This is a genomic window from Shewanella marina JCM 15074, from assembly GCF_000614975.1.
Lineage (GTDB): Bacteria > Pseudomonadota > Gammaproteobacteria > Enterobacterales > Shewanellaceae > Shewanella > Shewanella marina.
Window position 1 is genome coordinate 1 of sequence record NZ_BALM01000013.1, and the last position, 115,343, is coordinate 115,343.

Annotated in this window: 97 protein-coding genes and 9 pseudogenes; 50 read left to right on the forward strand and 56 right to left on the reverse strand. The window is 40.8% G+C overall.

What is annotated here, in order from left to right; genetic code table 11:
• From JCM15074_RS24195 to norR, 7 genes and pseudogenes are all read right to left on the reverse strand, one after another.
• Positions 1 to 123 (reverse strand): annotated as a pseudogene (locus JCM15074_RS24195) (NrfD/PsrC family molybdoenzyme membrane anchor subunit); the annotation flags it as partial.
• Between the two features lie 2 nt (positions 124 to 125).
• A pseudogene (locus JCM15074_RS21875) lies at positions 126 to 835 on the reverse strand (4Fe-4S dicluster domain-containing protein).
• 75 nt (positions 836 to 910) lie between these two features.
• Positions 911 to 1,627 (reverse strand): hypothetical protein, encoded by a 717-nt coding sequence (locus tag JCM15074_RS11090; RefSeq protein WP_025821265.1) that lies wholly within the window; start codon positions 1,625 to 1,627, stop codon positions 911 to 913.
• A gap of 39 nt (positions 1,628 to 1,666) precedes the next feature.
• On the reverse strand, positions 1,667 to 2,437 hold the full coding sequence (locus tag JCM15074_RS11095) for an FKBP-type peptidyl-prolyl cis-trans isomerase (RefSeq protein ID WP_148300779.1): 771 nt from the start codon (positions 2,435 to 2,437) through the stop codon (positions 1,667 to 1,669).
• A gap of 58 nt (positions 2,438 to 2,495) precedes the next feature.
• Positions 2,496 to 2,924, reverse strand: coding sequence for a rhodanese-like domain-containing protein (locus JCM15074_RS11100; protein WP_025821267.1), 429 nt, complete (start codon positions 2,922 to 2,924; stop codon positions 2,496 to 2,498).
• Positions 2,925 to 2,990: 66 nt separating this feature from the next.
• Complete coding sequence (locus tag JCM15074_RS11105) at positions 2,991 to 5,042, reverse strand: multiheme c-type cytochrome (protein WP_025821268.1); 2,052 nt, start codon at positions 5,040 to 5,042, stop codon at positions 2,991 to 2,993.
• A gap of 888 nt (positions 5,043 to 5,930) precedes the next feature.
• Positions 5,931 to 7,469: a nitric oxide reductase transcriptional regulator NorR gene (gene norR / locus JCM15074_RS11110; RefSeq protein WP_025821269.1), complete on the reverse strand. Its 1,539-nt coding sequence runs from the start codon at positions 7,467 to 7,469 to the stop codon at positions 5,931 to 5,933.
• A gap of 191 nt (positions 7,470 to 7,660) precedes the next feature.
• Here norR and norV point away from each other — a divergent pair, with 191 nt between their 5' ends.
• Both norV and norW read left to right on the forward strand, forming a co-directional pair.
• Complete coding sequence (gene norV / locus JCM15074_RS11115; protein ID WP_025821270.1) at positions 7,661 to 9,130, forward strand: anaerobic nitric oxide reductase flavorubredoxin; 1,470 nt, start codon at positions 7,661 to 7,663, stop codon at positions 9,128 to 9,130.
• Positions 9,130 to 10,269 (forward strand): NADH:flavorubredoxin reductase NorW, encoded by a 1,140-nt coding sequence (norW, locus tag JCM15074_RS21880; protein ID WP_037469615.1) that lies wholly within the window; start codon positions 9,130 to 9,132, stop codon positions 10,267 to 10,269. Before norV ends, norW begins: the two co-directional genes overlap by 1 nt.
• A 68-nt stretch (positions 10,270 to 10,337) precedes the next feature.
• Here norW and JCM15074_RS21885 read toward each other — a convergent pair.
• The 15 genes and pseudogenes from JCM15074_RS21885 to citC form a co-directional block, all read right to left on the reverse strand.
• Positions 10,338 to 13,450, reverse strand: a pseudogene (locus tag JCM15074_RS21885) (efflux RND transporter permease subunit).
• Complete coding sequence (locus tag JCM15074_RS24565) at positions 13,447 to 14,346, reverse strand: copper-binding protein (RefSeq protein ID WP_199899795.1); 900 nt, start codon at positions 14,344 to 14,346, stop codon at positions 13,447 to 13,449. Before JCM15074_RS24565 ends, JCM15074_RS21885 begins: the two are co-directional and overlap by 4 nt.
• Entirely contained in the window at positions 14,343 to 15,137 is a 795-nt protein-coding gene (locus JCM15074_RS24570) for a heavy metal-binding domain-containing protein (protein ID WP_199899796.1), read from the reverse strand. Before JCM15074_RS24570 ends, JCM15074_RS24565 begins: the two co-directional genes overlap by 4 nt.
• A gap of 5 nt (positions 15,138 to 15,142) precedes the next feature.
• Complete coding sequence (locus tag JCM15074_RS11135; protein WP_025821271.1) at positions 15,143 to 16,528, reverse strand: TolC family protein; 1,386 nt, start codon at positions 16,526 to 16,528, stop codon at positions 15,143 to 15,145.
• Positions 16,529 to 16,756: 228 nt separating this feature from the next.
• Entirely contained in the window at positions 16,757 to 17,035 is a 279-nt protein-coding gene (locus JCM15074_RS11140; RefSeq protein WP_148300780.1) for a hypothetical protein, read from the reverse strand.
• Between the two features lie 385 nt (positions 17,036 to 17,420).
• Positions 17,421 to 18,104: a response regulator gene (locus JCM15074_RS11145; RefSeq protein ID WP_025821273.1), complete on the reverse strand. Its 684-nt coding sequence runs from the start codon at positions 18,102 to 18,104 to the stop codon at positions 17,421 to 17,423.
• On the reverse strand, positions 18,101 to 18,469 hold the full coding sequence (locus tag JCM15074_RS25625; RefSeq protein WP_084266994.1) for a sensor histidine kinase: 369 nt from the start codon (positions 18,467 to 18,469) through the stop codon (positions 18,101 to 18,103). Before JCM15074_RS25625 ends, JCM15074_RS11145 begins: the two co-directional genes overlap by 4 nt.
• Positions 18,469 to 19,680 (reverse strand): PAS domain-containing protein, encoded by a 1,212-nt coding sequence (locus tag JCM15074_RS11150; RefSeq protein ID WP_025821274.1) that lies wholly within the window; start codon positions 19,678 to 19,680, stop codon positions 18,469 to 18,471. The genes JCM15074_RS25625 and JCM15074_RS11150 overlap by 1 nt, the downstream gene beginning before the upstream one ends.
• 312 nt (positions 19,681 to 19,992) lie before the next feature.
• Positions 19,993 to 20,787, reverse strand: a complete 795-nt coding sequence (locus JCM15074_RS11155) for a DUF5718 family protein (protein WP_025821275.1) — start codon at positions 20,785 to 20,787, stop codon at positions 19,993 to 19,995.
• Between the two features lie 50 nt (positions 20,788 to 20,837).
• Positions 20,838 to 21,752, reverse strand: a complete 915-nt coding sequence (gene citG, locus JCM15074_RS11160; protein WP_025821276.1) for a triphosphoribosyl-dephospho-CoA synthase CitG — start codon at positions 21,750 to 21,752, stop codon at positions 20,838 to 20,840.
• Entirely contained in the window at positions 21,749 to 22,261 is a 513-nt protein-coding gene (gene citX, locus JCM15074_RS11165) for a citrate lyase holo-[acyl-carrier protein] synthase (RefSeq protein WP_025821277.1), read from the reverse strand. The genes citG and citX overlap by 4 nt, the downstream gene beginning before the upstream one ends.
• Positions 22,261 to 23,685 (reverse strand): citrate lyase subunit alpha, encoded by a 1,425-nt coding sequence (gene citF, locus JCM15074_RS11170; protein WP_025821278.1) that lies wholly within the window; start codon positions 23,683 to 23,685, stop codon positions 22,261 to 22,263. Before citF ends, citX begins: the two co-directional genes overlap by 1 nt.
• Positions 23,685 to 24,563, reverse strand: a complete 879-nt coding sequence (citE, locus tag JCM15074_RS11175; protein ID WP_025821279.1) for a citrate (pro-3S)-lyase subunit beta — start codon at positions 24,561 to 24,563, stop codon at positions 23,685 to 23,687. The genes citF and citE overlap by 1 nt, the downstream gene beginning before the upstream one ends.
• Positions 24,563 to 24,847 carry a citrate lyase acyl carrier protein gene (citD, locus tag JCM15074_RS11180; RefSeq protein WP_025821280.1) on the reverse strand — a complete coding sequence of 95 codons (285 nt, stop codon included), beginning with the start codon at positions 24,845 to 24,847 and terminating at the stop codon, positions 24,563 to 24,565. Before citD ends, citE begins: the two co-directional genes overlap by 1 nt.
• 12 nt (positions 24,848 to 24,859) lie before the next feature.
• Positions 24,860 to 25,867 carry a [citrate (pro-3S)-lyase] ligase gene (citC, locus tag JCM15074_RS11185; RefSeq protein WP_025821281.1) on the reverse strand — a complete coding sequence of 336 codons (1,008 nt, stop codon included), beginning with the start codon at positions 25,865 to 25,867 and terminating at the stop codon, positions 24,860 to 24,862.
• A 357-nt stretch (positions 25,868 to 26,224) separates the two neighbouring features.
• Here citC and JCM15074_RS21895 point away from each other — a divergent pair.
• Positions 26,225 to 27,537, forward strand: a pseudogene (locus JCM15074_RS21895) (PTS transporter subunit IIC).
• A 74-nt stretch (positions 27,538 to 27,611) separates the two neighbouring features.
• On the opposite strand, the gene JCM15074_RS11195 reads toward JCM15074_RS21895, so the two are convergent.
• The 10 genes and pseudogenes from JCM15074_RS11195 to trxA all read right to left on the reverse strand — a co-directional run bounded on the left by JCM15074_RS11195 (position 27,612) and on the right by trxA (position 37,853).
• Complete coding sequence (locus tag JCM15074_RS11195) at positions 27,612 to 29,594, reverse strand: TonB-dependent copper receptor (protein WP_025821282.1); 1,983 nt, start codon at positions 29,592 to 29,594, stop codon at positions 27,612 to 27,614.
• A 197-nt stretch (positions 29,595 to 29,791) separates the two neighbouring features.
• Entirely contained in the window at positions 29,792 to 30,340 is a 549-nt protein-coding gene (locus tag JCM15074_RS11200) for a response regulator transcription factor (RefSeq protein WP_025821283.1), read from the reverse strand.
• Between the two features lie 10 nt (positions 30,341 to 30,350).
• Positions 30,351 to 31,625, reverse strand: coding sequence for a sensor histidine kinase (locus JCM15074_RS11205; protein WP_025821284.1), 1,275 nt, complete (start codon positions 31,623 to 31,625; stop codon positions 30,351 to 30,353).
• Positions 31,626 to 31,863: 238 nt separating this feature from the next.
• Complete coding sequence (locus tag JCM15074_RS11210; RefSeq protein ID WP_025821285.1) at positions 31,864 to 32,232, reverse strand: hypothetical protein; 369 nt, start codon at positions 32,230 to 32,232, stop codon at positions 31,864 to 31,866.
• 253 nt (positions 32,233 to 32,485) lie between these two features.
• Complete coding sequence (locus tag JCM15074_RS11215) at positions 32,486 to 33,355, reverse strand: hypothetical protein (protein WP_025821286.1); 870 nt, start codon at positions 33,353 to 33,355, stop codon at positions 32,486 to 32,488.
• A 217-nt stretch (positions 33,356 to 33,572) separates the two neighbouring features.
• Entirely contained in the window at positions 33,573 to 33,878 is a 306-nt protein-coding gene (gene fis, locus JCM15074_RS11220) for a DNA-binding transcriptional regulator Fis (protein ID WP_025821287.1), read from the reverse strand.
• A gap of 20 nt (positions 33,879 to 33,898) precedes the next feature.
• Positions 33,899 to 34,857: pseudogene (gene dusB, locus JCM15074_RS21900) on the reverse strand (tRNA dihydrouridine synthase DusB).
• A gap of 149 nt (positions 34,858 to 35,006) precedes the next feature.
• Positions 35,007 to 35,888: a 50S ribosomal protein L11 methyltransferase gene (gene prmA / locus JCM15074_RS11230; protein ID WP_025821288.1), complete on the reverse strand. Its 882-nt coding sequence runs from the start codon at positions 35,886 to 35,888 to the stop codon at positions 35,007 to 35,009.
• A 181-nt stretch (positions 35,889 to 36,069) separates the two neighbouring features.
• Positions 36,070 to 37,332, reverse strand: a complete 1,263-nt coding sequence (gene rho, locus JCM15074_RS11235) for a transcription termination factor Rho (RefSeq protein WP_025821289.1) — start codon at positions 37,330 to 37,332, stop codon at positions 36,070 to 36,072.
• Between the two features lie 194 nt (positions 37,333 to 37,526).
• Complete coding sequence (gene trxA / locus JCM15074_RS11240) at positions 37,527 to 37,853, reverse strand: thioredoxin TrxA (protein WP_025821290.1); 327 nt, start codon at positions 37,851 to 37,853, stop codon at positions 37,527 to 37,529.
• Positions 37,854 to 38,048: 195 nt separating this feature from the next.
• Here trxA and rhlB point away from each other — a divergent pair.
• Together rhlB and JCM15074_RS11250 are read left to right on the forward strand one after the other, a co-directional pair.
• Positions 38,049 to 39,346 (forward strand): annotated as a pseudogene (rhlB, locus tag JCM15074_RS21905) (ATP-dependent RNA helicase RhlB).
• A 3-nt stretch (positions 39,347 to 39,349) separates the two neighbouring features.
• Positions 39,350 to 40,258 (forward strand): Ppx/GppA phosphatase family protein, encoded by a 909-nt coding sequence (locus JCM15074_RS11250; protein WP_148300781.1) that lies wholly within the window; start codon positions 39,350 to 39,352, stop codon positions 40,256 to 40,258.
• 71 nt (positions 40,259 to 40,329) lie between these two features.
• Here JCM15074_RS11250 and JCM15074_RS11255 read toward each other — a convergent pair whose 3' ends face one another.
• From JCM15074_RS11255 to rraA, 13 genes and pseudogenes are all read right to left on the reverse strand, one after another.
• On the reverse strand, positions 40,330 to 40,860 hold the full coding sequence (locus tag JCM15074_RS11255; RefSeq protein ID WP_025821292.1) for a thioredoxin family protein: 531 nt from the start codon (positions 40,858 to 40,860) through the stop codon (positions 40,330 to 40,332).
• Between the two features lie 151 nt (positions 40,861 to 41,011).
• The gene (gene hemB / locus JCM15074_RS11260) at positions 41,012 to 42,022 is read right to left on the reverse strand and encodes a porphobilinogen synthase (RefSeq protein WP_025821293.1); all 1,011 of its coding nucleotides are present in this window, start codon (positions 42,020 to 42,022) and stop codon (positions 41,012 to 41,014) included.
• Between the two features lie 16 nt (positions 42,023 to 42,038).
• Positions 42,039 to 43,880, reverse strand: a complete 1,842-nt coding sequence (locus JCM15074_RS11265; protein WP_025821294.1) for a sensor domain-containing diguanylate cyclase — start codon at positions 43,878 to 43,880, stop codon at positions 42,039 to 42,041.
• Positions 43,881 to 43,892: 12 nt separating this feature from the next.
• Positions 43,893 to 44,684: a TatD family hydrolase gene (locus JCM15074_RS11270; RefSeq protein WP_025821295.1), complete on the reverse strand. Its 792-nt coding sequence runs from the start codon at positions 44,682 to 44,684 to the stop codon at positions 43,893 to 43,895.
• Positions 44,684 to 45,154, reverse strand: a complete 471-nt coding sequence (locus JCM15074_RS11275; protein ID WP_025821296.1) for a hypothetical protein — start codon at positions 45,152 to 45,154, stop codon at positions 44,684 to 44,686. The genes JCM15074_RS11270 and JCM15074_RS11275 overlap by 1 nt, the downstream gene beginning before the upstream one ends.
• Positions 45,155 to 45,336: 182 nt before the next feature.
• Positions 45,337 to 46,121 (reverse strand): annotated as a pseudogene (gene tatC, locus JCM15074_RS21910) (twin-arginine translocase subunit TatC).
• Positions 46,122 to 46,131: 10 nt separating this feature from the next.
• Positions 46,132 to 46,521, reverse strand: a complete 390-nt coding sequence (gene tatB / locus JCM15074_RS11285; protein ID WP_025821297.1) for a Sec-independent protein translocase protein TatB — start codon at positions 46,519 to 46,521, stop codon at positions 46,132 to 46,134.
• Between the two features lie 6 nt (positions 46,522 to 46,527).
• Complete coding sequence (tatA, locus tag JCM15074_RS11290; protein WP_025821298.1) at positions 46,528 to 46,830, reverse strand: twin-arginine translocase TatA/TatE family subunit; 303 nt, start codon at positions 46,828 to 46,830, stop codon at positions 46,528 to 46,530.
• 69 nt (positions 46,831 to 46,899) lie between these two features.
• Complete coding sequence (gene ubiB, locus JCM15074_RS11295; protein ID WP_025821299.1) at positions 46,900 to 48,549, reverse strand: ubiquinone biosynthesis regulatory protein kinase UbiB; 1,650 nt, start codon at positions 48,547 to 48,549, stop codon at positions 46,900 to 46,902.
• The gene (locus JCM15074_RS11300; RefSeq protein ID WP_025821300.1) at positions 48,546 to 49,166 is read right to left on the reverse strand and encodes a ubiquinone biosynthesis accessory factor UbiJ; all 621 of its coding nucleotides are present in this window, start codon (positions 49,164 to 49,166) and stop codon (positions 48,546 to 48,548) included. Before JCM15074_RS11300 ends, ubiB begins: the two co-directional genes overlap by 4 nt.
• Positions 49,166 to 49,921 carry a bifunctional demethylmenaquinone methyltransferase/2-methoxy-6-polyprenyl-1,4-benzoquinol methylase UbiE gene (gene ubiE, locus JCM15074_RS11305; protein ID WP_025821301.1) on the reverse strand — a complete coding sequence of 252 codons (756 nt, stop codon included), beginning with the start codon at positions 49,919 to 49,921 and terminating at the stop codon, positions 49,166 to 49,168. Before ubiE ends, JCM15074_RS11300 begins: the two co-directional genes overlap by 1 nt.
• A 199-nt stretch (positions 49,922 to 50,120) precedes the next feature.
• A complete protein-coding gene (locus JCM15074_RS11310; RefSeq protein WP_025821302.1) occupies positions 50,121 to 51,140 on the reverse strand; it encodes an arginase family protein in 1,020 nt (339 codons plus the stop codon).
• 102 nt (positions 51,141 to 51,242) lie between these two features.
• Positions 51,243 to 51,728 carry a ribonuclease E activity regulator RraA gene (rraA, locus tag JCM15074_RS11315; protein WP_025821303.1) on the reverse strand — a complete coding sequence of 162 codons (486 nt, stop codon included), beginning with the start codon at positions 51,726 to 51,728 and terminating at the stop codon, positions 51,243 to 51,245.
• A 271-nt stretch (positions 51,729 to 51,999) separates the two neighbouring features.
• Here rraA and JCM15074_RS11320 point away from each other — a divergent pair, with 271 nt between their 5' ends.
• Entirely contained in the window at positions 52,000 to 52,239 is a 240-nt protein-coding gene (locus JCM15074_RS11320) for a YgjV family protein (RefSeq protein ID WP_025821304.1), read from the forward strand.
• On the opposite strand, the gene JCM15074_RS11325 is transcribed toward JCM15074_RS11320, so the two are convergent.
• From JCM15074_RS11325 to priA, 6 genes and pseudogenes are all read right to left on the reverse strand, one after another.
• The gene (locus tag JCM15074_RS11325; protein WP_025821305.1) at positions 52,236 to 52,622 is read right to left on the reverse strand and encodes a gamma-butyrobetaine hydroxylase family protein; all 387 of its coding nucleotides are present in this window, start codon (positions 52,620 to 52,622) and stop codon (positions 52,236 to 52,238) included. The genes JCM15074_RS11320 and JCM15074_RS11325 overlap by 4 nt on opposite strands.
• Positions 52,623 to 52,704: 82 nt before the next feature.
• A complete protein-coding gene (gene hslU / locus JCM15074_RS11330) occupies positions 52,705 to 54,030 on the reverse strand; it encodes an ATP-dependent protease ATPase subunit HslU (protein WP_025821306.1) in 1,326 nt (441 codons plus the stop codon).
• Between the two features lie 21 nt (positions 54,031 to 54,051).
• Positions 54,052 to 54,574 (reverse strand): annotated as a pseudogene (gene hslV, locus JCM15074_RS21915) (ATP-dependent protease subunit HslV).
• Between the two features lie 154 nt (positions 54,575 to 54,728).
• Positions 54,729 to 55,283, reverse strand: a complete 555-nt coding sequence (locus JCM15074_RS11340) for an SPOR domain-containing protein (RefSeq protein WP_025821307.1) — start codon at positions 55,281 to 55,283, stop codon at positions 54,729 to 54,731.
• A gap of 2 nt (positions 55,284 to 55,285) precedes the next feature.
• Entirely contained in the window at positions 55,286 to 57,031 is a 1,746-nt protein-coding gene (gene argS / locus JCM15074_RS11345) for an arginine--tRNA ligase (RefSeq protein WP_025821308.1), read from the reverse strand.
• Between the two features lie 112 nt (positions 57,032 to 57,143).
• Positions 57,144 to 59,339 carry a primosomal protein N' gene (gene priA, locus JCM15074_RS11350; RefSeq protein ID WP_025821309.1) on the reverse strand — a complete coding sequence of 732 codons (2,196 nt, stop codon included), beginning with the start codon at positions 59,337 to 59,339 and terminating at the stop codon, positions 57,144 to 57,146.
• Between the two features lie 83 nt (positions 59,340 to 59,422).
• On the opposite strand from priA, the gene JCM15074_RS23590 reads away from it, so the two are divergent.
• The 41 genes and pseudogenes from JCM15074_RS23590 (at position 59,423) to JCM15074_RS11555 (ending at position 108,342) form a co-directional block, all read left to right on the forward strand.
• Complete coding sequence (locus JCM15074_RS23590; RefSeq protein WP_025821310.1) at positions 59,423 to 59,839, forward strand: FimV/HubP family polar landmark protein; 417 nt, start codon at positions 59,423 to 59,425, stop codon at positions 59,837 to 59,839.
• A gap of 119 nt (positions 59,840 to 59,958) precedes the next feature.
• Positions 59,959 to 60,171 (forward strand): 50S ribosomal protein L31, encoded by a 213-nt coding sequence (gene rpmE, locus JCM15074_RS11360; RefSeq protein WP_025821311.1) that lies wholly within the window; start codon positions 59,959 to 59,961, stop codon positions 60,169 to 60,171.
• Positions 60,172 to 60,584: 413 nt separating this feature from the next.
• The gene (locus JCM15074_RS11365) at positions 60,585 to 61,829 is read left to right on the forward strand and encodes a malic enzyme-like NAD(P)-binding protein (RefSeq protein ID WP_025821312.1); all 1,245 of its coding nucleotides are present in this window, start codon (positions 60,585 to 60,587) and stop codon (positions 61,827 to 61,829) included.
• Positions 61,830 to 62,131: 302 nt separating this feature from the next.
• Positions 62,132 to 64,036 (forward strand): RNase E specificity factor CsrD, encoded by a 1,905-nt coding sequence (gene csrD, locus JCM15074_RS11370; RefSeq protein WP_025821313.1) that lies wholly within the window; start codon positions 62,132 to 62,134, stop codon positions 64,034 to 64,036.
• Positions 64,037 to 64,262: 226 nt separating this feature from the next.
• Entirely contained in the window at positions 64,263 to 65,153 is an 891-nt protein-coding gene (locus tag JCM15074_RS11375) for a hypothetical protein (RefSeq protein ID WP_025821314.1), read from the forward strand.
• Positions 65,146 to 65,766: a PilN domain-containing protein gene (locus tag JCM15074_RS11380; protein ID WP_025821315.1), complete on the forward strand. Its 621-nt coding sequence runs from the start codon at positions 65,146 to 65,148 to the stop codon at positions 65,764 to 65,766. The genes JCM15074_RS11375 and JCM15074_RS11380 overlap by 8 nt, the downstream gene beginning before the upstream one ends.
• Positions 65,763 to 66,419, forward strand: coding sequence for a hypothetical protein (locus JCM15074_RS11385; protein ID WP_025821316.1), 657 nt, complete (start codon positions 65,763 to 65,765; stop codon positions 66,417 to 66,419). Before JCM15074_RS11380 ends, JCM15074_RS11385 begins: the two co-directional genes overlap by 4 nt.
• Positions 66,420 to 66,447: 28 nt before the next feature.
• Positions 66,448 to 66,744, forward strand: coding sequence for a hypothetical protein (locus tag JCM15074_RS11390; RefSeq protein WP_051536883.1), 297 nt, complete (start codon positions 66,448 to 66,450; stop codon positions 66,742 to 66,744).
• Positions 66,741 to 68,411, forward strand: a complete 1,671-nt coding sequence (mshL, locus tag JCM15074_RS11395) for a pilus (MSHA type) biogenesis protein MshL (RefSeq protein WP_025821318.1) — start codon at positions 66,741 to 66,743, stop codon at positions 68,409 to 68,411. Before JCM15074_RS11390 ends, mshL begins: the two co-directional genes overlap by 4 nt.
• A 6-nt stretch (positions 68,412 to 68,417) precedes the next feature.
• On the forward strand, positions 68,418 to 69,326 hold the full coding sequence (locus tag JCM15074_RS11400; protein WP_025821319.1) for an ExeA family protein: 909 nt from the start codon (positions 68,418 to 68,420) through the stop codon (positions 69,324 to 69,326).
• A complete protein-coding gene (locus JCM15074_RS21925) occupies positions 69,323 to 70,576 on the forward strand; it encodes a tetratricopeptide repeat protein (protein ID WP_037469620.1) in 1,254 nt (417 codons plus the stop codon). Before JCM15074_RS11400 ends, JCM15074_RS21925 begins: the two co-directional genes overlap by 4 nt.
• 2 nt (positions 70,577 to 70,578) lie before the next feature.
• Positions 70,579 to 72,318 (forward strand): GspE/PulE family protein, encoded by a 1,740-nt coding sequence (locus JCM15074_RS11410; RefSeq protein ID WP_025821320.1) that lies wholly within the window; start codon positions 70,579 to 70,581, stop codon positions 72,316 to 72,318.
• Positions 72,319 to 72,322: 4 nt separating this feature from the next.
• Positions 72,323 to 73,543 carry a type II secretion system F family protein gene (locus tag JCM15074_RS11415; protein ID WP_025821321.1) on the forward strand — a complete coding sequence of 407 codons (1,221 nt, stop codon included), beginning with the start codon at positions 72,323 to 72,325 and terminating at the stop codon, positions 73,541 to 73,543.
• Positions 73,543 to 74,031 (forward strand): hypothetical protein, encoded by a 489-nt coding sequence (locus tag JCM15074_RS11420; RefSeq protein WP_025821322.1) that lies wholly within the window; start codon positions 73,543 to 73,545, stop codon positions 74,029 to 74,031. Before JCM15074_RS11415 ends, JCM15074_RS11420 begins: the two co-directional genes overlap by 1 nt.
• 83 nt (positions 74,032 to 74,114) lie before the next feature.
• A complete protein-coding gene (locus JCM15074_RS11425; RefSeq protein WP_025821323.1) occupies positions 74,115 to 74,717 on the forward strand; it encodes a pilin in 603 nt (200 codons plus the stop codon).
• A 344-nt stretch (positions 74,718 to 75,061) separates the two neighbouring features.
• Positions 75,062 to 75,571 carry a prepilin-type N-terminal cleavage/methylation domain-containing protein gene (locus tag JCM15074_RS25405; RefSeq protein WP_025821324.1) on the forward strand — a complete coding sequence of 170 codons (510 nt, stop codon included), beginning with the start codon at positions 75,062 to 75,064 and terminating at the stop codon, positions 75,569 to 75,571.
• 14 nt (positions 75,572 to 75,585) lie between these two features.
• A complete protein-coding gene (locus JCM15074_RS11435) occupies positions 75,586 to 76,059 on the forward strand; it encodes a prepilin-type N-terminal cleavage/methylation domain-containing protein (RefSeq protein WP_025821325.1) in 474 nt (157 codons plus the stop codon).
• Positions 76,060 to 76,073: 14 nt separating this feature from the next.
• Complete coding sequence (locus JCM15074_RS11440; RefSeq protein ID WP_025821326.1) at positions 76,074 to 76,577, forward strand: type II secretion system protein; 504 nt, start codon at positions 76,074 to 76,076, stop codon at positions 76,575 to 76,577.
• A 260-nt stretch (positions 76,578 to 76,837) separates the two neighbouring features.
• Positions 76,838 to 77,020 (forward strand): type II secretion system protein, encoded by a 183-nt coding sequence (locus JCM15074_RS24200; protein ID WP_025821327.1) that lies wholly within the window; start codon positions 76,838 to 76,840, stop codon positions 77,018 to 77,020.
• Complete coding sequence (locus tag JCM15074_RS24580; RefSeq protein ID WP_025821328.1) at positions 77,017 to 77,310, forward strand: hypothetical protein; 294 nt, start codon at positions 77,017 to 77,019, stop codon at positions 77,308 to 77,310. Before JCM15074_RS24200 ends, JCM15074_RS24580 begins: the two co-directional genes overlap by 4 nt.
• Before the next feature lie 206 nt (positions 77,311 to 77,516).
• Positions 77,517 to 78,035, forward strand: coding sequence for a prepilin-type N-terminal cleavage/methylation domain-containing protein (locus JCM15074_RS11455; RefSeq protein ID WP_025821329.1), 519 nt, complete (start codon positions 77,517 to 77,519; stop codon positions 78,033 to 78,035).
• A 227-nt stretch (positions 78,036 to 78,262) separates the two neighbouring features.
• Entirely contained in the window at positions 78,263 to 78,748 is a 486-nt protein-coding gene (locus JCM15074_RS11460) for a type II secretion system protein (protein ID WP_025821330.1), read from the forward strand.
• A gap of 166 nt (positions 78,749 to 78,914) precedes the next feature.
• Complete coding sequence (locus JCM15074_RS11465; protein WP_025821331.1) at positions 78,915 to 79,406, forward strand: type II secretion system protein; 492 nt, start codon at positions 78,915 to 78,917, stop codon at positions 79,404 to 79,406.
• Complete coding sequence (locus JCM15074_RS11470; RefSeq protein WP_025821332.1) at positions 79,393 to 79,938, forward strand: type IV pilus modification PilV family protein; 546 nt, start codon at positions 79,393 to 79,395, stop codon at positions 79,936 to 79,938. The genes JCM15074_RS11465 and JCM15074_RS11470 overlap by 14 nt, the downstream gene beginning before the upstream one ends.
• Positions 79,938 to 80,753, forward strand: a complete 816-nt coding sequence (locus tag JCM15074_RS11475; RefSeq protein ID WP_025821333.1) for a PilW family protein — start codon at positions 79,938 to 79,940, stop codon at positions 80,751 to 80,753. The genes JCM15074_RS11470 and JCM15074_RS11475 overlap by 1 nt, the downstream gene beginning before the upstream one ends.
• Positions 80,743 to 81,189, forward strand: coding sequence for a hypothetical protein (locus JCM15074_RS11480; protein ID WP_025821334.1), 447 nt, complete (start codon positions 80,743 to 80,745; stop codon positions 81,187 to 81,189). Before JCM15074_RS11475 ends, JCM15074_RS11480 begins: the two co-directional genes overlap by 11 nt.
• A 68-nt stretch (positions 81,190 to 81,257) precedes the next feature.
• Entirely contained in the window at positions 81,258 to 85,142 is a 3,885-nt protein-coding gene (locus tag JCM15074_RS11485) for a polymer-forming cytoskeletal protein (RefSeq protein WP_025821335.1), read from the forward strand.
• A gap of 209 nt (positions 85,143 to 85,351) precedes the next feature.
• Positions 85,352 to 88,561 (forward strand): DUF6701 domain-containing protein, encoded by a 3,210-nt coding sequence (locus tag JCM15074_RS11490; protein ID WP_148300784.1) that lies wholly within the window; start codon positions 85,352 to 85,354, stop codon positions 88,559 to 88,561.
• 173 nt (positions 88,562 to 88,734) lie between these two features.
• A complete protein-coding gene (locus JCM15074_RS11495; RefSeq protein WP_025821337.1) occupies positions 88,735 to 92,370 on the forward strand; it encodes a DUF6701 domain-containing protein in 3,636 nt (1,211 codons plus the stop codon).
• 202 nt (positions 92,371 to 92,572) lie between these two features.
• Positions 92,573 to 93,622, forward strand: a complete 1,050-nt coding sequence (locus JCM15074_RS11500; RefSeq protein WP_025821338.1) for a rod shape-determining protein — start codon at positions 92,573 to 92,575, stop codon at positions 93,620 to 93,622.
• A gap of 34 nt (positions 93,623 to 93,656) precedes the next feature.
• The gene (mreC, locus tag JCM15074_RS11505; protein WP_025821339.1) at positions 93,657 to 94,532 is read left to right on the forward strand and encodes a rod shape-determining protein MreC; all 876 of its coding nucleotides are present in this window, start codon (positions 93,657 to 93,659) and stop codon (positions 94,530 to 94,532) included.
• Positions 94,529 to 95,017 carry a rod shape-determining protein MreD gene (gene mreD, locus JCM15074_RS11510; protein ID WP_025821340.1) on the forward strand — a complete coding sequence of 163 codons (489 nt, stop codon included), beginning with the start codon at positions 94,529 to 94,531 and terminating at the stop codon, positions 95,015 to 95,017. Before mreC ends, mreD begins: the two co-directional genes overlap by 4 nt.
• Complete coding sequence (locus tag JCM15074_RS11515) at positions 95,017 to 95,610, forward strand: Maf family protein (RefSeq protein WP_025821341.1); 594 nt, start codon at positions 95,017 to 95,019, stop codon at positions 95,608 to 95,610. Before mreD ends, JCM15074_RS11515 begins: the two co-directional genes overlap by 1 nt.
• 98 nt (positions 95,611 to 95,708) lie before the next feature.
• Entirely contained in the window at positions 95,709 to 97,202 is a 1,494-nt protein-coding gene (rng, locus tag JCM15074_RS11520; protein WP_037469624.1) for a ribonuclease G, read from the forward strand.
• Positions 97,202 to 101,286, forward strand: a pseudogene (locus JCM15074_RS24020) (YhdP family protein). The gene rng and the pseudogene JCM15074_RS24020 overlap by 1 nt, the downstream one beginning before the upstream one ends.
• Positions 101,210 to 102,046 carry a carbon-nitrogen hydrolase family protein gene (locus JCM15074_RS11530; protein ID WP_025821343.1) on the forward strand — a complete coding sequence of 279 codons (837 nt, stop codon included), beginning with the start codon at positions 101,210 to 101,212 and terminating at the stop codon, positions 102,044 to 102,046. The pseudogene JCM15074_RS24020 and the gene JCM15074_RS11530 overlap by 77 nt, the downstream one beginning before the upstream one ends.
• Before the next feature lie 43 nt (positions 102,047 to 102,089).
• Positions 102,090 to 103,538 (forward strand): metalloprotease TldD, encoded by a 1,449-nt coding sequence (gene tldD, locus JCM15074_RS11535; protein WP_025821344.1) that lies wholly within the window; start codon positions 102,090 to 102,092, stop codon positions 103,536 to 103,538.
• A 130-nt stretch (positions 103,539 to 103,668) separates the two neighbouring features.
• A complete protein-coding gene (locus tag JCM15074_RS11540) occupies positions 103,669 to 105,072 on the forward strand; it encodes a TolC family protein (RefSeq protein ID WP_025821345.1) in 1,404 nt (467 codons plus the stop codon).
• Entirely contained in the window at positions 105,062 to 106,033 is a 972-nt protein-coding gene (locus tag JCM15074_RS11545; protein WP_025821346.1) for an HlyD family secretion protein, read from the forward strand. The genes JCM15074_RS11540 and JCM15074_RS11545 overlap by 11 nt, the downstream gene beginning before the upstream one ends.
• A gap of 12 nt (positions 106,034 to 106,045) precedes the next feature.
• Positions 106,046 to 107,203 carry an ABC transporter permease gene (locus JCM15074_RS11550; RefSeq protein WP_025821347.1) on the forward strand — a complete coding sequence of 386 codons (1,158 nt, stop codon included), beginning with the start codon at positions 106,046 to 106,048 and terminating at the stop codon, positions 107,201 to 107,203.
• The gene (locus JCM15074_RS11555) at positions 107,200 to 108,342 is read left to right on the forward strand and encodes an ABC transporter permease (protein WP_025821348.1); all 1,143 of its coding nucleotides are present in this window, start codon (positions 107,200 to 107,202) and stop codon (positions 108,340 to 108,342) included. Before JCM15074_RS11550 ends, JCM15074_RS11555 begins: the two co-directional genes overlap by 4 nt.
• Here JCM15074_RS11555 and JCM15074_RS11560 read toward each other — a convergent pair.
• Together JCM15074_RS11560 and yjgA are read right to left on the reverse strand one after the other, a co-directional pair.
• A complete protein-coding gene (locus JCM15074_RS11560; protein ID WP_025821349.1) occupies positions 108,332 to 108,751 on the reverse strand; it encodes a hypothetical protein in 420 nt (139 codons plus the stop codon). The two genes, JCM15074_RS11555 and JCM15074_RS11560, sit on opposite strands and share 11 nt — an antisense overlap.
• 148 nt (positions 108,752 to 108,899) lie before the next feature.
• Complete coding sequence (yjgA, locus tag JCM15074_RS11565) at positions 108,900 to 109,439, reverse strand: ribosome biogenesis factor YjgA (RefSeq protein WP_025821350.1); 540 nt, start codon at positions 109,437 to 109,439, stop codon at positions 108,900 to 108,902.
• A 223-nt stretch (positions 109,440 to 109,662) separates the two neighbouring features.
• On the opposite strand from yjgA, the gene pmbA reads away from it, so the two are divergent.
• From pmbA to JCM15074_RS11580, 3 genes are all read left to right on the forward strand, one after another.
• Positions 109,663 to 111,003, forward strand: coding sequence for a metalloprotease PmbA (gene pmbA, locus JCM15074_RS11570; RefSeq protein WP_025821351.1), 1,341 nt, complete (start codon positions 109,663 to 109,665; stop codon positions 111,001 to 111,003).
• A 170-nt stretch (positions 111,004 to 111,173) separates the two neighbouring features.
• On the forward strand, positions 111,174 to 111,878 hold the full coding sequence (locus JCM15074_RS11575) for an oxidative stress defense protein (protein WP_025821352.1): 705 nt from the start codon (positions 111,174 to 111,176) through the stop codon (positions 111,876 to 111,878).
• A gap of 86 nt (positions 111,879 to 111,964) precedes the next feature.
• Entirely contained in the window at positions 111,965 to 112,420 is a 456-nt protein-coding gene (locus tag JCM15074_RS11580; protein ID WP_025821353.1) for a GNAT family N-acetyltransferase, read from the forward strand.
• On the opposite strand, the gene JCM15074_RS11585 is transcribed toward JCM15074_RS11580, so the two are convergent.
• The 3 genes from JCM15074_RS11585 to JCM15074_RS11595 form a co-directional block, all read right to left on the reverse strand.
• Complete coding sequence (locus JCM15074_RS11585; RefSeq protein WP_025821354.1) at positions 112,401 to 113,333, reverse strand: hypothetical protein; 933 nt, start codon at positions 113,331 to 113,333, stop codon at positions 112,401 to 112,403. The genes JCM15074_RS11580 and JCM15074_RS11585 overlap by 20 nt on opposite strands.
• Positions 113,334 to 113,336: 3 nt before the next feature.
• Positions 113,337 to 114,029: a hypothetical protein gene (locus tag JCM15074_RS11590; protein WP_025821355.1), complete on the reverse strand. Its 693-nt coding sequence runs from the start codon at positions 114,027 to 114,029 to the stop codon at positions 113,337 to 113,339.
• A 179-nt stretch (positions 114,030 to 114,208) separates the two neighbouring features.
• Entirely contained in the window at positions 114,209 to 115,312 is a 1,104-nt protein-coding gene (locus tag JCM15074_RS11595) for a phosphoribosylaminoimidazolesuccinocarboxamide synthase (RefSeq protein WP_025821356.1), read from the reverse strand.
• Between the last annotated feature and the right edge of the window lie 31 nt (positions 115,313 to 115,343).

A 115,343-nucleotide genomic window follows, 5' to 3' on the forward strand; every position in this document is an offset into this window, starting at 1 on the left:
CATTGCTAAAGCAACCGTTAATGCACCACCTGAAATACCAGCAAAGAACAGGTAAACTGCGATTGGCCAAGGCCAAGCAAAGCCTTCAGATAGGCCTAAAGTAAACTCGATAGAACCGTCCATGATTAAACTCCTAGTTTCACTACAGGAATGTAGCGTAAGCTTGGCTCAGTACCGAAGTGTGGCTTAACGCGCACAGAGTCTTTCACTGCTAATAACTTGCTCACAAAAGAGTTAGGATCGTTAGCATCACCAAACACAAGTGCATCATATTTACATTGCTGCACACATGCAGGTAACTCACCTTTTGCCAGTTTTGAGTTCAAGCAGAAGTCACAGTTATCAGCCACATCGGTGTCAGTGTTAATGAAACGTGCGTTGTATGGGCAAGCGCCGATACAGTACTTACAACCTGCGCACTTACCAGCATCCATCGTCACGATACCCGTCTTAGGATCACGCATTGCTGCTCCAGTTGGACAAACCGTGACACAAGGTGCGTTCTTACATTGCTGACAAGAAACACGGACGAACTTACGCTCACAACCACAGCCAGTCGTTTTGCCACAATGTGGACAAGGTTGACCTTCTACTGCACCTGATTGCTGCTCCATCAATACGCGAGACTGACCAGCGGTAGATTGTTCGCCTTATTACAGGCAGTTTTACAATCGCCACAACCCACACATTTGTTTTGATCAAATACCATCACATAATGCGGCTTGTTAGGATCGTTTTTGTCTTCTTTTACAGAAGAACAGCCGATAGGCGTTAGCAGTAACGGGGCAGCTCCAGCACACTTAAGGAACCTCCGTCTCTCTAGATTTTCACTCACAACATCCTCCATCTATCGGTTTTACCGACGTTTTTTATTTATTTGGGTATATCAAGATCAAACCAAGGACTAAGGTTAGTACTTGCCTTCATCTAATTTTTGCTGTGCCTTGTTAATGGCATTATTAATGGCATCTCGATTAAATGGCTGGCTATTGTTTGTGAGTAGTTGTTGCCAGTTATCGATTGCTTTTTGGTATTTCCCATTTAAATATGCATCAGTTGCGAGCAATAAACGGGTTTGTAATTCATTGTTTTGTATGGTTAATGCTTTAGCAATGACAACCGATGTTTCAGGCTTAATGGTTCTGCCATCTCGGTAATACATTGAGGTTGCTTGCATGCCAAATAGCTCTGCATCATCGCCTTTTAGCAGTAATAATTGATTTAAGGTCTGTACTGATTCAGCGTACATACCGCCTGCGGCATATGATTCTGCTAGGCTTAGCAATGCAATTTCATCTTCAGGGTTACTATTGACTGATTGCCTACTTTTAGTGATTTCAGCGGCAACTAAATAATCAATCTGTTCGTTAACACGACCTGTATCCCAGTCGCTAAAGCGACCACACAAGGCATAAATCGCCAAACTTAACGTGACTAGCGCAATCACCATTAAACTTGGGTATAAACGGTTGGCATAATTCATGGGTAAGCAAGGTCTGATTTTTTGCCCCATGGCAGCAAATTCAGAAGTAGCAGTGCATAGACGAATATATTTTTGGTGGTGCCAAATAATCAAACCGACAAAGCTTGATAAACTGATAGCAATACCGATGACTAAACTGCTCATAAAACGCCTTACTTACCTTTGATTAATTATGATTGGATGTTATTTGTGACCAGTAAGCTGCATTGCATCAATGGTCTTTAGTAGCTCTTGGTTACCAGGCTGCTCAACATTGACGAGTTCAATGTCAAATACGATGGCTGATTGTGGAGGGATCGCACCCGCACCATCTTTGCCATAAGCGAGTTCTGCTGGAATGGTTAAACGGTAAGTCGAACCTTGTGGCATTAACTTAAGACCTTCCTGCCAGCCTTCAATCACGCTCATTAGTGCAAAGCGAGCAGGGCGGTTTTGGGTATAAGTGCTTTCGAATTCAGTGCCATCAATTAACTTGCCTACGTAGTTCACTGTGACTACGTCTTCAGCTTTAGGGATTGGGCCGTTGCCTTTAGTTAATACTTCGTATTGCAGACCTGATTCCATCACCACAACGCCATCTTTTTTAGCGTTATTAGTTAGAAATTCTTTACTTGCAGTTAGATTTTTTTCAATGATAGCGGCAAGCTGTGCTTCACGTTTTTTATTCAGTAACTCACCGCGTTTATTCAGGTAATCAACGACCTGCTCATCAGTTAATTCACTGGTATCTTTTAAGGCATCAACAAAGCCTTCGATCATGACATCCATGTTAATATCAGCACCCATCTCTGTTTGAGAATAGATTTGATTTGATAGGTATTTACCGACAGAAGCACCTACAGAATAAGATTCTTTATCTAGCTCAGAGTTTAGTTCTGCTGCCATTACATTGGCAGAAAATAGGAAGGCGATAGAGCTTGCAAGTGCTAATTTTTTGGCTGTCATTTTCATCATATTGTTCTCAATCTAAATACATCACACAGCGATCAAATTTGCTGCTGATAAAAGGAAATTAAAGCTTTTCAGTTGGGCGACCAGACATACGCCAACCATAAATGCCGTCAGGCATTTGCATTACATGGGTATAACCTAATTTCATTACTTCACGGGCGGCTACATTACTGACGGTACATAGGCGATTCGCACAGTAAAACACCATTTTTGCGTCTTTATTCTTAGGTAATAGTTCTTTCCAGTTCTTAACATTGAAGAATACGGCACCAGGAACAGCTCCTTCAGCCCAAAGTTCTAATGTGTTGACATCAAAGAAATAAACGCCTTCTTGTCCAAGTAGTTGGTCAGCTTCTAACATAGAGATTTGATGTAATTGCTGCTCATGTTGAGGAGCTGGTGTTAAATCACCACCTGCGCCCGCCACTGCATAACCACTTGGTAAAATCAGTGCTAAAGCAAACATGCAATGTTGGATTGTTTTTTTCATTTTTTTCCCTGTATACCTCGGTATCCGAAGATACCGAGGTGATATGTAATAACCTAAGTTAGGCGATTACTTTTTAGCTGTTAACGCACCGTCGATGATCGCTTGAGCTTGAGTTACGTAAGCGTGGGCTGCATCGATACGTTTCTTGGTGTAACGTGGACCGTGAACACCCCAAGAGCCGTCAGCTTCTAGTAGGTCTAAAGTTTCCTGTGCTTTTTCAGTTAGCATGTAAACTTCTGACTTCTGTGCAGCATCTAACTTAGTCACTTCTAGTAACTGGTCGATACGCTCTAGTGCTGATGCAACTTCTGCATAAGTGGTCTTGATCGGCTTCTGCCACTTCTGAACTTCACCGTAGATTTCCATCTGGTCTTCGTAGTGCATGCCTACTTCTAGCTCAGATTGGAATGGGCTATGACAGCCTTTGTTTTCTACAACGTCGATATCAGATGGAGATGTACGAGCACAAGTCCACATTAAGTCTAAGTAGTGGTGACCGTTTTCATCTTTAGCTACAGACCAGCCTTTAACCGCTGCATCACGTGGTTGACCTTCAGGAGGGTTCAACATCTTGCGCTCTGGGTGAACGTCAATCTTCCACACGTGAGCACGACGTACCGCGTCGAAACCAGCCATGTCAGGGAACTGCATACCAGTGAAGTTCTCACAAGAACCTGTGTTAGGCATGTGACATGATTGACATGTTTGATCGCTGTGAGTCGCGCTGTTGTCAGCAATTAACTTCTGTGCAGCGTGACAGTCTGTACAATCTTTACGGATTGCAGGCTTAGAGAAGTTAGACTTCCAATCGTTAGACGTTACTTCATGTGGATCGTGACATGTAGAACAACGCATGCCCTTATCGTAGTGAGCAGATGCGAATAGCTGAGAACCTTCAGTACCACAAGATGGGCAAGAAGACTTCATCTTCACGTTGAATGCGTACTCTAACTTTTCTTTACCTTCGTCAGTCTTAGCTAAGTCTTCAACGAAGTTGAAACGCTGGTGACAACGTTCACAGTTAGAAGGCATACCACCGCCGATACCGCCATCTAAGTGACCGCCAGCGCCGTGACACTCTTCACAAGTTACACCCTTAGAGATAGTGTGCTCTTGCAGTTTCTTAGCATCGCCAAGTGCATCAAAGAATTCTTCTTTAGTCTTAAAGTCGAACTTGAAGGTATGACACATTTCGCAATATGAAGAAGCAGGCTGGAATAAGAATTCCTTCTCATACTTAGCGCCGTATGAGCTCATGCCCCACTGGTGAGAACCGGTATCACCAACTTCTGCTAGAGTCGTTGGGAATGTAGGGATAACTTTTTGGATTTCTCTAGCTTTCTCAGGGGTTAACCACTCAGCCCAACCACGAGAGAACTGGTTAGCACCCGCAACCATGGTACCTGTGCCGTCACGTAGTAAACCGTCACGTACGTGGTAAGTACCACGTACTAACCATGCATCTAAGAAACCATATTTAGTACGTGGTGTACCAATCGTTGCGTAGATCATGTCTGGTGTTACACCATCAGGCAGGATAGAAGTATCCTTGGTGTCATACATGGTTCTTTCGATATCGTTATCAACTTCTGGATGGTCACCAGGGAAACGAAGGAATTGAGCGTGACGAGAACGCTTCCACTTTTCGTATTGAGCCGCGTGACATTCACCACACTTCTCAGGACCTACGAACTTGTTAGGGAAATCAAGAATTGATTTCTCGCCTAAACGATACTGGATCGCCATTGGACGCTTTTCACCATGCAATGCATTGCTGTACTTAGAATAAGTTAAGCTATTACCTTCTTCTAAATACTCTTGACCACGGTCAGAAACCTTATAAGTACCCTTTAAACGACCTTCTTCAGCGTACTGAAATACAGGATGGTTTTGGAACAGGAAATCAAAAAGTTCTTGCTCTTGCACGATAAAATCTTGCAGAGATTTAACACCTTTAGATTGCTCTGTTAGATCTGGGTTAGCAATAATTTGTTGGCTAGTAGCTGTTTGTTGTTGGTTGCCATAGCCTGGTTTTTCAGCAGCCATCGCAGATGACATGCCTGCTGCTCCCAGACAAAACAAGACGCTTAGCGCTGTTTTGCTTTTCCATCGTTTCATCATTCACTCCTAATTACTATTAGTATTTTTATTAAGCAGAACTGTTTACCAAACAACACAAACAATTAAGCTGTGGCGGCTATTTTTAATAAATAGAGGTGAAAAAAATCGGAACTAAACCACAAAAAGAATTGGGGTATGTTTTTTGAGGTTTGTGAAAGTTATTAATGTAATAAATTCATGTGGTTATGTTATGTGTGGTGAGTGTTTTTTAGATGCAAAATTGCCCAGAAAAAGGTGTGATATAGCTCAAATTTAGGCTTTAAACTATATGAAAATATGATAATTAACGAATTGATGAATCATTCTATTAAATGCGGCAATTCGCTTGTACTTTGTCATCCAAAATTTTGCGAAGTGTGCATTATTTACGAATAAAGCCATGTTCGATTAATTGGAAGTTCATTCTTGTTGAGTCGTTCTATGTTAACAATGAAAGAGATGATTGCAGTATCTATGGCTGTCGTTCGATTGCTTATAGGCCATATAGTCCTAGAGTTATCAATGTTTACAATTAGAAATCAATTAGATAAGCAATAGCTACTATGCTGATATTTAGCTGTCTGCAAATTATAACTGGATCAGTTGATTGTTGTTTAGCAAGAGTACTCTGATGAGCTTTCTGGTGACGTAGGATAAGTTTATTGCACTAGGCGGTGATGAATAGTGGTTCTGCTTAGTGACTATTTATTGATTTCACAAACTTTAATAAAGCTAAATTTACTATTGTTAGCACTTACTGCAGTATCTTTATCTTAATAAAAGAGTTTGAGCTAATTTTTTTATTCAGTATATGCATAATGGCTCATGGATGTGAGCCATGAGCCATTAAGCATGAAATGTTATGGCAATAATATAGATTATTTTTGGCGATTAAATAAATTGATGCTATTTCAGTTTTAAGCGCTTGGCTAAACGATGCAAATTACCGCTATCAACTTGTAAAATTCTGGCCGTAGCTGCCCAGTTACCTTGCTGTTGATTATTCACCGAGGCGATGTAGTCATGCTGGAATTGTTGCATTGCCGCTTTTAGTCCGATATTGGTGTCGATACTATTGATGACCTGTGTTGATATGTTGGTGTTATCAATATCTTTATCATTAACGATTGGCTGATTCAATTCAAAATGATGCGGCTGTAAAATCACTTGATTGGCAGGTGTTTCAGCTTTTGCCAGTACCGCCGCACGATTAATCATATGCTCCAATTCGCGCACATTACCGGGCCATGTGTAAGTGCGTAATTTTTCCATTGTTGCAGGAGCAAAACTTAATTTACTGATCGCCAATTTATGCTGGCAGCGTTCAGCAAAAAAACCTGCTAACAACATTAAATCTTGGTCTCTATCTCGCAGTGGTGGCACAAATAGTGGGAACACACTTAGACGATGATATAAGTCGGCTCTAAAACGTCCGGCTTTAACTTCATCCGCCATATTACGATTAGTGGCGGCCACAATCCGCGTATTTACTTTTATGGTGTTATCAGAGCCGACACGTTGAATATCGCCATACTGTAACACCCGCAATAGTTTGGCCTGTAAGGCTAGCGATAACTCACCAATTTCATCTAAAAATAGAGTGCCATTATCAGCCGATTCAAATTTACCTTTGCGGTGGCTAATTGCGCCAGTAAAAGCCCCTTTAATGTGACCAAATAGTTCACTCTCAGCGACTGACTCGGGTAGGGCGGCGCAATTTAAATAAACCAAATTATGGTTACTGCGATTGGATTGATTATGTACCGCAGTAGCGACCAACTCTTTACCGACTCCCGTTTCGCCCATGATTAAGACTGATAAATCTGTTTTAGCAACCGCGTTGATATGGGCCTTTAATTCCAGCATAGGTGCAGATTGGCCAATCATGGTTTGCGGTTTTTGATTAAAGGCGGTGGGCTCGACCGTCATGCCAGTTTGATTTTCTAACTGCTCAAGTAATAACGCCGTTTGTAGACTGCTAGCCGCAAGTGCACTAATGACGCGTAGATGATGGTTAGATAGCTGAGCAAACTGGTTAGGGTCAAAGGCATCGATAGTAATTGCGCCAATGAGTCGATCATTAATCATTAAGGGTAAGCCGATACAGGAATGCACCTGCAAATGTTGCTCATGATTGCTGATTAAGCCGTCATAAGGATCTGGCAGTGCACAGTCAGATGGAAATCTAACAATGTCGCCCGCTCTGGCAATCGCTTCTAACCTTGGGTGCTCTGCAATATTAAAACGCCGACCTAAGACCTCATGGTATAAGCCATTAATTGCTAATGGCGTAAATTGTTGTTGCTGGAAAGACAGTAATGCCGAGGCATCGCATTTTAGCGCGAGTTTGATGGTTGCTAATAGCCGCTCAAATCGATCTTGGTTCGAGAGACCCGAGGTGAGATCCAGTGCGATTTGAAGCCAGTCATCAAGATGTTTAAGCATAATATCAACCATATTGTGTTTTTTACAATTGTAGTGTCATTTATACAAATGTAAAGCGTTGTCATTTATACAATAATAATTTTACTAAAATAGTAACTAATTGAAAAATAACATATAAAAAACTTGGCACGGTCAATGCTATATACAAGACAGAAATCATTTAATTCTGCAGTAACCATAAGGTAAATAGCATGACAATTTTAGTTAAAAACAATATTCATTGGGTTGGTCAACGTGATTGGGAAGTACAGGACTTTCATGGTACTGAATTTAAAATGACCAAAGGCACCAGCTATAACAGCTACCTTATTCGTGAACAAAAAACGGTCTTAATTGATACTGTTGATCATAAGTTTAGCCACCAGTTTGTGCAAAATCTAGAGATGGAAATTGATCTGAATAGTATCGATTACATTGTGATTAACCACGCAGAGGAAGATCATTCAGGCGCACTGACAGCCTTGATGGCAAAAATTCCTAACACGCCGATTTACTGTACCGAGAATGCCATTGATTCTATTGTGGGCCATCATCACCATCCTGAGTGGAATTTTCATGTGGTCAGAACTGGAGACACGCTTGATATTGGCAACGGCAAACAACTTATTTTTGTTGAGTCGCCAATGTTGCATTGGCCAGATAGCATGATGACCTATTTAACTGGCGATGCCGTGTTATTTAGTAATGATGCATTTGGTCAGCACTATTGTGATGAGCATCTGTTTAATGATGAAGTTGATCAGCACGAGTTAATGGAGCAGTGCCTACGTTATTACGCCAACATTCTTACCCCATTTAGTAGCTTGGTTGTGGCTAAAATCAAAGAGGTACTGAGCTTTAATTTACCCGTTGATATGATCGCCACTTCACATGGCATTGTATGGCGTGATAATCCAACTCAAATTATTCATAAATACCTAGAGTGGGCTAGTGATTATCAAGAAGATCGCATCACTATTTTCTATGATTCAATGTCAAATAATACCCGTATGATGGCTGATGCGATCGCACAAGGGATCCATGATGTGGATCCTAGTGTGGCGGTTAAAGTATTTAATGTTTCACGTCATGATAAGAATGAGATCTTATCTAATATCTTTCGTTCAAAAGGGATCCTTGTCGGATCATCAACCATGAACAATGTGATGATGCCAAAAATCGCAGGTATGTTAGAAGAGATTACAGGGCTGCGTTTTAAAGCCAAAAAAGCAGGGGCATTTGGTAGCTTTGGTTGGAATGGTGGCGCGGTTGATCGCATTCATACACGGTTAACTGATGCTGGTTTCGACACTACATTAGGCTTGAAAGCAAAATGGCGTCCTGATGGTAAAGCAATGCAAGTGTGTCGTGAACATGGGCAGCAGATCGCTAAACAATGGGCATTACATGATCTGACTCAAGTTGCCCCTATTTTTGTGAATCGTGAAGCAGAAGTGCTGGTTGATGCACCTCAAATTCAAGCTGCTGCTAATGATCATCCTGCTGATTGCCAATGCATGATCTGCAGTGTTTGTAATTGGATCTATGATCCTGCAATCGGTGAACCTAATCAGCAAGTGGCTGCGGGGACACCATGGTCTGCTGTGCCTGATGATTTCTTATGTCCAGAGTGTCATTTGGGCAAAGAAGTCTTTGTTGAATTGATCAATAAGGCGGTGTAATGAAACAGCCAATCATTATTATTGGTAGCGGCTTTGCCGCTTACCAATTGATCAAAACGATGCGTCGCATGGGATCAACCGATCCGATCCAAGTATTTAGTCGTGATAGTGGCGATGAATACAATAAACCGGATTTAAGTCATGTATTCAGTAAACAACAAACGGCAGCATCGCTTGTTAAAGTCAGTGGTATTGAATTTGCGGCACAATTTAATGTGCAGTTATATGCTTATACCGAGGTTGAATCTATTGATACCAAGGCTCAGCAAATATCAGCCAATGGCCAGTGCTATGCTTACAGCAAATTAATTTTTGCGACTGGTGCACAGCCATTTATACCCAATATGAGTGGCAGTGGTATCAACCAAGTGATTACGCTAAATAGTTTAGCTGAATATCAACGTGCCCAACAAAAGCTGAGTCAGGCACAACGAGTATTGATTATTGGTGGCGGTTTAATCGGGGTTGAGTTTGCAATGGATTTGGCGACAGCCGGACGTCAAGTAACCTTGGTTGAACCCAATCGACACATATTAGCGAATCTACTGCCGAGCCAAGTTGCTGTCGCGCTAGAGGAGCAACTCAGTCAAGATAATATCCAGTTAGCATTGGCTGATTGGGTTGTTGATATTGAATTATTGCCAAATACTTGTTTATTGGTGACCACTCAGTTTGGCAGACAATATACGGTTGATAGTGTGATTTGTGCAGCAGGATTAAAGCCCAATATACAACTGGCGCAGGCCGCGAACATCAGCACCAATCGTGGCATTGTGGTTGATAATCAACTACAAACTTCGGCTAAAAATGTCTATGCCTTAGGTGACTGTGCTGAAATAAATGGTCAATTGCAGGCCTTTTTACAGCCGATCATTTTAAGCGCCAATACCCTAGCGAAAGTGTTATTTGATCAAGCGGCAGAACTTAAATTAGCGGCGATGATGATCAAAATTAAAACGCCGAATTTTCCGATCCAACTGGCGGGTAATACCAGTAAAACGGTAGCACGTTGGCAATTAGAGATTAACCATGAGGGAATATTGGCGAATGCTTACAATAGTGACAATCAAGCGATTGGTTTTATTGTGACGCATCAACATACCAGTAAAGCGTTTAGTTTATTAAAATCGATACAATAACGGTTGTTTCTTGAGTATAAAAGCCCATGACAGCACGCTGTAATGGGCTTTATCTATTTAACTTTTAATTACTTCAATTCACGACTTTTCCATAATTTGAATATGGCTGGCAAGACCAACAATGTCAGAATTAATGCTGATGCCATACCACCAATCATAGGCGCAGCAATGCGTTGCATGATCGCTGATCCCGTACCGCTGCCATACATAATTGGAATTAAACCAATGATGACGGTTAATACTGTCATCATCACGGGACGTACACGTAATCCAGCACCTTCATGAATGGCATGTTGTAGATCTTGGTCTGTTAATGTTTGTAAAGATGAGAGTTGTTTTTTATGTTGCCAAGCTTGATTTAAGTAAACCAGCATAATGACACCAATTTCAACGGCTACCCCTGAAAGTGCAATAAAGCCAACACCGACTGCAATAGAGAAATTATAATCAAGCGCTAACATCAGCCATAAACCACCCACCATCGCTAATGGTAGCGTTGCCATAATAATGAAAACCTCTTTAATACTACGAAAACTTAAATAAAGTAGCAGCATAATAATCACTAAAGTGACTGGCATAACGATGCTCAAGCGTGCTTTTGCGCGTTGCATATATTCATATTGACCTGACCATGCAAGTGAATAACCCGCAGGTAGTACCAACTGTTTCGCAACCGCTTGTTGTGCATCAGTAACATAAGAGCCGAGATCGCGATTATTTATATCGACATAAACCCAACCATTGGGACGCGCATTTTCGGTTTTGATCATTGGAGGGCCATCTTCATAACGAATATTGGCAACATCAGCTAAAACAATACGTGCACCAGATGCGGTAACCAGTGGTAAATTCTGCAATTTAGCGACTGAATCTCGGTAATCTTGCGGATAACGTACATTGATAGGATAACGCTCGAGTCCTTCAACTGTTTCACCCACATCCATACCACCGACTGCAGTAGCGATAATTTGTTGAATGGTTTTGATCGAAAGACCATAACGTGCAGCTTGTAATCGTTTAATATCGATCGTTACATAACGGCCGCCAGCAACACGTTCAGCATAAACTGAGGTTGTTCCTTGGATCTTATTAAGGATCGGCTCTAGCTGAGATCCTATTTTTTCGATCACCTTAAGATCTGGACCAGCAATTTTAATTCCCAAGGGGGTTTTAATCCCAGTTGCTAACATATCGATACGTGTTTTAATTGGCATAACCCAAGCATTGGTTACACCGGGGAACTGGATCAATTTATTTAATTGAGCTCGTAGTGAATCGGTGGTGACTCCCTTGCGCCATTGATCGTGTGGCTTGAGTTGGATGACAGTTTCGATCATCGTTAGTGGTGCAGCATCGGTAGCCGTATTAGCTCGACCCACTTTGCCCCAAACCGTTTTAACTTCAGGTACTGTTTTTATCAGCTTATCTGTTTGTTGCAGTAGCTCCCTTGCTTTACCGATGGAGATCCCCGGATAGGTTGTTGGCATGTACATCAAATCCCCTTCATCTAGTGGCGGAATAAATTCGCTACCGAGTTGAGTCATTGGGTAATAGGCTGATGCCATCAGTATTAAGGCCGTTACGATAATCGTTTTTGGATATTTTAAACTGATATTAAGTAGTGGACGGTAGATGGCTATTAAGGCTCTATTAATGGGATTTTTACGTTCAGGTAAGATTTTACCGCGGATAAAGTAGCCCATTAATACTGGAATTAGGGTGATCGCTAATCCAGCTGATGCCGCCATTGCATAAGACTTGGTATAAGCTAACGGCGCAAACATCTTCCCTTCTTGACCTTGTAGGGCAAATATTGGCACAAAGCTGAGGGTAATGATTAAGAGTGAAAAGAAAAGTGGAGCACCGACCTCTTCGGCTGCTTTACTGATCACTTGCCAACGATTTTCATCGGTTAATGGCGTGCGCTCGATATGTTTATGCACATTTTCAATCATCACAATTGCACCATCAACCATCGCACCAATGGCTATGGCAATGCCGCCAAGCGACATGATATTGGCATTAATACCTTGCAGATGCATCATGATAAAGGCCGCTAAAATACCGATAGGTAAACTGATAGCAATGACGAGTGATGAACGAATATGGAATAAAAATAGGGCACAAACTACGGCAACAACGAGGAACTCCTCTGCCAATTTTTGCCATAAATTATCAACCGCATTATTGATCAATGTCGAGCGATCATAAGTGGTGACAATTTTGACTCCTGCAGGCAAGCTGCGTTGCAGTTCAGCTAACTTGGTTTTAACATTAGCGATGACTTGACTGGCATTTTCACCAAAACGCATGATAATGATGCCACCAACCGCTTCTCCTTCACCGTTAAATTCTGAAATACCACGGCGCATCTGTGGACCAAGGGTAACATTGGCAATATCACCAAGTAACAGTGGTGTCCCTGTCGGTGTTACTTTTAACGGTATCGATTTAATATCAGCAATACTGGTTAAATAGCCACTGGTGCGTACCATATGTTCAGCTTCAGCAACTTCAATAACTGAGGCACCCGTTTCTTGATTACCATCTTGAATAGCCGTTTTAATTTGTTGTAGTGTAACGTCATAAGCTCGCAGTTTATTGGGATCTATTTGGATCTGATATTGCTTTACCATTCCCCCTGCAGTTGCTACTTCAGAAACACCATCAACGGTTTGCAGCTCATATTTTAAGAACCAATTTTGTAAACTGGTTAATTGAGCGAGATTATGTTTACCACTTTTATCTTGTAATACATAACTATAAACCCAACCGACACCAGTCGCATCAGGCCCTAATGTTGGCTGTACTCCAGAGGGTAATTTCGATTTTATTTGGCTTAAATACTCTAATACGCGTGAACGAGCCCAATACATATCCGTTTTGTCATTAAAAATGACATAAACATAGGAGTCACCAAAATAGGAATAGCCTCGTACCGTAACCGCACCTGGTACTGCCAACATTGCAGTGGTTAATGGATAGGTCACTTGATCTTCAACACTTGTGGTGCCTGACCGGGATAACTGGTTTTAATAATAACCTGTACATCAGAGAGATCAGGTAAAGCATCTACGGGCGTATTTTTAACGCTATATAAACCAGCTAAAGTGAGCAAAAGTGTGGCAATTAAGATCAATAATCGATTTTTGATCGACCAGCGGATAATCAGTGGGATCATGGCTTAACCCCCATTGGCTTTAGTTGTTTAAGACTATAATTAGCACCGTTTTTTTCGACTAAAAATTGAATTTTCTGACCAGTTTCAAATTGGTTTAAATCAACATCATGAGTATTGGTAAAATACATTTCTCCTGCTGCGAGTTGCCATTTATTCATTGCCTTATGCTCGATACTGATCATATTTGAAGCTGGCATTAACATCTTAATTTCACCACTTAACCATACTTGGTTGGTTGTTTGTGGTGCTTTACTTTTGTAGTTCACCACTTGATATTGGCCATCTGGCATTTTCATGATTTCAAAATCAATATTTTCTCCAGTGGTTATCTTTTGCAATGAGAGGTTATTAGCAAGGTTAAAATTCATGGTCATTGCTGGCCAATTCCACTTAGCAATGGCTTGATGTTTGATCGTTATCATATGGTGATTAGGCATGATTTTAGTGACGATACCCTGACCCCAAACCATATCCATTTTTGGGGCAGGACTGCTGATACGTGCTAAGTCTGCGGTTTGACTAGACTCTGAATCTAATAAGAATTGAGCAGAGGTAACGACTCGATCTTGTTTCGTTAGTCCTTGTAAGACTTCGACTCGATTATCGGCCTCACGACCCACTTTGATTCGAACAGATCGATATTTACCATTGCCCTCAGCGAGTACGACTCGGGTCATATTTCCTGAACGAATAACCGCTTCAAATGGCACGCTCAGTACTGCTTGCTGCGCCATTGACTGTAGATGGATATTGGCAAACATATTAGGTTTAAGCTGGTTGTTTGGATTGGGGAAAGTGATCCGTACTTGTAAGGTTCTGGTGATCGGATCTAATACTGGCTCAATATAGTTGATCTTGCCTTGCCATTGGCGATCTGGAATAGCATCTAGTGTCATGGTTGCACGACTATTTTTATCCAGCCAGTAGCTTGGTGATCGAATACTTCTGCGGTAACCCACACCTGATTTAAAGACGCCACTTTTATTGCAATTTGAGCAGGGGTTAAATAACCACCTTCGCGAATATTGAGGCTGGTAATTACACCATCATCAAGAGCCTTAATTGCAATATTTCGGCTTGCTTTCCCTGCACTTAATATCTGCTTAATTTGCAAAGCATCAACACCTAAAGCAAGCAGTCGTTCAGTTGCTGCTTTAGTTAAATATTGATTACCACTACGCTTTGCTTGCAGTAATTCTTCTTGAGCTTTGACTAACTCAGGGGAATAGAGGCTAAAGAGTAGCTGTCCCTTATTCACCTTATCGCCAATGGCACTGACATTGCTTTTTTCAATCCAACCACTGACACGAGTATTGATTTGCCATATATGGCTTTGATCAAAGTTAATATAGCCGACAGTATTAATGGATGGAGTCAGCGGGGCAAACTTCACCATTGCAGTTGTTACCCCTAAGTTGTTTTCAACTGTGGGATCAATTTTGACGGTACCTGCGGGATCTTGGCTAGTATCACTTTCGCCATAAACAGGCACTAGATCCATTCCCATCGGTGATTTTCCTGGTTTATCGCGTTTATATTTAGGATCCATAGGTGCAACCCAATATAGCGGCTTAGGCGTGACTGATGCTGTTGATGCGTGTGCACTAGGTAATAAATATTGATAACTTACAACAGCTAATGTCATGCCAATAACTAAACTTGATACTGCTACTTTTATTGTTTTCATGATGATTACCTCGTGCCCAATTGCTGTGAGAGATTTGCTGTAAAAGTGGTTAAATGAGGCTGATAGTCGTAACTATTGAGTAAATAGGCCAAATTATTGTCTGTTAAGCTTAAGTCTGTGGTTAAACGCGCTTGTGCCGTGGCTAAATCCAGTTCATCACGGCTGGCGTTAATGACATCATCGAAACGTGAGGTACCATTTTTGTAGCCTCGCTCTACAGCTTTAGTGCGCTCTTGAGCTTGTTTAATTAATACCGTTTGATATTGATTAAGACGTTGTTGCTGTTGGGTTCTTGTGGCAAGTAATGCATCTAATTTGGCATTCATTTGCTGTAATAACAGATCTCGTTGCAGCTTGGCTGCTTGCTCCTGATACTTGGCCGCATTACGATTACGATTTTGACGATTACTGGTAAATAACGGCAGATCCATGGTGACAAAGGCGCTAACGACATCGGCTACCGGTTGGCCAGCCATATTGCTTGCTTGACGGGCGCCATACATAAGATCAACGCCAAACTGAGGTTTATATGCTTGTTCACTAATCGCAATTTGGGTGGTTTGTGCCGATATTGCTGTTTCTGCTGCGGTGACCATTGGGTTATGGCGCAGTAGCTGATAACGCTCTGATGGATTACTGAGTTGCCCCATAAGTTGCATCAATTTTTGCCAATGCAGGGTATTTGTTGCATCAATGATAGTGTTTTGGGTTAGCCAACGACTGCCAAGCCACTCTGATAATTGTGCCATTATGGTTTGCTGTCGTTGTTGATTTGCTTGCAATTGTTCCTCTATTTTACTGACCTGTAATTGGCCCTGTAATAGATCCTGAGAGGGACTTTTTCCAATGGCATAATTGATGCGGATAGAGCTCACCAGCTGCTTCATCAGCGTTAGGTTTTGCCGTAAAATTTGTTGTAACTGCTGTTGATAACCGAGCTCTAACCATAATTGCGTCATATTTTGGGTAACAGTTAATGCACGAACATCTGCTTGATCCAAAACCGTATCCGCTTGCTGCTGAATCTTTTGTTGTTGCAAAGGCAAGGTTGATCCTCGTCCAAATTGCTGTGACGCTCCAATTGAAATCGTGGTCATAGGATCTTGATTAAAAGCAAAGCTATTAGTGGGTAAACCACTGAAGCCTATTTTTAATTTAGGATCTGGTAAGCTGGCTGCAGCAATACTTGTTTCACGCATTGCTTGTGATTTTATTAAGAGTTGATCTCGGCCTAAGTCTGTTGTTAGTGCCGTTTGGATCAGCTGTTCTAAACGAGGCTTAAGTATTAATACCTGATTGGGGGCGGTGATGTTATCGGCGGCCAGCGAAGGTAATGAGATTACCCCTATTAAGCTAAGTGCCAATGTTAATAGCGTTGGTTTTATCTTCATAATGCAATCCAAGTTGCAGTATGTACGCTCGTTATTTTTACTTATAGATAGCCGATAAAAAGTTACAATCTTGCCAAAGACTATAAAATATCGCTAATTATAATGCGTTAATACAACGATTAAGCGTACGAAACCTCGTGTTTATCTTAAAAATAAATGATTAGAAAAACGTAAGGCGTGATTAATTACTACTTGTGGTTTTAGCCGTGAAGTAGCGAATAAAATTAATCAGCTATTGAAGATTGGAGGGCGAAAAAGGGAGCTTGAACGGCTAATTTGACGGTGTGTTGGTTCAACTGCCAGTAGCCCAAAACTTGATGGACGGAAATGATTTAGTAGTAGATTAGAGATAAAGATAAATACTGATGCAAAAACAATCGAACAACAGATATCCATATCAACATTCTTTTTATTGCAATGGTTATCTAATTGTTGGCTGGGTGTCATTTCATGACAAAATTCATCCGTTGTTTGCATTTGCATTGTCGATGCTGAAGAGGTGGACATATTCATGCGCATCGGTTTTAAAGGCGTGCTCGAAGCTATACTTGATAGCAAAATGGCTATAAGTATTAAACTTGAGATCCATGTATTGTGAAGATGTTTATTGTGCATCCTAACAAAACGCCTTTAGTGACAATTTGTAACAAACTAACCTGTAAGTAAAACTGACGCAAGTTCTAATTTAGAAGTTTTTAGTAGTAAGTGATTGTTGTAACTTAGTATTAACATTTATTTTGGACGTTTTAAGCTAATAAATATGACCAAGCAATGACGACTTATTCATGAGATACCATATAGGTTCGCCGTTAAGTACATCATCTATCGCAATAAGTCGTATAGCTTCATTGCAAAGCCACCCTAAATTTAAGATGACTTTGATTCAATCAAGTTAGGCATTTTTTTTATAATGCCGAGTGGGGCGACCGACACTGCCGTAATTGATGCTCGCCTCTAAAAATCCCATCGTGACCGCATATTCAAGATAACGTCTTGCGGTGGTTTTACTTATACCAACTAGCAGCCCAATGGCACTGGAGGTTTGTAGTTGATCATCAACAAAAATATCCATCACTCGTCTTAATGTAATCACATCAATATTTTTAGGTAATTCATCAACAATACGACTATCCCGACGGACGCCGTAAGCGCGGTTTATTTCACTTTGTTTAAATTCAGTGGTAGATGAAATCGTGCGGTAATAATCTTTAAAACGCTGTAATACATCATTGAGCGAGGTGAGTGCTAATGGCTTAATTAAATAATCAAAAGCGCCAAGGCGCACGCCAGAGGTAACGGTTTGTGGATCGGTTGCTGCAGTTAACATAATGACATCAATATCAGGTTCTGTACTTGTACGCAGTTTCCTTAACCAATTAATGCCAGTGCCATCCGGCAGGTAATTATCAAGAATGATCAATTTAGGTTTTAGGGTATTTAGAATAAATCGCGCGTCAGCAAGAGATGAAGCTATTCCAACCACTTCATAAGCGGGATTTTGGCCGATGTAAGCTGCTATCATTTCAGCGAGTTCAATTTTGTCTTCTACAACTAGAGTTTTAATTTTATCTATCACGCTGACATTCCTTTTTTAGGTACAAATAAACTAAATATGGTGCCGTAAGGTTCGTTATCTTCTACGATAATTTGTCCATTTGCTTTAGTGACTAAATTGGATATTAGGGCTAATCCCACTCCGTGCGGTAAGTTGACATCTGCTTTACTGGTATAGCCATCCCTAAAGATTAATTGTTTATTTTCATTTGCTATACCGATGCCGTTATCGGAAATTTCAATAATGATTTCGCTACCTGAATCGGTTGCAAAAAATTCGACTTCACCTTTTCGATCGGTTTTGGCGATCGCTTCATAAGCGTTATCGAGTAAATTACCTAAAATGGCTGCAATTTCATTAGGGGCCAGTGGCGATGAGTCAAGAATTAGCGATGAGCCTCAATAATGGCGATTGAAAATCCCAGTTCATGAGCACGATGTTTTTTGCTAATGATTAATGCGGCAATGAGAGGATGAAAATGCGCAGTAATGCCTGATATGTCTTCTTGTAAAGCATGGCTTTCTTTATGGATGAATTGGATCGCTTTATCGAATAATCCCATCTCTAACATACCTGAGACTACGGCAACATTATTGGCATACTCATGGGTTGTTGCTCTTAAATTATCTCTCTCTTTAGCGATTTGATTCGCCATTAGTTCTAGCATTGCCGCAGCATTGCGACAGCGAAAACTGACCACATAACCAATAATGTCATCGTTATCTTTCATCATGGTTCTAGAGGCGATAAGCGTTTCACCATTAAGGTTAATGGTGGTTTCATTCACGACATCACCAAGCTCAGGGGTGAAAAACTCACTTGGATAACAATAGGTTGAAATAGGCTGGCCAAATAAAGATTCTTTGGGTTGCTCTATACCTAAAATTTCTACGGCGCGTTTATTGATCACCATAATAATGCCATTGATATCAACAGCAATAACGCCTTCTGCAACGCTGTTTAGAATGCCTTTACGTAGTTGATAGGCTTGTGATATTTGAGTTGGACTCATGCCTGAAAGCTGTTGCTGAATATAGTTACTAAAGCGTTTCGAGCAATAGATCATGACTAATAACATTAAGATAATGATGCTACTGGCTTGAAATAGATAAAGATGAATCAGATTCTGTACGTGATTTTGTAAAAAGCCGACAGAAACGACACCTACAATGGTGTTGTGATAATAGATAGGCATGCGAGTGTTAATGGTTACGCCTGATAATCCACGCCGAATCGTTGTGATGACTTTACCATTAGCAACATCGGTAAAGTTATGGTCTTGTATAAATCCACCTTCTTTGTTGGGATCGGTATGAAATAATCGCTGCCCATCTTTACCTGCAATCACCACAAAACCCAGTTCAAGGTGATATTGTTGTTTACGCAGTATGTTGTCTAATAATTTACGGTTGCTCTCTTTAGTGGCAAATTCAATTTCCGGGTTCATGGCTATTGCTGTCGCAATGTTACGGGTTTCATGAAATTTATCATTGGTAATAACGCTATCTATCGCGACAAAAGTAATTAATACACAAAAAACGGCGATCAAAATGGCGGCAATAGATTGGATGAGTAAAATACGGTCTTTAAATTTCATAGAATTCTTATTGATAAAATACCAAGCAGTAGCGTCATAAGATGATCAAATTGTTCAATTATTTGAATATATTAGCTGTTTAAGCAGAGGGCTAAATAACGGTTAAGGTTAAAGTTTGATTAAAGTTATATTAGAGTGAACTCGACAGTTAATTAAACTGAGGAGTTGTTCGTTAATCATTCACTTGCGTGATAGGGTTTTGGCTTTTTAATCAATTTGTTACGTATATTTTGGGTGTGGTAGGTTGATAATGTCATATATAATGTAAATAACACCACAATGATGATTATTGCGGTGTTATTTAATTCATTGTTAGGCTATTGCTTGGATTTTGTAATTGATGACTTGGCTGTAAGAGATGACATTATTATCATTGACTAAATCGCCCACTTTTAGTTTTTCTAAGACATTGTCGATAAGCACATTATCACTATTAATTAAGGCAATAATGACTTCATCTGCAGGTTCAATAAAGTGAGTTTGTCCCCAGGCGGTATAGTTAGGTGCGCCGCAAAAAACGACAATTTCATCAGGATAACCAGCAGCTGCTATTTGCGGTAGAATTTGTTGGCAAATTCCCTCCGATTGTTGATTATTGACGGTATCAACCAGCCATTCACATAACCATTGATAAAAAACTTTTAATTCTGATGGATCTGCTATTGGCGTGTAATCAATATAGGCATTATTACGTTTGAGGATTGAAACCAGTTTATAGCGTTGATCAAATTGCGCTAGATTGTCTACTGGCCACCAATGCGATGCGATCCCTTTCGACTCATTGCCCCATGCTTTTCGTTGGTCAATTTTGTTGGCACCGTCAAGTTTTCTAATGGTCATATCATTACCAACCGTGATCGCTGTTGGGATAAATTGGCAGACTTTACCTTGCTGGTATCGCACGTTAAATTTAACCACAAATTCTGGTTCAGCTTGGATATTGGCACCAAACGGCGGATATTGCAGTTCGATGCCGCTAGAAATTGCATGATTATTTAAACCATTTACAATAAAAATTCCGCTGGGTAAGAGTGACTCTGTTATTTTTTCGGCGGCAGATAAATGACCGGCAAAGTTACCGATAATTCCCAAGCTAAAACATTTCATAACATATCCTTACTGATATAAAGTAATTTAATATTGTTGCTCAAATAGTATTATTGCTGACTGGTTAAGTGTTCAATTTGTGCAATAAACCAAATTGCAGAAAGGCAATCCGCACTGCCGCCGGGTGATAAGTTTCTTTGTACACATTGATGATTAAATCGTTCAAGTTGATAGCGTAATTGGCAAGTATTTAGCGATAACCGTAATAAGCCAGCGGCGCGTTGCCGTACAAAAGCAAGACCAGCTAAGCCGCCCCGTTTAACTAAGCAGCTGTCACTATTGATCGCCATACAGGTCAATAGTGCAAGATACATGGCATGGCTATCGTCATGGCCTACTGCCCGTGCTTGTTGATAGCGTGATAAACCACTCATGATGGTAGGAAAACCTGATTCAGCCTCCCCTCTAATCCCCTTCAATCCATATTGAGTAAATACTTTGCGTCCATGGGTATTTGCAATACCTTGGCTAAGTTCGCTTGTCATCCCTTTGCATATGGTTTGAATTGTATGTTGAATTAATCGCGCATTAATTTTCTGCTGATGCTGCATTAAATAGCCCATTGCCGCGGCTAATACCCCCAGTATAAAAATGGCACCTTTATGGGTATTCACATTGTGGGTTGCTTTAAACATCGATGCTTCAGCCTTGATACCAATAGGTCTAATTTGCACTAATAGTCTGCTTAAATCGGTACCATCAAAATGGTAGCCCACTTGTGCTAATTCAATTAGAAACGGCAATATGGCCTGAGCACTTTTTTGGAATGTCATGATATTCATATCTTGATGAGCACCATTTGATAATGCCGTAACCAAGCCCGGTTTTGGGTGTAGGGCCACTTCTAATAGCAGTGCGTTATAAGCCAAATTGCCAATCAGCTGGGCGGGGGCTAAAAATGGGTCAACTTGCATTTTTATGTTTAGAACCGTGGCATCTTTATGGCGTTCTATGGCATTCATCATTGTGTTAACTTCTCTTCAATTGCAGCTTGTAATTGTGCCAGTGAGTGGCGTTTATTGCGGCCACAATCTTTCGCTGAATGTTCACAAATAAGGCATTGGCGTGCTGAATAACCGATGGCTCTGCGTGAAACAGGTCGTCCCGATGAATCAATCACATCAATATCCATCAGACGTCCTAATGGTAAGGATTGTTCTAGCGAGATCAGTTGAGTTTTTAAGCTTTTTGCCGTAATACCTTTGACTGCAACCAATAAGTGTAAACCTGCTTTATGGGTTGTAATTTGTCGGCTGATAACTGAAAAAGGAGTATCTATACAATATTGTTGAATAGCGTTGAGACCCTGCACAAAAATAATATTGGCAGCTCGATTTACTTTTACAGGTCCCATCATGTTAACGCTAAAACTAATTAATAGGTCAGCGTTAGCTAATGCATGACATTGCTTATCCATGATGAGATCGTGAAACGCCATAACGTCTAATGGACCGATAGATACTCCATTAAACATTAGTGAGCGACCTGATAAATACGATCAATCACTGAACCATCGCGATAACGCACATTAGCGACAACTTTATCGGTATATTGAATTGCAGATGGCACACCTGTAATCAATTGAGCTCGTTGTTGTAAGGCCTCAATCGTCATAAGTTCAATACCATTTTGTTGTAATTGCTGCTGAATATCCTGACGGGCAGGGTTTACTGCAATACCGTGATCGGTTACCAGCACATCAATTGAATCACCACGAGTCACTAAGTTAAGTACTTTAGGTACAAGTGTTGGGATACGACCCCTAACGAGTGGTGCGACGACAATCGTTAATTTTGCGCCAACGGCGGCATCACAGTGACCACCTGATGCGCCTCGGATCACACCATCAGATCCGGTGATCACATTGACATTAAATTCAGTATCAACTTCTAATGCAGAAAGAATGACAACATCTAATTGATCAACTGCGGCGCCTTTACTGGTGGGGTTTGCATACTGATTAGCGCTAATTTCAATGTGGTTTTCATTACGTGCAAGGCTATCTGCAGCTGTGGCATCAAATGATTGCACATCTAATAGTTTTTTGATCAAACCTTGTTGATGTAGATCGACCATCGTCGCGGTAATACCACCTAAGCCAAATGCCGCAGTAATATTGTTTTTAATCATTTTGGGGGCGAGAAAACGAGTGACCGCAAGAGACGCACCACCAGAACCTGTTTGTAAGCTGAATCCATCGTAAAAATAACCGCTATGCTCAATGACATCCGCCGCTTTTTTCGCAATTAATAGCTCTCGTGGATTCGTGGTCATCCGAGTCGCACCGCCACCAATTTTTGACGGATCGCCGAGTTGATTGACCAATACCACACTATCAACGCAATCTTGAGCAATTGAAGCCGGACTATTAGGATAAGGTACCAATTTTTCGGCTAAAATAATGGTGTGCTTAGCATAGTTAGCATCGACTTTGGCATAGCCTAGCGAACCGCAACGAGCATTACCCGAAATGGCATTTGCGTTACCGAATTTATCGGTAATAGGCGCACCTAAAAAGGCGACATCAATATTAAGTTCGCCAGATTGAATTAAATGAACACGGCCGCCATGAGAGTGGATCTCAACTGGATTTTGCATCAAACCATTACTGATTTCATCGGCTAAGTGACCACGTAAACCAGAAGTATAGATTTTGCTTATTACGCCCGCTTTAATATGTTCAACTAAAGGCGCATGACAATCGGTTAATGAACTAGATGCTAGCGTTAAATTTTTAAATCCCATTGCAGCAATGGTTGCCATTACATCATTAATTAACAGATCGCCATTACGGAAAGCATGGTGAAATGAGATGGTGTCACCATCTTTTAACCCAGAAGCGAGAATGGCATCTTTTAAATCAGAGCGAAGTTTTCTATCTTGTTTATTAGTGTTCATTACAATTCCTCTCTAATTCCTGATACCGCACGTTCAAGGGTTAAGCGCGCCCGTTCAATAATAGGGGCATCAACCATTTTGCCGTTAAGTGATGCAACGCCTAAGCCTTTTTCTTCCGCTTCTGTTGCCGCAGCAATTACGGCTTGAGCATGGTCGACTTCTTTGAGCGTTGGCGCATAGATATTGTGAAGAATATCGATTTGACGGGGATTAATTAAGGATTTGCCATCAAAACCAAGTTGTTTAATCAGTTCTGCCTCATGAATAAAGCCAGCCTCATTATTGGCATCACTATAAACAGTATCGAAGCATTGAATGCCTGCTGCGCGTGCAGCTTGTATTATTGAGCAGCGCGCAAATAATAATTCAATACCATCTGCTGAACGGTTGGTTTTTAAATTGCGCACATAATCTTCAGCACCTAATGCGATACCAATAAGACGTTTTGAAGCAAAGGCAATCTCTTTGGCATTGGTGATCCCAAGCGCTGACTCAATTGCGGCTAATAGTTTAGTTGAACCAACGGGTCTGCCATAAGCCTGTTCAGCGTGTTCAATAACAGCTTCCATATCAATGACATCTTGAGCTGAATCGGTTTTTGCGAGACGGATAACATCAACACCAGCAGCAACTACTGCATTAACATCATCAACACCGAATGCAGAGTCGAGTGAATTAACACGAACGACCACTTCTTTATCTTGATATAGCGGATGTTGCAGCGCATTAAATAGGATTAAGCGAGCGCTATCTTTTTCACGTAAAGCGACACTATCTTCCAAATCGAACATGATGGAGTCGGTATCGTAAATAAATGAATTGGAAACCATTGCGGCATTTGAAGCCGGCACAAATAACATTGAACGACGAAGTTTCATTACATCTCCTCCCAATTAAGGGCTGAAAGTTCGGCACCTCGTAATGCTGCGGTTTCTACTCGTGCGGCAATAATACAATCAAGTGCCCCTGAGTCAGTGACACGCCATTGACCATTTTCAATATGTAGTTTTGTTAGTATGTTACGTACTTGAGTTTCAACGGCATCTCTAAACTGAGTCGCTGATGATGTCACGCTGAGGCTAAATTGCGGCTGAGGCTCAACCTCAACAAATAGATCAGAGCTTTCAAAAGTACCAGCAACCGCTGATTGATGTATTTTCATTATGACTCCTAATTAAATTTGTAGTGCATAACCATGGTGTTCAATAAGGTAATTAATGGTGGATATGGGCAATAAGCTCGCCACCAGCGTTGTTGCATTTAATAAATTATTTCTCACTGTTGAGGCTGAAATACTGATACCACTGAGTGCGAGTCGTTTAATCTCTACAACGCTAATTTGTGGCGGTAACATGGCCATCATGACTTGGTTATAATTTTGGGTAATAGGGCAGTTAGGTTCGCTGCCGATATAGCGATGGGTAATGCCTAAGCAGGGGGCGATATAGCGTACAAATATTTCACAGTCGATCTCAGCATGTAGTTGATTGACTAAGTGACTCTCTTTTAAAAAGTAAGACGGAAAGGTACGTTTACTGATCATATAATCATTGCCTTCATGCACTGTAATATTGCGCAGATGTTGGCAACCATTACGTACCATCGCTAATCGGTCGCTAAAGGAAAAAGGTTTGTTTTCTTCTCTTACCACAAAAACATGCACCCAATCGCAAGCCTGCGCAGCTTGTTCTATCAAATAGGCATGCCCTTTAGTGAAAGGATTTGCATTCATTTCAATGGCTGCAATACGTTTACCGATAATTTTGTGACGGCTAAGTTGATGCTGTAGGGCGAGAAGTTGTTCTGGACGATTAACCAGTAATACTGAAGAGCGTGTCAGTGAGGTTAATGCCGTGAACCCCATACTTTGAAAAATACTGACCTTGTCAGGAGCGGTGAAAATGGACAAACTTTTTCGATGTAATTGATAAGCGCAGAGGATAATCTCAGTTACCATTGCCCGAGAAATTCCAGCACCTTGGTAATTATTTTCGATCGCAAAACATTTTAGAATATGGCCAGCGAGTCCAACGCAGCCCACCAACACTTGTTGCTGATTATGGGCAATGCAGAAATATTCAATATCTGACTCATATCTTAATCCTTGGCTTGCGATTAATTGCTCAATTGCTGTTTGATATAGCATTGAGTTAGCGCTGACGATTGAATATTGGATTTGCATAATCCCCTCCCTAATTTCATCTCACTATTTTTAAGGGGTTAGGGCATGAATAAATTTGAGCTATATCGCTATTTATGAGCGAAATAATATTCTTAATAAATTTAATAAATTTAATTGGCTTACCAGAGGGTTTTAAGCATGAAAGCGCGCTATTGCAGGGGGATAAAGTCTGATATTAAAAAATTACACTGGGTCAGTGATTAAATGATGAAATTAGATATCAAGCGTTGAAAATAATTAAGTTCATTAAAACTATTAAAGCAATTTATCACAGTCAAATTATGTGATCTGGTCAAATAAATTCGCTAAAAATAATCGTACTTTGTTAATCAGTTAATTCACACTGGAATATTAACAATGCTAGATACGATAATTCAATTACTGAAAGACGCCTCGATTCTAGTGTCATTATTCACCTTAGTTGGCTGTATTATTCAACGTAAGAGCGTTAATGACACCATTATCTCTGTCACAAAAACATTCCTTGGTTTTGTTCTTCTTTTTGCTTCTGCAAGATTGATGATATCGCCATCATTACATTCATTCTCTGATATTTTTATGATGGCGTTTAACGTCAAGGGTATCGTCCCTAATAATGAAGTTGTTATCGTTGATGCTATGGATCAATTGGGCCCACAATTTGCTTCGGCAATTGCATTAGGCTTAATTGGTGCAATGGCATTGAACTTAGTTTTTGCTCGCTTTACACCGCTTAAATATGTGGTGCTGTCAGGCCACCACGTATTTTTTATGGTGTCATGCTTAACGATTATTTCGTTACTTCACGGCTACAGTATGACCATCTCCGCCATTATGGGATCTGTGATTACCGCCGTTTGGTGTGTGGTTAGTCCGGCATTGTTAGTGGGTTATTGTCGGCGCATTAAAAATGTCGAACCGTTGCGGGTTTCAGGGGATTTCTCGATTGGTCAATTTGGCTCGACCAGCTATATGTTATCAGGCTTTTTAGGTGATAAATTTGGTAACGTAAATAATGATATTGAACAAGCTAAAATCCCTAACGCACTTGGTTTTTTAACTGATAAAAATACCTCAACTTTTCTTGTTATGTTGCTATTCTTTGTGGTTTCAAGTGCGGTAGCAGGATTTGATAAAGTACAATTAATTGCGGATCAACATGCTAAACATCATGCGCATATTAATGTGGTGCTATTCCTTTTAAAGCAATCAGGTCTATTTGCTGCCGGTGTATTTGTTTTAGGCCGTGGTGTGAATATGTTTGTTGAAGAGTTAATTCCTGCTTTTAAAGGTATTTCAGACAAACTGATTAAAAAGAGTATCCCTGCTATTGAGATTTATAGCTTATTCCCTTACTCAAAGAATGCTGTGTTTGTTGGTTTTATCTGTTGTACGGTTGCAGGTTTTATCACTATGCTATTCTGCCTTACTTTGGTCTACCCGTGATTGTGCCTTCGTTATTATTCACTTTTGCTAGTGGTGGTGGAGCCGGTATTGTCGGTAATGCGACTGGTGGTGTTCGTGGTTGTATTATGGGGGCGATTGCTTGTGGTGTGCTTTCTACAATTGGTTCTGCGTTAATCTTCCAGCCAATTTGGGATGCAGGGGTGCATGCTGCAACGACCTACTCAACCACTGACTTCACTATTTTAGGCGAGTTACTGCATCATACTTTGTCACTATTTAGTTAATCACTTCATCGTATTGTCCTCACTTATTCATTAGCTGATTTAAGTGAGGACATTTAGTTTTAAATTAAATTATTTTAGTAAAAATAATCTAACTTTAACCACAGGTTGCGACCCGGTTCGTTAACCTTAAAGGTCGGCACACTGCCAGGAACATCATTGCCAGCACCGCTGCGGCTGATATGTTCTGAGTAGTAACGATCAAATAGATTCTCTACGCCAAAGGTCAGGCGTAAATGTTCACTATGTTGCCAGCCAGCGTTTAACGCTAAGGTGCCAAAACCTGCACTTTCACCTAAGTCTTGGCCTGAAATATTGCCTTGCCCAATAGCGACTCGACTTTGGTTATCAACCACGCGCCATAATAAACCGAGTGACCAGTCATTAATGCGATAGTCTAGGCTAAAACGACCCTCTAACGGTGATACTTGCCCTAATGCCACATTATCCGTGTCATTATTTCCATGGGCATAAACCACACTGATTTGTGACTGCAAAGCTTCTGTAATGCGCCATTCCATGCCTAATTCGCCGCCCCAAATCGTGGCATCAATATTACGAGAGTGACTGGCACCGCCATTGTTATCAATCACGATATAGTCATCGATTTGACCATAGTATAAAGCGCTTGAAAGGGTGATGGATTGCGCATCGTAGATCCAACCAAGATCTAACTGTGTAGTTTGCTCAGGCTTAATATTAAAGGCTTTTTGGCTATTGTTAGCGCTGGATGATTTCATGATCTCCCAGTAATCAGGCATACGCTGGGCATGACCGACGCCGAAATAATATTGGTTTTGATCAAACTCATGTTCGATACGGGCAAAACCAGAGAAAAGATCGTCCTGACGCTCACCTTGCTGGGCAATATGTAATTCAGTTTGCCAATGATCGTAACGTAGCCCCGTCACTAATAATACGGGGTTAAAGTCATATTCAAACTCAGCGAATAAACCGTATTGCTGGTAACTCATATTTTCTTTAAAGGTTTTAGCCAGCAGATCGTCAAGACCATTGTCTGTTGCTGGATTAATGCTACGGCCTTTATGGGTTGAGTCTTGTGTATCGGCACCTGTAACCATGGTGAGTGCGCCAATAGACCATTGCGCCCAAAGATGTGCGCCAAGAGTGCTACGGCGTACATTGCTACCAGAGTTGACCCCTTGATCAAACTGATCCATCACATGATCATTTTCATTATGGTAAGCCTGAAACTCAATAGATTGCAGGTACTGACCATTAATCATATGTTCGCCCATCAGTGTGACATTTTCATTTTCAATCACACGAGCTTTGTTGGCTCTATCGGCATATTCTGCGCTGCCATCTGATTTGCCGTAGCGCAGTTCCAGTAATGAGTCGTCACTTGGCGTCCAGCCCAGTGCGACATCCATATTGCGGCGATCGTAACTCGACTGGATCGGATTGCCATGACCATCTTTATAGTGATCGCTGGCAGATTGATTAGCGGCGACTTCAAAGTAGTGGTTTTCATTACCAGCATTAAGCTCAACCACATAATCAAGCCGTTCAAAGCTGCCAGCAGTAATACTGGCGCGGCCAGAGGTTTCTTGCGCACCATAACCCTGTTTATCTTTTTCAAATAATACCGTGCCAGCAGAACCGACAGGACCATGACGTACGGTTTGTGGGCCTTTAATCACCTCAATACTGTCGTAAGATTCTGGGTAAATGTAAGCGGTTGGCGGATCCATACGGCCACCACAAGTACCATAAACATGTTGACCGTCATTAACGATATTGATGCGTGAACCGCCTAAACCACGCAGAGAGGGATCGCCACCTGCGCCACCTTTGCGGCTAATGCTAAAGCCTGGAATGGTCTTTAAAAAGCCTGCACCATCATATGCAGGCAAAGGGAGTCTTGGTTTTTTAGGATCGGTGACAACACTCAGAGGTTTACGCATAAGTTCACCCGTGATCACAATGCGATCATCGCAACCGTCAGTGTTATCACAAGTGTTGGCTTCATTGGCTAAACACTGCTGACCTAAGCCGCCAGTCATTAAAAGCGCCAACAATAATTTAGTCCGTTTCATCAATATCTACCTTTATTTTTTGAGTGATTGGTTTGGTATTGCAACTAAGTGATGGCAATTCTAGTGAGCAGATATGGGGAAGACAAAAGCAAATCAGATTACTGCGACAATGTGTCGCAGGCGATTGATACAGTGATCACATAAGCGTGAATAACTGAAGTAAAATGAATGATGTTATTGTATTTTTGCCGCGTAAATTAAAGCTGGTCGCGATGATCCATTACTGGCTTTTTGAGTAGTTTACGTTGTAGCGTACGGCGATACATACCAAGCTGGCGCGCGGTTGCAGAGACATTGCCATCATTGGCATTGAGTGCTTGCTGAATATGTTCCCATTCTAATCGCTTAGGTGATAACGGTTCTTCAATGACTGGCTGAACATTTATATTATGGGGCGCATCTGTTAGCGCATTTAATAAGGTTTGAGTATCAACTGGTTTGGCTAAATAGTTATCGGCACCTAATCGAATGGCCTCCACTGCAGTGGCAATACTGGCGTAGCCCGTTAGTAATACAATGATCGCTTTCGGCAGCAGTTGTCGCAGTGGTGAGATCAGTTTTAGGCCATTTTCTTGCTCAAGTTTCATATCTAATAAGATATGAGTAGGATTAAATTGTCTGGCAACTAATAAGCCTTGGCTGGCATCATGGCATTGTTGGCAGCTAAAGCCTTGTTTGCTCATGCGGCGGTTTAGTAAGCTGGCAAAGGCAATATCATCTTCAATAATCAGTAACTTATTTGTCATGGCATTATCCTCAATTAGAGACTTGCGCTAACGGTAGATAAACTTTCGCTTCAGTACCGCCTTCATCGGCGCTGGCTAGAAATAACTTACCACCTAATTTTTCAAAACTGGCATTGCTAAGTAGCAGCGCCATCCCCATACCATGTTGGCTTTTAATCAGTTGTTGACCTAATTGTTGCTGCATCTCTTTAGAGATACCTGTGCCAAAATCTTTAACAGAGATACATAGCTGCTGGCTGTCTGCTAATAAAAAGGCTGATAACACCACTTTAGCCTCACCAATATGGGTTAAGCTGGCGCGTCCTGCATTTTCCACTAAAGCCAATAATGCTGGCATTAAGCTAGCATCCGCTGTAATCGTCATTTTTGTGCGAGCTTGCTCGTCGTCTATTAATGCAAGTGTTACCTCAGGCATAAGTAGCAATACTTGTTGGCGTAAGGTGTTAATGAGTTCGCTTATGGTGAGCAGGTTTTGTCGCTGCTCTCTAATTGACTCAGTGGCCATACGTAATGAGTTTAGGCTTTGTTCACAACGCTGCATGGCCGAGTCCATTTCATGTATTGCCTTCGGGCTTGCATGGCTATCTTCAACCGCTTCATCAACCAATAAACGTAAGGTTGCCAGTGGTGTGGCTAATTGATGGGCCATTTGTGCAGATACCGTGCCTAGTGCTAATAACCGTTCTTGGCGTAATTGCGCTTCACGCATATAGCTCAGCTCCACTTCTTGTTTGAGCATGCGTTTGGCGATATAAGACATGCTGGTGGTCAGCACTAATGCAGAAATAAGAAAGTTAAACCACATACCTAAATAATGTGAGTTCATATCCATATCATGATGCATGGTATGCGGATCGGATCCGCTAAAGATCATCAAGCTATAAGCTAAACTCGACAGCAGCGTTAAGCTCCATGGCGCCCATTGTGGTAAAACCACCGCAGAGATCGCAATAGGTAATAGTAGCAGTGAGATAAATGCGTTAGTGGCGCCGCCAGTAAAGTAAAGCCAAGCGATCCAAAATAAGGTATCGATCAATAATAGAATGAAAAAATTGTGCTTAAAGCGGCTAATAAAATCACGGCCGCTAAAAGTGATTACCACATAGCTTATTTCAAGCAATAAACCTAGGTACACCACCGAGCTGGTCAGTGATAAACCAAATGTGTCAGCCGCAGTAAAGGTTAAGCCTATTTTTAATAATAATGAACCTAATCTCAGTAGAGTAAGTTGATCACTGGTATCAAGGTTTTTGATCGATGCAGTATTAAAACAGGTTTGCGGCATGGGATGATTCTTTATTGTTATTATATTAATTAGGTTAAGGTACGGATTGACATCGGCCATTTTAGCGACGGCTAACTTTGCGGTAACAGGCGCTAAAAGACAATTGAATTTGTCTAAGAATATGACGCTGGCTTCGCTTTTTTTGAGTATGAGAGGTGAGTATTGTAATGTGGATTTTGCAGCTTATTTTACCGTGCCATAGATGATGACACGGCAAATATAGTGTTTAGCGATTAAGTTATTCAGGCAGCATTAATTGCTCGAAAATTTGGTTAACGGCTTCCATGGCTCTATCACTTCGTCCTGTCACTGTTTTTTCAATATTTGAATTTTCAACAAAACTGCTGACGACATACAAATAAGTGATCTCAAGATCGACTTTGACCAATAGCCATTTTTCTTGGTTTTCATCAAAAACCCCTAAAATGATATGTTTAGGTTCTGGTTGCTCTGCCGTGCTCTCTCTATCGGAAAGGATTTGATGCATTTCAGCTAAAGGGTAGATATGCCGTCCATCTTCTGATGCACATTTGGCTCGCCATCTATCTTGTTTGGCAAACTCCTCAATGAATAAGCACTTTAAAAAGGTATCGCTTGATAGGCTCATAATGATCTAAACATCTAAAAGTGACACATACTAGTATCTAGTGATAGATGAATCAATTATTTATATAATTCAAATAGATAGTGATTGATTTGTGTTTATAATTGGCACTTGAGTTTACTGAGTCATTGCTAGCATGTAAGTCAGTTGTGCAATACGGGTACATATCAGGGTACATATCAACAAAAAGCCGTTACCGTCTCCTGTAACAGCCATAAGAGCACCCTGTTGCGCGTAAATATTTAATGCGTTAGCCCTAATAAACTACACCATAATGCATAGTGGCACAGCCATGACAAATAATCTCATCAGTATCAAAGTCAACAAGATAAGCTAAATCCATCGCCTGACCTTCATTAAATTCTTTTTTGCAGTGAAAACACAGTGCAGGGTATTTTTGCTCAGTTTCTAGCTTTTCTCTTAGTTCGTGCACCTCATCAAGTGTTGCTGTTAACGGCAGTGTCTCAATAATACGGTTGTAGGGTTGTGGTTGGTGAGGATGAGGCCATGCTGTCGAGGAGATATAGAACTTTATTTCATCTTGGTCTTTATACACGTTAACTATTTCACCAATAATAGATATGCGATCGACAAGACTGCAATCAAAGTGCTGTTTATATGTGACTTCACATTGTGTACCTTGCTGATTACTATCGCAAATGCCATTACCACAAAGCTCTGCGGCCACTAGTTTTTGGCAAGCTTGGCAAATTACAAAATGAGTAGATTGATCAATATAGTTATATAAGCCCTGCAAAGCATTATCTAACTCAGATAAATTAGGACTTATGACTGTATAAACAGGCTTCGTTGTACAAAGGGTCTTACCTAACCGTACCGAGTAAAAATGTATTAGCACTTCAAATTTCTCAGGTAACAGCTTAATGCTATATAGCACTTGTTGGCTCAGTGCTCGCTCAATACTATCGCTGAGTGATGGGGGATAGTAGCGATTATCTTTGGCAAAGGGATAACCATTAATCTCAAATGTAGGCGGGTATTTATATTGAAAGCTATTTGATTGAATGAGCTCATCAAATGCTTCAATCAGTTCGATATTACCTTCAATCCTTATCGCTTCTTGTTTTAGTAACGATTGTACTGTGGGGATTAAGTCCATTTTCATAAGTGACTTCCTGATTGTCATTTAAAAATTATTTCTAGTTATTTATATTATCAAATAAAGCATTGATAGCAGCTCAAACTTGTCAAAAAGTAATTCATTATTGCTTATTGTCTGTAACTAATCACGGAGTTAACTTAGCAGGAAGTACATATCAACAAAAAGCCCGTTACAGTTACCTGTAACGGGCTTTTCAATACAAGAACTTAGCCTAAGGCTATTAGTTCATGCCGTATTTCTTTAATTTCTTGCGTAGCGTACCACGGTTGATACCTAGCATGTTCGCTGCACGAGTTTGGTTACCACGGGTGTGCTGCATGATGATGTCAAGCAATGGTGCTTCTACTTCACATAACACCATTTCGTAAACTTCTTGAGCTTCCTGACCGTCCAACTGAGCGAAGAAGTTAGTTACGGCGCGTTTTACTGCGTCACGTAATAACTGAGGCTTAATCGTACCGTTAGCGGTTTCAATTTTACCTACGGTAAGCTGGTGAACTTCTGTGTGAGTTGTCTGATCAAACATTCGTATTCTGCTCTTATTAATTACAATTCATCAAAATAACGTTCCACCATGGAACATTGTTCTGCAACGGTTTCAAGCTGATTAAAATCGGCTCGGAACTGACGCTGTTCAGTTTGGTTAAGGTACCAGCCGATATGCTTTCTAGCGATTCTAAGACCCTTATAGTCGCCATACAAAGCATATAATTTTGCGAGATGTTCTAGCATGATGACACGCTTTTCTTCTAACAAAATTGGGGCAAGCTTAGTGCCTGTTTCCAAGTAATGTTGGATTTCGCGAAAAATCCATGGTTGTCCTTGTGCGCCTCGTCCTATCATCACGGCATCAACCCTGTGTAATCCAGCACAAACCGTGCTTGTTCAGGTGTATTGATATCACCGTTGGCGACAACAGGTATCGAGATACTCTGTTTGATTGCTTTAATCGTGTCGTACTCGGCTTCGCCTTTGTACATGCATTGTCTGGTTCGGCCGTGGACGGCTAGGGCAACAATGCCACTCTCTTGGGCAATCTGGGCGATTTGAACACCATTCTTGTGCTCTGGGTCCCAACCCGTGCGAATCTTGAGCGTGACGGGGACATCAACTGCATTCACCACGGTTTGTAAGATCTCTCTTACCAGTTCTGGATTTTGCATTAACGCTGAACCCGCCAGCTTTTTATTCACTTTCTTTGCTGGACAGCCCATATTGATATCGATGATTTGCGCGCCTTGTTCTACATTGAACTTAGCGGCCTCAGCCATCAATTGTGGGTCTGCACCTGCAATTTGCACCGAACGTATGCCTTCTTCACCGGAGTGAGCCATACGTTGGCGACTTTTATCCGTATCCCAGACTTCTGGGTTACACGACAGCATCTCTGATACAGCCATAGCTGCGCCGTAGCGTAAACAGAGATTGCGAAAGGCCTGATCGGTGACACCTGCCATTGGTGCCACGATCAACTGGTTTTTCAGTTGGTAGGGGCCAATTTGCATGAAATCTCACCTTTGCTCTTCAAAGGGGCGCTATAGTACGCCTTTTTATCGCATCTGAAAAGGTTAATAAATAACCTAGGCAAAACTTTTTTTCTTGACATTCTCGACAGAAGAAGTCAGCGCTAGCGCAGCATGGCTGCGCTTTAGCGTTATTTACGCTTACCTGTCAAGCGTGTCCAATCTTCTTTGTGAACAGGTTCATCCATCACGAACCACTGCTCATAATGGGCTTTAATTTCTTCTGCTTGTTCACGTAGTAAACCAGAAAGGGCTAATAAACCGTTTGGTTGTACACGTTCTGCAATCAATGGCGCGAGTTCACGTAATGGACCCGCTAGAATATTAGCGACTAGCACTTCTGCTTGTAGCTGCTCTGGCTGATCTTCTGGTAGATATAGGGTTAGCTTATCTGCCACTTCATTGCGCTCTGCGTTCGCTTTTGAGGCATCAATTGCTTGGTAGTCGATATCAATACCAGTGACTTCTGCAGCGCCTAATTTAATTGCTGCTACGGCAAGAATGCCTGAGCCACAACCAAAGTCGATAACTGATTTATTTTGTAGATCTAAGCCGTCTAACCACTCTAAACATAATGCGGTAGTTGGGTGGGTACCTGTACCAAATGCTAGACCTGGATCGAGAATCACGTTGACGGCTTCTGGATGCGGAATTTCACGCCAGCTTGGGCAGATCCATAAACGCTCGCCAAATTGAATTGGGTGGAAGTTATCCATCCATTCGCGTACCCAGTCTTTGTCTTCAACTTGTTCAATTTTATAACTGAAATCTGCGCCTAAGAATGGCATATTTTGCAGCATTTCAACCGTTGGAGTCAGATCTGTGCCTGCATCAAACAGAGCAATAACCACGGTATGTTTCCATAGTGGTACTTCACCCAGTTTTGGTTCAAAGATTGGCGTATCTTGGCCATCTTCAAAAGTAATTGATAGTGAACCTTCATCCATCAGCAGGTCGCTAAGTAGCTCGGCGTGCTCGCTGTCGGTATCGATTCTTAATTGGATCCAAGGCATGGAATGTCTCTACTGGTGTAAAAATAATCGGCGAGTATACCACTGTCGATTATCAGTTTCAGCGGATTTTATTAGTAATATCGATTTAATGTTATTTTATTGAGGCTGGTCAATATTTAGGCAGTTTTGGCTTGTAAAAAAACCGCCAATATGGCGGTTTTTTGAACGCGATTTCTGAAACTTACTTAGAACGTTTCATCGCTGAGAAGAATTCATCATTGGTCTTAGTCATTGCTAAGCGATCGATAAGGAATTCCATTGCGCTCACTTCGTCCATTGGATTAAGAATCTTACGCAGGATCCACATCTTCTGTAGTTCATCTGGTGTCGTCAGTTTTTCTTCACGACGAGTACCTGAGCGGTTGAAGTCAATCGCTGGGAATACACGCTTTTCAGCTGCTTTACGAGATAAATGCAGTTCTTGGTTACCTGTACCTTTGAACTCTTCGTAAATGACTTCGTCCATCTTAGAACCAGTATCAACCAATGCTGTTGCGATAATGGTTAAGCTGCCGCCGTGTTCGATGTTACGTGCTGCACCAAAGAAACGCTTTGGACGGTGTAATGCGTTAGCATCAACACCACCGGTAAGTACTTTACCTGATGATGGAATAACGGTGTTGTATGCACGTGCTAGACGAGTAATAGAGTCTAATAGGATCACTACGTCTTTTTTATGCTCAACTAAACGCTTAGCTTTTTCGATGACCATTTCTGCCACTTGTACGTGACGGCTTGCTGGCTCATCGAAGGTTGAAGCAATGACTTCACCTTTTACTAGGCGTTGCATTTCGGTTACTTCTTCAGGACGTTCGTCAATCAGTAATACCATTAACACCACTTCTGGGTTGTTATTAGCAATACTTTGCGCAATGTTCTGTAATAATAGGGTTTTACCTGCTTTTGGTGGCGCAACAATCAAACCACGCTGACCTTTACCAATTGGTGAACATAGGTCAAGAATACGCGCGGTGATATCTTCTGTTGAACCGTTACCACGTTCCATACGGATACGTTCTTCTGCGTGAAGTGGGGTAAGGTTTTCAAATAGAATTTTAGTGCGGGAGTTTTCAGGCTTATCGAAGTTAACTTCGTTTACTTTTAGCAGTGCAAAATAACGCTCACCTTCTTTTGGCGGACGAATTTTACCAAAAATCGTATCACCGGTGCGCATATTAAAACGACGAATTTGGCTTGGTGAAACGTAGATATCGTCAGGACCTGCTAAATATGATCCATCTGAACTTCTTAAAAATCCAAAGCCATCTTGAAGGATTTCAAGTACGCCGCCGCCAAAAATATCTTCGCCACTTTTAGCATGAGATTTTAAGATGGAAAAAATAATGTCTTGTTTACGAGCACGGGCCATGTTTTCTAGCTTCATGCTTTCAGCTAGCGAGACTAAGTCAGATATCGACTTTTCTTTTAATTCAGTTAAGTTCATGTTGGTGGGTCTTTATTACGCGAGTGGGCTCAGCGCAGTCAATCTGCTTCGAGTGTATTTGAGTTTGATTGAACAACGAGAATGGGTTAATTACGAAATTGGTTATTAAACTAGCACTATCGAGTCTGTGCGTCCAGCAATTTAGGCTTGCCCAGCAAATTATTTTTAGTTTACTGGGCAAAGCTCAATAAATCTTATAATTGCTCGTCAAGAAATGCTTTAAGATCAGTCTTTGATAGCGCACCGACTTTAGTTGCCACTAATTCACCGCCTTTGATTACAAGCAGTGTAGGGATGCCACGTACACCAAATTTTGCTGGGGTAGCAGTGTTTTGGTCAACGTTCATTTTACCCACGATTAACTTGCCTTCATATTCGTCAGCAATATCGTCAAGAATTGGGGCGATCATTTTGCATGGACCACACCACTCAGCCCAGAAGTCTACCAATACTGGTAATTCTGACTTGAGTACGTCGTTTTCAAAGCTGTCATCGCTTAATTTGATAATTTTTTCGTTCATGATGTTCTCCGATTAAATGCCATTTATCATTAATAATGGCCTTCGCTATATCCCCAAATCACCTGAAGTCTACATCTTCAAGCCGCTAGGGTAAATATTGGGTCAAATTTATTGCTTTCAAGTTGATAAATTTAGTTGTCGCTATTTCAAACGATCGAGTATCTTATTAGTACCCCAACTGCTATGCTTGCGGCTATGAGCGAAACACATTTATCAAAACAGAAATTTGCCGATCTACCTCTACATTCAGAAGTAAAAGCGGCACTTACCGAGAACGGCTTTGAATATTGCACGCCTATTCAAGCGTTATCTCTTCCTATTCTACTTAGAAACAAAGATATTGCTGGTCAGGCGCAAACAGGGACTGGTAAAACTTTGGCGTTTTAGTGGCGACATTTGATCATTTATTGTCGACACCGATTCCTGAAGGTCGTCAACTTAATCAGCCTCGTGCGATTATTATGGCACCAACGCGTGAATTAGCGATTCAAATTGCTAAAGATGCACAATTACTGGCAAAACATACTCATCTTAAAGTGGGCATTGTTTATGGTGGTGAGCCGTATGAAAATCAATTAAAAGTCTTAGACAAAGGCATTGATATTCTTATTGGCACCACGGGTCGAATTATCGATTTTGTTCGCCAAGGGGTGATCAATTTAAGTTCGATTCAAGCGGTGGTTTTGGATGAAGCCGATCGTATGTTCGATCTTGGTTTTATTAAGGACATTCGCTTCTTATTCCGTCGTATGCCTCAGGCTAATCAGCGTTTAAATATGCTGTTTTCTGCGACATTATCAATGAAAGTGCAAGAGCTTGCTTATGATCATATGAATGATCCTGAAAAAGTAGAAATTGCGCCTAATGAAAAGACGTCTAAGAATATTAAAGAAGAGATCTTATATCCATCAAACGAAGACAAAATGCGTTTGCTATTGTCATTGATTGAGGAAGATTGGCCTGAAAAAGCGATTATTTTCGCTAACACTAAGCACAGCTGCGAAAATTTATGGGGCTGGTTGCAAGGTGATGGGCATCGTGTCGGATTGTTGACGGGTGATGTGCCGCAGAAGAAGCGTTTACGTATTCTTGAGCAGTTCACTCAAGGTGAGTTAGATTTCTTAGTGGCAACTGATGTTGCTGCGCGTGGTTTACATATTTCTGACGTATCTCATGTCTATAACTATGATTTACCTGATGATTGTGAAGATTATGTGCATCGTATTGGTCGTACTGGCCGAGCTGGTGCGAAGGGACGTTCAATCAGCTTTGCTTGTGAAGAATACGCATTAAACTTACCAGCAATTGAAACTTATATTGAGCATTCGATTCCAGTAACTCGTTATGATAGCGATGCACTATTGGATGATATTCCTGAGCCAGTTAAGATTCACCGTAAACCAACTAGCCATAATCGTAACCCAAAAGAAAGAAGCACGCGTCCAGGCCAACGCCCTGCGCGTCATGATCGAGCGCGTCGTCGCCCAGTGTAAATTATGACTCTATATGCTGCCATAACCTTAGGTTCTAATAGTTTTAATATGTTGGTTGCTCATACCCATGATGGCCAACCTAAAATTGTTGCTAAATATAAACGTAAAGTAAGATTAGCAGAGGGACTTCAAGCGGATGGCAGCTTGTCAGATGAAGCGATGCAACGGGGCTTAGATTGCCTACGCATGTTTGCCAAAATGCTAGGGAAAGAGGGGGTAAGTCATCAACATATTGCGATTATTGCTACGGCAACTTTGCGTAATATGAGCAATGCGGCTGAATTTAAGCAGCAGGCTAAATCGATTTTACATGCTGATATTGATGTCATTTGCGGCTTACGTGAAGCAGAGTTGATTTACCAAGGTATGGTGGCGACGACTGATGGTGATGGTCGCCGTTTAGTGATTGATATTGGTGGCGCGAGTACTGAATTTATTATCGGTGACGGTGATAAGTTGCTTTATAAGACTAGCTTAGAGATGGGCTGTGTCACTTTTAATCGACAATTTTTTGCCAAAAGTCCCTATAACCTAGACCAATTTGAGCAGGCTCATGATGCCGTTGCAAAGTGCTTAGCACCGCAACTTAAGTCACTTAAGCAGCTTGGTTGGCTGACTGTTGTTGGTGCCTCTGGCGCTGTTCAGTCTGTGATTGAACTATTGCAGCTACGTCAGCAAAGCGATGTTATTACCTTAGCGGTTTTGCAACAGTTACAAGCTGAAATTCTGCAGCAAACCGACGCTAGTCTAGTTGGTATTTCTCATTTAAGCGCAGAGCGAGCTCCTACATTTGTGGCTAGTGTTGCCATTTTATTAGCATTATTTCAGTTACTTAATATTAAGCAACTTGAGCTTTCTGGCGGCGCATTACGTGAAGGGGTGTTGCAGTTGTTAGCCCAGCGAATTGCTTAATGCTCTATAAGGCATCTAGATAAAAGCAAAAAGCACCTTAAAGGTGCTTTTTTTGTGTGGAACTATAACAATTACTTCAAAATCGCCACTAAATCTTGCTCTAATGATACTGCTGGTTTTTCGATAATTCGGCCGATCTCTTTACCGTCTTGATAAACGATAAAGGTTGGAATACGGGTAAATTCGTAAGCTTTGGCTAAACCATCAGGATCGGTTTTAGTACGATCAATCCCTATATATTTTACTGTGATATTTGGGTTATTGATGGTCTCGATTATCTTAATGAAACGTGGGGTTTCACGGTGACAATCAGGGCACCAAGTGCCAATAATGACTACGATTTCTGTTGGTGTCGTGATCGCTTTAAGTGGTGCAAGCGTCGCTTCATCAATTTTATAATCTTTTAGGCTTTCATCAAACCATGCTTCTTTTGCTAATGTTTCTGGGCTAATTAATCCGGTAATAATCACTTCTTTTTTCTCCGCCCCACATGTGGGTAAAAAACTGTTTGAGTCACTAAAGCTACAACCCGAAGATGCCATACTTTGACCACTAATGGCTAATGCCGTGAGTGTCAGTGCTACTTTGATAATTGATTTCATACATGCCTTTTATTGTTTTGTACATGGCTATACCAACAATTAATCACCTTATGCTAGGTGGGCAAAGGAGTTCTTGTATGAGCTGTGCTTAATGTCACAAAAAAAAGCCGCAATAATTGCGGCTTTAATTCTAGCAGAGGTTTAGTGAAGACTATTTATCTTCTTTTAACCACTGTGCTACGCGCTTAGCAAAGTAAGTTAATACGCCGTTAGCACCAGCGCGTTTAAAGCATAATAGTGATTCCATCACGATGGCTTTTTCAGCCAACCAACCGTTTTCAATCGCCGCCATATGCATAGCATATTCACCACTCACTTGGTAAGCGTATGTTGGCACTGCAAGTTCTGTTTTAACGCGATGCACGATATCTAGGTATGGCATACCTGGTTTTACCATCACCATATCTGCACCTTCTTGAATATCAAGAGCAACTTCATGTAGTGCTTCATCGCTATTGGCTGGATCCATTTGGTAGCTGTGCTTGTTGCCACCTTTAATGTTGCCTGCAGAGCCAACTGCATCACGGAATGGACCATAATAGTTTGAAGAGTACTTAGCTGAGTAGGCCATGATTAGAGTATTAACATAACCCGCTTCTTCTAATGCTTCACGGATTGCGCCAATACGGCCATCCATCATATCTGATGGTGCAATTACATCTGCGCCAGCTTCAGCATGCGATAGCGCCTGCTTCACTAAAATTTCAGTAGTGATGTCGTTCATGATATAGCCGGTATCATCAATAATGCCGTCTTGACCATGGGTAGTAAAAGGGTCAAGAGCCACATCAGTCATTACACCTAGCTCTGGGAATTCACGCTTTAACTCTCGTACTGCACGTTGTACTAGTGCATCAGGGTTATAAGCTTCTTCGGCCATTAATGTTTTCTTTTCCGCAGGTGTCACTGGGAATAGGGCAATCATTGGAATGCCTAAATCAACTAATTCTTGTGCTTCTTTTAATAGCAGATCAATTGAGTAGCGTTCAACGCCTGGCATTGATGCAACTTGCTCAGTACGATTATTACCTTCAAGTACAAACATTGGGTAGATGAGGTCGTTAACTGATAATTGATTCTCAGCCATTAAACGACGACTAAAGTCATGTTTGCGCATGCGACGCATTCTGCGTTGTGGGAAGGCACTAGTAATAATATTCACTTTAAACTCCTAAAACTTATTGCGTCTCTATTGCGGGTGAATAGAGGCAAACTTGGTTGCGACCTAATCGTTTGGCTCGATATAGGGCTTTATCTGCTTGGTCTAATAATTTATGCGGCTGACAAGTGTCTTGTATAATGGCCACGCTGACCCCAATACTGACCGTAATATTTAACTTATGTTCCTGCCAAGGAATAGATAAATGTTCAATTGCTTGACGAATTTTTTCTGCAACAGATAAAGCGCCATCGGTATCAGTATTTGGCAAAATAATAACAAACTCTTCGCCGCCAAAACGTGATAAATGATCAGAAGGTCGTTTTAAGTGCTTGGCAATGTTGCGAGCTAATTGAATTAAGACCTCGTCACCGGCTAGGTGACCATGGGTGTCGTTAACTTGTTTGAACTCATCAATGTCTAAAATAAGTAAAGCCAGACTCGCTTGATAGCGGCGGCTCAGTTTACTTTGATAGAGTAAGGTTTCGTCAAAGGATACTCTATTATTGACGCCAGTTAAGGCATCTGATGTCGATAACTCAACCAATTTGGTATTGGCAATACTAAGTTCTTTAAGGGTTTTTTCTAGCTTGATTGTGCGCTCATGTACCATGCGCTCTAAGCGATCATGACTGATATTCTTTAGATATAACGCCTCATCTTTAGCGATTTTTATCTGTTCGGCTTGGTGTAAGGCATCTTGTTGCATTTGCTGTTTCTGTTGACGCTCATCGTTAAAACGTACCGCAAGAATAAATCCCATAATGAGAATTTCGAACGTTAAGCCGATCATTATCGGCATTTGTGGCTGCATCTGACTATTTGCTATGCCAGTGTAAAGTGCACCAGACCAACATGTACCGACTAATAAACAGCCCCAAGCGATTGCAAATAACTTCGCCATTTTGTGTTGTTTAGCACCTTGAACCGTGGCGATGAATGTCATGGTAATGGCCACAATAATGGCCATAAACATATTGGTAAATAGGGCATGGGTATAACTAATAAATTGGCTCATTATGCCAATGAGGATCATTGTGAACGTTAATCCTTTGCACGTCTTTGACAGCTTAATCGAGTCATTTTTGAGACGTAATACTTGCTCTGTAAACATTAGCGCTAATGCCAAAATAACAGGGATAAGTACAGGCATAATCAACTGTTGGACTTGCGGTAATTGTGGCCATAAAAAACGAAATGCATAACCATTTAAACTCGCGGCTAACAAGGTAATGGTAAATACATAGCAAGAGTAATAGATATAGCTTTTAGAGCGAGACAATATGGCAATTAACACAGTGAAAATACTGATAATAATGAGGCCACCTAACTGTAAACCATCAATTAAAGCCTGTAACTCTAGCCGTTCTGATAGCTGTTTAAGATTTACAACATGAATGGGGAGATTTAAGTTACCACTCGATGAGACTTGCAGATAAAAGGTTTGAATTTGATCATCACGATAAAAAGGCACGATAAAGTTGGTACTGGCAATGGGTCTGGCACTGAAAGGGATATTGTCGCCTAATTTCACTGTTTGGGTGACTTTACCCTGCTGAACTTGATAAACCGTAATATGATCAAGCAGTGGATTATTAATTAATATTGCTTGTTGATCTGCGGCTGAAGTGGATACGGGCAAGGTGAGTTTAAGCCATACGGTTTTATCATCAATGATTTGACGATCTTTCGCTGTCATTAATCGCCAGTGTTGACTGGTTATCGCCTGTTGAATCGTGCTTATTGTGCTGCTATTTATCTCTATTATATGGCTGAGCTCTTGCTCTGAATGGGCGAATGCAACCCTAGCATTAATGACTAGTGACAGGATCGCGAGGCTAACAAAGCAAATATATTTCATGCAATCACACTGTTAAATATTAAAAAATGTTTGGGTATTTAGTTGGCATTGGTTAGCAAATACCTCGAGTGGTTCTCCACGTAAATCTGCAATATATTGAGCAATATAGGGTAAATAGCTTGGTTTATTTTTGCTTGATTTGGGTTTTGGTCGCATGCTTCTAGGTAAGAGGTAAGGGCTATCAGTTTCAATCATTATTTTATCGGCAGGCATGGTTTTAACCAACTCAGCTAAGGTTTGGCCACGGCGTTCATCGCAAACCCAGCCTGTGATACCTAAATGTAAACCCAATTCAAGATAACGTTCCATATGCGCCTGTTCACCAGTAAAGCAATGCAATACGGCATTACTTAAGTCTGCACGAAACTCTTTTAAGATGTCGTAAAAATCTTGATGAGCATCGCGTTCATGCATATACACAGGCAGCTGAGTTTCAACTGCAAGCTGTAATTGCTCGCTAAATGCTTTTCTTTGATCGGCTCTTGGCGAGAAATCCCGATTGTAATCTAAGCCGCATTCACCAACAGCTACAACTGATGCGTGTTGTAATAAGCTGGCTAATTGTTGTTTACTTTGAGGCTGCCATTGACTGGCATGGTGCGGATGTACACCAGCAGTCGCGTAAAGTTGATTTGGGTACTGCTGGCAAATATCAATAACATGCTGGCTCTCGGTGAGATCACTACCAATGATGATCATTTGCGACACTCCAACGGCAGCCGCACCATCAATAATTGATTGGTAGTTTTGCTCTAAATCACTGCCAATTAAATTAACAGCGATATCTGTATACGTTAAATTCATTATTCTACGCGCTTAACCCTAATGGTGGTATTACGGCCGTCTATACCTAATAAAAATGACCCTAAAGCTGCTCTTTCGATGTAAACCTTATCACCTGACTTTAAGCGGAAACTACGGGTATCAGTTTGCTTCCATACTTGACCATTTTCAAAGTAAAGTCGCAGTGCACCATAAGGATTTTTGTTTACTTTACTGATTGTCAGTTCAATCTTATCTACTTTTTCAATCGGTTTAGGTATCACGCCAAAGGTGTTTTCTGGCTTGCTTGCTACAACGGCAGGTGGAGTCGCCACGATTGTTGCTTGAGCTTGTGGGTTAACTTGTTGAGCATCAGCTAAGTTGTCATAACAGACTAATCTTTCTAGCTTATCGTTAATCTGCCGACAATCTTGTAATGAGTTTATCGGTGATGCCGCATGGGTACTAGTTGAAAGTAAAATAAGGCTGGCAGAGAACCAAGATAATCGCATTAACAAATTCCTTATGTGTTTTGCTTATTTTTAAAATAGGTCGTCTCTGATTTATATAATAAAAAAGCGGGTTAGCAAACTATATTCAGCCAATATTATGTCGATAATTATTATCGACAACTGGCATGAGAATATTTGCAATCCCGCTTTAAGTATTTAAACCAACAAGTTAGCACTAAAAATTATTGATTAGCTTGATGCTCATCTTTTTGCTGTTCATTGTCTTGTTGTTCGTCGTCTTCTTCTTCATCATCTGCTGACTTGCTATAAAACGAGCCGCCAACAAACCACCTTCAAATAAGATCAACATAGGTATAGCGAGCATGGTTTGAGACAGTACATCTGGCGGTGTTAATAGCATACCGACCACGAATGCACCAACCACAATATATGGTCGCTTGGCTTTTAAATCATCAGGTGTAGTGACACCTGCCCAGCACAATAAAATTACTGCGATAGGGATTTCAAAAGCTAAACCAAATGCAAAAAACAGTTTTAAAATAAAGCTTAAGTAACTACTGATATCTGTTGCGACTTCAACACCTTCTGGCGCTGCGTTAGCAAAGAAACCAAATACAATAGGGAATACCACATAGTAGGCAAATGCAATACCAAGATAAAACAGTAAAGTACTGCTCACCAGTAGTGGCATAACTAAGCGTTTTTCATGCTTGTAAAGTCCCGGCGCGATAAATGACCAAATTTGGTATAGCACGTAAGGAATAGCAATAAAAAATGCTAATACTAAGGTTAATTTAAACGGGGCAAAGAAAGGCGCCGCGACATCCGTTGCAATCATGCTGCTATGTGCTGGCATGGCTTGCATTAATGGTGTTGCTACATAGTGGTAAATATCTTTAGCCCAGTAAACTAAGCTGATAAATACAATTAGTACACTTGCGATTGCTTTAAGCAGCTTAGTGCGTAGCTCAAGCAAGTGACCAATAAGCGGTTGCTGTTGCGACATGGATTACCTGTTAACTTTTAGTGTCTGAATTAGACGTCGTCTGGTTTGATGAGTCTTGAGGTTTAGTAACCTTTGGTGAATCACTCGCAGAAGGAATGTCTGAAACATCATATGGACGATTAACAGATTGAGCTGCTTGTTTTAGCTGATCAATCGATTCTTGTAACTCGGGCGACAAATTAGATAAGCCTTTGTTTTCGGCTTTCTTTAAGTCATTGTGTAACTCTTCTAGCTTGAGTTCCTGCTCGAGTTCATCTTTTACTGAGTTGGCCATGCGTTTCATCGCGCGGATCCAACCTGTAATGGAGCGGACTGCGGTAGGTAATCTTTCGGGGCCGAGTACAACCAGCCCCAAAATACCGATCAACAGTAGCTCTGAAAAGCCAATACCGTCGAACATATGGATTTACGCCTGTTCTTTAGACTCTGGCTTCTTTTCAGGAGCCGCTTGTGCTGTTTGCTCAGCTTTAACAGGCTGCGCTGTTTGAGCAGTTGCAGTTGTTGCTTGAGCTGTAGATTCTGGTGCAGAAGTGGCCGCAGCGTCTTTTTCTTCGATGGCTTTTTTCTCATCTTCAGTAGACATTGCGCTCTTAAATCCTTTTATTGCACCACCTAGGTCACCACCTAGCGAACGAAGCTTTTTAGTTCCGAATAACAAAACTACGATTAAAGCAATAATTAGAAGTTGCCAAATACTAATACCACCCATGCAGGTATCCTCATAAAGATTGATAGTAGGTTCTTGTTATATTATGAACCTATAAAAGTTTAGTGCTAGCTAAAGTGTACGGTTTTTTGGTCTAGATCGCCATCCCATTAGCCATACCGCTGCGCCAAGTATTATACAGGCACAAGCGCCCGATAGTGTAACCTGCTGGTTGAATAAAATTGTGCCACAGATCAACAAAATCGCCGAAGTTATCAGCAAAAAGTTACTCTTATGCAATTTTCTTTGATGAATTAGGTATTTATCAAGTAACTTTTGTTGCTGAGTTAATAAAGATTTACCTAATTTTAAATTGTCATAAACGAGTTCTGGTAGCTCAGGGATTTTATCTGCCCAGCTTGGTAGCTGTTGCTTAATCTGGTTAAACATATGTTTAACGCCGATTTGCTCATCCATCCACTGTTCTAAGAATGGTTTTGCGGTTTGCCATAAATCAAGTTGTGGATATAGTTGACGGCCTAACCCCTCGATGTAAAGCAATGTTTTTTCAAGTAAAACGAGTTGTGGCTGCACTACGATTTCAAATTCGCGTGCGGTTTTGAACAGTTCTAATAGCAACAATCCGAATGAAATTTCAGATAGCGGCTTATTAAACATGGGTTCACACACTTGCTTGATCGCTTGCTCAAAAGCGTACTTATCAGTGCTATCAGTGACCCAACCGGATTCAATATAAAGCTGAGCAATACGTTGATAATCACGATTAAAGAAAGCTAAGAAGTTCTCTGCAAGATAGCGTTGATCTTCTTTAGTGAGACTGCCCATAATACCGCAATCCAAGCCGATATATTGTGGGTTATCTGGTTGCTCTGTCGATACAAAAATATTGCCAGGATGCATATCAGCATGAAAGAAGTTATCTCTAAATACCTGAGTAAAAAAGACTTGTACGCCACGCTCAGCTAATAGCTTTAAATCTGTGCCTTGGGCATTTAATGCATCAATATCTGATACTGGAATGCCATAAATGCGTTCCATCACCATTAGCCGTTGTGAGCATAAGTCTTGGTAAACCGCGGGTATATACAATGCTTCTGAATCGGCAAAATTTTGCTTTAATTTGATGGCGTTAGCCGCTTCTTTATTTAAGTCTAGCTCACCTAGGATGGTATGCCTGTAATCTGCGATAACTTCTGGTGCGCGTAAGCGGTTATCACTGCCAAGGAGTGAGTCAACGATATTGGCTAACTTTTTCATCAACTGCAAATCAGCATGAATTTGCGCTTCAATATTTGGTCTAAGCACCTTTAAGACAACATCTGCCCCAGTACTTTTTAAATTTGCACTGTGAACTTGAGCAATTGAGGCTGATGCTAATGGCTGTTCGTCAAAGTTATCGAATAGAGACTCAATAGGGGCTTGAAGGGCGGTTTCAATTTCTTGGCGTGCAAGTTTGCCATCAAAAGAGGGCACTTTATCTTGCAGCATGGCTAATTGCATTGCCCACTCGTCATTGAGTAAGTCGCGGCGAGTTGAGAGCATTTGCCCAAGCTTGATATAAATGGGCCCCAGTTGTTGCAGTGCCAGTTTAAGTCGCTCACCTGCTGGTTTATCTTTATGCTGGTTGCGGATCCAGAATAAACTATGACGTAGCAGTTTTAAGTACCAAGGGGCGACATTACTGGGAATCAGATCATCTAAACCGTATTGCAAAGCCGTTTTAAGTACTTGATAACCTCTGCTGATACTGCTTTTTGTCATGTGTTAACCTTGTGTTCCAACTGTTGTATGCGCACCGCCAAAGCATCAATGTCTTGGTTTATAAGTTCAATGTTATCGGTAAAATTAATCATCTCAAGCTTATGTGGTGCTAATCGGTATTCTTGGGTAGTCAATTGGCTAAAATGTCGTTCTGTTTGCCGACCTATTTGTTGTAGACGTTGTTTGCCTCGTAGCAGCTGTTGGCTGAACATATGCGCTGGCGCATCGCCGATGACTTGTGCCAGTGGTTCAATAATATCAACGTCTAAATGCTGCAGATAATGGCTAAAATTTTGTAAAACTGATAAATCACCTTCAATTTGTAATTTATCTTGTTTGATTAATTGGGTGAGGTTTTCACCTTCTGTCAGCGAATATAGATGCTGCAAGTCGGTACTTACAGCACAATTTGATTCGCCTTTATAATGACTTAGCACTTGAATACGTGAGCTTAGAATCAGATAAATAGGCCAATCAAGCTGGCGTAATTGTATTGCAATCACTTGCCCTTTGAGACTGGTGGGTAATTCGTTATCTGGTTGGCTGTATTGCTGGGCTTTAGCAAATGCAAGCTCCAGCATTGAACATAATCCGAGTGCCAAGTGATTGACTTGCATTAGAACTTGTATCCGCGGTGTAGCGCTACAATACCATCGGTCATATTGGTGTAATCAACTTGCTCAAAGCCTGCATCACACATCATTTGCTTTAAGGTTTCTTGATCTGGATGCATACGAATTGATTCAGCTAAGTATTCATAGCTGTCTGCATCATCTGTAATCATTTGTCCCATTTTTGGCAAAATCTTGAAGCTATATGTGTCGTATATTTTACGCATCACTTCATGTTGAGGCTTAGAAAACTCTAATACTAACAGTTTTCCGCCTGGCTTTAGTACACGTTGCATTGAGCGCAATGCTGCATCTTTATCGGTCACATTACGTAGACCAAAAGCGATAGTAATAATATCAAAGTAATTGTCTGGGAATGGCAGCGCTTCTGCGTTAGCTTGCACATAATTAACATTACCTACAATGCCTCGGTCGCGTAATTTTGCTCGACCTACTTTTAACATTGAGTCGTTAATATCTGCTAATACTACTTTACCAGTTGGACCGACAAGATCTGAAAATTTAGCGGTTAAATCGCCAGTACCGCCTGCTAGGTCTAGCACATGCATACCTGGGCGAGGGGCTGCTGTTTCAATGGTAAAGCGTTTCCAAAAACGATGAATGCCAAATGACATTACATCATTCATGATGTCGTATTTAGCCGCAACAGAGTGGAAAACGTCGGCAACCAGATCGGCTTTCTGCTCAGTTTCTACTGTTTTATAACCAAAATGGGTACTCTTTGGTGCGCCTTCTGACATTTCTTATTCCTATTAAAATATTGACTGTGGTAGTTTAAGCTATCCAATTTATACGCAGAATCACTAATTGATTAGTCTGTGATCAAGTTTAAATACTGCGCGTTAATGGGCGATTTATCCATGCTTATGTCAGCGGGCATTAGAGCATAAAACTGTCCATTTATACAACGATCCTCACGTACATGAGTATTAGCTAAATTTAAATAAGCTGCGGCTTAATATATGCATAAATTAATTCGCTAATACTTTGACCTACTTCACGAATTCCGATACTTGAGCTGACGTTATGGCAACTTGGTGCTGCTTCTGTGACATGGAGATAGTTTGGTTGGCAATGATGTGCAAAAAAATGAATATAACGTGCAGCATCAATCAATGGCACCCCTGCTACTGTAATAGCGCTTGCTGGCATGTTGTTAATAGCATCAACATCGAGTTCAATACCAAATGGTAAGTCATCTTCAGCGAACTTTGATAATGCTTGTTGGCAAGCTTGATTGAGTGTGAGTTCTTGTCTAACCCATATTTGTTGGAAGGTATGCCAACTGGCACCAAATCGATTGAGTTGCTCAAGACTGGCTTGCGAGTTTTTAAGTTCATGTAAGCCCAAAACATGATATTGCTTAAGATAGCCTTCTGTTGCCGCATAACTAAAGCCATTGCCGCTATGGCGGCCTTCTAATGGTCTAAAGTCACAATGTGGGTCAAGGTTGATCGCCGCTATGCCACTGTGTTTTGTTTCACTTAGGGCTTTGATAATGCCATAAGCATTGTTATGGCCACCGCCTATGGCAATTAATTGCATACCTTGCTTGAATACTTCGCTGACTAACGGGATCACTGCTTGATCAAATTCAGCCGTTGCCCTGCGTAGTGATTCAATATCTGATGAAGAGGGGATATCTTGTTGCAGTTCGCCTAATACCATAGTGCAGCTAGCATCAAAGAAATCATTCGCTTGTAGATTGAGCCATTGTTGCATAGCCGCTGTAAATGCACCTGTTGCACCCGCACGGCCATAATTAGCTTGCGGTCCAACATCATCACTTAATCCCACGATAACGAACTTAACACCTGCTTGTTGCGCTTGCTGTAGGTTTGCGGCTATTGATAATTGTGTTTGTGGGTATTGAATTGCTTGGCCGAGTTTACGTTCACCTTCACGTGGGTGAATCAGTTGCTTGGCAGCTGTATCGGTAAAATAGTGAAATTGAGCCATAAAGTCTGCATGATAATAAAATGTTTCGCTATTGTTGCTAATTATCATGGTTTGGGCAATAAAAAAGCCAGCTAAATGCTGGCTTTAATGGATAACAATCGCTTATTCAATATCTAATGGTTCAGGGGAAAGAATAACGCCGGTGTTATCAGCATAGATATGATCGCCCGGTAGGAAGGTGACACCGCCAAAATTCACAGGCACTTCAACTTCACCAATACCATTACCATCTGCTCCTACGGGAATAGAGGCAAGCGCTTGAATGCCTATATCTATTTCCTCTAGCGTATCTACATCACGGACACTGCCATAGACAATAATGCCTTCCCAGTTGTTATTTGCTGCAATTTCGGCAATTGATGCATCAACTAGTGCACGTCTCAGTGAACCACCACCATCAACCAGTAGTACCTTGCCTTCGCCATCTTCTTGAAGGACTTCAGCAATTAGACCATTGTCTTCAAAACACTTGATTGTGCTGATAGAGCCACCAAATGAGTTACAACCACCATAGTTACTGAACATAGGTTCCACAACGTCAACGACATCTAGATACATGTCACACAGTTCTGAGGTGTTGTATTCCATAAATTCACTCCTGTAGATCCGCGTTGTACAGGGAGCAGTACAAACTAGCGGTTTAATTCCAGTATATAAGGGATTTTTAAAAAGAAAAGCGTTATCAATCACGCAATTGAGTGAATTTTATGCAGATGATGTAGATGTTATTGATTTTTACAGTATTAGTTAATGTTTGTCATGTTTGTATTTAAATATCTTTATTTATCGTTATTTGTTACATAATCTAAACATAATATAAGCAGATCAATTAAGATCGTTTTTTATTTGAGAGGCATCTATGAGTGAGATTAATAGTATTGAAATTATAGGATATTTAGCCTCGGTGATGGTGGCTATTTCATTGATGATGAAGGATATTATTTGGCTACGTTGGCTTAATTTTGTGGGTTGTAGCTTGTTTGTCATTTATGGAATAGGCATTACGGCTTGGCCCGTGGCAGGCATGAATGCATTTGTGGCTGGTATCAATATTTATCATTTAATCAAAATATATAACCAGCCCAAATCAGCTGATTAGCTATAAGATATATTCATGGCAATCAGTGGTTCGCGGCTCGCTTTAGCGGCGCGTAATTTTGCGAGATATTGTTCAAACAATTCAGCTTGGTTAGTGCATAAATCATAGAGGATTTTCCATGAATATAGACCTGTATTATGACCATCATCAAATACGATTTTTACTGCATAACGACCAACCGGCTCTAGCGCAGTAATATTAACGTTCTTTTTATGGGTCACTAATACCGGATTGCCATGACCGTGTACTTCTGCTGATGGTGAATATACGCGTAGCATCTCGCAGCTGATGGCATGGGTTTCACCATTATCAAAGGTGACTTCAAGTAAGCGTGATTTACGCTTCAGTTTAAGGCCAGTAACATTGGGTGTATTGACAGTCATAACTTTTCTCAAAATCCATAAAAAAGGGCAGGATAACCTGCCCTTAAGTATATACCCAAGCAACCTCAGGTATAGTTTGTTTTTACAGAATGAAGCGACTTAGATCTTCATCTTGTACAAGCGTGTCTAAATGGTCATTGACATACTTAGCATCAATGATGAAGCTTTCACCTGATTTATCAGAAGCATCATAAGAGATCTCTTCCATCAGTTTTTCCATCACAGTATGTAAACGTCGAGCACCAATATTTTCGGTACGCTCGTTTACTTGCCATGCTGCTTCTGCAATACGCTCAATGCCAGATTCTGCAAACTCAACCTTAACGCCTTCAGTTGCCATTAATGCAGCATACTGTTCAGTTAGTGATGCGTGTGGCTCAACCAAAATCCGCTTAAAGTCGTTGGCTGAAAGTGCTTCTAATTCAACACGAATTGGTAAACGACCTTGTAATTCAGGAATTAAATCAGAAGGCTTTGCCATCTGGAATGCACCAGATGCAATAAACAGAATATGGTCGGTTTTAACCATACCATGTTTAGTGTTAATGGTAGAACCTTCAACTAAAGGTAGTAGATCGCGCTGAACACCTTCGCGTGATACGTCTGGGCCTGAGCTGTCGCCACGCTTACAGATCTTATCAATCTCATCTAAGAACACGATACCGTGTTGTTCAACTAGCTCAATAGCTTGTTGTTTTAGATCTTCTTGGTTCACTAACTTAGCCGCTTCTTCTTCAATCAGCTGCTTAAAGGCATCTTTGATTTTAAGCTTACGACGCTTAGTTGCGCCTTGTCCCATATTTTGGAACATGCTTTGTAGCTGTGAAGTCATCTCTTCCATACCTGGAGGTGACATGATTTCAATACCAGCTTGTGGCTCAGCAATATCAATTTCGATCTCTTTATCGTCTAATTGACCTTCACGTAATTTTTTACGGAATACTTGGCGAGTACCTGAATCAGTTTTAGTTTCAGTCTCCCAATCATTTTTAGGCTTAGGTAAAAGTGCATCTAGAATACGCTCTTCAGCATTTTCTTCGGCGCGGAATTTACACTTAGCCATTTGCTCTTCACGAGTCAGTTTGATTGCGACTTCAGTGAGATCGCGAATGATTTGGTCAACTTCTTTACCCACATAACCCACTTCAGTGAATTTAGTCGCTTCAACCTTAATAAAAGGTGCTTTAGCTAATTTGGCAAGACGACGGGCAATCTCTGTTTTACCAACACCTGTTGGACCAATCATTAGAATGTTTTTTGGTGTGACTTCTTGACGTAATGCAGCATCAAGTTGCATACGACGCCAGCGGTTACGCAGTGCTATTGCAACTGAGCGCTTGGCATTGTGTTGACCAATGATATGGGCATCAAGTTCGTGAACAATTTCACGTGGTGTCATTTCAGACATATTATTTCCTCTCTCGAAAAATTAATATTTTAATTCTTCGATCGTTTTGAATTGGTTAGTAAACACGCAGATATTACCCGCAATCGTTAATGATTTTTCAGCAATCTCTAGCTGATAAGTCGGTGTTTTCTAATAGTGCAATGGCTGCAGATTGAGCAAAATTACCACCTGAACCAATCGCAATTAGGTCATTTTCAGGTTGAACTACGTCACCATTACCAGTAATGATGAGAGAGCTTTCAGAATCTGCAACGGCAAGTAGTGCTTCTAACTTGCGTAGCATGCGGTCGGTACGCCAATCTTTGGCTAACTCAACAGCAGCTTTCATTAAATGGCCTTGATGCATTTCTAATTTTGCTTCAAAGCGCTCGAATAAGGTGAAGGCATCGGCGGTACCACCGGCAAAACCGGCTAATACTTGATTATGGTATAAGCGACGTACTTTTTTAGCATTACCTTTCATTACGGTATTGCCTAATGAGACTTGGCCGTCTCCTGCGATAACAACTTGATTATTGCGGCGTACTGATACGATTGTGGTCACGATAGATCCTCTTACTTTTGCCGATGAGACAAACTCAATTATCGGGCTAATGAAAGGGATATGGGGGTAGAAAAAGTAAATATCAAGAAAAAGGCGACAATTTTATCAATTGTCGCCTTAATATTAGCTAATACATTATGCAATCGTGGTTAGGTTAGCCTTCCCAGAACCAGATTTGGCAACCGTTCATACCAGCAGCTTGAAGCTTATGGCGTTCACGTTCAGCAAGACGTTTGCGTTCGTAAGGTCCCAGCACGACTTTAAACCAAGAGCCCTGATGTCTTATTTGTGCGCTTAACCCTTGGAAAGCGATGATCGCTTTCATTTCTTCAGCCTGTGATTTCACTTTAAATGAACCACATTGCATCTGATATGGACGCGTTGGCTTAGTATCTTTAGGTAAGTCGATTTCAACCTTTTTATTTTCTAAGGTTTCCAAATAAGTCCATTCTTCTTTGGGCTTAGGTGGTAGTGCATTTGGATCTTTCTTTACTACGGGCTGAACCACTTTCACTTCAGGTACGGCAACAGGCTCTGGTGTGGCACTTTTTAGGTGCCACAAAAAATAACCAAAACCTACGACAATAACAGTGACGGCGATTGCCAATATTATCGGGAAGCGCTTCGGTGCTGCAGTCGCTTTACGCGATGTAGTACGCGCCTTCCCGCTTTTTCGTGGTTTGCGGTTAGCGTAATCACGATTACTCATTATTACATACGCTCTAAGGTTTCAATGCCTAATAAGGTTAGACCTTGTTTTAGGGTCTTAGCGGTAAGTTTTGCTAATAATAAGCGGCTAAGTTTCTGCTCTTCGGTTTCTGCTGCTAGTACTGGACAAGCTTCATAGAAGCTAGAGAAGGCACCGGCTAACTCGAATAAATATGCACAAAGCACATGCGGTTGGCCTTTAGCAACCATACGGTTAACTGTTTCACCAAACTGCGCTAATTTACTGCCTAACTCTTTCTCTTTGTCATGCTCAAGTACAATTTTTGCATTCGATAAATCAATATCTGCAGCACGCTTGAAGATGCCTGCAACACGAGTGTATGCATAAAGTAAGTAAGGCGCTGTATTACCTTCAAAGCTCAGCATTTGCTCGAAGCTGAAGATATAATCGCTAGCACGGTTCTTAGATAAATCAGCGTACTTAACAGAAGCAATACCTACCACTTTTGCAATGCTTTCAAGTTCAGCTTCATCCATATCTGGATTCTTACTGCGTACAAGTTCAGTTGCACGTACCACTGCTTCATCTAATAGATCAACCAGCTTAACTACACCACCGCTACGGGTTTTAAATGGACGGCCATCTTCACCGTTCATGGTACCGAAGCCTAAGTGTTCTAGGCTCATCTCTTTGCTTACAAAGTTAGCCGTTTTAGCGAGATTAAATACTTGTTGGAAATGCAGTGCTTGGCGTAAATCAACAAAGTAAAGTACACGGTCAGCGTGTAATATATTTGAACGGTAACGCATGGCTGCTAAGTCAGTTGTGGCATATAAATAGCCGCCATCTGCTTTTTGAATAATAACCGGTAAAGGCTCGCCTTCTTTGGTTTTAAATTCGTTTTGGAAAACCACTTTTGCGCCATTACTTTCTGACAGCAAACCGAGTTTGTCTAAGTCAGTAACAACTTGTGGTAAATCATCGTTATATGAACTTTCACCACGAATATCTGCGCGAGTCATGCTCACACCTAAACGCTGGTAAATATCGTAACAATGGTTTAATGAAATATTATTAAACTCTTGCCATAGTTTATGGCAGTACTCATCACCTGATTGTAGTTCTACTACTAGCTGACGTGCGCGAGTAGCAAAATCTGCAGATTCGTCAAAACGCAATTTTGCTGCACGGTAGAAGCCTTCTAAATCAGCAAGTTCTAAATGTGCTTTGTCTTGATGTTGAGCGCGTAGCTCTTCCATATAGGCAAGCAACATACCAAACTGAGTACCCCAGTCGCCTACGTGGTTTTGACGAATAACATTGTGACCTAAAAACTCCAGCGCGCGGGCAGCGCTGTCACCGATGATAGTTGAACGTAGGTGACCTACGTGCATCTCTTTAGCAAGGTTAGGCGAAGAGTAATCAACAACGATAGTTTGTTGTTGTGGTAATTGAATGCCTAAATGCTCATCTTCTAGCGCAACTTGTAGTTGGCTCGCAAGAGCATTGTCATCAATAAAGAAGTTGATAAATCCTGGACCTGCAATTTCGACTTTTGCAACATGAGATGACTCAGGTAAGTTGTCGATAATTAATTGCGCCAAATCTCTTGGCTTCATTCCCGCGGCCTTAGTTAGCATCATTGCTAAGTTGGTCGCCAGATCTCCATGTGATTTATCTTTGGTTCGATCGACTTGGATTCGTGCTGTAAAATCTGCAGGGATGATGCCCTGTTGTTTAAGGGAATCAAGGGTTTGTTCTAGCAAAGATTGAATATGTGATTTCATTGGCGTTTTATCTGATACTAACTGAAAGAAAACTGTACGTAATAACAGCATATTTTAACGCTTTAACGGCCTAAATAGCTATCTTCTGAATAAATTTTTCATGAAAATGTATTTAAAGTAGATCTTGTGGATCTCGATCTAGGCTCCAACGGCAGCGTTTTGCCTCTGGTAATTGATCAATTTGCGGTAAAATTTGCTCAAACTCAAGTTGTAACCTAGCACGAGTTTTGGCTTGTAGCATTAATTGACGTCGATATTTACCGGCTTTTTTATCTAATGGTGCTGGTATTGGGCCAATAACTTCAAAGTCATCGTCCAATTGACACAGATTACAGATAGCATTGAGTAGGTTATCTGCATCTTGAGCGTCATGAGATTCCGCTCTAATTAATAACATATGCCATGCTGGCGGCAACTGTGCTTGATTACGCTCTTGTAATTGACTGCGCGCAAATTCACCGTAACCTCTGTGTAGTATATCACGTAAAATAGGGTTATCGCTTTGATGTGTTTGCAGTAAAACGGTACCGGGCTTATTGGCGCGACCTGCACGCCCTGCAACTTGAGTATAAAGCTGGCCAAAACGTTCTGGTGCCCTAAAGTCTGCACTAAAAAGGGCTCCATCAACATCTAATAATCCCACTAACGTAACATCTGGGAAGTGATGACCTTTGGCGAGCATTTGAGTGCCAAGTAAAATCTTATATTCACCTTTATGAATCGCGTTTAGGTGCTGTTCAAGACTGCCTTTGAGGCGAGTCGTGTCACGGTCAATTCGTACCACAGGATGATCTGGGAAAAGTTGCGTAAGGACTTGTTCTAATTGTTCCGTTCCTACACCTTGCCCCATTAACATCGTGCTACCACATTGGTGACATTGACGGGGAATGGCATATTGGTTACCACAGTGATGGCAGCATATTTCACCTAATGCTTGATGAACTGTGAAAAAAGCATCACAGCGATCACACTCATGCAGATAACCACACTCATGGCAAATCAATGCTGGGGCAAAACCGCGGCGGTTTAGAAACAATAATACTTGATTACCCGCATCAAGATGCAGTCTCATCTCATTAATGAGCGCGGTCGATAGTCCAGTATTAAGCGGCTGATTACGAATATCAATAATGCCCTGTTTAACTTTTTCAGCATTACCAGCACGTTGATTAAGTAATAGGTGGCGGTAACGTCCACTGAGAGCATTTTGCAGACTTTCTAATGATGGCGTTGCAGAACCAAGTAATACCGGAATTTTTTCTAAATTGCCACGCATAACCGCTAAATCACGAGCGTGATAACCAATGCCTTCTTGTTGTTTAAAACTCGCGTCATGTTCTTCATCAAGAATAATAATGCCTGGGTAGGCCATTGGCGTAAATAATGCCGAACGAGTGCCGATAATAATAGCCGCTTCGCCTGCGCTCGCTTGTCGCCATGCATGCAGACGCTGATTGTCGGTTAAACCAGAGTGAAGCACTGCCACTGTGACATTAAAACGGCGTTTAAATCGGTTAATCGTTTGTGGGGTAAGGCCTATTTCAGGTACAAGAATAAGGGCTTGTTTACCCTCATTAATAATACGCTCTAACGCGGCTAAATAAACTTCAGTTTTGCCCGAGCCTGTAATACCTTCTATTAAACATGTGGCATAGCCCGTGAGTTGATTAATCGCTGCAACGGCAATCGCTTGCTCTGGGTTTAATTTATGTGGTTGTTCATCTAAAACTGGCTTATGGCGCCAACTTAAATCAACTTCATGTTTGACATCTATTTGCTTAATAAAGCCTTTATCATGTAGTGCTTTTAATCCTGCTCGGCTTAGCTCAAGCAAATTAATATCGGCAGACTCTAGACTTTGTTGTTGTAAATATTGAATAATTTTACGTTGCGCGGGGGCTTTTTTAAATTGCTCTAGTGCCGCTTCTTTACCTGTTTGAGATAATACCCAGCAGCTTTTATCTTTGCTATTGGTATCGGCTCCCTTCCTTAGTGCAACAGGGAGGGCTTGGGTGAGCATTTGTCCTTGGCTACAAAAATAATAGCGAGCTGCCCATAAAGTTAATTTGAAAAGACTTTCTGGCAAAATTGCTTGTTGGTCTAATATTTCTAGTATGGGTTTTATTTTTGCAGGTGGCAGCGAGCACTGATCCATTACAGCTGTGATCAGTCCGATTAATTGAACCCTGCCAAAAGGGACTTTTACGCGAGCACCAATAACAGGCGTTATCGCTATCGTTGTTGGCACGCTATAACTGAAGTTTTGCCGTAACGGTACAGGCAAAGCTACTTCGACAAAAAGAGTCATACAAGCATAATTTTAACTATTCAATCGGTTAAGTTTACAGAGCATCAGTTTGTAGAGCCAGTAGATTTAAATTTGGAGGCACTATGAAGGGATTAAGTTTTAATGTTGCAGCTTATATTGCATTGATATTGTTGTTCATTGGAGGAACTCAAGTCGCCAGTGCGAATGATAATACGCAGAAGCTGCAAGATAATGGGCCTGTTATATGGACCAATACATTAGTCATTGAAAGCGATAATGGACAAAATTGTACCTTGTCTTATCGTGATGACGAAACGTTATGGAGTATTGCAAAACGCTATGCTCTCCTATGGAAAGTCAATATTTACGCTGCTATGTTAGCGATATATCAGAAAAACCCGCATGCTTTTTATCAATATAAAATCAATGGGTTATTACCTGGTAAAAGGTTGCTATGTCCATCCAATTATTTGTTATTGAGTCAGGGTAACAAGGCTGAGGCAAAGGCCCATTATCTCGCATTAGTTAATGGTCAATAATTAGCTTGTATCGCTGTGGTAGATACTGTACTATTGCGCGTCAAAATTTCTATTAACCGCATGTGGTGTCCGACTTCGGGTTGGAAGAGCGACATGGCCTTAAACTTGAGGTAATTCCAATGAAACCAGGTATCCATCCTGAATATGCAGAAATCACTTGTACTTGTACTTGTGGTAACGTTATTAAGATCAACTCTACTGCTGGTAAGAACATCCACTTAGACGTATGTGGTGATTGTCACCCATTCTATACTGGTACGCAGAAAGTTGTTGATACTGGTGGACGTATTGACAAGTTCAACAAGCGTTTCGGTATGCTTAGCAAGAAGTAATCACTTCTGCATTGAATTTAAAAAAGGCGCCTTCAGGCGCCTTTTTACGTTTTAGAAAATGCTTTTTTATATCAAAAGGTTATTTTTTATTAAGTTATTTATCAAAAAACAGTGTTTGCTTTTGAAATACCTGTAATCTTGTAATTTTACCAATCTTCCTTGTGAAACATAGGCTATATAAGCGATATAACAGCATTGTTTATGTATTATAATTACAAAATATGGCAAAAAAACTTTGAATAACAGCATTGTTGCTGTTTATATTTCGCAGTTGCTCCATATTTATTTGTTAAGCCTCTGAAAAAACGAATCTCCAGCTTGAAATCAAATTGTAATCGGGTATTGTTGTGCTGAATATTGAGTCAATCTCATCTAATTATAATTAACCATTGCGCCTTTTAGGATCAACAATAATGACCGACTTCCGTCAGCAAGCCTTGGACTATCATGAATTCCCTATTCCGGGTAAAACAGCCGTTACTTTAACTAAACCTGCCAATAATAGTCATGACTTAGCACTTGCTTATAGCCCTGGAGTGGCAGAGCCCGTAAGAGAAATTGCTTCAAATCCAGATGATGCTTACCGTTATACCAATAAAGGTAATACTGTTGCGGTGATTACCAATGGTACTGCGATTTTAGGATTGGGCAATTTAGGTCCATTAGCCTCAAAGCCTGTAATGGAAGGTAAGGCATTACTATTCAAGCACTTTGCAAATATTGATGCGACTGATATTGAAGTTAAGCATAGAACAACTGAAGAGTTTATTAATACGGTTGAGGCTATTGCGGATACGTTTGGTGGTATTAACCTTGAAGATATTAAAGCGCCTGAGTGTTTTGAGATTGAGCGTGAATTAATTGAACGCTGCCAAGTGCCTGTTTTTCATGATGACCAGCATGGCACTGCAATCGTAACCGCTGCAGGCATGATTAATGCCTTAGAAATTCAGGGTAAAGAGTTGTGCAAAGCCACTTTTGTATGTTTAGGTGCTGGTGCAGCGGCTATTGCTTGTATGACGATGTTGGTTAAGTGTGGTGCTCAACGTGAAAACATCTATATGTTAGACCGTCAGGGCGTGATCCATACTCGTCGCGATGACATCAATGAGTATAAGGCTTTATTTGCCAATAATACTGATAAGCGCACTTTACAAGATGTGATTACTGATGCAGATGTATTCTTAGGATTATCTGGCGCTGATTTATTAACTGCTGAAGACGTGGCGTTGATGGCTCCTAATCCAGTTATTTTTGCTTGTTCAAATCCAGATCCTGAAATTAAACCTGAATTAGCTCACGCGGTGCGTCAAGATATCATTATGGGGACAGGGCGCAGTGATTATCCAAATCAAGTCAATAATGTACTGTGTTTCCCGTTTATTTTCCGTGGTGCTTTAGATGTGCGTGCATCTTGCATTAATGATGAAATGAAAATTGCTGCAGTTAAGGCGATTGCTGAATTAGCTAAAGAGCCTGTTCCTGAGTCTGTGCTTGCAGCATATCCAAACGTGACAGAACTAAACTTTGGCGCAGAATATGTATTACCTAAGCCAATGGACCCAAGATTATTACCTCGTATTGCCCATGCGGTTGCGACTGCGGCAATTGAATCTGGTGTTGCTGCACTAACTCAGTTACCAACGCATTACGCTTAATCATTTAATCGTCGTGTGAGTATAAGGAGGCCTCGGCCTCCTTTTTGATTTTATAAGGTATGCTATTCCTGCATAGATGTGCCTTGAATTGAACTTGCTTAAACGCTCCTGAAAATCGCAACTTCAAGTTGTTTGGGTATAAATGTTGATTTTCATTAGTTGTTGCTCAATAATTGTGCTTAAGTAGGCATTTATAACACATGACCAGCGTTAGATTTTAGATATAAGTCGTCCTCAGGATGTAGGCAACAATTTGGTTTTGTGTCGCGCTCGGTTTTATACTAATCAGCAGGAAGCTGTTTATGAAATTAACCCAAATATTGATTCAAAAATTAACTAGGTTTTGGCTTGTATCGTTAGCTGCTGTTGCTTTTATATTCTTGTTAACTGCCTATATTAGCTTTACTCATTTAAGTTATAAGTTTCAAAATCAACAAGTGGATGAGATTGAATCCATTCTAGTTGAAAATTATGCCCAATCTGGATTTAATCAAGTCTCTCCGTGGTTACCCTCATTATTAAAAGCGTTTAATACAGAATCGTTTCAGCTATATCAGCAGCAACAATTGATTTTTAACTATCAAGATCAGCTTGGGCTTGAGCATTATGTGCAATATCGTGTTGATCTTGATTTGCCTCAGTCTAGCCATTTTTTGATTAAAATGGCGCCTCCTTATATTTTACATCGCTTTACTATGACGGAATGGCAAGTGCTGATCTTTGGTTTGATTGCGGTCATTGTTTTTGTTCGGTTTGGCTATTTATGGTACAGCTCGCAGTTGCAAGGTATAGAGTCTCTGGCAAAACGCAGTCAATACATCGTGATGAAAGAGTATGATCGCGCCCGTAGTTTTAAGGAGGCGATTAAACCTAAGATTATCGATCAAGCATTAACACAGTTATTAGATGAATTGGAGGATGCGCAACAAGAGCGGTCGCGGTTTGATAAATTTATTCGAGCCAATACCTTTTTGGATGCAGAAACTGGGATTGGTAATATTTTATTTCTTAATAATCGTCTAAATGCACTGAGTTATGAACATAAAATGATTGCTCATGGCGCCGTGTTGTTAATTGAGTTTGAAGATTTAGAGTTAATGTCTAAAAAAGTAGGTTCAAGCCAAATGCTTGAGCTATTGCACCTTGCCATTAATGGTATTAATCAATTATTGCAGGCTCATCCTGATTCAATTTTTGCCCGCCGTAATGACAATCAGTTTGCGATTATTGTGCCGCAACTGTCGTTACTTGAAGCTGAGCAGCTTGCTGCTAAAATTCTGAAAGTCTGTCTACATTTACCGGTAAGTCCGTTATACCAGCAAGATAATATTTTGCATTTAGGATGTGCCTATTATAAAGAACAAGACAGTAAAGCTGGCGTTGTTGAAGAAGCGGATATGGCATTAAGAGCGGCGCAACTACAAGGTAATAATACTTGGTTTATGTATGATAAAGGGGCGGTTGATGCTGAATTTAATCGTGGTTCTGTACGTTGGCGGGCATTATTAGAAGATGCATTAACGAAGAAACGCTTTGGTATTATTTCGCAACCCGTTATTGATAGTGATGACCTTATTGATCATCGTGAAGTTTTTGCTACGGTTAAAGATACACATGGAAACGTCATTAAAGCTCATTTGTTTATTCCAATGGCGGTGAAATGTGGCTTAATGCCTAAAATTGAACGGCAAATTATAGAAAAGATATTATTCGAAGTTTTGCCTCAGGCTGAATCTTCAAAACAATATTATGCGATTAATTTAAGTTTAGATTCGTTGCAAAATAAAGCTTTTGTTGGTTGGTTAACTCGAATTTTATTGGAGTATCGACATTATGTTGATCAGCTCATTTTTGAGGTCAGCGAAAATGTTGTTATTGCGCATCAACAGCAGCTGTTACCTATTTTTAAAATGATCAAAAAAATGGGGGCTAGAATTTGTGTTGATCATGTTGGGCAGCAAGTGGTCAGTACGCAGTACATCAAGCTATTTCAATTTGATTTAATTAAGCTGCATCGTTCAATTGTTAGTCAAATCCATATGTCACCTGAGAACCAATTATTTATTCGTAGTTTGATTGGCAGTTTGTACCGTACCGATGTACAAGTATTTGCTCAAGGTGTTGAGTCGTTTGAAGAATGGCAGATTTTAAGAATTTTAGGTGTGAGTGCCGCACAAGGCAGTTATTTCTTTAAGCCCGCTGCATAAATACAAGTGTAATATGTTTATTAACAAATAGTTAACTTGTTTATGGGTATGGATAAGTTTATTATATAGTGTGATTTTTCGTGAGGTCTCAGTCGTAATAATGATGAGTCACGAGAGAAAATATTAATATTAAAAATCAATGTTGGATAACCGCTGCGTCAAATAACTAAGATTAGCAACACTTGTAGCATTGTTGTTTTATCGACAAAATTCATGGATAAAAATTGTGTTTAATAGATTAATGTTTTGGCGCAAATCAAGTTCGTTACCGCAGATAGGCCTGTTTCTAGGCTTAGATAAAGCATGGGTATATGTTCCGCAAACCGCTAATACACCGATTAGAACTGAAGAATTAGATTATCAATCAAACGGTTGGGACTCTCTATTCGCACAAATAGCCGATGATTTCGGGCATTGTGAACTCTCTATCGTACTTTCACCAAAGCTATACCAATTATTAATTGCCGATAAACCAGCGGTAGAAGGTGATGAGTTGGCTAGCGCCTTGCTTTGGTCAATTAAAGATATGGTGTCAATTCCAGTTCATAATATTCATTTAGACTACTTTGAATCACCCATTACCAACTCGTCTAAACTACAAGTTGTGGTTGCCGATAAAGCAATGTTATCTAAATTATGTGCCAGTGCTCAGGATTATAAGTTAACAATTGCCAATATTGGCGTCGAAGAATTGACGCTGAGCAATCTATTTGTATCAGATAAACATGCTCATATGATTGTTTGTTTAGTGCCCGGTCAAGATCTGTTACTGGCAGTGGTGCGTGAAGGCGCATTATATATGCAACGTCATGTGCGTGGTTTTGGCGAGCTGTATAAAATGAATGCAGAACAGCTTTCTTATGGTATCGCTGATAATTTGACTTTAGAGATGCAGCGTTCGATGGATTATTTCGAAAGCTTATTGCATCAATCTCCTGTTGCCTCAATAGAGCTTTTAATGGATGGCGAAGTGAATGCATTAGCCCAACTTTTAACGCCTAATTTTAATCAACCCGTGAATGTGATTGAAAAAATGTCAGTAGAGACGACTTTAGCGATGTTGGCCTATAGCGAGTGCACGCGAGCTGCAAATGTGAGTGAGGCCTCTGATGAGTAAGTTAAGAGTTAATTTATTTTCAGAAGCATTATTGCCGCCTAAATTACGTTTATCGTTTGAACATTTAATGATGACAAGCGCAGCAATTGTAGTGATTGCGATATTACTGATGATGTGGAGTTATTGGGAGTTTAGCCAAACTCAAGTTGCGCTTAGTCAGCAACAAGATAAGCAGCTCATATTATCAACAAATAAAGAAAAGTTAGAGCAGCAGCTCTCTCTAAAAGTCGCAGGACAAGCATTAGTTGCTCAAGTTAAGCGTGAGACAGAGCAATTAGCATTGAAGAATGAGCTACTTATTCATCTTAAACAGCGTCAGCTCCAACCTGACAATCAAGGTTTTGCGACAGCGTTAACTGATCTGGCTCAAGTGACAACCGATGCTGTCTGGCTGAGCCGTATTCAAATGGGTAACGGCCACTATCAATTTGATGGTTTTGCATTGCAACCTAAAAATGTACCACAGTGGATTGAGCGTCTAGAGTCAACTCAAGCCTTTAGCGGTCAAACATTTGCTTCTATGACAATGAGCCGCGGTAAAGATCAACCATTAGCATTTAGTTTGCAGAGTCAAATTGTGACGAAAGAAAAAGCGGCGGGGAGCAACCAATGAAGCAAAGATGGGTTGTAATAGGCCAAAAATTTAATGCGTTAACCGAACGTGAGCGCATCATGATTGCGACTGCGCTTTTTGTTGTGTTAGCCAGTGTTGCGTATTTGATTTTAGATGATGGTTGGATGAAGCAGCAGCAATTACAGTCACAGCTTGATTCACTGACTACTGATAATCAGTTACTGCAGTTGCACATAGAAGGTTATCAACAACGTCTTAAAATTAATCCAGACGATGAATATCGCAAGAAATTAGCGGATATTGAATTACAAACAGATAGCGCAGATCAAAAACTTAAACAGCAAATGGTTGATATGATCCCTGCCGATGACATGGCGCAAGTGTTATCACAGCTGCTAAGTAAAGTGAAAGGTTTAAAATTAATTGAGTTTAACTCGATTGCCGCAGTGCCATTATTGAAAGATAAAGATCATAACAAGATGAATTTATACCGTCATGGTATTCGTATTGTGTTTGAAGGTGATTATTTTTCAACGTTAAGATTTGTTGAATCGGTAGAGCAATTACCATCAAGGTTATATTGGAATAAGCTAGATTATGTGGTGGATAAGTATCCAATTGCCAAAGTCGAGCTAGAATTAAATACCTTGAGTATCAATAAGGACTTTATCAGTGTTGCCAGTAAAAACTAGTTATTTGTATTTGATAGGTTCGCTCTTGGTGCTGTCGCTGACAACGGCTGAAGCTGCTGCATTAAAAGATCCTACGCGTCCAGCGGCTTATGCTGGGCAGCAACACACAGAAAGTATTGAATCTGGCGATTTGGTCTTAAATAGTGTGGTTAAAGCGGGCCGTGATGCTATTGCTGTTATCAATAACAATATGTATAAAGTCGGCGCGCGAGTACAAGGTGTACGTATTAAATATATTGGCGATAGCTACGTTAAATTAGCAGATGGTCGTCAATTAAACTTGTTTCAATCAGTTAAAAATTCCAAGGGAAATATACCTAAATGACCGTGATTAAATACATGATGCCTTTGCTATCACTATTTTTAGTGGCTTGCCAGACCACGGATCGGCCACAGCCTGTGGCAGCGAAAGAAGCTCTTGAAAATTCGATTAAAGCTGATGCACTAAAAAATGCAACACCACCGCCGCCAGCATTGCCTGCAAGCGTGCAGCAAGAGTTAGCGTCATCTGGTTTATTAACGGGTGTTGCCGCGCTACCTAAAAGCGAGCGTCGTTTTGATGTGTCTGCAAATGGTGTTGAAGCCAAAGTGTTCTTTTCTAGCTTAGTACAAGGTACTAATCTAAGTGTTGCAGTTGCTCCCGGCGTCACAGGTACTATTTCGCTAGCGTTAAAAGGTGTAACCCTAAGTGAAGCCTTGCAAGTCGTTGAAGATATGTATGGTTATGAAGTATCTCGCCAAGGCCGAGTGCTACAAATTTACCCAGCAGGCATGCGCACTGAAACATTCCCACTCAATTATTTAGATATGCAACGCCAAGGTTTATCGTTGACTTCAGTTAACTCTGGTCGTATTTCTGATAATGATAATAGCGGTGATAGCAGTTCAAGTTCTGATGTTTCTGGTGATAACAATAATAACGATAGTAGCGATAGCGAAGGTGGTAGTGAAGCCACTAACGGTACATTTATCCGCTCTAAAACTAAAACAGATTTCTGGGGCGAGTTACAAAAAACCTTAGTATCGATTGTGGGATCATCTGGTGGTGGACGTCAGGTGGTGGTATCACCACAAGCGGGCTTAGTGACGGTTCGAGCTTACCCTAATGAGCTTCGTCAAGTTCGTCATTTCTTAAATACTGCCGAAGAGCATTTACAGCGTCAGGTGATTCTAGAAGCTAAAGTTTTAGAGGTTACTTTATCTGATGGCTATCAGCAGGGTATTCACTGGCAGCAGATTTTAGGCAGCGCGGGTCACGGTGGTAATACGAGCATTGATTTTGGTACCAGTGGCGGTACTTTTGGTGATCAAATTACCAATGCGATTGGTGGCATTACCACCATTGGCGTAAAAGGAGCTGATTTTGCGGCAATGATCAGTTTACTGGATACTCAAGGTGATGTTGATGTGTTATCTAGCCCACGAGTGACTGCGACTAATAACCAAAAAGCTGTGATTAAAGTGGGTAAAGACGAATACTTCGTGACGAACGTGTCATCAACCACGATTGCGGGTTCAACAACCACAAGTTCGACTCCACAAGTACAGTTAACGCCGTTCTTCTCTGGTATTGCACTTGATGTAACTCCTCAGATTGATGGTACTGGTGATGTGTTATTGCATATTCACCCATCAGTGATTGATGTGAAAGAGCAAACTAAAGAAGTAGAATTATCTGCTGACTCAATTTTGAAACTACCATTAGCGCAAAGCGAAATCAGAGAGTCTGATACCGTGATTAAAGCACGTTCAGGTTCAGTAGTTGTGATCGGCGGTTTGATGAAAACTGAAAATCGCGATGTGGTTTCAAAAGTTCCATTATTAGGTGATATTCCATTCTTAGGCGAGGCATTTACTAACCGCAGTAAAGTGAAAACCAAAACTGAGTTAGTGATCTTATTGAAGCCGACCGTAGTAGGTAATGATACTTGGGCCAAAGAGCTACAGCGTTCAAAAGCACTACTAGAGCGTTGGTATCCTCAGGAGCAATAATTCTGCATGTACTTGCAACATTTCGGCCTAAAAGAAGTGCCATTTTCATTAACTCCGAATACGGACTTCTTTTTAGGTTTGCCATCACATGTGGAGGCGTTGCAGGTACTGCAAATAGCGCTACAAACCGGTGAAGGCTTTATTAAAGTTACTGGTGAAGTGGGAACAGGTAAAACCCTTATTTGTCGTAAGTTGATTAATGAGTTACCTGATAATTATCGTTGTGCTTACCTTCCTAATCCTTTTCTTAGCCCAGCCGAAATGCGCTGGGCTGTTGCGCTTGAACTTGGGCTAACGTTTTCTGCTGATATCGATCAATTACAGCTTTCTATTTTGATCCAGCAACAGTTACTGGCATTAAGTGGGCAGGGGCTATCGATTGTGATGGTACTTGATGAAGCACAAGCCTTGCCTGATGAAACATTGGAAGCGTTGCGTTTATTCACTAACTTAGAAACTGAAAAACGCAAATTGATCCAAGTGGTACTGTTTGGTCAGCCGGAATTAGATCAACGTTTAAAACAAGATAAATTTAGACAGTTGCGGCAGCGTATTACCTTCAGTTACTCACTCAGGCCTTTGAATAATAGTGAAGGACAAGCGTATATTCAGCATCGTTTAGCTAAAGCAGGACGGCAAGGGCAGCCGCTATTTACCGGTAAACAAACCGCTAAAATAACGACGTTAGCACGCGGGATCCCACGGCTAATTAACATTTTGGCGCATAAATCTTTAATGCTGAGTTATGGTGAAGGAAAAGCTCAGGTATTAGATCGGCATTTACGCGCAGCCGCGGTCGATACCATAGATGTGCAAGGTTCAACTAAACACACAGTGTTATGGATGCTAGGTGCGTCACTGTTAATGGTGGCGGCATTAACTGGCTATTATTTTTATTTTGGAGTAACACCATGAGTGTGATTAATAAGGTGCTAAAAGATCTTGATCAGCGCCAACAGCCCCATGGTATGGATAATATTACCGCAGCCCATGCGGTGTATCCTGTCCGCAGTGCGCGTTGGCCTTGGGTATTCGTGGCAATATTGATGATCTTAGCTGCTGGCTATTTTGGTTACTGGCTGCACGGCAATGCCGAAACAACCTTAGCGTCAAAAGCAGCCGTTGTCGCTGAATCAACCCCTGTACCTAAATCGACAACAGTACCAGCGCAGAGTGCAGATAAGGCTAGTGTGACAAAGACCAGCACAGTACAAGTCAATACTTCACAAGCAATACAAGTCACTGAGCCTATTGGAGCTACGCAGGCAGACCTTACTGCAACAGTGAGTGATACTAAGCCAAGTGGCCAAACTGCAATCGTGCAACAAGTGCCAGAGGCTCAAGTTGATCAAATCAATGAGGCTGCAGCGCAAACGGCTAAACAACAACAGTTAACGGTATTAGCTAACAAAGTGATTGCAACACCAACGCCCCAAACGAGCACGGTAACCGAGACACCAAAAGCAGATAAACAACCCGCGCAAACTCCGTCGCCAGCAGTGACTGAAACACAAGTTATGCGTCAGGCGGAAGCGGCATCATCGACTAAAGCTCAGCAAGGCACGATGGCAGTGACCGAGGTAAAATTAACACCTCAACAATTGGCTAAAAAGCGTTTTGGGTTAGCTATGGATGCCAAGCGTAATGGTGATATGGATGATGCTATGCAACTGTTTAATCAAGTATTAACGATTGACGCTAGCATGCATCAAGCACGTAAACAGTTAGCGGCAATGTTTTATGGACGTCAGCAGTATATCCAGGCTTCAGAAGTGTTAGAGCAAGGATTAGCGTTATACCCAAAAGAATATGAATTTATTATTTTATTAGCTCGAGTACAGTTAGCTCAAGGCCATAATCAAGCCGTGCTAGCTTTATTAAAACAGATCCCTGCTAGTAGTAAATTTGCGATGGAAAAGTGGGCGCTGCAAAGTGATATTGCCCAAAAACTCGGTCAGTTTGAATTAGCCGAACAAGGTTACCGTAAGTTAGCTCAGCATCAACCAGAACAACCTCGGTGGTGGATGGGATTGGCTTATGCGCTAGATTCTCAAGCAAATTATACTGCTGCTAAGACGGCATATAAACAAGCCTTGTTATATCCAGGTTTATCATCGGCCGCAGAGCAATTTATTAAGACTCGGTTACAGCAGTTAGGAGAATAGCGGTGAAGCCAAAGTTAAAAATGCGTTTGGGCGACTTGTTAGTTCAAGAGCATATTATTTCTGAACAACAACTACAGCTGGCATTAACTGAGCACCAACTGAGTGGTAAAAAGTTAGGGCGTACCTTAATTGATTTATCATTTATTACCGAAAGACAGCTGCTGGAATTTTTATCGCAGCAGTTAAATCTGCCATTTTTAGATATCAGTAAGAAAGCGATCCCTGCTGCAACAGTTAATCTGTTAACAGAGGTACAAGCTCGACGTAATCGTGCATTAGTGGTTGAAGACAGTGGTACTTCAGTGCTGGTGGCAATGAGTGATCCCGCTGATATTCATGCTCTTGATACGCTTGAGACGTTACTCGCTCCTAAGGCATTGGATGTTGCGGTTGTGACAGAAAGACAGCTATTGGATGCATTTGATAATCTATATCGTCAAACCGATCAGATCGCTAAGATTGCAGGCAAACTTGAGCAAGAATATACCTCGTCTGAAATTTTCGACCTAAATGCAATTACCGCAGATGACAGTGATAATGAAACCACTGTGGTGAAGTTATTACAGTCAATTTTTGCTGATGCGGTACAAATGCGTGCATCAGATATTCATATTGAGCCGGGCGAAAAATCATTACGTATTCGCCAACGTATCGACGGTATCTTACACGAAAATATTTTAAAAGAAGTGAACATTGCAGGCGCATTAGTATTGCGTTTAAAGCTGATGGCAGGTCTTGATATTTCTGAAAAACGTTTACCGCAAGATGGCCGTTTTCATATCGAAGTGAAAGGCCATCAAATCGATGTGCGTATGTCGACTATGCCGATTTACCATGGTGAATCTGTGGTAATGCGTTTGCTGGATCAATCTGCTGGTTTATTTGAACTGGATAAAACCGGCATGCCAGAACATATGCTGAAACGGATCCGTAAACAGATCCGTAGACCCCATGGCATGTTATTGGTGACAGGACCTACGGGTAGCGGTAAAACCACCACGCTGTATGGTATTTTGTCAGAATTAAATACTGCTGAACGTAAAATTATTACTGTAGAAGATCCCGTGGAATATCAACTACCACGGATTAACCAAGTACAGGTAAACCATAAAATCGGTTTAGATTTCTCTAATGTACTGCGTACTACCTTACGTCAAGACCCTGACATTATCATGGTGGGTGAGATGCGTGACCAAGAGACTGCAGAAATTGGTCTACGTGGTGCATTGACTGGTCACTTTGTATTATCAACACTGCATACCAATGATGCGATCACCAGTGCGCTGCGTTTACTTGATATGGGGGCGGCGAGTTACTTAGTGGCGAGTGCGCTACGGGTTGTGATTGCGCAGCGTTTAGTGAGACGAGTATGTGATAACTGCGCGGCGCCTTATACTTTAACTGCACATGACAAAGCTTGGTTATCAAGTTTCTCTGACATTGATTTTAACCAGATGAGCTTGCGAGTTGGCCATGGCTGTCAAAGTTGTAATGGTAGTGGCTATCGTGGCCGTATTGGTATTTTTGAAATGCTTGAACTTGATGAAGCTATGATAGATGCAATGCGTAGTGGTAATCCGCAAGATTTTGCGATTGCAGCAAGAAAGAGCCCCAACTTTACTCCTTTAGCAGAATCTGCTTTGCATTACTTAGCATCGGGTCATACCACGATAGAAGAGATTGCGAAATTGATCGAAGATATTGATGGAATTGAAAACTTATCAGGCACTGACGAGGCATAGTTAAATGGCATCTTTCCAGTACCGAGGACGTAATTCTGAAGGCAAAGCCGTGACAGGCAATGTTGATGCTAGTGATGAGGGCGCAGCTGCCGATCAGCTGTTAGCTCGAGGCATTATTCCACTTGAAATTAATTTTGTTAAAGAGGTCAAATCTTTTGATCTCAATACCATTTTTGCTTCAAAAGTGAGCCTTGAAGAGCTACAAATTTTTACGCGACAGATGTACTCATTAACTCGTTCCGGTATTCCATTATTACGTGCGATTGCGGGGTTATCAGAAACCTCGCATTCACCGAGAATGGTCGCTGCACTTGATGATATTACAGAGCAGTTAACTTCTGGTCGGCCATTGTCATCGGCCATGAATCAACATCCTGATGTTTTTGATGCGCTGTTTGTGTCGATGATCCACGTAGGTGAGAATACCGGTAAATTGGAAGATGCCTTCTTACAATTGTCTGGCTATATTGAACGCGAACAAGAAACTCGCCGTCGCATTAAAGCCGCTATTCGTTATCCAATCTTTGTTTTAATGTCGATTGGTATTGCGATGGTCATTCTCAATATCTTTGTTATTCCAAAGTTTGCCAGTATGTTTGCCCGCTTTGGTGCAGAACTGCCATTGCCTACTCGGATCCTAATTGGTACCTCAAATTTCTTTGTTAATTACTGGTATTTATTGGCTTTGGGATTTGTGGCGCTAGTGATTGGCATCCGTTATTGGTTACATACTCCCAAAGGGGAGAAAAAGTGGGATCAGTGGAAATTACATTTACCCGTTGTAGGAACGATAATTGAGCGTTCCATTTTATCCCGTTATTGCCGCAGCTTTTCAATGATGTTGAGTTCAGGTGTGCCAATGACACAAGCATTAAGCTTGGTGGCTGATGCGGTTGATAATGCCTTTATGCATGACAATATTGTCGCGATGCGACGCGGTATTGAGGCGGGAGATTCCATGCTCAGAGCCTCGACCCAAAGTAAAATGTTCACTCCGCTGGTATTGCAAATGGTGGCGGTGGGTGAAGAAACGGGGCAAATCGATCAACTGTTAAATGATGCTGCTGATTTTTATGAAGGTGAAGTGGATTATGACCTGAAAAATCTAACCGCTAAGCTTGAGCCGATTTTGATCGGGGTTGTCGCTGTGATTGTATTGATCCTCGCATTGGGTATCTATCTGCCTATGTGGGATATGCTTAATGTCGTGAAAGGACAAGGCTAATGTTGCAAGACAAACTCAATGACAACATGAATCGATTGCATATATGGCTTATATCCGTTTCGATTATTCTATTTGTTATTGCCGTTGTCGCATGGCGTCATTTTGAACAGTTAACACCAGGATATGGTTACAGTGTCAAATTAGAGCAAGATCGTATTGCTTATGTGTTGGCTATGGTTAAAGGTCAATGGTTAAGCGTAGGGCAACCGCAGCAACTCAAAGTGGATTGGCAACTATTTGATGGCTTTCGGCCACAGCAAAAAGTGGTATTTGTGATGTCACAAGGTGGTTGGCCTGTTATTGAAAAAAACAGCGATTCAGGCTGCCAATTACTCTGGTATCAACTGCTAGGAAAAACAACATTCGAGCTCAATGTTGATACGTTTTACCTACATGACGCTAACACTTGCAATTATATTGATGCTAGAGGGGATACGTTGTCCTATCAATTAGGTAATGGAAGCGTCATTTTTTCGACAAACAGATAGCTAAATTGTATTTATCGCTACTAAAATATTGATTAAATGCTAAAATATTAGGCAAAGCAGAGTACTTTTGATTGAGGATGGGCATGAGACAAAAACAACAAGGCTTCTCGTTAATAGAGCTAGTAATTGTTATCGTTATTTTAGGTTTATTAGCGGCAACTGCTATTCCACGTTTTTTGAACGTAACCGATGATGCAGAAGATGCCACTGTTGATGGCGTTGCTGGTGGTTTAGCTACCGCAGTCAGTTTTGTGCGTTCACAATGGGAAGTTGATGGTCGTCGTAATGACGTGGTGGTGATGGATGGCCATAAGGTGGCACTTGATCCGCGTTTTGGTTACCCAACTGGTTTGACTAATACCGATGCAACTCAGATGACAGCGGCTAGTTGTCAGCAAGTATTCAATGACGTATTACAAAATGCGCCGCGCAATGTGTTATTGAGTCAAGATGCACGTCGTTCACGTTATTTAGTGAGTGTGGAGGAGAATAATGTGCCTTCATCTGTGGATTTAAATGGTAATCAAGTTGCCGATTTAGACACCTGTGTTTATTACTTAACCAATACTGTTAAGACTAATCCAGACAACGGTATTGCAGTTGCTGGTATCACCACTTCTAGCCCTGGAGTGAAAGGCGTGACTTATGTACCGGGAACCGGACAGATCAGTAGTTTCGTTAATTAATTCACGGTAATGGTTAAAGATTAAACAATCTTAATAAACCAAAAACAAAAGAAAACTATGATAGAGTGCCTGAAAAATAGGCGCTCTATTTTGTTTTAATGGGGACGCTATATTAGTAATGTCTCCATTAATACTAATCGCAGTGCTATTTACTGTGAATTAGTCGATAGCTTATGGAAGAGCTCAACTGTAATCATAAATAGATAAACTGTTTAGGTATTCACTCTACAATACTTAAATATCTTATTTATTTGAAGTATGACGACGGTTAGCTTGTGGTATTCCCCCCTCAAGACTCCTCAGTTCGTCATTAATTAACCTATTTTGTCGTAAGGTCATTATTAATGAAAAAACAACAAGGTTTTACCCTAATTGAATTAGTGGTAGTGATCATTATTTTGGGTATTTTAGCTGTGGTAGCTGCGCCTAAATTTATCAATCTGCAAGGCGATGCTCGTGCTTCAACCTTAAAAGGGATGCAAGCAGCACTTCAAGGTGCAAATACCTTAGTTCATTCAAAGTCTCTAATTGCTGGCACAGAGAAATTAAGTTCTGCAGTGACGAAGCCTGCAACAGCTCCTACAGCTGACGGAGTTGCAATTAATTATGGTTATGTAGATGCTACTCCTGAGGCAATTAAAGCTGCTTTAGGGGCAGACTTTACCGCTAATGGTGATTGGGTTGTTGGTAACAAAATTGTAGCAACTAGTGATAAAGGTGCATCAATAGATATCGCACAAAAAGATGCTCCTGGCTCAACAAAATTATCTAGTTCAACTTGTAAGCTTACTTACACTGCACCATTGAAAGCAGGTGATCAACCTGATTATGTTATTACAGCGACTAAGTGTTAATTAGGAATCAAATCATGAAAAAGCAACAAGGTTTTACCCTAATTGAGTTAGTGGTAGTGATCATTATTTTAGGCATTTTAGCGGTTGTAGCTGCGCCTAAATTTATCAACCTGCAAGGTGATGCACGTGCTTCAACCTTAAAAGGGATGGAAGCTGCGATTCAAGGTGCGAATACTTTAGTTTATTCAAAAGCTTCTTTAGCTGGTGACGAGAAAGCTGCTAAAGATAAAAAAGTAACTGTTGCTAATAAAGACGTTAATTTAGCTTATGGCTACATTAAAGCCGATGCAGCCGATATTCAAAACGCAGTTGATGCCAATGCAGCAGATTGGACTATTACAGGTACTGGCCCTGTTGTAATAACGCAAGTTGGTGCTCCTGCTGCAACTGGTGATGGTGACACATTAAAAGCATGTCAATTGACTTATACAGCACCAACAGCTCCAGGTAACCAACCAACTTATACTATTGTAGATAATGGCTGCTAATTAGGAATTTACTCATGAAAAAACAACAAGGTTTTACCCTAATTGAATTAGTGGTAGTGATTATTATTTTAGGTATTTTAGCTGTAGTGGCTGCGCCTAAATTTATCAACCTACAAGGTGATGCGCGTGTATCAACCCTAAAAGGCATGCAAGCTGCAATTCAAAGCGCGAATACATTAGTTTATTCAAAAGCTTCTCTGCAAGGCCTTGAAGATAAAGCAGGTCAAACAGTTAAGTTATCTAATACCTCTGGTGACACTGTAACTACCGATTTTGGTAGCATAGTGGCTACAAAAGCTGCTTTATCTAAAGGCTTAGATGTTAAATTTACTGAAGGAACTTCACCATCAGCAGCCGAAGATGGTTGGATTATTAACGTTCCTAAAGATAGTAATACTGCGACAATATGGCAAGCTGGTGCTCCTGATAAGTGTACTTTAACTTATACTCCTGCAACTAAGGCTGATGATACAGTGACAGCTCCAACATTTACTATTGCTTCTGCGTCTGATTGTTAATCTAACAATCTAGTTATTTAGCAAATATTAAAAACCAGTGGTTACCCACTGGTTTTTTTATATCTGTCATCTAATTAATCTCAGCATATTTATATTCTTGTTCATACCACTAAATAATTAAAACACTTTCGATACAAACTGTTACCAGTAATTCTTTGGGCTGATAAAGTGCTGAATAGTATCATGCTAAAGATGTAATAAATGGTTAGCTATTTAAGCAAAAGTTATTTTGTAAGTGGTATTTAGTTAAGGACTGATGGATGAACAAACAACAAGGTTTTACCCTAATTGAATTGGTGGTGGTGATTATTATTTTAGGTATTTTAGCGGTAGTGGCTGCGCCTAAATTTATTAATTTACAAACTGATGCGCGCGCATCAACCTTAAAAGGGATGCAAGCCGCACTACAAGGGGCGAATAGCTTGTATATTCGAAGTCATTGATTGCTGGTACACAAAATGATGATGTGAATGCTAATAAAACAGTTATGGTAGGCACTGCTCCTGTAAAAACAAATTTTGGTTATATTAATACCGCTGCCGATGATGTAATTGCTGCACTAGATGCTGATTTTACGGATAAAGGTGACTGGGATATTACGAGTGACAATACGATAGTAACTATTACACAAAAAGGTGCACCAGCTATTGATGGTGACAAAGCCTGTAATCTGACCTATAAGCTAAATACTGATAATCAACCTGTTTATACCATTAAGAATAATGGTTGTTAATCTATATTGAATCCCTAAAAGCCCGCTAATCGCGGGCTTTTTTGTCTCCAGATTTTATGTCTCGTGCCCATTTTTCTGCTGTTTTAACAGATCTTTGCTAGAAATTAGCAATCAGCAATATCTTAACTAAACTTAACATTCGTAGTGCATAAGGCTGACGTGTTACATCGTGTTGATAGCCAATATGATTAGATGGAGACAAGATAATGAACAATAAGCAACAAGGTTTTACCTTAATCGAATTGGTAGTAGTGATTATTATTTTAGGTATTTTAGCGGTAATTGCGGTGCCTAAATTTATTAATATTCAAAATGACGCCAGAATATCAACCTTGAAAGGGATGAAAGCCGCGATTCAAGGGGCTAATAGTTTGATTTACTCTAAAGCTTCTCTGCAAGGTGAAGAGGAGTTAGCCACGGCGACAGTAAATCTTGATGGTAAGAGTACGCCAACTAAAACAGTGGCGGTGGCTTATGGTTATATGCAGGCAACGGAAGCATCGTTAGAAGCAGGCGTCGATGTTAAATTTAATATTGCGACTAGCGCGACAGATAATACCGTCGCAACTAACAATGGTGGTGAGTGGATTTTATTTGTGAGTGATGGTGTTGCAACAATTTGGCAGCAAGATGCGCCAGCAACTTGTCGTTTTACCTATACCCAAGCCAGTAGTTCAGGTAACTCCCCCACCTTTAGTGCTATGCCAACAGAGTCATCTTGCTAGTGTGCGTAAAACTTTAGTTGCACAATAAAACATTTGTAATCAATATGTTGAAAAACTCTAACGTGGACGTTAGTATTTATACTCGGTAGCGCTGGTTGTGTTTGTATCATTGTATATTGATACAAAGAAATTGCTTAATAGACCGCGCTGCCGAGTAACAAGCTTGTTAGGTGAGCAAAGTAAATCACCGTGATATGGATATAATTTTGTTATAAGGACATAACAGTATGAATAAAAGCCGAGGCTTTACGCTAATCGAGTTAGTAGTAGTGATTATTATTTTAGGTGTATTAGCGGTAGTGGCTGCGCCTAAATTCATTAATTTACAAGGTGATGCCCGTGCTGCGACCCTAAAGGGATTACAAGCAGCAATTCAAGGTGCTAATAGCCTAGTGTATTCCAAATCTGCATTAAAAGGGGTGAGTAACTCTGCCACAGCAAGCTTAGCGCTTGATAGTACAACTAATGTGCCTGTTGTATATGGTTATGTTGCTTCTACGGCGGCTGCACTAGGACTTGTGCTTGATGCTAATGTTGCTAGCTCTACTGATACAGCGGAACAACAAGCTGCAGCTGATTGGGTGATTACCAATGACACGGGGTTTGTCACTATTCGTCAAAATGGTGCACCAACAACAGATTGTAATTTGACTTATACTCAAGCTAACGCAAATGCTTTACCGAGTTATTTAATTACTGCTACAGGTTGTTAGTTGTAATAAGCTGTTTATTAGGGGCGATATGCCCCTAATAGTATTTAGATGCCTAGTAATACCTTATCTGCTTTATAAAATATCAACTTCATGATTTAATTAGCTCATTATTTTGACTCTATATTTAATGGTATTGCCATTAATTGTGTAACTAGGAAGCAAATCAATGAGACTACGCCACTCAGGCTTTACCTTAGTCGAACTGGTTACCACGATAATACTTATTAGTGTGCTATCGGTTGTGGTGCTGCCAAAGTTACTTTCCTCATCCAGTTTTAGTGCTTTTACCTTGCGAGATGAAATGATCAGTGAACTTCGCCGAGTACAAATGATGGCGATGAATAATATTGATCGATATTTTGAACTGAAGGTAACCACTAAAGAATACCAACTGTTTGTGTATCAACGTGACAGTGATGGCAGTAAAGGTACATGGATACGAACAGAAGCACCGCAAATGTTACCTTCAAATACTCAACTGTTACTAAAACAAAATACTAAAAATCAATTTATGGTGAGTTTTAATACATTGGGTTTACCTGTGATCTCTGCAGATGGGCATAGTGTGATTTGCAATGGAGCCTGTTTGGTTGCTGTTGCTGATGATAGCCAAGATATTAATATTTCTTCGCAGGGGTATATTTATGCAAACCGCTAAATATAAGGCTGCAATAGCGGGTTTTACCCTAATAGAGCTAGTCGTTGGCATGCTAGTGATGAGTATTGCACTCGTCATGCTTGCGACTATGTTATTTCCGCAAGCGGATCGCAGTGTGCAGACGTTGCAGCGGGTGCAGTCTGCGGAATTAGGACAATCGATCTTAAACGAGATCTGGGGTAAGCGTTATGATCAAAATACCAATCCCAATGGCGGGATCCCACCTTGTTATCCAAAAAATATGGCAATCCCTGCAGATTCAACTGCCAAGCATTGTTCAATAACGTTAGGCCCTGATACTGGTGAGAGCCGAAATCAATTTAATGATATTGATGATTACAATGGCTTAAATATTGACAGTAAAATGCTTAATTCAGATAAAACGTATGCCAGTATGTACCCCGAATTTGGGCTTAAAGTGAGTGTTAGTTATGTTGTCCCAAATACTCAAGCACAAAAATTGATCCAAGTGATTGTGACTACACCAGCAGGTGAAGCGATAGAATACGATGCGGTGCGGAGTAATTTTTGATGCGACAGTTAGCTAATAAATCCCGCGGTTTTACCCTTGTTGAAATGGTCACTGTGATCATTATTTTAGGGATCCTCGCGATTGGCGTATCGAGTTTCATTATCTTTGGTACCAAGATTTTCATTAACTCGACCTCTGTCAGTCAGGTATTGAGTCAAAGCCGTTTTGTGATGGAGCGGATGACACGTGAATTACGCAATGCCGTACCTAATAGCTTGCGGGTAAATGATGGTGATAATAAGACATGGCAATGTTTAGAATTTACTCCGATTATTTCAAGTTCAACTTATCTGAGTATGCCGATTAATCCATTGCCTGCAAGTTCACAAGGGACGCTTGTACCAAGTGCTGGAGTGAAACCCGGTAATAACTTACTGATTTACCCATTATCTCCAGTTGATGTTTATGGTGATGATCAGCAGCGCTTTCCAATTGAACATGTTAACACGGGTACCGTGACTTTTTCTGAACCTATTCAATTTAAACAGTCATCACCGCGACTGCGTTATTTTACGACTCAAAATCCAATCAGCTACTGTTTTTTTGCTGATGGCGATATTAAGCGTTACAGCGATTATGGGATACATGCTAATCAACCAACACCGGCGCAAATGGATCTTGGTGTGATAAATGGCCGTGGGGTGTTAATGGGGCAAGGGTTGTCTATGTTAGTCAATGGACAGTCGGTATTACCTATTTCAATAAAACCCGCCACATTACAAAATAATGCCATGGTGATTTTAACGCCGACGTTTAAAGTGAATGGTGAAACCTTTAAGTACCAACAGCAAGTGCAGGTGATCAATGTTCCGTAATCATTCGCCGCAAAAACAGCAAGGCAGTGCCTTGGTGATGGCTATTTTCATTATTACCGTGGTATTTATTTTGGCGACAGCATTAATTAATATCGTTAAAGATGACGATGACCAATTTACTCTTGAAGTGATGGGAACTCGGGCATTGGCTGCGGCAAATAGTGGCGCCGATTATGGCTTGTCGCAGTTATTTCCAATTGGTGCTGGTATCGGTCAATGTTCAACTGTAAATAATGCCGTAAACTTGCCCAATGAGGTGGGTTTTAAACATTGTCAGGTGAATTATACTTGTACTGCTCATGATATCGGCCATGGCATGACCCAATATAGTATTGAGAGCCTTGGCGTGTGTGAGATAGGTCAATGTGACCGTAACGATACAACATGTTTTAGAGTCAGCCGTAAAGTGTTAGTCGAGGCGCGCGGCATGAATTAATATAGGCTTGCTCATGGATTGAGCAAGTTCTAAGGTTGGATTCGCAACCGAATACAAGGAGTGTAATCATGTTGGTTACAAGATGTGCCAGAATATTATGTTTAGTTTTTGGTATTTTAAGTTTAAGTGCATTTGCTTTTGAAACTATTGATCCGACTACTTATTTTCCCAAGGTCATTCAAGGACATCATCAAGATAGCCCGCTTAGTTGTAATAATATCAATCTAACTCAATTCAAACAGGCTGCTAGTGCTCAAGTCTCTGGCACAAATGGTGAGTCTGTTAATTTCTGTTCAATTGAAACAACCGCTAGCCAAGGATGTGATGTTGCTAGTGGGAGTTGGCATTATTGCCGTGTGACTGGCAGCAGTATTCGCGGTTTAAGTGTGACTGGCAGTAATGCTTTTCGTACCAGTAATGACAATAGCTTTGGTATCGCATCGTGTAACAAAGGCCAAGTGTTATCTCGTCAGGCTAGCACATCTGCAGGTATAACTCATTCAGGCAATATTACCTTAGATAAGCAATGCGCATTAACTTTTGATCGCGGGAGTGAACACCGTGCAGGCGAAGTCATATTACAAAATGGGGCAGAGCTGGTACTCAGTGCAGGGGATTATTGGTTTGAAAGTTTAACGGTAACCAATAAGGCTCGTATTGTCACGTTAGGCAATGTTCGCATTTTTGTTGCTGATATTACTCGGATACATGATGGTATGATCCAATCAGCTAGCTCACAGCCACCATTATTGTTTGGTTATCGAAATATCAGTCTGGCAAATAATGGGTTGGTTGATGGGCTTATTTATGGGGTGCAAAAGGTCACAATTGCCTCTGGTGCGAGTGTTAACGGTAAAGTCACTGCTCGTTTTCTTGATATGCAAGATGATAGTCATATCAATGCTGCAAGTTCGTCTAATCAAATGGTTACCACCCAGCTACAGTTCGGTAAGGCGAAAGCACTGCTGAGTAATCCATATTCCAGCGTGCATCGGGTGATATTTGATGTCCCTTATCCGTCCGGCACTCAACCTGCGGTATTTATTATGCCTACCATTGCAACGGCTAATGCTAACCAAGATGGCCCGGCTAATATTGTGATAAGCAACGTTGATCATCAAGGTTTTAGTTGGCATCAACAAAAAGCCCCCGAAGATGTATATCAAATGGCATCAGCTCGCATGCCTGAAATCCATTGGATTACGATTAATGAAGGAAAGCATACGCTGTCTGACGGACGTCAACTAACGGTTGGTTTTACCTATTTAAATGACAGCTATGGTATTGGTGTATTGCAAGATCAACCTCCTCGATTTGTCGAAGTTGATAGTCCAGTCGATCAAACGGCTATTTTCCATCAAAAGCAGTGGAGTAATAATTCTTGTTGGCTAACAACCGGGGCAATACGCAATACTAATACCATTGGTTTAACTCTGATGTCATCACAAGTTCGGCGCACTGATGCTGGAGTGAGATATTGTATGCCAGGTAACTTAAACGCTGAACAAATCGCCTATGAAAAAGTAGCCTATATGACGGTGACTCCAGGCAAAGGTACGCTTGAGCTGGCGAGTAAACAGTATCGTTATGAAGTAGGCATTAATCAGACTAATCCAGCACCTATTGTTGGTTCTAGTTTACAGCAGCAATGTGATAATCCATCGACATGGCAGTCATCATTTACGGGAGTGCCTACACTCGTTGCATCACTTAACTCTGTGCTTGGTGGCGAGGGCTGGTTGCGTCGTTGTCAATTAACGCAAACGCAATTGAGCATGGTGATAGATGAAGATCAATATTTTGATGAAGAGCGCAATCATCGTTCTGAGTCTTATGCTTATATTGCCTTTGATGAGGTTGTTAATGATGCATTTATCGATCATTTTGAGTTGGAATATGCTGATGGTAATCCACTGACTTGTCAGCCACTAGAAGTCATCGTTAAGGCCTGTGCTAATGCTGACTGTAGCGTGCTAGCAGGCCAGCAAACACAAGCTTCATTATTGCCATATAACGTGAGCAATGGTCATTGGAGTGGAGCCGATGTGACCGGCTCTGATACGATTTCATTTAATGGTGGCATGAGTAAAGTCTATTTACATCATTATGAGGCGAGCCAAGTTGATTTAGGTATCGCTCCTTTTTTGCGAATATGGGTTGGACCTACATTATGTAAAAAAGGCGCAAATCCTAAATCCAGCGATTGCAGTATCACCTTTGCCGACTCTGGATTTATATTTGATATCGCCGATGGTACAGCAAACTTGCCCCAACAAAATATCAGTTTAATGGCCGTTGCGGCCGATAATCGAACTGGTACTGTGCAATGTGCACCTATGTTTGCCAATGAAACCAAAGTGATCAATTTTTGGAGTGACTATATTACTCCTAATGCTAATGAAATTGAGGCTTCAAGCCAAGTAGAACTCAGTAGTGATGGTAGTACAATGGTTGCTATAGGCCAGCATAGCGGTCTTAAAACAGCGTTGCCTGTGACCTTTGATATTACGGGTAAAGCGAATTTGTCAGTCAATTATGCTGAAGCGGGTCAAATGGCATTGTATGCGGAGCTAGTTGGTGAGCAGGGAACCACCGAGGCAGGACTTGATATCAGTGGGGTTGATCAGTTTATTAATAAACCAGCCGCTATTTGTGTTTCTTCCGCCAATACTTGTTTAAGCGCAGATATAAATTGCCCTGTGTATATGAAAGCGGGAGAGCCATTTGATCTCACCATTAAGGCTGTCGCATGGCAGCAAAGTGGTGAGAGCGGTCGAGCCTTTTGTAATAATACCAGTTTACGTAATTTTGCCATGCCAGCATTAACGTTATCACATCAATTAGTGGCTCCTTTAGCGGGTCATCAAGGTGAACTCGGTATCTCTACTATCGCGATTAATCCCCACAGCACTGGAATGCATTCGATTCAGCAAACGATTTCAGAAGTTGGCGTATTTAAGTTTGATGTTGATTTAAATGAAACAAACTCTCACTATTTTGGCTATCGAGATATTCCTACCGTGGCGAGTGAGAGTGTCGGACGATTTACACCATACTATCTATCCGCAACCGCCTCTGAAGCTAAGATAAGTCCTGCATGTGAGCAGTTTAGTTACTTGGATCAACCTTTTGGATATGACACCAATAAAGTGCCTAAATTAACCTTGTTAGGGCTGAATCAGCAGGGTAAAGAGACTTTAAATTATCGTGTAGATGATTGGTGGCGAGTTAATCAAAATTGGCTTAATCGAGTCTATCAAGCAACCGTCGCCCATGATATTCAAATCAGTCAAATCGGTCGGGTTGAGCCCACGGTTCCAGAGCTTAGTTTGCTGGATGAGCAAATTTTTTATACCAAAACGAATGAGTTAACGGCGCCGTTTACTGCTCAATTTGATCTAACGTTATCAGTATCTGATCTAACTGATCAGGATGGGATCTGTGTTCAAAATGACGCATCTGGTACCTGTTTAACTCATACTTGGCATGATATTGGCCTTGGGCAAAATATTGATATGCGACATGGTAGAGCTCGTTTAAAAAATGCCTATGCACCGTCTACTGAAGCATTAAGAATGCCGTTATTAGTTGAATATGTCGATCATGTAGGTCAATGGCAAATCAACCAAGATGATAATTGTAGTGTGTTTAACGCGAATGCGTTGATGCGCAATGGTGATATTGGCGTTACTTTAGTCTTGCCTTACTCATTATCTGAAATCAATACCTTTGCTGACAGTGCGCGCAGTGATCATAGTGGGCTGATATCACAAGGCACGAGTGCGCTCTATTTTGAGCAAGCGGTATCAGATCCCACCATATTAATCGATGATGAGATTAAAGTGCAGTTAACGGTTGCGCCATGGTTACAATGGTATTGGTTAGGAATGAGCGATAAACAACACCCATCGCAAGTGCTTTTTTGGGCAGTTATCGAGGGCGAGATCGAGTGATCTATCAGCGCCATTATTAAGTATTGCTGCAAATCTAAAGGCTTGCTTAAGTAGTCATGACTTTATTGTGATCAACTTCTTGTAATGTAATGTAAATTAGGAATGTTTGTTAATAACTATTCATAATCGCCTTATTGGTTTGTATTTGGGCTAGTGTATAGATTTAAGAGATGATTAATTTACGTTTTTTGCTTTCTTTTTGGTGTTGCTTGCTTATTGTTAGTCCAAGTACTGCTATTGCCAATTATGCATCAAAAATATTTGATGCTAAGTCACTCTCTGCATGCCCAACAGATAAAAAATTACCTCAGTGTAAAGATATTTTTCAGGTGCCAGTTAAAGATAAATTGAATTTTACATTAACCCCACCGAAGGTGAATGTATCAACTGTTAATCTTCATTGTAATCATGCTTCAAAAGGGCAATGTGAGGCTTTGAGCGCTGGTGATCACTATTTTTTAAATGGAAATTTGAGTGGTGATATCAAATTTGCACGAGGAGTGCGTTTATTTTTTAGAAATGTGCTTACGCTCAGTGATGTTATGGTCAATGAGAAGCATGCACCAGGCGATTTAGTCGTTTATGTTGGTAACAGAATCATCGTGCCAAGATCCTCTGAAGTGACCGGTTTTATATATGTTTTAGGGTCGATGACAGCAAGAACTTTAAAAAAATTAGAGGTTGTTGGCGGCATTGCTTTTGGTAGTGCGTTAAGTAAAGAGGCTCAGCGCATATTAGCTGATAACATTGAGCCTGAACAGCGCTGGAAACTTAATGAACTCATTGATAAAACAGATTTTAGCTGTATGTGTCAAAACTCATTTACCCCCGAATCAGAATCAAGTTGTGTTGATATCTTTGATGAACCGCCATTAGGCGGGCAAGATTTTATACCGCCAAAATTTCCGACCGCTAATGATGAGACGGTTTGGTGTGAGCAAGGTAGAGATAATTGTTCCCTTACCAATACTAAGCCACTTTTTAATCATCAATTTATTCAAGGTGATAATTATTATCATAGTGGTTTTTTAATGGAAATTTCAGACAGATTAAATTTAAATCTATTTGAGAAAAACGGCACAGTACGTTTGTATTTTAATCATTTAACCTTAAATAATGCAGAGTTTGGTAGTGATATTGAAAACTTAATTATTTATGTGAAAGATACTTTGACCTTAATTGGCCGCAATGAGATGGAAGGCATTTTATTTATTGCTGGAGAGGTTGATAGTCAATTAAATGCTAATAAATACGGTATGTTAGAAGTTGAAGGTGGGTTTGCTACTGCTGGTGATATTAATGATATAAAAGATACGATTTATTATGAATATGATGTCGATGATGATGAGTATGATGGTTATGAAGAGGATGATTTACATTATGCAGATTTTGAAGGCATACAATGTAATATCGAGCCTCCCCCGGATCCCGATTTACATCATATTAATTTGTCTTATCAAGTCTCAGCCCTCACTTGTGAGCCATTAGTGGTGGAAGTTAGTGCATGCGGAGATGCAAGTTGTAATCAATTAATTAATAAAGCGAGTGTAAACTTATTTAGAAACCCTGATAGCGGCTATGGTCGTTGGACGCAGCATGGTAATTATTCCCTTACTGGTAATCAATTAACGCTAATCAATGGGTTTGCTAAAGTTAATTTACGACAAAATATTTCCGCACCGCTGAATATTGGTGTGCGCAATGATAAATTTCATTGTAATGGCCAATTGGCTGGGGCGTTGGGCTGTTCGATTGCATTTGAAAATGATCAATTTATTTTTGATATCCCTAATAAAATTGCCGGTAAAGCTGTGGAAGTGCCATTTTATGCTCGTACTAGCGTGTTAAATAACGGCCAGTTAAGTTGCCGTCCAATGTTCCAGAATCAGACCAAAGCCATCAATTTCGAGCTGCAATACTTACAGCCTAGCACCGGCATCAAGTCCGTCACACTCAATGGTGCAACGATTAAACAAACTACGCCGATTAACTTGCAATTTGATCATCAAGGACGGGCTAAGGTTAAGGTTGATTATCTTGATGCTGGACGGCTTGCTGTTAATGCACAATATATTGGACGCATGGATTCAGAAGAAGCTGGTCTTGTGATCAGTGGTCAGGATCAATTTACCAGTAGACCAAATGGTTTTTGTGTTGAAACCATTGAACCATCGGCTTGTGTTGAGGCTGATACTCGCTGCGAAGTATTTAGCAAAGCGGGTGCATATTTTAATTTAGAGATTACGCCAGTGGTGTGGCAACAACCACAGGATGGTGATTTATGTGATAACGCAGTCACAGCCAATTTTGGTTTAGATGAGGTGCCATTAATTCATCAATTAATCTCGCCAGCAACGGGAAAAAAAGGTCAATTAGCAACTTCAAGTTATAGCCATCTTGCTAATCGAATGGGCACTCATAAGGTTGCACAAGCAGTTGATGAAGTCGGTGTTTTTCAATTTGGAGTGGCAGATACAACCTATTTTGATATGACGATACCAGCATCAATGAGTCGTAATGTTGGACGTTTTATTCCAGATCGTTTTAAGCTTGCCAGTAATAAGCCTGTTATCGTACCTAGTTGTAATAGCTTTACCTATTTAGATCAACCATTCACTTTTCAAACTGGTGATAATCCAAGATTAGAATTGATCCCAGTTGCTGCTAATGAGCAAGTCACCCACAACTATTTTATTGAATCGTGGTGGCGTTACGATAAGCAATGGCTAAATCGGCTCTATTCTCATGCCGGACTTGATATGGTATTGACCTCAGTACTCAGTGGTAGTTTGTTGCATACTCCGCCATTTGTCAGTCTACAAAATGAACAATTAAAATATATTCGCCAAGCTCAATTAGTTGCTCCATTCTCTGCAGATTTTTCATTGACGTTAGCGGCTCTTGATTTAACCGATAAGGATGACGTTTGTTATGAAAACGATAAAGGCAATTGTATTGGTTACGTATTTACGGATATTTCAGGTTCGCAACTGCGTTATGGCCGCGCTCGGTTAGATAATAGTTATGGTCGTATTGATGAAGTATTACGCATGCCGTTATATACCGAATATGTTAATCAAAATGGCCAATGGCAACGCAATCGTGAGGATATTTGCAGTCAATATCGAACTGACGAGAAAGGGTTGATCATTGATCTTGCTAGTGCAGGCTTAACTCAGTTAGCAGCTTATAGCGATTATACTTTACAAAATAAAGTGGCAAATGTTGTCGCTGGTAAAGGCTATATATTTTATGAACCGCCTTATCAAGACGCTGATGTACCTGTTGAATTACAGGTACCATCATGGCTAAAACTGTTTAACGGTGATGGTTTAATAAACCCAAATGCGATGGCAAACTTTGGTCATTATCGAGGCCATGATCGCGTGATTTATTATCGTGAAAGTTATGGTGAGTAATGCTTTTTAACTAGATATGGGTTAATTCGTAGTTTAGGCAACTAAATACGGTTAGTGAACCTTTACAGTAACTTCAGGTATAATTAAGTTTATTACAAGTTTGTATGACTATTGCCGAGGTTCGTTTGTCGCAACTATCAGTTAAAATATACTGCTGTTTGGCATTGTTAACTATGTCATTCTTCGCCCGTGCAGTTCCCCAATGTACTGATATCTTTCAGCAACCACCGCAATCTAGTTATGCATTTCCTACGTCCGATCCTATTCCTACTCGTTCACCATCAATTAGTTGTTTTTTACAAGGCTGGAATTCGGTCTGTGTCAATAAAGGCCAAGTGGTTAGCGATGTGTATAGTCCGGGGGATTATTACTATGAAACAGGTAAATTTAGAGGTGGGGATTTTATTCGCACGTCTGGTAAAACCACACGACTACACTTTAATTCACTGACGTTAACTGACGCTAATATTAACCAAGATGGTAATCCTGAAGATCTGATTATTTTTGTTAAAGGCAGCTTATTGATCCATGGTGCAAGCCATATTAATGCCATTATTTATACGGAAAGAAGTGCAGTTCAAATTGCTGCAAGCTGGTGGGATTACCCCTCTTTAACTGGTGGGATTGGTTCGCAATTACCAGTTAATTATGATGATTTGGTTCATGTCTATGATCAAAGTGCGATTGAGCAAGCTGATTTTAATGGTTTTTGTAGTAACGATAATACGCCTAAGCCTGAGCCTACTGGTACATTGCAGATGCAAGTGGGACAGACTAATGTGACTCAAGTGGGACGAACTATGTCAGTAAAGTTCGATAAACCATTTAGTGTTGGCACCACGCCAGTTGTGTTTTTAATGCCAACGATTGATCAGCAATATCCTAATGATGATGGACCTGCGAGTCTCTTTTTAACCCATGTTGATCGTACAGGTTTTAGTTTTGTACAGCGGCAACCGCCAGTAAAAAGTAGTCGACGAGTGTTGCCATCAGAGCCGATGGTTAATGTTAGTTGGTTAGCGGCAAACCAAGGAGAGCATCAGTTACCTAATGGCGGTTTGATGGTTGTTGGAGCGGATTACTGGAATAAAGCCGCTCAAGATAAAAATTATAATGGCTATAAAAAGGTAGATATTGATCAGATACTCGATCAAGTAGAAGATCAAACTGATCAAGATTATGAATTTAGCGCGCCAGTTATATTGCACCAGCTGCAAACCGATAACAAATACAATACCGATCATCGCTGTTGGTTTACTTCTATCGTGAAAGAGATTAATCATCACGGTGAGTTAGATGAATTAGCGATTTCGCTTGATCCATCCGAAGTGAAAACATCAACGCAAAAGTATTGTAAGTTAAATAATAATGCTAATCAGGGCGAACAAATTGGTTATTTAATTGTAAGCTCTGGTCATGGCCAAATGGATCTTAACGGTGACAGTTATCGCTATGATTTTAATGCTGACGGCGCAACACCTACGCCCGTCAATGGGTTGTTGGCTAATTTTGCCAAGCAATGTAATGCGATCACGAGTTTTAGACAGCAGGATTTTACACAAGCTCCTTTTTTAGTGGCAAAGAAAACCACCCGTAATGGTCCGCAAGGGGGCTGGTTACGTCGCTGTAAATTATCTGACCGTTCAGTTAGTGTCGTGATAGATGAAGATCTCTATGGCGGCGATCGAACTCATAAAAATGAAACTTATAGCTATATGGCCATTGAGAAAATTGATCAGGTACTCGATCCGATTGATCATTTTGAATTGGCTTATAATGATTCGCCTCTGACCTGTGGGCCGTTAACAGTTACCGTAAAGGCTTGTACTAATACGACGTGTAGTGAGCAATATAGTGGTACCACGATGGTGTCTCTAAAACCTTATCCGATTGCTAATGGTCAATGGCAACAACATAGTGATGATGACCTGCTAAATGGTCATTTGCTAACAGTAACGGGCGGCAGTGCCAAGGTTGATCTTTACCATTATCAAAGTTTGCCGATCCGTATTAATGCTGCAACGAATAATCCAGACGTATTACATCCAACCTTATGCCAACAAGGCGATGGTCCGATAAATCAGGCCAGCTGTAATATTGTGTTTGAAGATAGTGGGTTTATTTTTGATGTGCCAGATAAAATTGCGGGACAGCCTGCCAAGAATATTCAAGTGCGAGCAGTAAAACCTAGTGGCGAGAATTCTTGTATGCCGCTATTTACCAATCGTAATCAATCTATTAATTTTTCGACAGAGTATTTAAATCCAACTCGTAAAATTGAAAATGTTAGTGTGAATGGTATAGCGATAAAAGCTAATCCCACTCCGGTAGACTTATATTTTAATGCTGACGGTGTGGCACAAATGACCGTTAATTACGCCGATGCTGGTAAGGTGAATTTGACGGCTCAGTATAGTGAACGCGGCAGTTATTATCAGCCTGGATTTGAGATTGTGGGCTCTGATTCTTTTGTAAGCCGTCCACTTGGATTCTGTGTTAAAGCCAGTAATAGTCAAGGTTTAGCCAAAGCTTGCCATAGCCCATACCACACTTGTTCGGTATTTGCTAAAGCGGGCCAATCTTTCAATTTGGCCATTACACCTGTGGCATGGAACGAGTCTCATGATACGAATTTATGCGATAACCCGGTAACCACTAACTTTGAACTAGATGAGATGCCATTATCACATCAATTAGTCGCACCTAGTACTGCAGATGGTGGCACTAATGGTCGTTTAAGTACGGCAAATTACCAGCATCGATTAGGCAATGGTCACAGTGCTACCGTTGTGGTTAAACAGGCTGTCGATGAAGTGGGGGTATTTCAATTTGGTGTCATCCCTCAAGCTAAAGCCTATATGGGAATGACAATTCCTGCATCATATAGTAGTGCGGTGGGGCGGTTTACGCCAAATAGCTTACAAATTGTGGGTAATCAGCCGCAGGTTCAAAATAGCTGTGGCAGTTTCAGTTATTTAGGGCAACCACTACATTTTACCAATGTGGCTAAACCCAATATCGAAGTGCGAGGTTTAGCTGTTGATGGCAATGAAACATTAAATTATCTGTTACCGGACTGGTGGCGTTATCAAGCTCGTTGGTTGGGACGTACATATATTGATCGTTCTGGACGTCAATTACCGCTAAACATTGCTTTAGAAGGGCACTTAAGTCTTAATGCTCCAGATGCGACGTTACTGGATGAAACGATAAAGTATATTCGTACACCTAAGTTAGAAACCCCTTTTAAATCTAATTTTGAGCTGCATCTTTCTGCTACCGATGTTACCGACGCAGATAATATTTGTTATCAAGATAAAAATGGACGTTGTAGTGGTTATAGTTTTACGGATATCAGTGGTAGTGATTTACGTTATGGACGGATGCAACTGCAAAACGTTTATGGCCCGAAGAATGAAGTATTGCGAATGCCTGCAGATACTCAGTTTGTAAATAGTAAAGGCCAGTGGCAATTAAATACGGCCGATAATTGCTCCAGTTATAACACCTCATCACATGCTGCGGGTGCAACAACGGGGTTATATATGCAAGTTCCGATTCATTTTCCACCATTAAAAGCTTATGCTGATGCCAATTTAAGTAGTACCACGGGTCACATTCATTCTGGGATTGGGCATATTTATTACACTCCTCCATTAGCGAATGGCAATGTTGCAGTGGAACTTAATGTGGTGCCTTGGCTCAAATGGTTTTGGCTAGGTAATTCACTGTCAAATCCAAAAGCAGATGCGCATTTTGGTGCTTATCGTGGTGATGATCATATTATCTATTGGAAAGAGCAATTTTAATCGGGTTAATGTGAAAGTATAAATGCAGTGTTTTTTCACTAAGCAGTTTATTTTTAACTACTCTTGCTGTTATTTTAAGCAGAGATAGAAAAATTACCCACTAATGTACGTTGTTAACCTTATCAGTCTTGTGGAAAACAAGCTTGATTGTTAAAGTTAGCTGATTTTTCATTTTTTGATTCCACAGAGACGGGCTGGTTACATGTTCAAAAAGCTGCGTGGCTTATTTTCTAACGATCTATCGATCGATTTAGGTACTGCAAATACCTTAATTTATGTTCGTGATGAGGGTATTGTCCTCAACGAGCCTTCTGTTGTTGCCATTCGTGGCGAACGTAACAGCTCAGGTCAAAAATCTGTGGCTTCTGTGGGTAGTGAAGCTAAGCTAATGCTTGGTCGTACTCCAGGCAATATTCAAGCCATTCGCCCAATGAAAGATGGTGTGATTGCAGATTTTTATGTGACTGAGAAAATGTTACAGCACTTTATTAAACAAGTGCACAACAACAGTTTCTTCCGCCCAAGCCCACGAGTACTGGTATGTGTGCCAGTTGGTGCGACTCAAGTTGAGCGTCGTGCGATTCGTGAGTCTGCAATGGGTGCTGGTGCACGTGAAGTGTATTTAATTGAAGAGCCGATGGCTGCTGCTATTGGTGCAGGTTTACCTGTATCTGAAGCGACAGGCTCTATGGTGGTTGATATCGGTGGTGGTACCACTGAAGTAGCAATCATTTCATTGAACGGCGTTGTTTACTCATCATCAGTACGTATTGGTGGTGATAAGTTCGATGAAGCTATTATCAACTATGTACGTCGTAACTACGGTAGCTTGATTGGTGAAGCGACAGCTGAACGTATTAAGCACTCAATTGGTACTGCATACCCAGGTGATGAAGTGCTTGAAATTGAAGTTCGTGGCCGTAATTTAGCTGAAGGTGTACCAAGAAGTTTCACCTTAAACAGCAACGAAATTCTAGAAGCATTACAAGAGCCGTTATCAGGTATTGTGAGTGCTGTTATGGTTGCTTTAGAGCAATCACCACCAGAGCTTGCATCTGATATTTCAGAGCGTGGCATGGTGTTAACCGGTGGTGGCGCATTATTGCGTGATTTAGACCGTTTATTAATGCAAGAGACTGGTATCCCTGTGATGGTGGCTGAAGAGCCATTAACTTGTGTGGCCCGCGGCGGCGGTAAAGCACTAGAGATGATTGATCTCCATGGCGGAGATTTATTCTCCGAAGATATTTAATTTTGCGATAGGCGGTGAATAGCCGCCTTTTTTTATGAAGCCTATTTTTGTCCGCGGTATCTCAAATCAATTTCGATTAACACTGGCGATTTTTTTGTCGGTGGTGTTGTTATTTGCTAATGATAGATTAACGCCTGTTCGTCAATCTATTGCCTCTTTTTTAAGTCCATTACAGTATTTGGCTAATGTGCCAGGGATGCTGCTTGATTACAGTGCAGAGAATCTTGCGACTCGCAGTATGCTTGAAAAGCAAAATGCAGAGCTGTTACGACAACAATTATTAATGAGTGAACGCTTACAGCGTTTTGACCATATTCGTCAAGAAAACGAACGTCTCCGTAGCTTACTTGGCTCGCCAGTCCATATGGACAATAAAAAAATGGTCGCTGAAGTGATGGAAGTGGCGAGCGATCCTTATCATCAATATGTGGTGCTTAATCACGGTAGTGATAGCGGCGTCTATGTAGGCCAGCCCGTGGTTGATGCTAAAGGGGTTGTTGGTCAAGTTGTTGAAGTTAATAAGTTAACTTCTCGAGTGCTACTGCTATCGGATAGTACCCATGCTATTCCCGTGCGAATTAGCCGTAACGATGTGCGCTTTATTGCGAGCGGTACAGGCATGATTGATGAGCTAGAACTTAAGCATGTCGCTAAAAGTACTGATGTTCGAGTTGGTGATTTATTAGTGACATCAGGTTTAGGTCATCGTTTTCCTGAAGGTTATCCGGTTGCTCGGGTGATGCAAGTCCAAAAAGAAGATGGCCAGAATTATGCGCAAGTGATTGCAAGGCCATTAGCACAGCTAGATCGTATTCGTTATGTATTATTACTATGGCCTGAAACGGCAAAGCCTACGGTTCCTAATGTGTCCCCAGTGACAGAAAAGACGAGTGCGGAGGTTAAATCGTGAGTTTACAAGCTCCTCATGCGCGCTATATGGTATGGATAACACTCTTCTTTGCCACAGTATGTCAAATTATGCCATTGCCTGCAGTAGTAGAGCAGTGGCGTCCTGATTGGCTATTACTGGTGATGATCTATTGGGCGATGGCTCTACCGTACCGTTATAACATTTTAACAGCGTGGTTTATGGGCGTAATGCTCGATATTTTAATGGGCGCTCATTTAGGTATACGCGCATTAGCGATGTCATTAGTGGTTTATGTGGTGGTGTTACATTGCCAAAAGTTACGTACTTTTCCTGTGTGGCAACAAAGCGTCATTATGGCTTGCTTAGTGTGTGTTTATCATTTAGCTATTTTCTGGTTACAGTTTATTGTGGGTGATGTTCACTTCAATATGGATCTGTTTTTACCCGCATTGTCTTGTCTTGTTATTTGGCCTTGGGTATTTTGGTTACTGCGTCGCATTCGACGTTCATATAAGGTGCGATAATGAAATCGTTAGTATTGGCTTCAACTTCTCCACGTCGACGTGAATTATTGGCGCAATTAGGATTATCTCGGACAGATTTTAGTTTTACATTAGTCAGTCCTGATATTGATGAAACGCCGTTTAATGATGAAGTTGCAGATCAATATGTATTACGATTAGCACAAGCTAAAGCTGAGGCTGGCTTGGCTTTATTAACTGAAACTGATACCAATAATTGCGTTGTACTTGGTTCTGATACCATAGTTGTACTGGATGGTCAGCTATTAGGTAAGCCTGCCGATAACGCAGAGGCTCAGCAGATGTTGAGTCAATTGTCTGGTCGAGGCCATCAAGTGATGACAGCGGTTGCCGTGACCGATGGTAAAGTATGTTATACAGCGCTTAGCTGTGCTGATGTGACGTTTTGTGAATTATCTGATGCTGACATAGCTGCTTATATTGCAACAGGTGAACCGATGGATAAAGCCGGATCGTATGGCATTCAAGGGCTTGGTGGATCATTTGTAGAGCGCATAAATGGTAGTTATTCAGGTATTGTGGGTTTACCTCTCGTGGAAACTCGCAACTTGTTAGTGCAAATAGGGGTGTTATAACTTAGCCGCTTTGTTACGACTAACGTTTATGCAAATTTCGATCGTAATTTCGATCATCTTTTATCTCCTCATATTGGAGATACAGTGAGTACCAATCCATGGGCAAACATAAAGTAAAAACTAAAATAGGCTCTGATCTTCTTATCAACGTCAGTTCTACTGAGGCCCGAGTTGCACTGGTTGAACACGGTGTACTGCAAGAAGTCCATATCGAGCGACGGATGAAGCTTGGCTTAGTCGGTAATATCTATAAAGGTAAAGTGAGTCGTGTTTTACCGGGTATGCAGGCAGCGTTTGTTGATATTGGTTTAGAAAAAGCCGCTTTTTTACATGCTTCGGATATTGTGCCACACACTGAATGTGTTGCTGACACGGAAAAGGGACACTTTGTTGTACGTGATATTGCGGAGTTGGTTCGCCAAGGCCAAGATATTATGGTGCAAGTGGTTAAAGATCCTATTGGTACTAAAGGTGCGCGTTTAACGACAGATATTACACTGCCATCACGTTATTTAGTGTTTATGCCTGGCTCAAGTCATATTGGCGTATCACAGCGAATTGAATCAGAAGAAGAGCGCGCTCGTTTAAAAGGCGTGACCATGCCATTTGTTGATGACGATGGCGGTTTTATTATTCGTACCGCGGCGGAAGGTGTTGGCAGTGATGAATTAGCTCAGGATGCGGCATTTTTACGCCGAGTTTGGGCGAAGGTGATGGAACGTCGTAAGCGTAAATCACCACAGTTGCTTTACCAAGATTTACCGTTGCCAGTGCGTATTGTGCGCGATTTTGTTGGCACTCAATTAGAACGTATTCAAGTCGATTCTTGTGAAACTCATCGTGAATTAACCCAATTCGCCGCGGAGTTTATGCCTGAAATTGCAGACAAAATTGTATTTTATAACGCATCAGTCCCTATTCTTGACCAATATGATGTTGAGAAAGAGATCCAAAAAGCGCTGCAACGCAAAGTTGAGCTCAAGTCAGGCGGCTATTTGATTATTGATCAAACAGAAGCGATGACTACTATTGATATTAATACTGGTGCTTTTGTTGGTCATCGCCATTTAGATGACACGATTTTTAATACCAATTTAGAAGCGACTCAAGCCATTGCAAGACAGTTAAGATTACGCAATCTTGGCGGTATTATCATTATCGACTTTATTGATATGCAGCATGAAGATCATAAAAATCGAGTTCTAGCGGGATTAAGCGCGGCATTGTCACATGATCGAGTTAAAACCAATATCAGTGGTTTCTCTGGCTTAGGCTTAGTTGAAATGACACGTAAACGTACCCGTGAAAGTTTGGGGAATGTGTTATGTGCTGAGTGTCCAAGCTGTCATGGTACTGGCTTTATGCGTACTGTTGAAACCATCTGTTATGATGTTTTCAGAGAAATTGGTCGTCTTAACCGTGCTTATGATGCGGATGCATTCTTACTTTATTGCTCTCCTGCGGTACATCATGCATTGTCTGGTGATGAGAGTCATTTACTCGCTGAAATGGAAGTTGCAGTGGGTAAACGAATTCGCCTGCAAAGTGAGCCTATGTATGCCCAAGACAAATATGATGTGGTAATGGCATAGTGCAACAAGGATCGTGGTTTCAAAGATTACAACGAGTTACGCTGACAATCTGTGCCGTAATCTTAGTATTATTCGCATTAACCGTTAGCTTAGTTCGTGGTCTGTTACCACAACTTGATGAAGTAAGGGAACAAGTTGCTCAATACTTATTGACTGAATATCAGTTAAAAGTCGATATTGGGCAACTGCAAGCACAATGGCAGGCTTATGGGCCTGCTTTAACTGTTACCGATCTAAGTTTACCGCAACAGGCGCATCTGCCGTTTGAACTGAAGATCAAGCAAGCATCGATTAAACTGGATTTTTGGGAGTCTCTGTTTTCAGGCTCTGCAGTGGTTGAAAATGTCAGTTTCTCTGGTGTTGACCTCACTCTAAATTTAGATCAATTCAAATCTAATTCACAAGCTAATAGTAACTTTGATTGGCTCTACGCATTGCTATTAGAGCAGTTACAGCGTTTTTCAATTAATGATGCTGTTGTTCGATTACATAGTCGTCATAGTGAATTACCACCTATTCATATTCGCGATCTTTTTTGGCGTAATCTTGATTTACGACATCAAGCACAGGGTGTGATTTATCTTGCGCAAGATGAATCTGCCGAGCAAAAAGTAAGCTTAAGTGTTGATTTACATGGTGATGGTTATCATCCCGATAGCATTAAAGGTCAGTTTTATGTAGATGCCAACTCATTAGATTTAGGTAAATGGGCATCACATCGAGCTGTAATAGACGATACCCCAAAAGCATTAGCGTTAGAGGGAATTATCAATTTAAATGCATGGGTCAGTGTTAACGAGCGCCATATTGAGTCAGGATTACTGTTATTTGAACCAAGCTGGTTAAGTTGGAAATTAGCCAATAAAACCCAAAAGTTCTCGATTAATGGTGGCGCTGTTGAGTGGTTACCTAAAAGCGATGGTTGGCAAGTCATGAGTCACCAGCTTGATTTCAGCAGTAATGGTAAGGCTTGGCCAGAACTTAATTTAGCTTTAAAAAATCGACATCAAGATTACTTTGGCTATATCAATCAAATCGATATCCAGCAGTTAGCACCATTGATCCCGTTAATTCCAGGGGAAGACTTAGCCTCTATTAAATGGTGGCAGCAACTCGCGCCTAAAGGTATTGTTGGCCCAATTCATTTTTATGATCCGGCTAAGGGAAGCCTTGCTATAAGTAGCCAACTTGAGCAGTTAGATTGGCATCCAACTCAAGCGATTCCGGGAATCTCAGGCTTAGCGGCTAAGATTATTTATAGTGATAATCATTTATGGTTAACCAGCCCTAAACAGGCACTTAAATTGTCGATGCCAAGCGAGTTCCGCCAGCCATTAAACTTTACTGCAGAGCCAATTAAGCTCAGCATGGATTTTGAGCGTAACCAGCTTGAGATTGGGCAACTAGAATTAAATAATAAAGATTTAGCGATTAATGCTCAGGCAAAAATTGGGTTTGCCGAGCAAGCCAGTTTAGCCTTGTTAGCGAATGTGAAGGTACATAATGTCGCGCATGTTGGGCGTTACCTGCCGCATCAAGCGATGGGAACCGATTTAGCCGATTATCTGGCTGATGCACTACGTCAAGGCCATACCAATACTGCTACCGTGTTATGGCATGGCAATTTAACGGATTATCCTTATCAAGATCACAGTGGTATTTTCCAAGCGGATTTTGATTTACAGAAAGCCCAATTTTCGTTTCAACCTGATTGGCCGATTATTACCGATATCAACCTACATGCTTTGTTTGAAAATACGCGCATGGATTTAAAGGTTAAGCAAGGTAAGTTAATGCAAGTGCCAATTAATGGTGCTCATATCTACATTCCAGATATGGGGGAAAAGACCTTACTTAAAGTGCAAGCCGATCTTAACACTCGTGGACAAGATGCCACCGCAGTATTACAGGCATCACCACTTAGAGATAGTGTCGGTGAAACACTGGCAATTTTACAAGTCAAAGGCGCGGTGCAAGGTAGCCTTGATATTGGCATTCCATTTTATGATGGCGCCAGTGAAGATATTCGCGGTCAGGTTAAATTTAACAATAACCCGATTTATGTCAGTCAGCGGGATTACAGTTACAGCAAGTGACGGGTCAGATCCGTTTTACTAATGATATTGTTGAAGGACAAGGAATTACAGCCAAACTTTATGATCAACCGATCAAGTTAAATTTTGAAACCACCAGTCGCGATCCCGATTATATTGTTGATATAAATATCAATGGTGATTGGCAACTCGATCAGCTTTCAAGCGAATTAGATAATCCTTTGCAAGATTTTTATCACGGTAAGACAAGTTGGCAAAGCCAATTAAAATTGATCTTTGATCCGACTGGCTATCAGATCCGCGGTCATTTAGCTTCAGATCTTGTTGGTACCAGCATTGACCTGCCTGCACCGTTGGCAAAGAGTGCAACTCAAAAAATGCCTCTGCAAGTGGAATTTATTGGCGATCATAAACAAGCTTCTCTGGGGATCACATTAGCGGATAAAGCTGAGTTTTGGAGTGGCTTTGATTTCAATAAACAAAGTGGTATCGATCATTATGATCTGTTGATTGGCCGTTTATTAAAGCCGGGTGATCAACTTAATCAGCAACAAGGACATATTCAGATCGATTTAGCGAAGGCACAATTAAGTGACTGGTTACCAGTGATCCACGCATTTACAGAAGCTCAACCTGTCGATAAACCTGAATCAAACGCCACTAACCATCACAAGAATATATTGCCGCCACTGACGGTTATTGATGGTCGAGTTAGCCAGCTACTCTTGCGCAACCAACAGCTTAATGATGCCAAATTTAGCTTGCAGCCAAAAAGTAAATCATGGCAGTTAAATGTTGATTCACCGCAATTTGTGGGCGTTGTAGACTTTTACCCTAATTGGCTCAAGCAAGGCTTAAAAATTGTGGCACAAAAAATGTATTTAAGTTTACCCAAGCTTGAACATGATAGTGCAGAGGTTGAGCATTCAGCCGATATGATGTTGCCGCCGCTGGCGATTGATGTTGATGATTTTAGAATAGATAAATATCAACTTGGGCATCTTGTTTTCCAAGGAACACCCAATGATCAAGGTTATCAAATTCAAACCCTATCATTAAAACAAAATGGTGTTGAATTGAAAGGCAAAGGCATGTGGACTCATGCTACTCAAAATAAGACCAATGTAGACTTTAAATTAAAGGCCGATAATTTTGCTCATTTGAGTCAGATATTGGAGATTACACCGGGTCTGCAAGAGGCACCATTGGCCTTAAATGCCAAGCTATCGTGGCAAGGTGCACCATACCAGTTTGGTTTAGAGAAGCTTAATGGCAAAGTTGACTTTGATTTTGGTAAAGGTCACTTAACGCAAGTGAGCGATCAAGGTGCCCGTATTTTTTCGCTGTTTAGTTTAGATTCTTTGGTTCGTAAACTTTCGTTAGATTTTTCAGATGTTTTTGGTCAAGGTTTATATTTCGACTCATTTGATGGTAATGTCAGTATTGATCATGGCGTGGTGAAAACCACAGATACTAAAATGGATGCGATAGCGGGTGAGGTGAAAGTCAGAGGTTACACCAACTTGACCAGCCAAAGTTTAAATTATGATATTAGCTTTGTGCCTAAGTTAGCATCGAGTGTACCAACGGTTGTACTACTGAGTACCAGTGCATGGACTTTTGGTTTAGGCGCTTTTGCGTTAACTAAGGTACTTGAACCTGTTATCGAAGTTATTTCTGAGATCCGTTTTAGGGTGACAGGGACGATGTCAGATCCTAAACTTGAAGAGTTAGAGCGTAAGAGTAAAGAGATTGAAATCCCTGAATCAATTTTACCACGCAAAGTTCCAGCTTCAGTCGATGATAACAGCGCTCAGCCTAAGACTATTCCAGTCGTTGAGCCGACACAATCATTGAAGAACACAGTGGAAGAAGTTGTACCCGCTCAGGTAACAACAGCGATGTTGTACTCTTTGCCTAAAGTACAGCCTACTATGCCATTTGGAGACAAGGATGAATGTCAGCTTACTACAATGTCAAAGCAGCCTAGATATCAATGCCAATCTGAGTTTTATCGAGTCGCAGCTTAAACAACTTAAGTTTGAATCGCTGCAACCTCATTTGGTGGTATTACCTGAATGTTGTTTGTTGTTAGGCGGCCGTGAAACTGCACAGATAGCAGCTGCCGCCCCAGAACAAAATCATCCGTTAAAGCAATCACTTATTGATTTATCATGCCGATACCAAGTATATATGGTAGCAGGGACTATTCCTGTTCTAGCCGATGATGGTCGTATTTACAGTCGTAGCTACTTATTTGCGCCCGACGGGCAGGTATTAGGTCAATATGATAAGTTGCATTTGTTTGATGTTGATGTAGCAGACGGCACTGGGCGATATCGAGAAAGTGATACTTTTTGCCCTGGTTCACATATTTGTGTTGTTGATACACCAATGGCTAAAATTGGTTTAGCGATTTGTTATGATTTACGGTTCCCTGAGCTTTTTAGAGCGCTGACTTTGGCTGGAGCAGAGGTGATTGTATTACCCGCTGCGTTTACGCAAGTAACTGGCGCTGCGCATTGGCAAGTATTATTACAAGCTAGAGCAATAGAAAATCAATGTTTTATCTTGGCAGCTGACCAGTGGGGCCAGCATAATCAAGGTAATAGACATACATATGGTCATTCGATGGTGGTTGACCCATGGGGACGTGTGCAAGCATGTTTGCCTGAAGGTTTAGGTTGGCTCCATACACAATTAGATTTAGCTGAGTTGGCAAAGGTCAGAAATAGTATGCCTGTGCAAACTCATAATCGTTTTGCTCCACCCACTCTGCAAGCACTGTGATGTGGTGATGCAGTACACTGAATTCAGTTAAGAGAGAGGTTTAATGCCATTTTTAACACAAGTTGGCGATAGCTTATTACAACAAGGCTTATCGTTAGATGATCTACAAGGTTACCTACAGACAATTCACCAACGTAGTGTCGATTTTTCAGATCTCTATTTTCAGGGTAGTCGCCATGAATCATGGGTTTTAGAAGATGGCATCGTTAAAGATGGTAGCTTCCACATTGAACGCGGTGTGGGTGTAAGAGCCATCAGTGGTGAAAAAACAGGTTTCGCTTACGCAGATGAAATTACCCCAGCGGCATTAACTGCAGCAGCAGAAGCTGCGCGTGGGATTGCTAATGCGGGCCAAGAGATGCAAGTCCAAGGCTGGAAGCGCTGCGGCGCAGTGGCACTATATGATAGTGCAGATCCTATTGCTGCCATGGAAGAGGTGCGTAAGATTGAATTACTTAAGCAAGCTGATGCTTATATTCGTTCATTAGACAGTCGCATTATCCAAGTGGTCGTGAGCTTATCTGGGGTGCATGAAGAAATTCTCGTTGCTGCAAGTGACGGCACTTTAGCGGCGGATATTCGTCCACTAGTGCGTTTTAATTGCAGCGTCATTCTTGAAGAAAATGGCAAGCGTGAACGTGGTGGCGCAGGTGGTGGTGGACGTCATGATTATCAAGTATTTATGAATACCGATGAGCATGGTTTACCTATGTGTTTTGCCTTTGCTCGTGAAGCCGTGCGTCAAGCCTCTGTGAACTTGCAAGCGATCGATGCTCCTGCGGGTGAAATGGCTGTGGTATTAGGTGCTGGGTGGCCAGGGGTATTACTACATGAAGCCGTTGGTCATGGTTTAGAAGGTGATTTTAATCGTAAAGGTAGTAGTGCTTTCAGCGGTAAAATTGGGCAACAGGTAGCCTCTGAGCTCGTGACGGTTGTTGACGATGGCACTATTGCTAATCGCCGTGGTTCACTGACCATTGATGATGAAGGTGTGCCTACTCAACATACGGTACTTATTGAAGATGGTATCTTAAAAGGCTATATGCAAGATAAGCTTAATGCGCGTTTGATGGGCGAAAAGTCAACCGGTAATGGTCGCCGTGAGTCATATGCACACTTACCTATGCCACGTATGACCAATACCTTTATGAAAGCGGGTCAAACCGATCCTGCTGACATTATCAAATCAGTTGAAAAGGGCATTTATGCGCCTAACTTTGGTGGTGGTCAGGTTGATATTACGTCAGGTAAATTTGTGTTCTCAGCCTCTGAAGCGTATTTGATTGAGAAGGGTGAGATTACTCAACCAATTAAAGGTGCAACATTAATTGGTAATGGCCCGCAAGCGATGCGCCAAATATCAATGGTCGGTAATGATTTATCTCTAGATTTAGGGGTAGGTGTTTGTGGTAAAGATGGTCAAAGTGTGCCTGTTGGTGTGGGTCAACCAACCTTGAAATTAGATCGTTTGACTGTTGGCGGCACCGCCTAAATATAGTTGTTTTTACGATTAGAACCGCTCTTTATGGGCGGTTTTTTATTATATATATTATTGTTAGCAAAAGCTTGATGATGATAGAATAGCCTAAAATTAGAGTATTAACTCTAGCTCAGAGGATGTCATGCGATCAGTATTACCTATTTTATTGTTGTTATTACCATTAACTGCTCAAGCAGAAGTGGTGAGCTTTGACCAAGCTTGGCAGCAATTACAACATGTTAGCGATAAACTAAAAGCTGAAAACCAACAAGTCGAGGGTGCTAAAGCACAGGCTGAGGCGACTAAGGCTTTAGATTTACCATCACTTTCGATTAGTGGTAGTTATACGCATTTAGCGGATCCTGTTGAGTTAGATTTAAGAGACTTAAATCCATTAGCCTCACTTGATATAGCGACTCTACCGCCGCAAATCGGGCCTGTTATCGGGCAAATTATTGGGCAAATTCCCGCATCGAGTTTTATTACTCAGATGAGTGAGCAAGATATTTTTACTGCCAGTTTACAGGCGATGTGGCCTATCTATACTGGCGGAAAAATTACCGCGGCGCAGCGCATTAAACAAGCGCAAGTCACTGAAAAACAGCAATCCATGTTGTTGGCAAAACGGGAGTTATTTACGACCTTAGTCGATCGTTACTATGCGGTGGCAGTGACTGAAGCCTTTGTTAATACTCAAGCACAACTGGTCAATTCACTACAAAAACATGTTGATCATGCCAAAGCGCTAGAGCAACAAGGTCAAATTTCAAAAGTTGAACGCTTAAATGCCGAAGTGACTTTAGCCAATGCCAACGTGAGTTATGGCAGTGCTCAACGTCAACAACAGATGGCACAAATTGCTTTGGCTAAAATGCTACATCAATCTCAGGTGAATACTGATTCACCACTGTTTATGTTAACCAATACGCCGTCATTACCGCAGATTACCCAGCTTACTATGAGCACTCATCCTGCTTTATCTTTGATTGAATCAAAAGAGAGACAAGCTCAAGGGTTAGTTGATTTAGAGAAAAGTGCTTACCTGCCGAAAGTGTTTTTGTATGGTAACTACAAGCTTTATAGCGATGATAGTTTAGTTTCTGAAATGGCGCCTGATTGGATGGTTGGCGTCGGTGTAAAAGTCCCATTAATCAGTAATTCTGGCCGTGGTGATAAAGTTGAAGCCGCTAAAAGTGCATTACTGCAAGCGCGTTATACCAAAGCACAAACTAAGCAAGATTTAAGTTTGTTATTAGATCAAACCTATCGTCAATTACAGCAAGCGCAAGAGGAAGTGAATGCACTGAATACCTCGTTTGCTTTAGCCAAAGAGAATTTGCGTTTGCGAGAGCTTGCTTTTAACCAAGGTTTATCGACTTCAATTGAACAAGTCGATGCCGAACTTAAACTTAATGCGGTAGAAACTAAACAGATAGCCGCTAAGTATCGTTATATTCAAGCTTATGCCAGATTAATGGCGGTAAGTGGTCAATTACAACAATTTATCAGTCGTACTCATCAACAGGAGAAAGCCAATGCGCGCTAATCGTATTCTGGCAGCAGCCGCATTAATTGTATTAATTATCGTATTAGCCTATGGGGTTAAGCTTGCCTACAGTCCAAAAGCAGAAACGCTACAAGGGCAAATTGAAGCAAGAGAATACAATATTTCTTCTAAAGTACCAGGCCGTATTGAGCAGGTTATGGTGCGCCGTGGTGATCAAGTTAACGCAGGCGATCTGCTTTATTCAATTAGCAGTCCTGAGCTTGATGCTAAATTAATGCAAGCCGAAGGTGGTCGCTTAGCCGCTGATGCATTAAAGCAAGAGGCTGATGCTGGTGCGCGTAAGCAACAAATTATGGCGGCTAAAGAGCAATGGATGAAAGCAAAAGCGGCCAATGCATTAGCTAAAACTACCTTTGAACGTATTGAAAACCTATACAAAGGTGGTGTGTTAGCAAGACAAAAGCGCGATGAAGCTTACACTCAATGGCAAGCTGCCAATTATACCCAACAGGCTGCTTTTGCTATGTATCAAATGGCACAAGAAGGTGCGCGTAGTGAAACTAAAGTTGCTGCAGCAGGTAAAGCGCAAATGGCTCAAGGTGCGGTTAATGAAGTTACTGCGGTTTTAAAAGACAGTCAAATGCGCAGTAATGTTGCCGGTGAAGTCACAGAGGTGCTATTGCATCAAGGTGAATTAGCACCAAGTGGTTTCCCCGTAGTGAGTGTGACTGATATGAACGATGCTTGGGCGGTACTGCAAGTACGCGAAGATCTATTACACCGTTTTAAAAAGGGTGAGGTGATTAAGCTTACGGTTCCAGCATTGGATCAGAAACTTGATTTTAAAGTGACTTATATTAGCGTGATGGGAAATTTTGCGACATGGCGTGCGACTGAGAGTGGCCATGATTTTGATATGCGTACTTTTGAAGTTGAGCTTACGCCAGTTAAGCCAATTGCAGGATTACGAGTTGGTATGTCTGTATTATTACCCTTGTAATTGGAGCTGACGATGTTAGCGACAATACGCCGAGAACTCAATGCGCTATGGCATGACCCTTGGTTATTAGCTTTAGTGAGTTATATTCCGTTGCTATGTGCTTTAAGTTTATGGTGGCTCTTTAGTGCAGGCATTCCGCGGCAATTGCCTGTGGCTGTGGTTGATTTTGACCATAGCCATATTAGTCGTCAATTAACCCGTCATATTGATGCCAGTGCATCGACACAGACGATTCAATTTGCTGATCATGCAAGTGCAGAAGCCGCCATGAGCAATACTCAAGTATTTGCTATGGTGACTTTGCCACAGGATTTGAGTAAAGATTTAAAGCAAGGTCATACACCCACAATTGATATTCGTTATAACGGTGAATTTCTATTAGTTGGCAAGCTAGTTTCCAGCAGTATTAGTCATAGTTTGGCTGATGCATTGCTCGAACTGGCTCGGCTTAAACAGTTAGCAGCGGGGATTCCTGTACCGCAAGCAAATATTAATAGTTCGCCGATTACCACACAAATTACCGCTTTATTTAATCAAAACAATAATTATGTCGGCTTTTTAATTCCGCCTATTTTTGTGGCGTTATTGCAAATTATGGCAATGCTTATTTTTGCGAATTGTCTCAATCGAGAAATGGCACAAAGTGGTTATCAACAATGGTTAAACTCACACTTGTTGCGTAATGTGTTGGCAAAAGTCATTGTGTATACGCCGCTGGTATTGTTGCAAGGCTGTTTTATGTTGACATGGTTATACCTATATCAAGGAGTGCCTTATGCTGGCAGTCTCGGGTTATTGGTATTGGCGCAAGTGGTGATGTTATTAGCGGTTTGGTTAATGGTATTACTGGTGTTCTTCTTGCTTCAAGACAGCGCTCGAGTTGTTAGCTTTTGTACCGCATTATTTGCGCCGGCCTTTGCTTATATGGGCGTCACATTCCCAACTCATGAGATGCCATTATTAGCCCGTTTATGGCGAGAGTTAATGCCATCAAGTCATTATATTGAAAGCCACATTAGTGTGATTAGTTATGGCGACAGTTGGCAAATGGTATTGCGTCAGAGTGAAAGCTACTGGGGCTTTTTAGTCTTGATCCCTGTTATTGTTATATTAGCCAAGTGGGCTCGCAAGCGCCAAGCAGAAGCTATTGAGGTGGAGCGTCACTCATGACATTCTGGCAATTAATTATTCGTGAAATTAAGGCGATAGCGACCGACAAAGCGATTGCATTAACCTTGTTTGGCGGTGTCATTTTTTACTCAATCTTATATCCATTACCTTATTTAAATGAGGTACCCACTAAGCAGCCGATTGTGGTGGTTGACCTAGATCACTCATCACTTAGCCGTGAGTTAATCGAACATGCTAATGCCAGTCCAAAATTACTAGTAGCAGCACAAGTTGGCTCAATTACAGCAGCACAGCAGCTTATTAGTGAAAGCAGGGCGCATGGTTTATTGGTGATCCCAGCCAACTTTAAGCGAGATCTATTGACAGGCAAGGGTGTGACCTTGGCTTATGCAGGTGATGCCAGTTATTTCTTGATCTATTCGGATGTGATTGAAGGCTTGGTAACGGTGGGGATGGATCTTAATCAACAAATTCAGTTGAAGTCATTATTAGCACATGGTCAAAGCCGTCAAAAAGCAGAGCAAACTATCGATCCAATTCATCTTAATAGTGTGCCAGTCTTTAATAAGATTTTGGGCTATACCCCTTATGTGGTACCAGGCTTATTCTTACTGATTTTACATCAAACGCTGTTGATTGGTGGTGCCATATTAGGGGCTGGACAGTGGCGTAAACAAGGTTATTGGAGTGACGTTGGAGCCGTTAAATTAGTCTGCGGACGTATTTGTGCTTTCTCGATTATCTATCTATTTTTTAGCAGTTTTTATGTGGGTTATTGCTATTACTTGTATGAAGTGAGCTTGTTGGCTAATGCGATAACGATTGGTTTGTTGATGTTGCCATTTATACTTGCAACAGCAGCATGTGGCTTAGCATTAAGTTGTTTATTTACTCGCCGAGACCTACCTACACAAGTTGTATTATTGGCATCCATGCCTATTTTGTTTGTTTCTGGTTTTGTGTGGCCGATAGGTTTAATACCTGAGCCATTGGTGTGGCTATCGCAAATTGTACCTGCAATACCTGCGATTATGGCGATGTTGAAGTTAAATCAGTTAGGTGCAGATTGGTCGGTTATATTGCCACTTTGGTTACACTTGTGGTTGTTATTTGCAATTTATTTCGCTTTAGCGTGTTATGGTTTTACACGCCATAAACGTCCGCAGCTTATTGATTAAAAATTAAATATTCTACCGGTAATCCATCAATATAGATGGTACAAACATCTTGCTCAAAATTATGAATTGGAGTCAGGTTCGTATGAGCAAGTTGTTGCTTTACCGACATATTATCTTGAAGTAATGATCCAAAATCACAGCGACTGCTGATCTTAAATTCACCATATTTAGTTGAGCTAACGTGACTTGGGCTAGGGTAAGTAAATACGCCAGAAAATAGATAAACTTCGTTTAGCAGAATATCGACTTGGGCATTACTTTCATGATATTGACCAGAGAAACGAAATTGATTGATGTTTGGCCTTATTTGTTGGTTGTTGGCAGTTTGCGCTGAGCTTACCAATGGTGAGTATTGACTGCAGCTAACCATAAATAGCAAGGCAGGCAGTAAATAGATATTTTTCTGCATAGCAGCTCCTTTTATTATTTTTAGTTGTTTACAATATATTAACATATTGAATAAAAAATAGGCTGTCTATAGCAAAGAATAAATGGATTGCAAATTTGAGGTATAAAAAAAGACTCATTAAGAGTCTTTTTATTGGCTAAGCCAGATTTTACGCGACTGTTTCCGCACGTAAGTATTTGATAATTTCAGCAGCCGACTTAGACGGTGCTTCAGGTGCTTTTGCTAGCTCTTTATTCGCTTGGCGAATCAATTGACGCAGTTTTTGACGCTCTAACTGTGGATGTTGTTCTAGCAGATCTTGAATTGCAGCATCGCCATCTGCTAATAAGCGATCTTTCGCTTTTTCTAACATATGATTTTGTGCTGAAGCTTCGTTACCACGGTTTAATACACGGTTAACTTGGGCTTCTACATCTTCTAAATCAACGTTACGCATTAATTTGCCAATATATTGCATATGACGACGCATAGCTTCAGTTTTTGGCTTGATGCTTCTCGTTTTAACAATGCTATCCATGATAAATTCATCAAGCACAATTTTAGCTAGTTGGCTTTTGCTCAAGGCGACTAATCTGTCTCCCAAAAGCTGATAAGCTTCGCTCTCACGCTTAAATTCAGTTCTGCTGATGTAATCATCATCTTGGTCGTAAGGCTGTTTAAAGTGCTCTGAGTCACCGATAATATTCATGGATACAAATCTCTAGTCAATAACCTATCTATAATAACACTGTTCAGTTAATAACACCTACTATAGAGTGTAAATTGTGTACTTTGTGGCTTTTTTATTTTATCAAATAATCTGAGATTCGTGATTTGTGTGAGCATATTGACTGAGCTGATTAAATATTAATGTGATTGCGCTAAGGGTTTGTTATGCTTAGCTCATTATGACCAACTAGATGAGTATTTTTGTGTCTACACCTCGCATTGATGATGAATTAGCAGCATTAAAACAAGCTGTTGCAATAGCACTTGAGCAGGCAAATAAATTAGGCACCTGCGCTGCAGAAGTTGCGATCAGTAAACAATCTGGTTTGTCGGTATCAACTCGAATGAAAGAAGTTGAAACCGTCGAATTTAATAAAGATGGTGCACTTGGTATCACCGTATATAGAAACGGTGCCAAGGGTAACTCATCAACATCTGACTTAACTCCTGAAGCCATTGCCAGAGCAGTAAAAGCGGCTGATGATATTGCTAAGTTTACCTCAGAAGACCCTTTTAGTGGCTTAGCTGATGCAGAGCTGATGGCGACTGAATTTCCTGATCTTGGTTTGTACCATTATCACCAAGCCACACCCGAAGCATTAACTGAATTAGCTGTGCAGGCTGAAGATGCTGCACTATCAAGCCAATATAAGATTAAAGCCTCTGATGGTGCCAGTGCCAACGCTCATACAGGTATGAAAGTGTATGGTAATAGCCACGGCTTCTTAGAAGGGTATGCGAGTTCTCGCTACAGTGTGAGCTGTGTTGCTATTGGTGAGGCTGACGGCAGTATGCAACGTGATTATGATTATACCGTTGCACGTCGTTATCAAGATTTAGTTGATCCTCGTATCATTGGTGAGAGTGCTGCACAAAAGACGGTAAGTCGTTTAGGAGCAAGTAAAATTGCAACCTGTAAACTGCCTGTTTTATTGTCACCTGAAATTGCCACGGGTTTAATGGGCCATCTTATTGGTGCAATTAGTGGTTCAAGCCTATATCGTCAATCGAGTTTTTTACAAGATAGCTTGGGTACTCAAATTTTCCCTGAGTGGTTCAACATTAAAGAGCAACCACATCTTATTGGTGGTTTAGCCAGTTCAGCTTTTGATAGTGAAGGTGTTGCCACAATCGATAGAGATATCATTGCTAATGGTGAGTTGATGACTTACCTGTTAACCAGTTATTCCGCGCGTAAGTTAGCCATGAAAAATACCGGTCATGCTGGTGGTATTTATAACTGGACGATTGCAGATACAGGTGTTGGCTTTGATGAGCTTGTTAAGCAAATGGGCACAGGTATTATTGTGACGGAAGTGATGGGTCAGGGCGTAAATGCTGTGACAGGTGACTACTCGCGTGGTGCTGCAGGCTTCTATGTTGAAAATGGTGTGATAATTCATCCTGTTGAAGAAATTACTATTGCAGGCAATTTAAAAGATATGCTGCGTAATATTGTGGCGGTAAGTAATGAGCGTGACTTACGTTCACCTATTCGTACTGGTGCAATGTTGCTGGATGAAATGAAGATCGCTGGCAATTAATTACTGACTATTATTTTAGTATAGTTAATTGATATTTAATGAAAAACCGTCTTTATGACGGTTTTTTTATGGCTAGAATATTATTTAACTGAAAATAAATAACCCTTTTTAGCTGCTAGCTCGTTTATAGATGCAGTAGATTATTATCAGACCCATTTTTCGGAGTAGTTATGCAAAAGAAATTATTAGTCGGTTTATGTTTAGCTGGATTACTGCAAGCACCTTTAGCGATGGCAAATGATATTGCATTTCCGCATTTAGAAACTCGCGGAGTCAGTGAGATTGTGGCAACCCCTGATCAAGCAACAATCTCTGTCGCGGTTGTGGTACAAGATAAATCCGCTAAAAAGGCGAAGGATGCATCTGATAAAGCGGTTGCTGCGTTTATTCAGCGGCTAACTCATGCTGGTGTTGCTCAAGATGCGATTCGTAGCGCCAATATTCAATTACAGCCACAGTACCGTTATCAAAAGGATAAGCCTGCTATTTTAGATGGCTACCGTGCGGTACGTGAAGTTAAGGTCGAAGTAAAACAGCTAGATAACCTTAATAATATTCTAGATTCAGCCTTAGATAAGGGCATGAATCGGATTAATAATATTGAGTTTAGTTCAAGCAAAGAGGCTGAGTTAAAGAAACAGGCTCGTATGGCAGCGATTAAAGATGCGCAACAGAAAGCAAAATCGTTAGCTCGTGGATTTGGCGAGAAACTTGATGGCGTTTGGGAGATTCGCTATTTTGAGCAGCAACCTGTTCGTAATGTGATGATGCGCAGTATGGCAATGGACGAAAGTCGAGGTATTGATCAAAGCTATCAGAATGGTCAAGTGACTTATCGTGATAGTGTTGAAGTGGTTTACAAACTGAAAGATTAATCAAATTAATGGGATCGTGAAAAATGTGGGTGTATGCCCACATTTTTTTTATAATGGTTATTACCCTAACTATGATAAAAACCATAATGCAGATTCAATTAGATGATCTCTCAAGCTCCGCAGTTAAGCAGTTACTAGAGCAACATCATCAAGATATGTTAGCAACCTCGCCGCCCGAAAGTGTGCACACACTCGACTTAACTAGTCTGATGCAAGCTGATGTGAAGTTTTGGACACTTTGGCAAGGTGGACGATTGGCTGCTTGCGGCGCGATTAAGTTATTGACGAGTCAGCATGGCGAAATTAAGTCAATGCGGACGCACGAGGACTTTAGAGGACGAGGGATCGCTTCAATCTTATTAGATTATATGTTGTCGCAAGCGAGTGAATTAGGATTGAGTCAACTGAGTTTAGAAACAGGCTCTATGGCTTTCTTTAAGCCAGCAAGAGCATTGTATGAAAAGCATGGTTTTGAATATTGTGACCCATTTGCCGATTATGAGCTTGATCCACATAGTGCGTTTATGACACGTCAGCTTTGATAAGTTGATTAGAACATTTATGTGGGATATTTTTTAGACGTTGAGTGGGAATCGATTTTATCCATCCTCTTAATGTCTTAATAATAATCCGATCACAGTTAATTTCTATAATTTGAGATCTTTCAAATGTATAATCAGTACCATTAAAATATTGGATGTTTTCGCTAGTATATTTTTTACCTTTACTATTAATTTGTTTACTTAATATATTTACGGATAATGAGAATAAGTTGTAAAGCTGAGTCTTTATATTTTCTCCATTATTTTTTGTCCAGTATTTATAAATTGAATCTGAGGTTGTTTCTTGTGAGAACACTTCAATTTGGTTTTGGTAAATCACTTTTCTTTTTTTTAGTGATTTATTTATCTGATTTTTCTTGAATATTGTAAATAAATTTCTTAATATTAATGTATTTTGATTTTCATTCATTAAGAATATAGGGGTTATTTCTAGAACTAAACTGTCATTATGAATGTTTATATTGTTTTCACTGTAGTGTATAAATGTATATTTACTAGGTTTATTTACTAAATATTTTCTCGTTAGATCTGAGTTTTTTATATCTTGAATTAAGTTTATATATGGCTCTATGTTTTTATTTGCATTTTCTTGTATTTTGTTTTTATTACTATTTTTTATTGATTCAGCCACTATCCCATGTGCAATTATTCCCGCAAAAAAATCAAGAGGTGTAGCACCGACGTAGAGCATATCGGTGCTATTTCCACTTTTTGAAGATGACTTTACTACTCCTATTAGTTCTACCTTTTCTTGCGTGAAATAGAGATAGATAGGTTGATCATTCTTTATAGAGTAACTATTTACTGATTTAATATAACCTTTAGGTGAGTGAGTACAGCCACTCAGCCATATATTAGATATTATAATAAAACAAAAATATAGTTTTCTCATGTATTATAGACTCTTAAAATTAGACAGTATGTCATCTTTACCTGTAGTTATGACTTCGTAGTAAGCATTTGTCATCCCAGGAAACATAGGTGGTTCATCCCACTCAAGTGAAGAGGCTTTTCTATAGTCAAATGGTTTATACCAAATATATTTATTACTATTTAAATCAATTAAATATATAGTTCCAGATAATATAGCAACAGGATCCATTGTTGGTATATATGATGAGTAACTTCGATATGCCCCTAACATGTTAATATTTATCACAAGTAAATAGTCTATTGAATCAGATTTATAAATAGTATGATCTTTTTTAGAAGTATTTTGTTCTTTACTCTTGAATTTTTTTAGTTTCCCAATATCAATATTATTTTCTAAGTTTATTGTTTTTATTTTTTTATTTTTTAATACATTAAAAATGTCATGTTTTAAGTTTTCGATATCTTCTTTTGGAAGCGTTTTAAGTTGTTTGTCTAATGATGAATTTGCTGCGCTTGCAACACCATAACATAGTAGACAGCTTGCACCTACAATATAAGTTTCAGGTGTTTTTATATCATTTATCACGATCCCTATTCTTTTGTTTTTATCTAGAAAGTTGTTCTTCTCAAATGGAATGGGTAGTTGCGGTTTTGTAGCACACCCTGTAACAAGTAAACTAATTGAAGCAATAACTATAAGGAGTATTTTTTTCATTTATATTTCCTTCATTTTGAAGAAGTATTAATTCTAATTATTTTATATAAACCTAACAGTGATAATTCTACGGGTCAATATTGTTTTTATTCTTGTTCAACTATATTTTAATTATAAAAGACAATAAAAAAGCCCGTCACTTATTCGATGATGGGCTTTAGGCTACGTATTTATTATTTCTATATTATTAAATCAAACTGATCTCTTAAAATTGCAATAATTTCTGTTCGAGGGTTTTTGGAAAGATTTAGCTTATGTCCTACAACCTTTTCAGCAATACCGACATAGGTGTTTGAGACATCCATCATGATCTCCGTTGGGAGGTCGTTATCGCGCGCTAATGCACTACGCTCAGTCATTCTGTCTTTATTGAGTAAAATATCAGGATCTGGGAAGTTGTTTAATAGCATCTGACGGAAACCCTCTTTAGAGTTTTCGATAATCTTACCATCACGATAAGCAGCTCCATCCCAAATACGTGAAGAATCTGGTGTGCCGACCTCATCCATATAGATTAGCTTTGATTGACCATTTTTGTCTTTGACATAGCCAAATTCAAACTTTGTATCGACAAAGATCTGATCAAGCTCTGCAAGTGCTGATTCAATAACGGCAAAACCTTGTTTAAGCAGCTTCTCGTATAGCTCAATATCGGCAATAGATTCAAAGCCAAAGGCTTGATAGTTGTTAACGATATCATCACGGGTGATATTGACATCATCTTGTTCAGGAACACCTGGAATACCCGTCAAGATCCCTTTAGTTGATGGTGTGATCAGTAATTCTGGTAGTTTTTGATCTTTTTGTAAGCCATCAGGTAGTTGAATACCACAAAACTCACGTTCACCCTTTGCATAGGCACGCCACATTGAACCGGTAATATATTGACGACAAATCGCTTCAATTTTGACTGGGCGTGCTTTTTGCACAATCCATACAAATGGATGTGGGATATCTAGAATATGGCTATCAGCTAGGCCTTGCTCACGGAATAATTTAAACCAGTGATTTGAGATGCTATTCAGTGCGATACCTTTTCCCGGTACGCCGTTAAGGTCATTTTCACCGTGGAAGATACAGTCAAATGCAGAAATTCGGTCGCTGATGATCATAATTGCCAATGGGGTATCAGCAGGGACATCGTAACCTTTTTGCTCGATAAGACGGCGACTATCGGATTCGGTTAACCAGTAAACGCTACGCACTTTCCCGCTGTGTACTGGGCTATCGGTACGAATAGGCAGATTATCGTTAACTGCTAAAACGGAATTAGCAAGACTCATGACAATGGTTCCTTTATGTATGGGTGTAGGG

Coding starts and splice junctions, on each gene's coding strand:
- JCM15074_RS11090 (WP_025821265.1), bottom strand. CDS start 1,627: ATGAGCAGTTTAGTCATCGGTATTGCTATCAGTTTATCAAGCTTTGTC.
- JCM15074_RS11095 (WP_148300779.1), bottom strand. CDS start 2,437: ATGATGAAAATGACAGCCAAAAAATTAGCACTTGCAAGCTCTATCGCC.
- JCM15074_RS11100 (WP_025821267.1), bottom strand. CDS start 2,924: ATGAAAAAAACAATCCAACATTGCATGTTTGCTTTAGCACTGATTTTA.
- JCM15074_RS11105 (WP_025821268.1), bottom strand. CDS start 5,042: ATGAAACGATGGAAAAGCAAAACAGCGCTAAGCGTCTTGTTTTGTCTG.
- norR (WP_025821269.1), bottom strand. CDS start 7,469: ATGCTTAAACATCTTGATGACTGGCTTCAAATCGCACTGGATCTCACC.
- norV (WP_025821270.1), top strand. CDS start 7,661: ATGACAATTTTAGTTAAAAACAATATTCATTGGGTTGGTCAACGTGAT.
- norW (WP_037469615.1), top strand. CDS start 9,130: ATGAAACAGCCAATCATTATTATTGGTAGCGGCTTTGCCGCTTACCAA.
- JCM15074_RS24565 (WP_199899795.1), bottom strand. CDS start 14,346: ATGACACTAGATGCTATTCCAGATCGCCAATGGCAAGGCAAGATCAAC.
- JCM15074_RS24570 (WP_199899796.1), bottom strand. CDS start 15,137: ATGAAAACAATAAAAGTAGCAGTATCAAGTTTAGTTATTGGCATGACA.
- JCM15074_RS11135 (WP_025821271.1), bottom strand. CDS start 16,528: ATGAAGATAAAACCAACGCTATTAACATTGGCACTTAGCTTAATAGGG.
- JCM15074_RS11140 (WP_148300780.1), bottom strand. CDS start 17,035: ATGTCCACCTCTTCAGCATCGACAATGCAAATGCAAACAACGGATGAA.
- JCM15074_RS11150 (WP_025821274.1), bottom strand. CDS start 19,680: ATGAAATTTAAAGACCGTATTTTACTCATCCAATCTATTGCCGCCATT.
- JCM15074_RS11155 (WP_025821275.1), bottom strand. CDS start 20,787: ATGAAATGTTTTAGCTTGGGAATTATCGGTAACTTTGCCGGTCATTTA.
- citG (WP_025821276.1), bottom strand. CDS start 21,752: ATGATGAATGCCATAGAACGCCATAAAGATGCCACGGTTCTAAACATA.
- citX (WP_025821277.1), bottom strand. CDS start 22,261: ATGTTTAATGGAGTATCTATCGGTCCATTAGACGTTATGGCGTTTCAC.
- citF (WP_025821278.1), bottom strand. CDS start 23,685: ATGAACACTAATAAACAAGATAGAAAACTTCGCTCTGATTTAAAAGAT.
- citE (WP_025821279.1), bottom strand. CDS start 24,563: ATGAAACTTCGTCGTTCAATGTTATTTGTGCCGGCTTCAAATGCCGCA.
- citD (WP_025821280.1), bottom strand. CDS start 24,847: ATGAAAATACATCAATCAGCGGTTGCTGGTACTTTTGAAAGCTCTGAT.
- citC (WP_025821281.1), bottom strand. CDS start 25,867: ATGCAAATCCAATATTCAATCGTCAGCGCTAACTCAATGCTATATCAA.
- JCM15074_RS11195 (WP_025821282.1), bottom strand. CDS start 29,594: ATGAAACGGACTAAATTATTGTTGGCGCTTTTAATGACTGGCGGCTTA.
- JCM15074_RS11200 (WP_025821283.1), bottom strand. CDS start 30,340: ATGACAAATAAGTTACTGATTATTGAAGATGATATTGCCTTTGCCAGC.
- JCM15074_RS11205 (WP_025821284.1), bottom strand. CDS start 31,625: ATGCCGCAAACCTGTTTTAATACTGCATCGATCAAAAACCTTGATACC.
- JCM15074_RS11210 (WP_025821285.1), bottom strand. CDS start 32,232: ATGAGCCTATCAAGCGATACCTTTTTAAAGTGCTTATTCATTGAGGAG.
- JCM15074_RS11215 (WP_025821286.1), bottom strand. CDS start 33,355: ATGAAAATGGACTTAATCCCCACAGTACAATCGTTACTAAAACAAGAA.
- fis (WP_025821287.1), bottom strand. CDS start 33,878: ATGTTTGATCAGACAACTCACACAGAAGTTCACCAGCTTACCGTAGGT.
- prmA (WP_025821288.1), bottom strand. CDS start 35,888: ATGCCTTGGATCCAATTAAGAATCGATACCGACAGCGAGCACGCCGAG.
- rho (WP_025821289.1), bottom strand. CDS start 37,332: ATGAACTTAACTGAATTAAAAGAAAAGTCGATATCTGACTTAGTCTCG.
- trxA (WP_025821290.1), bottom strand. CDS start 37,853: ATGAACGAAAAAATTATCAAATTAAGCGATGACAGCTTTGAAAACGAC.
- JCM15074_RS11250 (WP_148300781.1), top strand. CDS start 39,350: ATGACTCTATATGCTGCCATAACCTTAGGTTCTAATAGTTTTAATATG.
- JCM15074_RS11255 (WP_025821292.1), bottom strand. CDS start 40,860: ATGAAATCAATTATCAAAGTAGCACTGACACTCACGGCATTAGCCATT.
- JCM15074_RS11265 (WP_025821294.1), bottom strand. CDS start 43,880: ATGAAATATATTTGCTTTGTTAGCCTCGCGATCCTGTCACTAGTCATT.
- JCM15074_RS11270 (WP_025821295.1), bottom strand. CDS start 44,684: ATGAATTTAACGTATACAGATATCGCTGTTAATTTAATTGGCAGTGAT.
- JCM15074_RS11275 (WP_025821296.1), bottom strand. CDS start 45,154: ATGCGATTATCTTGGTTCTCTGCCAGCCTTATTTTACTTTCAACTAGT.
- tatB (WP_025821297.1), bottom strand. CDS start 46,521: ATGTTCGACGGTATTGGCTTTTCAGAGCTACTGTTGATCGGTATTTTG.
- tatA (WP_025821298.1), bottom strand. CDS start 46,830: ATGGGTGGTATTAGTATTTGGCAACTTCTAATTATTGCTTTAATCGTA.
- ubiB (WP_025821299.1), bottom strand. CDS start 48,549: ATGACAAAAAGCAGTATCAGCAGAGGTTATCAAGTACTTAAAACGGCT.
- JCM15074_RS11300 (WP_025821300.1), bottom strand. CDS start 49,166: ATGCAAGTCAATCACTTGGCACTCGGATTATGTTCAATGCTGGAGCTT.
- ubiE (WP_025821301.1), bottom strand. CDS start 49,921: ATGTCAGAAGGCGCACCAAAGAGTACCCATTTTGGTTATAAAACAGTA.
- JCM15074_RS11310 (WP_025821302.1), bottom strand. CDS start 51,140: ATGGCTCAATTTCACTATTTTACCGATACAGCTGCCAAGCAACTGATT.
- rraA (WP_025821303.1), bottom strand. CDS start 51,728: ATGGAATACAACACCTCAGAACTGTGTGACATGTATCTAGATGTCGTT.
- JCM15074_RS11320 (WP_025821304.1), top strand. CDS start 52,000: ATGAGTGAGATTAATAGTATTGAAATTATAGGATATTTAGCCTCGGTG.
- JCM15074_RS11325 (WP_025821305.1), bottom strand. CDS start 52,622: ATGACTGTCAATACACCCAATGTTACTGGCCTTAAACTGAAGCGTAAA.
- hslU (WP_025821306.1), bottom strand. CDS start 54,030: ATGTCTGAAATGACACCACGTGAAATTGTTCACGAACTTGATGCCCAT.
- JCM15074_RS11340 (WP_025821307.1), bottom strand. CDS start 55,283: ATGAGTAATCGTGATTACGCTAACCGCAAACCACGAAAAAGCGGGAAG.
- argS (WP_025821308.1), bottom strand. CDS start 57,031: ATGAAATCACATATTCAATCTTTGCTAGAACAAACCCTTGATTCCCTT.
- priA (WP_025821309.1), bottom strand. CDS start 59,339: ATGACTCTTTTTGTCGAAGTAGCTTTGCCTGTACCGTTACGGCAAAAC.
- JCM15074_RS23590 (WP_025821310.1), top strand. CDS start 59,423: ATGAAGGGATTAAGTTTTAATGTTGCAGCTTATATTGCATTGATATTG.
- rpmE (WP_025821311.1), top strand. CDS start 59,959: ATGAAACCAGGTATCCATCCTGAATATGCAGAAATCACTTGTACTTGT.
- JCM15074_RS11365 (WP_025821312.1), top strand. CDS start 60,585: ATGACCGACTTCCGTCAGCAAGCCTTGGACTATCATGAATTCCCTATT.
- csrD (WP_025821313.1), top strand. CDS start 62,132: ATGAAATTAACCCAAATATTGATTCAAAAATTAACTAGGTTTTGGCTT.
- JCM15074_RS11380 (WP_025821315.1), top strand. CDS start 65,146: ATGAGTAAGTTAAGAGTTAATTTATTTTCAGAAGCATTATTGCCGCCT.
- JCM15074_RS11385 (WP_025821316.1), top strand. CDS start 65,763: ATGAAGCAAAGATGGGTTGTAATAGGCCAAAAATTTAATGCGTTAACC.
- mshL (WP_025821318.1), top strand. CDS start 66,741: ATGACCGTGATTAAATACATGATGCCTTTGCTATCACTATTTTTAGTG.
- JCM15074_RS11400 (WP_025821319.1), top strand. CDS start 68,418: ATGTACTTGCAACATTTCGGCCTAAAAGAAGTGCCATTTTCATTAACT.
- JCM15074_RS21925 (WP_037469620.1), top strand. CDS start 69,323: ATGAGTGTGATTAATAAGGTGCTAAAAGATCTTGATCAGCGCCAACAG.
- JCM15074_RS11415 (WP_025821321.1), top strand. CDS start 72,323: ATGGCATCTTTCCAGTACCGAGGACGTAATTCTGAAGGCAAAGCCGTG.
- JCM15074_RS11420 (WP_025821322.1), top strand. CDS start 73,543: ATGTTGCAAGACAAACTCAATGACAACATGAATCGATTGCATATATGG.
- JCM15074_RS11425 (WP_025821323.1), top strand. CDS start 74,115: ATGAGACAAAAACAACAAGGCTTCTCGTTAATAGAGCTAGTAATTGTT.
- JCM15074_RS25405 (WP_025821324.1), top strand. CDS start 75,062: ATGAAAAAACAACAAGGTTTTACCCTAATTGAATTAGTGGTAGTGATC.
- JCM15074_RS11435 (WP_025821325.1), top strand. CDS start 75,586: ATGAAAAAGCAACAAGGTTTTACCCTAATTGAGTTAGTGGTAGTGATC.
- JCM15074_RS11440 (WP_025821326.1), top strand. CDS start 76,074: ATGAAAAAACAACAAGGTTTTACCCTAATTGAATTAGTGGTAGTGATT.
- JCM15074_RS24200 (WP_025821327.1), top strand. CDS start 76,838: ATGAACAAACAACAAGGTTTTACCCTAATTGAATTGGTGGTGGTGATT.
- JCM15074_RS11455 (WP_025821329.1), top strand. CDS start 77,517: ATGAACAATAAGCAACAAGGTTTTACCTTAATCGAATTGGTAGTAGTG.
- JCM15074_RS11460 (WP_025821330.1), top strand. CDS start 78,263: ATGAATAAAAGCCGAGGCTTTACGCTAATCGAGTTAGTAGTAGTGATT.
- JCM15074_RS11465 (WP_025821331.1), top strand. CDS start 78,915: ATGAGACTACGCCACTCAGGCTTTACCTTAGTCGAACTGGTTACCACG.
- JCM15074_RS11470 (WP_025821332.1), top strand. CDS start 79,393: ATGCAAACCGCTAAATATAAGGCTGCAATAGCGGGTTTTACCCTAATA.
- JCM15074_RS11475 (WP_025821333.1), top strand. CDS start 79,938: ATGCGACAGTTAGCTAATAAATCCCGCGGTTTTACCCTTGTTGAAATG.
- JCM15074_RS11480 (WP_025821334.1), top strand. CDS start 80,743: ATGTTCCGTAATCATTCGCCGCAAAAACAGCAAGGCAGTGCCTTGGTG.
- JCM15074_RS11485 (WP_025821335.1), top strand. CDS start 81,258: ATGTTGGTTACAAGATGTGCCAGAATATTATGTTTAGTTTTTGGTATT.
- JCM15074_RS11495 (WP_025821337.1), top strand. CDS start 88,735: ATGTCATTCTTCGCCCGTGCAGTTCCCCAATGTACTGATATCTTTCAG.
- JCM15074_RS11500 (WP_025821338.1), top strand. CDS start 92,573: ATGTTCAAAAAGCTGCGTGGCTTATTTTCTAACGATCTATCGATCGAT.
- mreC (WP_025821339.1), top strand. CDS start 93,657: ATGAAGCCTATTTTTGTCCGCGGTATCTCAAATCAATTTCGATTAACA.
- JCM15074_RS11515 (WP_025821341.1), top strand. CDS start 95,017: ATGAAATCGTTAGTATTGGCTTCAACTTCTCCACGTCGACGTGAATTA.
- rng (WP_037469624.1), top strand. CDS start 95,709: ATGGGCAAACATAAAGTAAAAACTAAAATAGGCTCTGATCTTCTTATC.
- JCM15074_RS11530 (WP_025821343.1), top strand. CDS start 101,210: ATGAATGTCAGCTTACTACAATGTCAAAGCAGCCTAGATATCAATGCC.
- tldD (WP_025821344.1), top strand. CDS start 102,090: ATGCCATTTTTAACACAAGTTGGCGATAGCTTATTACAACAAGGCTTA.
- JCM15074_RS11540 (WP_025821345.1), top strand. CDS start 103,669: ATGCGATCAGTATTACCTATTTTATTGTTGTTATTACCATTAACTGCT.
- JCM15074_RS11545 (WP_025821346.1), top strand. CDS start 105,062: ATGCGCGCTAATCGTATTCTGGCAGCAGCCGCATTAATTGTATTAATT.
- JCM15074_RS11550 (WP_025821347.1), top strand. CDS start 106,046: ATGTTAGCGACAATACGCCGAGAACTCAATGCGCTATGGCATGACCCT.
- JCM15074_RS11555 (WP_025821348.1), top strand. CDS start 107,200: ATGACATTCTGGCAATTAATTATTCGTGAAATTAAGGCGATAGCGACC.
- JCM15074_RS11560 (WP_025821349.1), bottom strand. CDS start 108,751: ATGCAGAAAAATATCTATTTACTGCCTGCCTTGCTATTTATGGTTAGC.
- yjgA (WP_025821350.1), bottom strand. CDS start 109,439: ATGAATATTATCGGTGACTCAGAGCACTTTAAACAGCCTTACGACCAA.
- JCM15074_RS11575 (WP_025821352.1), top strand. CDS start 111,174: ATGCAAAAGAAATTATTAGTCGGTTTATGTTTAGCTGGATTACTGCAA.
- JCM15074_RS11580 (WP_025821353.1), top strand. CDS start 111,965: ATGCAGATTCAATTAGATGATCTCTCAAGCTCCGCAGTTAAGCAGTTA.
- JCM15074_RS11585 (WP_025821354.1), bottom strand. CDS start 113,333: ATGAGAAAACTATATTTTTGTTTTATTATAATATCTAATATATGGCTG.
- JCM15074_RS11590 (WP_025821355.1), bottom strand. CDS start 114,029: ATGAAAAAAATACTCCTTATAGTTATTGCTTCAATTAGTTTACTTGTT.
- JCM15074_RS11595 (WP_025821356.1), bottom strand. CDS start 115,312: ATGAGTCTTGCTAATTCCGTTTTAGCAGTTAACGATAATCTGCCTATT.